Below are 112,385 nucleotides of genomic sequence, written 5' to 3'. Positions count from 1 at the left end.
GAGCGACCCGCCGTGGCCGAGCACCAGGTCGACCATTTTCTCGGTGAACGAGTGGTAGCGCGCCAGCCGGGCCTCGGACTCGAACCGGTCCGTGAGCATGAAATGGACGTTGCCGTCCTTGGCGTGCCCGAAGATCACGCTGTCCCGGTAGTCGTAGGTGCGGAAGAGGTCGCGAAGGCTCTCGCAGGTGTCGGCGAGTTGCCCGACGGGCACCACGATGTCCTCGAGCAGAGCCGTCGTGCCGGGTGGCCGCGCTCCGGCAACCGAGGCGTACAAACCTTTACGAAGCTTCCACAGCTTTGCTCGTTCTCCCGGATCGCCGTCGAGCCGGACGGGCGTGGTGAGCGGCAGGTCGGCCAGTGTTCCGTCCCCCGATGCGACCAGCTCGGCCAGCTCCCCGGCGGTGCCGGCCTGGTACTCGACCAACAGCGCCGCCTGCTCCTCCACCTGAAGCGCCGCGACTTGAGCCGGGACGTCCGAGGCGGCCCCATGGGTCTGCGCGACCCGCAGGGACGTCGCGTCCAGCAGCTCGATCGTCGCCGCACCGGTGCCGATCAGCGCCGGCAACGCGCGGTTGGCGTCAGCCAGCGACCTGAACACCGCGAGACCCGACGCGACGTGCTTGCGCACCGGAATGGTCCGGAAGGTCGCTTCGGCCACGAAGGCCAGCGTGCCCTCGCTCCCGATGGCCAGGTGAGCCAGTATCCGGGCGGCCGTATCGAAGTCGACGTAGGAGTTCACGCCGTAGCCCATCGTGTTCTTCATGGCGAACTGCCGCGCCACCGTCGCCAGCGAGCCGGGGTTGCCGCGCACCCGGTCCCGCAGTCGTAACAGCCCTTCGTACAACCGCGGCTCGAGTGCGCGCAGCCGCTCATCCGCATCGCGCGCGCCCGTGTCGACGACCCTGCCCGAAGGCAGGACCAAGACGAGCGACTCGACGGTGCGGTAGCAGTTCTCGACGGTCCCGCAGGCCATGCCGCTGGAGTTGTTGGCGACGACGCCGCCGACCGTGCAGGCCGCCTCGCTCGCCGGATCGGGGCCGAGCCGTCGCCCGTACGCCGCCAGCCGGGCGTTGACCTGACGCAGCGTCAGGCCGGGCTGCACACGGACTCGCCGGCCTTCGTCGAGCACCTCCAGTTCGCGGAAGCCGGTCCGGACATCGACGAGCACGCCGTCCGTCACCCCCTGACCCGACAGGCTGGTACCTCCTGCCCGGAAGGTCAGCGGGACCCGGAGGCCGGCCGTCGCGCGCATCAGCCGGCCCACATGTTCGGCGTCCCGTGCCACCACGACTGCCTGAGGTGTCAGCAGGAAATGCGACGCGTCGGCAGCACGAACGTGCCGGTCGAGGGCTCGTAGTCGCACGTCGCCGTCGTCGCCGAGCGCGCTGCGCAGCGCGTTGCCGAGGTCCACCATGGACCAGATTGTCTAGCAAGTATGCCGAATAGACAACCTGTAGTCTGTCGGCATGGCTGCCCGCGTGAAAGCCGTGTCGGTTGTCGACGCCATTGCCGAAGATCTCCGGCGCGCCGTCCTCAGCGGCGAACTCCCGGCAGGTACGCCACTGACCGAGGGCGAAGTCGCGAATCGGTACGAGGTCGCCAGGCCGACCGGCAAGGCCGCCGTCGAGCAACTCGTCCACGACGGGTTGCTGACCCGTGACAACCACCGCTCGGCGCGAGTGGTGACCTTGGGGCCCGCGGATGTCCGCGACATCTACCGCACGCGAGCCCATCTCGAGAGCGAGGCACTGCGCCGGCTCGCGCGGACCCGTGCCGAGGTCCCGGCGGCCCGTGCGGCGAACGCCGAGATCGCCGGCTTGGTGGAGGGTTCGGCGCTGGATGTGGTCGGCCCCGACATGCGGTTCCACGCTGCCCTGGTCGACGCGCTCGGCAGCCCGCGGACCAGCCGCATGTACCGTTCGCTGGTCACCGAGGCCACGATGTGCATGGCACAGGTCCAGGGCCGGCACCTGCTGGAGACGACGCTCATCGTCGCCGAGCATCAGCAACTCCTCGACCTCGTCGCCGCGGGCGATGAAGCCGGGGCGGTCGCCCTTCTCGAGCAGCACCTGGGCCGTGCGCGTGAGCGCCTCGTCGGCGCGATCGGGGGCGTCCCCGGCCCCGAGGCGTGAGACACGAACCCGCGCGACAACGGAGTCGTCAAGCAATTAACCTTGTAGTCATGAGCGGCATCGAGTCCGGCGCATCGGGAAAACGGCGGTCCCCCGAACGCACCGTCCGCCATGGCTTGGTGGAGCAGGAAATCTTCGACCATGCCACCCGCCTGTTCGCCGAACGCGGCTTCTCCGGCACCACCCTCCAGCACATCGCCGACGCCGTCGGCCTCACCCGGCCAGGCATCTACCACTATGTGAAAAGCAAAGACGACCTGCTTTCCCGGCTCCTCGCCGAATACACCGAGGACTCGGCCACACAGATCAACGCCATCGCCGCCCGCACCGACCTCGACTCCCCCAGCCGGCTGCGCGAGATCGTCACATTGCTGGCCCGCCGCCAGGGCGAGCACGCCGCCCGGTTCCGGCTCATCATCCGCTCGGAGAGCGACCTGCCCAACACACTCGCCACCCGCTACGAACAAAGCCGGCACGCCGTTCTGCGCTCCCTCGCCACCGTGATCGACCGCGGGATCACCGAAGGCGCCTTCCGCACCGTCGACGCCCGGGTCGCCGCACTCGGCATCCTGGGCACGGTCAACTGGGTCGCCTGGTGGTTCGACCCCGACCACAACGACAACCTCGACGCCATCAGCCACCAACTCGCCGACACCGCCGTCGCCGGCCTGCTCGACGTCAGCGGCAGGCAACCCGTCGACGGCCCGCATGCGGCCATCGCGGCCATCCGCGCCCAAGTCGACCGCCTCGAGAGGACGTTGCGCTCCTGAGATCGCGCCCATGCGCCGGGCAGGACGAGGCGGCGGAATTGCCTTGTGCCGTGAACCGGCTCAGCCGCCCCGCCTACCGCTTCCCGACGGCGTAGGTCAGGTGCGTCACCCTCGCGGAAGGCTCCGCGCGGACCGGCTCCAGGGCCACGCCGGCCGCGTCCACGCCCTCGAACAGGCGGATTCCGGAGCCGAACAGCACGGGCGACAGCGCAATCGAGAACTCGTCGACCAGGCCCGCGTTCACGTACTCCAGGATCGTCGCGCCGCCGCCCGCGATGCGGACGTCCCGGTCGCCGGCGGCGTCGCGGGCCTGGTCGAGCGCGGACTCGATGCCGTCGTTGACGAAGTGGAACGTGGTCCCACCGGGCCGCTCCCAGGGGTCACGCTTCTCGTGCGTCACCACGTAAACCGGCGTGTGGAACGGCGCCTCCTCCGGCCACGCGTGCTCACCGGCGTCGAACATGCGCTTGCCCATGACGCTCGCACCGGTGCGCTGATACGTCTCCCGCAGGATGTCGTTGTCGCGCCCCTCCTCGCCACCCCCGCCGAGCCCGAGGTTCTCCCGGAAGAACCGTTGCGGGAAGACCCACTGCTGCAGTTCCATCCATTGCTGCCCCATCAAGTCCTTTGTGGACTCAGGCGCGATGAACCCGTCCAGCGACATCGACACGCTGAAGAACACCTTGCCGGCCATCAGCTTTCCTTCTGCATGATCTCGGTGACGTAGGCAGCCAGGTTGCTCAGGGTCTGCCGGCCACCCTCGATCGCGTGGTACTTCTCGACCGCCTCGTCACGCAATTCCTTGGTGGGGAACACGGTGTGCATCTCGATGCGGGTGACCGCATCCTCGCGCTCGAACGTCACGACCGACTCGAAGGCGTTCGGGTCGTCGCGGGACTCACCGTGCAGCAGCGCGATCCGCTCCGGCGGGGCGATCTCGGTCCAGGTGATCCACTCGGGATAGTCCGTCCCGTCCGGTCCGTGCATCACGAAGTCCCACTCGCCGCCGACGCGGAACTCGAAAGACTGCGTGGTGGTGGTGAATCCCTCCGGTCCCCACCACCTCGACAGGTGCCGGACCTCGGTGAATGCCTCGAACACCAGCTCCCGTGGGGCGTCGATGACCCGGGATATCACGATCTCGCGGTCCGCCGACGCTTCTTGTCTGGTCGCGCTCATCGGCTACTCCTCCTGCTTTGCCTGCTTCAGGTCCTGCACGTATGCGTCCAGCCGGTCGAAGCTCTCGTGCCAGAACCGCTCGAACCCGCCGGCCCACTCGTGGACCGGCCGCAGCCCGCGGGCGTCCAGACCGTACAGGCGCTGCTTGCCTGCCTTGCGGTCCCGCACCAGCCCCACCTCCCGGAGCACCCGCAGGTGTTTGGACGCGCGCGGCTGCGTCATCCCCAGCTCCAGGGCCAACTCGGTCACCGGCCGCTCACCCGCCCGCAGCAGCACCAGGATCTCCCGCCGCTGCGGCTCGGCGATCGCGTTGAACACATCCGACGTCGTCGCTGCTCGTGCCACGGCGCCCATCATATGCCCATATCGGCATGCGTCAAGCAAGAAAAACGCCCGGCCGGGAAACCCCGGCCGGGCGCCTCGCCGACCTACACGCGGCCTCTCATCGGAGAGTGCTGTCGAAGATCTGCTGGTTCCCGCGCTGCCAGTGCGGAACCTGGCGGACACTGTTGATCCGCCAATCCCGGCCACGGATCAGGTGGTATTCGTAGTAGCCCACCTGCTGGTGGAACTCCCCCTCGGCCAGGCCTTTGATGTAGTGCGTGGCGTTCAAGGTCGACCAGACCACCGCGCGGTCACCGTCGATGGACACCTGATGATTCGCGCTGATGTGCTGAGTGGCCGTGTACGTTTCGAAGACGCCCTGCAACAAACGCAGGAGATCGGGGCGCTGGTACCGGACCCACCGGCCGGTTCGTATCACGTTGAGGTCGATCTCCTCGGCGAAGCACGATTCGAGGTCCTGCCACTGATGCCGGTCGATACTCACGGCATACCGGCACACGACGTCGATGATCGACGATCGATCCTGCAACGCCTTCAGTTGTTCCTGTAGCGATTCCTCCGGCACGCGTCCCATCTCCCCTTCGGCTATTCCGACTTGGCTTCCACAAGGCGGTAACCGTCACCGTCTTCGACGAGATATCCGGCACCGGCCCCGGTGAAGTGGGTGCCGAGAACCAGCAGATCAGTTCCGGCGAATGACTCGTGGAAGGCCCGCCGGTTCCGCGCCGACGCGTCCGGACGAGCGATCTGAATCGGGTGGTGGATGAAGTCACCGGTGATGAACGCGGAGTCGCCGTCCGAATGCAGCCGCACGCTGTGGTACGCGGCCTCCGGGGTCGCCTGGGCGATGAGCCCATCCAGTAGCCCTGCCGCGACCGGAAACTCCTGCACCTCGGTCACCTTGAAGTTGCCAACCCGCCACGTTCGCATGGCCGCCCTCTCCATCACAGCAACGAAAATCATCGCCTCGCTATCGCATATGGACGCCGCCGTCGACGACGAGGACCTGGCCGGTCAGTGCTTCCGCTCCGTCGGAGGCCAGGAAGGCGACGGTATGCGCGGTGTCGGACGGCACCAGGGGGCGCTTGAGGGCCTGGGTGCGGACAACCGCTTCGATCGCGCCATCCTCGACGACAGCGCGGGCCAGCGGGGTGTCCGTGAGGCCGGGCGCCACCGCCGTGACGGAGATACCGTCGCCGCCGAAGGTGACCGCGAGCGTCCGCATCAGTCCCAGCAAGGCCGCCTTGCTCGTGACATAGGGCAGAAAGTTCGCATCCGGCGGCGACCACTGCCCGTCCGACGAGATGAGGATGATCCGCCCGAATCCACGCTCCGCCATCCCCGGGGTGAAGGACTGCGCCAACCACAACGACGCCTCGACGTTGACCGCCATCAGGTCGCGCCAGCGCGCCAGATCGAGGTCGCCGAGCGGCATCGCGTCGAAAGCCCCGGCGCAGTGGACCAGCACATCGCAACGGCCGTGTCGCGCCAGCACCGCGGCTGCCGCCTCCCTCGCCGAATGCTCCGAAGTCAGGTCGCACGGGATGTCCCCGGCGCGGTCGAGGACGACGGTCCGGTGTCCCGATTCCTGAAGCGCGGTCACGATGGCGGACCCGATGGCGCCCGCACCCCCGGTCACGACCGCAACCCGCTGCTCTCCTGCCATCTCCGTCATCGCCCCCTCGAGACCTTCGCGGCGATGTCGCGCTGGAGCAGCTTCTTGTCGAGCTTGCCGACAGGTGTCTTCGGCAGCTCCGGGACCCACTCGAGCCGCTCGGGCCACTTGAACTTCGCGAGCGACAGCGAGCTGAGGTGCTCCTGTATTTCGGACATGGTCAGTGGCTCCCCCGTGGTGACCAGATAGGCGCAGGCCCGCTCCCCCAGCCGTTCGTCGGGCATCGCCACGACGGCCGCCGCGACAATGCGAGGGTGTCGCATCAGCAGGAGCTCGACTTCCTCGGCGCTCACCTTCTCGCCACCGCGGTTGATGAGGTCCTTGATCCGGCCCTCGACGCTGATGCTGCGCTCGCCGCCGACGGTCCGGACGGCGACAAGGTCACCGGTCCGGTAAAAGCCGTCGGAGGTGAACGCCGAGGCATTGATATCGGGGGCGTCGAAGTAGCCGCGGATGGTGTACGGCCCGCGGCAGGCCAGCTCGCCGACGGTGCCGTCCGGCACCTCGGTTTCGGTGCCCGGCTCGAGCACCCGGAACTCGTCGTACGGCGAGACCGGGACGCCCACGGTCGTGAGCCTCGCTTCGCGGGTCGAGGCGGCCGTCGACATGGCGAAGAAACCCTCGCCCATGCCGAACTTCTGACCGACCCAGACCCCGCGGTTCTCGAACGCCTCGAAGACACGCTCGGGCACCTTCGCGCCCGAGAGCACCACGCGCTTCATCGAGGCCATCGCCTCGTCGAAGAGGGGATGGTCCACGATGCCGAAATGACCGTGGCCGATGAGCACGTCGGTCGTCCGCTCACGGGCGACGAGCGGGAGTGCCTGGTCCAGGACCGGGGTGCCGAGCACCAGGGTGCCGCCGACACTGTGCGCCGCGTGCAGGCCGCAGGTGATGCCCGCGTTGTGGATGATCGGGATCAGGTGGGCGACGCGGGTGTTCTCGTCCCAGCCGCCAGCCTCGGCGTAGGACCGTGCGTTGTACCAGTATTCGGCGTGCAGCCGCGGGATGATCTTGGGGACGCCTGTCGTCCCGCCGGACAGCTGGAAGCAGGCGACGTCGTCGGGGTCGATCGCCGCCTGGATCGCCTCGACGCGCTTGCGGGCGAGCCCCGGGTCGGTATCGGCGAGGCGTTCGATCGACGTACCCGGGGTGCCGGCCGGGGCACCGGTGGTGAGGACCAGGCGCATGGTCGGGTGGCCGGCCTGCTGTTCGACGGCGAAGGCCACCAGGTCGAAGCCCGATTGGCTCCACTCGACGAGGTGGGCGACGGCGCCGACCTTACGGCTGATGGCGCCGATCTCGTGCGCGCGGTGGGCGGCGAGGGTGCAGACCGGGATGAGCCCGGCCTTCACCATCCCGTACCAGGCCACGATCGACTGGAGCCGGTTGGTCAGCTGAACCACGACCCGGTCGCCGGGTGCCGGCCCCGCATCCGCGAGGCCCAGCGCGAGCCGGTCCGTGACCTCGTCCAGGTCGGCGTAGGTCAGTGCTCCGTCGGCGGCGACGACGGCGGGGTGCGAGGCGCGCTGTCCGGCGATGTGGTGCAGTTCGGCGCCGATCGTCCGGGTGCCCCACAGGCCGGCGGAACGGTACCGGCGCACGGTATCGGCGGGGTAGGGAACGAGCCGTGCAGTGGCGCCCATCAGCGGGTCTCCTGTGCGTGTGCCCACTCCCCGGCCCGCTTGACGATGAGCTCGGCCTTGCGGACGAGGAGGTCGTCCATGGTGTGGCCCGGCGTCCCCACGATGTCGACGAGCGCGTCGATGGTGAGGTTGGCGTCGAGATCTTCCTGCGGGGTCACCGGGCGCATCGCGCGGGTGATCTCGACCATGTATCCGTTCGGGTCGTGGGTGTAGATCGACTCGATGGTCTCGTGCTGGACCTGCATCTCGACCGGCCACTCGCTGGCGTCGAGCCGGCGGCGGTACTCGAGCATGTGCTCTTCGGCGTCCACGTGGAGTGCGAGGTGGCGGGACCGGACGAACCAGTCCGGGGTGTCCTCGGGAAAGCGGGCGTATACGTCCCCGAGCCCGGTGCTGGTGTCGGGCCGGGACAGGCCGAAGTAGTAGAAGAACGCGAGCCGGTCTCCGCCACCGATATCGAAGAAGAAATGGATGAAGTCCGGGTGCTCGCCGGGCCCCCAGCCGGCCGCGCAGATCGAGTGCACGACGGGGAAGCCGAGGACGTCACGGTAGAACCGCACGGTGCCGGCGGGGTCGAACGTGGGGAACGCCGCGTGGTCGACCCCGGTCACGAGGTGCTGGCCGTCGAGCTGGTCCATGGGTGGGTGACTCCTTCGGGTTGTCGGCTCAGGCCGGCTGGATGTTCAGGGGGAGGCCGTGGGCGCGCAGGATGCTGTAGGCGCCGGCCGTCGCCGCGCAGAGGACCGGGATTCCGAGCTCCCGCTCCGCGTCCATCACCTGGTCACCGGGGATGCAGCCGACCTCGTGGTTGTCCTCGACCTCCATGGCCCACGAGACCGACGCGAATGCGCTGGGTGAGGCTTCCTTTCATCACATGATCCAGCGTTCAACACAGACGCTAAAAAGTCAACTCCAACGTCGGTAGGTGGCGCGCACGTCTCACCGGGCAGGCAGGCATCCGGACAGGATCCCGCGCGCGATGCCCCAGTCCACCCCGTCCAGGAGCGCGGGCACGTCGGCGCCACAGTCGGCGATCTTGGCCTCCATGTCCTCTTTGGACGGTGGGCGGCCGGGCGAGCCCGGCGGCAGTTCCTGCCGGACCGTGAAACGGTCGCCGCCGTCTCGGGTCACCGTGATCTCGACGTCCCCGGCGAGCAGCCAGTCACCGCCGGGGGTTTCGTCGATGGTGACCAGCCGGGCCAGGCGCTGCGCTTCGGGCCGGTTCACGGCCTGATCGGTGAAGCTGCCGAACCCCGGATGCGGATCGAGCAACGCGGCGGAGACCGCGTATTCCAGGCTGAACTTGCCCTGCAAGCCGGTCCGCGGCCGATGATGGATCAACGGCTGCACCGTGCCGGCGGGGGTTCGTACCTCGATGGCGGTCACTTCGCCCGGCTCGACGGCGGCAGGAAGTCCCTCCCGCAACGCACTGATCGGCCGCTGCAAGGCGTAGCAGCAGGGGAACATCTTGATCGCCAGTCCCCCGGGCACCGCGGGACCCGACGTCTCGACCCGGTCCGGGCTGCCGCCCATCAGGCCGAGCCAGGCGTCCAATGCGGTCGGGTCGGCCGTGGCACCGGCCGCGGCAAGCCGGGCGGCCCGCACACCCGCATCGGCCGCGAAACCGACCTGGAGCGATTTCGCGGATGATCCGAACGCGCGCTGCACTCCCCCGGCCGCCGGAACCGACAACGCGATCGCGTTCGCGATCTTCTCCGCGGGCAGCCCGATGCCGACCGCCGCGGCGACGGCGGCCGCCGGTGCCCCAGCCGTGCAGGTCGCATGCCACCCGCTCGCGTAGTGCGACCAGCCCAGCGCCATCCCCAGCCGTGCCATCACCCCGGCGCCCGCCAGATACGCCCGCGCGCCGCCACCGACCGCGAGCGCCGCCGGCACACAGACGACGCTGATGTGCGTGGTGGATTCCATGTGCAGGTCGTCGAAATCGAGGACATGCCCGACCGCCGCCCAGCGCGCCGCGTCGGGAAGGCCGGAGGCGATGCGGACCAGATCGTCATCGCGCGCCGCGAGCGTGACCGCCAGTGTGTCCACCAAGGCCCGCTGCGCCAGCGCCAGGTCGCCGGCCTCCGGTTCAAGGTCAGCCGCCCAGCGAGCGAGCTCTTCCGCGATCGATTCCCTCGGCCTGTCCACCCCGGCATCATCGAACAGAATGACGCTGGGACGGAAATACTCTTTCCTGATGCGGACATGCGTCCGTGCGATGGGCGGTCACCGGCGACCGAGGGTGGTCAGCACCGCCTCCCGGACGTGTGCCGCTCGGGGCAGGTAGGCGTCCTCCAGGGCTGGGCTCACCGCGATGGGCTGGAACGGCGCCGCGACGCGTTCTATCGGGGCGTCGAGGGCGTCGAAAGCCGCTCGGCCCACGGCGGCGGCGATCTCCGCGCCGAATCCGCCCGTGCCGACGGCTTCGTGGGCGATGACCAGGCGGCTCGTTCGCCGGACCGACGTGACGATGGTGTCGAGGTCCAACGGAACCAGTGTCCTCGGGTCGATCACTTCGACCTCGACGCCTTCCGCGGCCAGCTCGTCGGCCGCCTTGAGGGCTTCGGGGACCAGGCCCGACAGCGCGACCACCGTGACGTCGCGCCCCTCCCGCAGTACGGCGGCCTGCCCGATCGGGACCGGCGCGATGTGTTCGGGCACCTCCTCGGCGCGGAAGTACAGGTTCTTGTTCTCCACGACCACAACCGGGTCCGGGTCGGCGATCGCGCTAGCGAGCAGGCCCGCCGCGTCGACGGCACGGCTCGGCATGACGACCTTCAGGCCCGGCACATGGCACAACCAGCTTTCCAGGCTCTGCGAATGCTGCGCGCCGGCCCGTTGTCCCGCACCGCCCTGCGTGCGCAGGACCATCGGCACCGACAGCTGCCCGCCGGACATGAACCGGGCCTTCGCCGCCATGTTCGTGAGCTGATCGAGCGCGAGCGTGAGGAAGTCGATGTACATGATCTCCAGGACCGGCCGCAACCCGGACTGCGCCGCGCCGATCGCGATACCGCAGATCGCGGCCTCACTGATCGGGGTATCGCGGACCCGGTCCGCACCGAACTCCTCGACCAGCCCCGTGGTGATCGTGAACGGGCCGCCGGCGGACACGTCCTCGCCGATGACGAACACGCGCGGATCCTCGCGCATGGCGGAGGCGAGCGCGGCCCCCACGGCTTTGGCGTACGTCGTGCGCGTCATGCCGCGTACACCAGGGACCCGGCCAGCTCGGGCGTGGGCTGCGGGCTCTGCCGGGCCCAGCTCACGGCATCCTCGACCGCGGCCAGCGCGTCCTGCTCGGCGGTCTTGATCTCGTCGTCGCCGAACCAGCCTTCGCCGAGTCCGGTGCGCTGCAGCCGGTGAATCGGGTCCCGCTCCTGCCACTCTTCGCTGGAGACGGCCTCGCGATACCGATCCGGGTCGCCTTCGTAGTGCCCGCGCAGCCGGTGGGTCAGCGCTTCCAGCAGTGCCGGCCCCGTTCCGGCCCTGACCTTCTCGAGCAGACCGCCGAACACGTCCCACACGGCGGAAGCGTCGTTTCCGTCCACTGTGGACGCCGGAATGTCCCACGGTGCCACCAGATCGCTGACCCGCTCCACCGGCGTGTGCGCCGATCGTGGGGTGAACTCGGCGAACCCGTTGTTCTCACACACCAGGACGACTGGCAGCCGCCACAGCGCGGCCAGGTTCACCGACTCGGCGAAGATGCCGGCCTGTACCGCACCGTCTCCGAAGAACACCACGGCGACGTCGTCCCCGCCGCGCAGCCGGGCGGCCAGCGCGCTGCCGAGCGCGAGCGGCACGCTGCCGCCGACGACGCCGGTCGCGCCGAACATGCCGTGCGCGGTGTCGACCAGGTGCATGGAGCCACCCAGCCCCCGGCACAATCCATCGGTCCGCCCCATCAGCTCGGCCATCGTCTCCCGCAGCGGGGCGCCCTTCGCGATCGTGTGCCCGTGCGCCCGGTGACCGCTGTACACGACGTCGGTGTCGCGCAGCTGTCCGCAGACAGCCGCCGCCACGCCCTCGCCGCCGATACTGAGGTGGACCAAGCCAGGCACCTCATCGGCCCGTTTGAGGCGCGCCACCCGTTCCTCGAACGCCCGGATCCGCCACATCGTGCGCAATACCTGTCGCGCCTGCCCGGCCTTCACGCGACGCCTGCCTTGGCACCGGTCACCTGCCGCACCGCGGCGGCGATCTTGGCCTCGTCGGGCAGGACGTACTCCTCCATCGGCTGGGCGTAGGCGACGGTCGCGTCGAGTGCGGTGACCTGGACGATCGGCGCCCGCAACAACGAGAATCCGTGCTCGGCGACCTCACCCGCGATCACCGTGGACACCGAGGCATGCCGCGTCGCCTGGTCGACGAGGACCAGCCTGCCGGTGCGCGCCACGGACGCCAGCACGGTGTCGACGTCGAGCGGGGCGATCGTGCGCGGGTCGATGACCTCGACGTCGATCCCTTCCGCGGCAAGGGTTTCCGCGGCGGCGAGGGCGCGGTGCACAGTCCAGCCGGTGGCCACCAGCGTCACGTCGGAACCCGGCCGTTTGATGTCGGCCACGCCGAACGGAACGAGATGTTCACCCTCGGGCACCGGGCCGGTTTCCAGCAGCAGCAGGTAATGGTGCAGGAACAACACGGGATTGTCGTCGCGGATCGCGGTCGCCAGCAGCCCTTTCGCGTCGGCCGGGGTCGAGGGCAGTGCGACTTTCAGGCCGGGCACACCCATGAACATCCCGTAGAGCGCGCCCGTGTGCTGACCCGCCCAGCCGGCCGTGAAGCCGTAGCCCGCCTTGAGCACGAGCGGCGCGGTGAGCCGGCCACCGGTCATCTGGTGGATGCGGTTGGCCTCGTTGACCACCTGGTCCATGGCCACCAACAGGAACTCGGCCATCGTGCAGTCGACGACCGGCCGTTTCCCGGCGAGCGCGGCGCCGGCGGCCATCCCGATCTCGGCGGTTTCCGAGATCGGGGTGACCCGGACCCGGTCGGTTCCGAAGTCCCGCGGGAAGGTTTCGTAGTGGTCCTCGCCTACGGTCTGCCCGAACAGCAGGACATCCTCGTCCCGAGCCATTTCCAGGTGAAGCGCCTCGTTCATCGCGGCTATATAAGGTAATTCGCGGGTCATATCTGCTCCTCAGGCGTAGACGTGGGACAGTGCCGCCGCGGGCTCGGGCGAAGGGCTGTTCAAGGCGAAGTCGACCGCCGCCTGCATCTCGGCCTGTGCCTCGTCGAGGATCGCGCCGGACTGCCCGGCGTCGAGGTAGCCGGATTCGGTGAGCTGCGCGCGGAAACGGGGAATCGGATCGCCGCGTTTGGCGGCCTCGTACTCCTCGATCGCGCCGTACTTGGCGATCGCCTCATGCTCGGGGTAGTGCAGCGGCACTCCGGGCGGGGCGATGGAGTTTCCGTGTGCCGACAAGCGATAGACGGCGGATTCGAGGAGGGTCGGGCCACCACCCGCGCGGGCCCGCGTGACGGCCTCCTCGACAGCCTCGTACACCGCGCGTGGATCTCCACCGTCGATGGTCAGCCCGGGAATGCTGTAGGCCTTGGCTTTGGTGGCCAGCGGTTCGCCCGCCGCCGCGTTCGCGTCCTCCTCCTCGGTGCGCACGGAGACGCTGTAACTGTTGTTCTCCATGATGAACACGACCGGAAGCTTCCACAGCGCCGCGATGTTGAGCGTCTCGTGGAACGCGCCCTGCTTGGAAGCGCCGTCACCGAAGAAGGTGAGGACGACCTCGCCGCGTCCTCGCAGCTGCGCCGCGTAGGCCGCGCCGGCCCCCTGCGGAATATTCTGCCCCACGATCGCGGACGTGCCCAGGAAGCCGCGGTCGATGTCGGCGAGATGCATCGAACCCCCGTAGCCACCACAGATTCCGGTGGCACGGCCGTAGATCTCCGCCATCAGCGCCGAGGTGTCACTGCCCAGCGCGATCGGGTAGCCGTGGCACCGGTAGGTGGCGATGGCCTGATCACCGGGTCGCATCGCCGCGATGGAGCCGACGATGGACGCCTCGGCGCCGTCGGCCAGGTGAGTGTGCCCGCGAATCACCCCGGGATGGTCGGTGAAGGTGCGCTTGACCCGCTCCTCGAACTCGCGGATACGAACCATCTGACGGTAGAGCTCGATCTGGCGGTCACGGTCGAGTGGCACGGGAGTCTCCTTGGGACGGTTCGGGCACCATCAGCGCGATGGGCTGTTCCAGCAGCGCGACCACCCGGGTCAGGAACCGGGCGGCCTCGGCGCCGTCGACGACCCGGTGGTCGCAGGTCAGGGTCAGGGTCATCACCGTGGTGCCGGACACCACGCGGATCGCGCCGACGGCGAGGATCGCGGCCTGCGGGGGCACGATCACCGCCTGGAACGCGACCACGCCGAACATGCCGAGGTTGGAGACGGTGAACGTGGCGCCGGCAAGATCGTCCGGGGTGGCGGCGCCGGCCCGGGCCCGTGCGATCAGTCCCTTCGTGACACCGGCCAAAGTGGCCGGGGCCAGCGTGTCGGTATCCGCGACCACCGGCACGACCAGCCCCTCCGGTGTCTCCGTGGCGATCCCGACGTTCACCCGGCGATGCTGCCGGACCGCGCCGTCGTCCGCGGAGGCGTTCAGGCGCGGGAAGTCCCGCAAGGCACGGGCGACGGCGGCGACCACCAGATCGGTGACGGTGGGCGCGGGGTCGGCGACCGCGGCCAGTGCGGAGCGCAGTGCCGTCAACTCGCTGGTCTCCGCTTCGGCGGTCAACGCGAAGGCCGGGATGGCGGCGGCCTGGGCGAGCCTGCGCACCGTCGCCTGCTGGATCCTGGTCAGTGGCACGCGTTCCGCGGCGTCGCCGGCCGGCAGCGCCGGTTTTTCCCGATGGGCGGCGGCTTCCACGTCGGCGCGCACGATGCGGCCGCCGGGACCGCTCCCGGCCAGCGAGGTCAGGTCGACGCCGAGTTCGCGGGCCCGCCTGCGCGCCAGCGGTGACGCGATCGGCTGGCCCGAAGGGGAAAACCCGGTGCGTGGCGGCGCGGCGGGGGCGGGCGTGGCCGCGATCGGCGTCGCCGGCGGCGAGCCTGTCGGCGGCGCACCTGCACCCACCCGCGCGATCACCGCGCCCACCGGGGCCGACTCCCCTTCCGCCAGCAGGATCTCCAGCACACCGGCGGATTCCGCTTCGAGCCCCACGACGGCTTTGTCGGTGTCGATCTCGGCGAGTTCGTCACCCACGGCGATTTCGGCGCCGGCACTGTGCAGCCAGCGCACGATGGTGCCCTCGGTCATCGCCTCGGACAACCGGGGCATCCGTACCTCGGCGGCGATCTCGTTCATGCGCCGACCCTATGAGCGCAAGACCGGCTCAAACCATCGGTTCCGCGCACGGTTTCCTTGTACCGAGCGCACGAACTTCCCGTGGCGTCATTCCATACTCCCGTTTGAACGCCTGTGAGAAGTGCGTGGCGTCGGCGAAGCCCCACCGGTACGCGATCTCGGTGACCGAACCACCGCCCGGATCGGCAAGGTCCTCTTTGGACCGTGCCAGCCGCGCCGTGCGCACCAGGGACGCGACGGTCGAATCGCTGCCCTGGAACGCGTTGTGCAACGTGCGCCGCGAGACCGAAAGCGCCCGCGCGATGGTCTCGGGCCCGAGCCGCGGGTCGGCGAGGTGCGCGCGGACGTAGCGGCGAGCCCGGGCGCGCAGCGCGTCCCGCCGGGCCGCCCGCGCGTCCGGCAGACTAGGTTCCACAATGGACCGGATCAGCTCCAGCGCGATGTCACAAGCAGTCTCGCGCATTCGATCGTCCATTTCGGACAATTCCGCGACCATCGCGCCGACGTACCGGGTGAGCATTCCCGCGCTGGGCAACCCGCCCAGCGCGGGCAGCGATTCAACCTCGGCCAGTCGCGGGCAGGCGTTGACGACGCGCTCGCGCGGGAACACCAGGGTGCGCTTCACGAACGGCGTCATCACGTCGAGGCGGACCGGCCGCATCCCGTCCCACAACTGCAGTGCCCCGGCGGAGAGCACGACCGGCTCGGAGCCTGGGCTGCGGACATGTTCGGTTCCCCTGCACAGGATCTGTATCCCGAACCGATCGGCGCCCGGCTCGCCCGTCATACCGCTGCCCCGGCGTCCGGTGAACGGCGTGCTGCGACATTCGACCAGGTCCATGAAGCCGACCCTGGTCCGCACCACGGTCCCGGTGAACATCCGGTCGGCGGGCACGCTGAGGTCGAAGGCCAGATGGGTGGCCGCGAGGACTCGCTGCCACTCGTCGGCGGCCCCGCGACCGGGTTCCTGCCGCACGACCCACCGCTGCTGCACACCGGAGTTCATCGTTGTCTCCCTTCAATTTCTGGTGATCCGCGCCGGATTTCCTTGGTGTCCGCGCGAACCGGTCGTCGCGGGCGGACGCGGCTCGTAACCTTGCCGGAATGCGGATCGATGGCGTGGACCTGTGGATCGTCACCATTCCCCATCCGGAACCGGTCACCTGGGCCGGCGTCGTCGAATCCTCGGCGCAGTCCGTACTGCTGAGGGTCCGGACCGACGCGGGACCGAGCGGACTCGCGCAGGCCCGGCTGCACCCCGCGTGGTCGGGCACCACCCCGCGGCTGACCGCACAAGCGCTGCACGAGCTGTACACACCCTTGGTGCTGGGGGCGAATCCGCTTGCCGCGCAACGGATCCAGGCGGCCATCGACCGCGTGCGCGGCTGGTCGCCCGCCAAGAGCCTGCTGGAGTGCGCCCTCACCGATCTGCGCGCCCGCCTGGCCGGCCTTCCGTTGCGGACGTACCTCGGAGGCTGGTCCGACGAGGCACGGGTCGCCGCCGTGGTCACCCGCGGGCCGGCCGGACAGCGCGTGGACGAACTGGGGAAAGCCGTGGCACGGTACGGATTCACCGCCGTCAAGGTCAAAATCGGCACGGACGTGCACCAGGACATCGCTCTGGTGCACGAAATCCGGGCCACCTTCGGCCCGGAACCGGAAATCCGCGTGGACGCCAACTCGGGCTACTCGCTCGCGGACGCTCTGTTCGCCGCCGACGCCTTCGCCGAAGCCGGCGTCGCGCATTTCGAGGACCCGTGCCCGTTGGAACCGCCGGCGGCTCGTCGCGAGGTGTTCCGCCGGTCGCGGGTTCCGGTACTCGCCGACCGGGTGGTGGACTCGGAGGCGTCCGCACGGCGGGTCATCGCCGATGGGGCGAGCGCGGTGTCGGTGAAGGTCCAGCGCGTCGGGTTCGGGACCGCGAACCGGATCCGTCAGGTGTGCGAGGACGAGAACGTGCCGGCGGTGACCGGGCTCAGCGGTGAGGCCGTGATCGGGGCACTGGCCGGCCTGCAGCTGCACGCCGCCTACCGGCATTTCACCACGCTTCCCGCGGAGGAGAGCTATTTCGCCGCCCTGCCGCACGACGTCGTGAGCTGTGTACCGGAGATTCGCGACGGCAAGATCGTCCTGCCCGACGCTCCCGGCCTCGGCGTGGAGCTCGACCCCGAAGCACTGGCCGCGTTCGGTGTCCGCTACCCCGGCTAGTGTCCTCATAGGACTGCCACCGCGTTGGCCGGTGATCCGACGCCACCGGGCAGGTTCAGCGGGACCGACACGAACAGGAACGCGAAGCGGCCGAGTTCCCGGCACGCCTGCGCCAGCCGATCGAAGGTGAACAGCTCCCCGATCGGCAGGCCCAGCAACGGCAGCAGCCGCCGATGCAGCGATCCGTCCTCGGGCCGGCCGGGAGCGACCTCCAGCGCGGGATTGTCCGCGGTGACGGCCGAGATCTGCCAGCCCCACAACAGTTCCGCCATCGCGCTCGACCCGGCGAGGCCGGGCCAGCGCCGTTGCTCACCCGCCACGGCGTCACCGCGCCGGTACCGCTCCAGCCACCCCGTCCGCACGCACAGGATGTCACCGGGCAGGACCTCGACACCCGCATCGGCGGCCGCGCGGGCGAGCCGGCCGGGACCGATCACACCGTCCTCTTCGGACAGATCGAGGAGCACACCGCGACCGATGATGCCGGCCTGTGCCCAGTGCCCGATGCCGAGCCGGTCGTCGGCGAAATCGCCCTGGTGACCGGTGAAGAACCCGAACTCGCGCGCGCGGACGTGACGGAACCCGTCCCATTGGGTGGAGCCCTGCGGGAAAAACCCGTCCAAGCGGTCGTCCATACTGTTGCGGCTGGGCGAAAAAACGGTGTGCGTGAACCGCTTGCGGCCGAACAACGGCGGATCGGGCTCGTCGAGCGGCAGCGAAATGTTCACCACGACGTTTTCGGTGACCGTGGCCAGGCCCCGCCGCCGGGCTTCGGGCGTGAGATGGCGCAGGCACCCCAGGTCGTCGTCCGGAGGGAACACCTGCCAGGCGTGCCGGTAGTCGCCGGTCTCGCCGATCAGCGGAAGCTCCCGGTACTTCGGCACATCCATCAGGTCGTCCCGGCCAGCGCGGTGATCATCCGGAGGCAGTCGCCGGTGGAAACCTGCCCTGGCAGGCGTAGCACCGGACGGTCCACTCCGGCGCGCCGGAAGGCGGCCGCCTGGCGCAGGACCTCGGTGGGGGCGCCGCGGAGGGTGGAGTCGTCGAGCATCTCGTCGGTCACGGCGCGGCGGGCGAGGTCCCGGTCACCCGCGGCCCACAGCCCGCAGATCCGCTCGACCTGCTCGCCGAAGCCGTAGCTTTCGAACAAACGGCGATAGGCCGTGCCATTGGCCGCGATGTACCAGGCCAGCGTCGCTCGCAGCGGGCCGGGTTCGGCACCGACGACCGTGTACAGGTACCCGGCGACGGCGGGACGAGGCCGCCCGGCCGCCTCCGCGGCGGTCTCCACCGCCCGCAGCGCACCGCCGCGGCCCGAACGCGAAGGCCAGATGGGCAGCCAGCCGTCCGCGTACGCCCCGGTCACTTCGAGAGTCCGGGGCGTGAGCCCGGCGACGTACAGCCGCAGGCGGTCGCGGTCGGCGTCGATACCCAGGGGAAGCCCGCCGAGCGGGAACACCGTGCCGTCAGGTGGCAGCTTTCCGGTGCTGAACGCGGTATCCAGCACACGAACGGTCTCGGCCAGCCGGGCGACCGGACGCTGGTACGGCACCCCGTGGTAGCCCTCGACCAGCGCCCGCCCGCTGGTACCCAGCCCGAGGTTCAGCGTGCGCGTTCCCATCAGCTCGAGGAGGCTGGCCGCGGCCTGCGCGAGCGCGGTCGGGGTGCGGCTGTAGACGTTGACGATCCCGGTGCCCAGCGCGATCCGGCTGGTGGTCAGAGCCAGCTCGGTCAGGATCGAGAAGGCGTCACGTCCCATGCTTTCGGTCACCCAGATCGCGCCTGCCCCGGCCTCGTCCGCGGCGCGCGCGATGCGGACGATCTCGTCGCGCCGGCGTTCCCTGCTGCCGACGGCGATGTCGAGGCCGGCGATGGTGGTCGTGGTGTCGGTCATGGCTTTCACAGCATCAGCGCGTCGACGATGTGCACGTCGCCCGCGCGGCCGACGATGACCGGATTCAGTTCGACGGTGCCGAACGGCGCCAGTACTCCGCCGACGACCGCGTCCGCGAGTGCCTCACACAGGCGCCGCAGGGCGTCCTGGCCGCCGGCGGGGAGCGCGCCGAGAACGGGCCCCAGCCCGGACCGGTCCACTAAGGACACCCACGATCCGGGGTGCAGCGGCAGCGGCACGCTCGCACTGGTGCGCAAGGCCTCGACGAGCGTACCGCCGAGCGCGAGCGTGAGGAACGGGACGCCGCTGTGCCACCGCGTGGAGACCATCACCTCAAAGCCGGCCACCTGCTCCTCGACGAGGAATCCCTCGACACGATCGGCGAGCCCGTGCTCGGCTGCGTTGCGCTCGATGGCTTTCGCCGCGCGCCGCACCCCGGTCCGGTCCTGGAGACCGATCTCGACCAAGCCGAACCGCGCCTTGTGCGCGACCTCGCGCACCACACCCTTGACGACGTACGGCCCGTCACCGGGAAGCCGGGCGGTCAGCAGGTCCGCACGCCGCTCGGCCAGCACCCCTCGTGCGACGGGGAGCCCACAGGCCGCGAGCAGATCCTTCGCCGCCGGCTCGCTGAGCCATCCCATTCCGTCCCTTTTGGACGCCGAACGCTCCTCTGCCGCCTGGCCCGTCCGGGCGTACCGGGTCCGCCGCTGGAGGATGCCGAGCGCGGCGAGCGCGCGGCGCAGACTCCGGACGAGGCCGAGACGCGGTGTGTCCGCCACGACCCGGGCCACCCAGTCGGTGACGGCCTGCTCCCCGATCGGCACCAGCACCACGTCCCGTCCGGTCGCCTCGGCGGCGTCGGCCAGCGCGGAGATCATCTCACGGTGCATGCCACGGAAATCCTCTTCGCCGGGGAAGGTGACGGCGAGAACGCAGAGGGCTCCGTCGATCCGCTCGTCCCTCAGCAACGCCTCGTACAGGCGCCGGCGCGCCGGCCCGTCGAGGCTGCCGGACGCCGTGAGATCCATCGGATTGCCGACGTACCCGGACGCGGAAACGAGATCATCGAGCAGCAGCCGGGAGGCATCGCCGAGTGCGGGCAGGGCGAGGCCGGCATCGGCGGCGAGGTCCGCGGTGAGGGTGGCGGCCCCGCCGGACGACGTGATCACCACCGGGCCACGGGCCATCCCGTGCGCGTGGAAATCGCAGACGGTCACCAGGGTTTCCACGTCCGGCACGACGGCGACCCCCGTATCGACGCAGACGGCGTCGAGGAGATCATGGTCTCCGGCGACCGACGCGGTGTGAGAAAGCGCGATATCACGGGCGAGCCCGCTGCGCCCGGCTGCGAGCAGGACGATCAGCGTCCCGTTGGCCGCGGCACGGCCGGCGATCGTGCGGAACCGGGACAGGTCCCCGATACCCTCCGCGTAGCACGCCACCGCTGTGGTGCCCGGGTCTTCGACTGTCCATTCGAGCCAGTCGAGCAAGTTCGTCACGGTGCCGTTGCCGACCGAGATGACCGCGTTGACCCCGAGGCCCGCCATGGCGAACCCGTCGAGGATGCCGGACACCAGTGCGCCACTGTGGCTGACGATCGACACCTGTCCACTGTGGACGTCGGCGGGGATCGGTTCGCAGATCGGCACGAACCCCTCGGCGAAGGAGGCGACACCGATACCGTTGGGGCCGACCAGTTCGACGCCGAGCCGGTCACACAACCCGGCGAGCTCGGCCGTACGAGCCGCCCCGATCTCGTCGGCACGCTCGACATAACCATCCGCGATCAGCACGATCTTCCGGCAGCCGCGCCCCGCCAGCTGCTCGATCGCCTCCGCGGCGCGCGCCGCGGAAACACCCACCACGGCCAGATCCGGATCGACCGGCAGGCTCGCCACGTCCGGGTAGACCTTCTGTCCCAGCAAGGTGCCACCGGCGCGGTGCACCGGCAGGATCTCCCCGTCGAACCCGTAGCCGGTGAGGTTCCGGATCGCCATCGTCGCGTAGAAGCTGCGCTGCGACGCACCGATGACCGCGATGGCACGGATGTCGCGGAAATAGTCGGGCGTGGGCTTCATCAAACCGCCTTCACGAAAGGGAAACAGGGCTAGTTCTGGGTTTGCCAGGCGGCGATCGTCGCTTTGAGACCGATCTGCTGCCGCTGCGCACGCACCTCGGTCGCGGCGCGGGTGGTGTGCGCGAGCGCGTCCCAGGCGGCACCGGCGCGGACGGCGTCTTCGAAACCCAGCCGCCCGTGCACCTGGTTGAGCGCGTCCTTCTTGAGGGTCAGCAGATCGCGGGACACCCGCGCGATCTCCGCCGCCATCGAACCCGTTCTCGCGTCCAGCTGATCCGCGGACACGGCGTGGTTGGCGAAACCGTAGGCAGCCGCCTCGGCGCCGGTGATCGTCGAGCCGATCCGGTAGCTCATCTCCTTGGCCCGGTGCATGCCGACATGCCATACCCAGGTCGGACTGAGCAGACCGCCGCCGAGCGGCAGGGCGGGCCAGCCGATCGTGGCGGTGTCGGCGCACAGCACGATGTCGCAGCAGTTGGCGAGAATCGTCGCCAGGCCCAGACAATGGCCGTGGATCTTCGCGATCACCGGCACGGGAAGCCGCCACACGTCGAGGAAAAGGTCGATCGAGGCGAGGATGCGGCGGCGCTCGTCCTCGGGCCGGGTCTCGGCCGCCGCGCCGTACTCCGACCCCGCAGAAACGTCCGCCCCGGTGCAGAAAGCGCGGCCCTCCCCCGATAGCACGACAACACGCACGTCCTCGTCCGCACGCACGGCACGCAGTGCACCGGCGAGCGCGGACCGCAGCTCGCCGTTCAGTGCGTTGAGCTTTTCCGGCCGGTTCAACCGGATTTCCCGCACATGCGGCGCCGGATCGCTCAGCACAACGACACTCATGTTTCCTCCAGCAGGGCGGCGATCGAACCACGGGCGAGCACGGCCGAGCCCGTGCGGACAAGGCAATCGGCGGACGTGGGCGGCGACATCGTCCTGGTCATGATCCGGGCGGCCGGATGCTGCAGGCCGAGCTCCGCCGTGCACCCGATGGCACCGTGCAACTGGAATGCCTCGTCGAGCACGTCCCAGCAGTACTCGCCGGCGAGCCCCTTCGCGACGAAGGCGAACTCGCCCAGCCGCGACGCGTCAGTGTCGGCGACCCAGCCCGCGTAGCGAACGAGCGACCTGACGGATTCGAGCTGGGTGTACGCGTCCGCCATCCGGTGGCGCACCACTTGGTTGGCCGACAGTGGCTTGCCGAACTGCTCGCGGTGGGACACATGCCGCACCGTGGCGCGGAAAAGCGTATCCGCGCAGCCGAGCATCTCCGCCGCCTCCAGCACCGCGAATTCGGCCGCGATGGTCAGCGCGTCCTCAGTCCGGAGCACACCGAGACCGGTGACGGCGCCGGGTGCCGGCGTGTGCAGCGGTCGTGTCGCATCGGTGTCGTCGAGTAATGTCCACTGTGCACCGGACGCCTCGACGGCGAGCACGTCGAAGTCCTTGTCCCACCTGGGTTCCAGCCGCAGCACGACGTCGGTGAACGGTCCGAACGGCACACCGGCGTCGCCGTCCGGCTCCAGCGGCGCGGTGACGTCGGCGACGACGAGGCGTCCCGGCTCGGCGATGTCACGACGGCCGAGCCGATCCAGAACCCGGTGCGCGAGCCACATTTCCACCAGTGGATAGGCCGGTGTAGCCGGTACCGTGGCCGCAACCTCGGCGACCGCGGTCAGCAAACCGAATTCACCGAGCGCCACCTCCGCCCAGGAACCTTCTGTCAGCACGGCGTGCAGCTCGGTCAGCCGCGTTCGCCGGACGGTTTCGTCCGGCTCCACGCGAAGCGGGTGGCTCGCCATCACGTCGGCGAGGACGGCACGCACCGCCTGCGCGATCTCCCAGGTGTCCCGCGACAATCCCAGCTTCGTGGCCGCGTCGCTCATGTCGTGCCGGCCCGGGTACCGGCGGGCAATCCGAGGAGCCGGTGGGCGATGATCTCGCGCTGGATCTCCGAAGAACCGGACGCGATGGTCGCGGGTCGGGCGTGGAAATAACGACCGAAATGGCGGTGTCCTCGCGAAAGTGCCCCGCCGCCAAGCAGGTGCAGCCCGTCCACGGTGCCGCGCCGCCACTCCTCCGACTGCTGGAGCTTGACCACCGCCGAAAGGTCGCCGGGCGGGTCGCCATCGGCCTGGCTTCCCAGCAGCCGCAAGGAGTTCAGCTCGGCCGCCAGGTAGGCCGCTTCCAGGCGGCCGAGTCCCTGCCGCACCCGGTCGTCGATGTTCACCCGCGACGCGGAGAGATCGGCTGTCAGCTCCCGGACGGAATGCCTGATCTCGGCGGAGCGGACGAAAGCCATTTCGGCCCCGCGTTCGTACCGTAGCAGCGTTTTGGCGATCCGCCATCCGTCGCCGAGGGCGCCGACGACGTTGCCGATCGGGATCCGGACGTCGTCGAAGAACACCTCCGACAGTTCGGCTCGCCCGTCGATCTGCTGGATCTTGCTGATGGAAACGCCTGGTGCGTCGGCGGGAACGAGCACGAACGAGATCCCGGCCTGCTTGCGCTGGAGTCTCGCGGTGCGCACGAGCGCGAAAATCGCGTCGCAGTACCAGGCGTGACTGGTCCAGATCTTGTGCCCGCTGAGCACGAGCTGGTCACCGTCGACGGTGCCCGTCGTCCGCAGCGACGCCAGGTCGGAACCGGCCTCGGGCTCCGAGAAACCCTGTGCCCAGACCATTTCCCCGCGCAGGATCGGCGGAAGGTACCGCTCCCGCTGGGCGGCGTCGCCGTGGTGAATGAGAACCGGTGCCAGCAGCCGCTTCGCGAGCTTGCCGAGTCCTTCCGGCGCGCCCGCCTCCGCCATGACTTTGGCGAACACGACCCGTTCTTCGGCCGTCGCGTCGAGGCCGCCGAACTCCGACGGCCAGAAGATCGCTCCCCAGCCCGCACGGTACAGCGCCCGGTCCCAGTCACGCTGGAACTCGATCCATTCCGGCGTCGACGGCTGGTAGCGCTGCTGCCACGCCGGGTCCAGCTCTTCGGCAAGCCAGCGCCGTACCCGGTCGCCGAATTGCCGGGCACTCGAACTCAGTCGGAACGACAACGTTTCAGTCCCACCAAGCGTCGGGAACGAACCATCGGCGGGCGAATCGCCAGCCCTCCGGCGTGCGGCGCAGCGTGTCGGAGTACCGGCCCGCGGTGACCCAGACCGAGCTGCCCGCTTCCTTGCCCGGCGAGCGCTTGGACAGGATCAGCGTGCAGGTCTGCTGCGCGGTGTCGCCATCGACGGTGATGTGATGGTCGGTGGTGATGTGGACGAACCCGCGCGACAGCTGATCCCGGGTCATTTCCCGGAGTGCGCTCTCACCGACGACCTCCGGTTGCTCCGGCATGGCGAATTCGCCGTCGGCGGTGAACGTCGCGACCCAGTCCTCTCCGCGGCCGTCGTCCCAGGCGTGGTTGTAGGCCACGGTGTGCTCGACGATGGCCTCCTTGTCGCGCAGGAGCTGGACCTCGGCGCGCAGCGCCGCCAGTTCCGCGGAACCATCCGCCGTTGGCTGATGGGAAGTCTCCCTGACACTCATAATCGATCTCCTCTCAGAACTTGCGCAGACCGGCTTCGATCAGCAACGGCCGGATCGTCTCGTCATACCGGGCGATGCCTTCGTCATAGTCCGGAAAGGACACCGCCATGCCGTCCATCCCCCCGTCGGCCATCGTCTTGATTCCCTCGAACACCTGCTCCGCCGTGCCCACCAACGGAAGTCCCCAGTTGCCCGCGGCGGTTCGCTGGAACATGTGCTCCTGTGCCACCACATCGACGCTGTGCATCTTGCCCATCGACATCTCGATGAACGTCCGGGTGGAAAGCCGGTCCAGCTTGTCCTCGATGAGGTACTTGAACTGCTTCTTCGCGTCGGCCTCGGTGTCTCCGCAGACGATGTAGCCGTGCCCGCAGAACTTCAGGCCGGGATTTCCCGCCTCGGCGGCCGTGCTCCTGGCCTTCGTCACCAGCTCGGGAATCTCCTCGAAGCCGGGATAAATCCCGAAATTGACATCCGCGTATTTCGTCGCGAAAGCGATTCCCGCGGGGCTGGAGCCCGCGCTCATGATGACCGGGCGTGGCCGCTGCAAGGGTTTGGGTTGCGACACGACCTGTTCGCCGCTCAGGAAACGGCCATGGAAGTCGAACGGTTCGTCCGAGTCGAGAATCCGCAGCAGGAAGTCCATCCATTCCGCGGCGTACTCGTAGCGCTTGTCGTGCTCGGCTTCTTTGAGCCCGAACATGGAGAACTCGGTCTGATTCCACCCGGCGACAACGTTCAGTGCCAGCCTGCCCGCCGCGATATGGTCCACCGTTGCCGCCATCTTGGCGACCATCACCGGATGGAACAGCGGAATGTGCACGGTCGAAAAGAACTGGATCCGTTCGGTGATGGCGGCGAGTCCGGCCGCGAAGGTGATCGCGTCCCACATCCGGTCGTACTGCGGATGCGACTGTGCCCAGTTCTTCCAATGCGCGATGGACAGAATCGCGTCGAGACCCGCATTTTCCGCCGCTTTCGCAATGCGGGCGGTTTCGTCCCAGGTGATCCGCAGCGTTCCCTCGCCGTGGGTGAGGGTGGTGCCGCGCGCGGTGTTCAGCGACAGCAGCACGAGTTTGAACTTGTTGACGTCGTTGAGAATCGGGGTGTCCTGGGGCGACACCACCGGGTCGGCGACATCCCACTCGGCGGGCACGTGGGATTCGGGCACTGAGGTCATCGGTCCACACTCCTGAAGTCGAGGGAAATGAGGTGCGCCGAAGCGAGAGAACGGAATCGGCTCCCGCGGCCGGTTTCGGGGTGGACATCCGATGGCCCGGCCGCACAACCTGACGATAGGACAGTCGCGGTGCGACAAGGAAGCGTTGTTCAGAATGGCTGAACGGTTCAGGCCTGCACCGGGATCCGCGCCGTGGCGAAATGCACGACCTGAGCGGCCACCGACTCCAGCTGAGCGTCGATCCGTTCCTGGGCCGAGGTTTCGGCGGCGTTCACCGCTACGCCGAGCGGGGTCGGCCAGCCGCGCAACGCGTGCACGGCCATCCTCAAGTTGTGCACTGTGGACACCGCGGCTTGCCATCCGTGGGCCACGGCGATACACCCGACCGGAACACCGTCGAGATAGGTTCGCTCGGCATCGCGCAGATCCTCGAGGTAGTCCAGTGCGTTCTTCACCAGACCGGACATCGTCCCGTGATATCCGGGCGAGGCAAGGAGAATCCCGTCCGCGCGGCGGATCTCGCCGACGAATACGCGAGCCTGGCCGGCGCGGGTGGGCGCTTCCGGTTGGTACAGCGGAAGCATGAGATCCGGCCCGGCGATCACCTTGACCCTCGCACCGAGACGCTCGGCTGTGCGGGCCGCGGTGCGCAACGCCCGTTCGGAGCTCGACCCGGGGCGCGTCGACCCACCGAAGGCGAGGATGCGCACCGGCTCCCGGACCGGGTGCTGATCAACGGTCATCTGCCTGTCTCTCCTTACCTGAAAGCGACGCGGCCAAGCGCAGCACGGCGTGGCGGATCCGCTCTTGTTCCCGCCCGAACTCGGCGGGCGGCAGCGAAACGCTGAGGGCCGCGTGCGTGGCGCCGGCGGCGTCGCGCAGTGGGGCCGCCACACAGCAGACGTCCATCCTGGTTTCCTGCAGATTGCTGCCATAGCCGCGAATCCGGGTGAGCGCCAGTTCCTCACGCAGCCCGCGCAGTTCGGTCTGGGTGTATTCGGTACATCGCTTCAGCCCGTGCTGCTCGACTACCCGGCGCTGACGCCGGGCGTCGGTGAAGGCCAGCAGCACCTTGCCCATCGCGGTGGAATGGGCCGGAATGGGCCTGCCCACCCGCGATCCGCTCCGGCCGGAAGCCCGGCTCGCGGTCACCTCGTCCAGGCAGACCACCTCGTGCCCGCGCAGTGCCGCAATGTGGACGGTGGCACCCAGGTCCTCGGCGAGCAGCCGGATACGGTCCCGCCGCCCGGTGAGGAATTCGGTACTCAACATCAGCGAACGGTTGAGTTCGAGGATGCGCCAGCCCAGGCGGTACCGGCCACGGGGCGTGCGGCGCACGAGCCCGGTCTCGGTCAGCGTGTCCAGCAACGAGTGGGCACTGGACTTGGGAATCCGCAGTTCCGTGGCCACATCGCTGACCCCCCACTCCGGGACGAGCGGTGTGAACAACCCCAGGACCCGGCTCGCTTTCACTATGCTTCCGAGCATCGTTGCTCCTCAGACGTCCTGGGTTCCTATAGTCAATAGGTAGCAATTATTGGGTGACTGCGCGGCACTGTCAACCCGCCCGGCGGTAGGCTCGAACCCGGCTGCGACCCGAATGACGCCGCCGGCCTGGAAAGGAGCCCCCGATTCCCGCCTCAGCGAAGCCCGCTCGCCGGCGCACCAAGTCCGTCGGGGGAAAGCCGGACCACAAGGGTGTCTCGATCGAACGGATCGTCGACGCGGCCGTGGAGATTCTCGCCGACCGGGGCCTGGAGGGTTTGACCACGGCGGAGGTGGCGCGCCGGCTCGATGTCTCCCAGCCGACGCTCTACAGCCACATCAGGAATCTCGACCACATCCGCTCACTGACGGCCATCCGTGGGATGCAGGAACTCAGCGAGCGGGTGCGGTCGGCGGTCGAGGGCCTCGAAGGTGACGACGCGCTGCGCGCGATGGCCTTCGCCTACCGCGGTTTCGTGCGCGACTATCCCGCGCTGTACATGCTGCAGCAGCGCGCGCCGTCCACCGAGGAGTTCTGGGAAGAGGCGCCACGCGCCGCCCGGCCCGTCCGCCAGGTACTCCGGTCCTACGGCGTACCCGAGGACCAGGTCCCGCACGTGCACCTGGTTTTCCGCGCCTCCATCCACGGATTCGTGGACCAGGAGATCAACAACGCCATCCCCGACGTGCCGGACACGGACGTGAGCTTCGAGCTGTTCCTGCGTTTTCTCACCGACGGCATCAAGCACCTCGCCGCGGAAGCGAAGCGCCCGCGCCGCCGCTGAGCCTTTCCCCCACCCCAGGGCCGGGCATGACTGATCCGCTGAACGCCGCTCAGTGGCTGGACAACCGCTCGGTCGAACCGGCAGCCAGTGCCGCAGCGACGTGGTCGACACCGGCCCGCACGGTCTGCCCATAGCCGTCGTCAGCCAAGGCACCCAGCCGTCGCCTCGCCTCCTCCAGATGCCGCGCCGCGGCGGCGAACGAGCCGAGCCGACGGTAGTTGTCGGCGAGGTTGAGGTGCAGTGACGGGTAAAACCCGGCCACGCTCAACGACGCGTGATGCGCCTTCGCGCGGTCGTCGGTCAACGCGTCGGCCGCGTCCAAGGCGCGGACGTCCCAAGTCAACGCTTCCGCGGCGTCGTCGCACAGGTCGGCCAGGTAATGGCCGATCGTGCAGCGACACAACGGATCTCCCGTCGCGCCCACCTGCTCCCACAGCGCGATCAGCCGCGTGCGGGCCCCGGCTGCATCCCCACCTCGCCCCAACACCATCGCCTCGCCGATCGCCGCCATCATCCGGTCCGGCTGTGCGTCGTTGTCCATGGAAGCCTTCATGAGCGACGACCATAGCCGCGGCCACCGACAACTTCACCGAAGCCGCTGAACTGACGCTTGACGCCCGCGCGGGCAGTGCCTAGTCTTCCTATTGCCTATAGGTACAGCGCGGCGGACACCCCGCGCCGCGCGCCGGCCCGCGATGTCGGCACGCCTACCCGTGCCCTGACGATCTCGCATTTCGCCGAAAAATACGGACAACGATGTTCTGGAAGGACGGCTCCCATGGCCGCCGACGACGTTCTCGACCGGGTCGACCCCGGAAAGCTCAACCGGAAAATCTCCCTGCGCCTGCTGCCGTTCCTCGGCCTGCTGATGTTCGTGGCCTATTTGGACCGGATCAGTCTGTCCTATGCCGGACCTTACGGCATGAACAAGGAACTCGGCCTGACCGCGACGACGTTCGGCCTGGCCGCGGGAATCTTCTTTGTCGGCTACATTCTGCTCGAAGTGCCGAGTAATGTCGCGATGTACCGGTTCGGCGCACGGATCTGGCTCGCCCGCATCATCGTCACCTGGGGCGTGATCCAGATCCTCACCGCCTTCACGCCCAACGCCACGATCCTGTACATCCTCCGCTTCCTATTAGGACTCACCGAGGCGGGATTCACGCCCGGCGTGCTGCTGTACCTGACTTTCTGGTTCTCCCGCGAATACCGTGGCCGCGCGATCAGCCGGTTCCTGTTCTCCGTCATGGTCGCCACCGTCGCCGGGGCGCCCCTTTCGTTCTGGCTCATCTCGATCGGCAACGCCGGGCACCCGTTCGGGCTGACCGGCTGGCGTTTCCTGATCCTGATGACCGGCGTCCCCGCCGTGATCCTCGGCGTGATCGCGTGGTTCTACCTCGACGACGGCCCGCAGCAGGCCTCGTGGCTCTCCCCGGCGGAGAAGGCCGACATCCAGGCAAGACTCGACGCCAAGCCGGCGCACACGCCGTCCTCCCACAGCGTCCGCACGGTGCTGCGCCGTGGGCGGGTGTGGCTACTCGGTCTCTGCTATTTCAGCTTCACCTACGGGGCGTTCGCACTGACCTTCTTCCTGCCCGCGATCGTGGCCGGCTTCCAGAAACAATTCAACGTCCACTATTCGCTGTCCCAGGCCGCCTGGATCACCGCCATCCCGTTCGCCTTCGGCGGTGCCGCCCAGCTGTGGTTCGGCCGCCACGCCGACCGGAAGGGACGCCCAGGGCTGCACGTGGCCGTGGCGGCGGTGATCGGCGTCGCGGGCGGCATCGCCGCGACGTTCGCGACGAACCCGATCACGCTCATCGTGTGCCTGTGCCTGATGGCCATCGGCATCACCGGCGCGACTCCCCTGATCCTGGTGGTGGCGGCCGAACTGTACGGTGGCGTCGCCGCCGCCGCGGCGGTCGCGCTGGTCAACACGATCGGCGTCACGGCCGGGTTCTTCGGCCCCTATGTGACCGGATGGCTGCGCGACCTCACCGGCAGCCAGAACGCCGGCATCATTCTCATCTCGGTCCTGCTCGCGATCTCCTCCGTGATCGCGATCCTCATCGACCGCCGATGGCGGGCGGCCGGCCCCGCCGTCGTGGGCCCTGCCACCGCCAAGGGCCGGGTACCGGTCGAGGAAGACCGGCTCTGACAAGCACAACCGACTGAAATCCCGAAGGGCCTCGCCATGCACTCGGTAACCCGTTCGATCACCTTGCCCGCCCCCGCGGCCGAGGTCTGGCAACTGGTCGGCGACTTCTCCGCCATCGCGAGATGGATGCCGGGAATCGACCGGCTGACCGTGCGCGGCCCGGCGAACGAACCGGGCACCGAGCGGGTCGCGCACAGCGGCGGGACCGATTTCCTCGAGCGTCTCGTTTCCGTCGACGACACGAGCAGGACAATGGTCTACACCATACCTGCTCCGCCGTTCCCGGTCTCCGGGCACCGGGCCACTCTCACCGCCACCGCGAATGATCTGACCGGATGCACGGTGACGTGGGCCGCGACGTTCGACGCGGACCCCGCCGTGGTGGCGGATGTCGACAAGGCCATGGGTGACGGCGCGTTCCAAAGTGGACTCGACTCGCTGGCGAAACTGTTCGCCGGGGGAGGTGATGTCGCGTGAGGCCATCGGCCCTGCCCGCCTGGGAACGCTACCCCACGCTGCCGGTGGACGAAGACAATCTCGCTCTCTACGAGGGCTGGCTCGACCACGAATTCCGGCTCCCCCAGTGCGTGGCCTGCGGAAAATGGCATGCCCCCGCCCACCCGCTGTGCCCGTTCTGCTGGTCCTTCGACCTCGCGCCGCGGAAGCTCAGCGGGCGCGGCACGGTGCACCTGTCGATCCTGCTGCACCAGGGGCCCGCGATGGAGGGAGTGACCTACCCCTACCCCGTCGTCACGGTCGAACTCGAGGAACAGAAAGGACTCCGCTTCACCAGCACCGCGGTCGGCGGCACGGGCCTCGTCCCGATCGGCACCCCGGTCGAACTCGTCTGGCTCGACCGGGGTGGCGCGCCGTTCCCCGCATTCCGGCCGCGACAAGGGGCACGAGCATGACGCACAACCGTATTCAGGATCAGATCGCGATCGCGGGCGTCGGTTCCACCGGCTACAGCCGCAAAGGTGGCCGTACGGCACGGTCCCTCGCGGCCGAAGCCGCCGTCAAAGCGATCCGGGACGCCGGGCTTTCGCGTGCCGATATCGACGGAGTCGTTTCCTCCGCGGGCATGGGCAGCTGGACCATCGTTCCACCGGGCGCCACGGAAATGGTCGCCATGCTCAGACTGCCGGAGGTGACCTATTTCGCCGACGGCAACGCGGTCATCGTGAGCCCACTGCTGGACGCGATGCACGCCCTCTACTCGGGCGCCTGCACCGCGGTTCTGGTGTACCACTACAACTTCCGCACGCCGTTCAATTCCGCCAAAGCCGCCGCCGATCCGTTCCGGCGGAATATCCGCGGGTACGACAGTCTCCCGCCGGAAAACGCCCGCAACGCGGCCGCCTACGCGGCCTGGGCGAGCCGGTACCTGCACGAGAATCCGGTCCAGCGCGAGCATTTGGGCCGGATCGCGGTGAACAGCCGCACGAACGCCGTCGGCAACCCGCTGGCCGCGATGCGCACTCCGCTGACCCTGCCGGACTATCTCTCGGCCAGGATGGTGCGCGAACCGCTGGGAATGCTGGACATGGACCTGCCGGTCGACGGTGCGGAGGCCTTCGTGCTGACGACCACCGAACGGGCGCGGGACCTTCGTCAGGTGCCCGTTCTGGTGCACAACGCGAGTCAGGGCCTGGTCGAGACGGCCGGCGACGAGGAGCAGCTGGGTTCGCTGGCCCGGCACGGCCAGGACGTCGTGGCACGGCAGCTGTGGGCCCGCAGTGAGCGCAGGCTCGCCGACGCCGACATCGCCTACATCTATGACGGGTTCAGCTTCATCTCGTTGTCGTGGCTGGAAAAACTCGGGTGGTGCGGGCCGGGCGAGGCCGGAAAATTCCTCGAAGACCATTGGCGGGACGAGCAGAACAGGCTCCTCATCGACGGCCGCGTGCCGGTGAATCCGCAGGGCGGGATGCTGTCCGAAGGCGGCACCCAGGGCGCGGGTTTCCTCCGCGACGCCGTCCACCAGCTGCGGGGCACCGCCGGGGAGCGGCAGATCGACGGGGCACGGACCGCGCTGCTCGCCATCGGCGGTTTTTTCTACAACTCGCAAGGCGCCGTACTCGTGCGCGACGACGCCCGGTGAGTCCGGAAAGGAAAGGGATCGACCTCATGAGTCCCCGCAGCGACGTCGCCGCCGAATCGTTCCTCGGCGGTATCCGAGTCCTCGAACTCGCCGACGAGCTCGGCGAATATTGTGGCAAACTGCTGGCGGGCCTTGGCGCCGACGTGGTCAAGGTCGAGCCGCCTTCGGGCGAGGTGACGCGCGGCTACGGCCCCTTCTACCACGACATCGCCGACCCGGACCGCAGTCTTCATTTCTGGCACTACAACTTCGGCAAACGCAGCGTCGTACTCGACCTCGACACCGAGAAAGGACGACAGGACTTCGCCGCGCTCGCGCGGGCCGCCGATATCGTGATCGACAGCCGGCCACCCGGGTATCTGGCCGAGCGGGGACTCGGCTACGAACGGCTGCGCGACACCAATCCAGGATTGGTCTATACCAGAATCAGCCCGTTCGGCGACGACGGGCCGTGGGCGGCGCATCTGGGCAGCGACCTCGTGCACCTCGCGCTCGGCGGGGTGATGATGAACTGCGGCTACGACCCCGACCCCGCCGGTGATTACGACACCCCGCCCATCGCGCCCCAGATGTGGCAGTCCTACCAGATCGCGGGCGAAATGGCGGTCATGTCGATCCTCGGCGCGCTGACCAGCCGGTTGCGCACCGGCCGTGGTCAGCAACTGGACGCCAGCGTGCACCAGGCGGTCAGCGCCAACACCGAGACCGATATGCCGGACTGGGTTTTCCTTCGGCAGCAGCACTTCCGGCTCACCAGCCGGCATTCGATGCCCGCTTCGACCGTGCCGTCGCTGTCCATCACCAAGGATGGCCGGTACGTGATGCCCTACCGCACTTATCTCAAGAGCTTCGGCTCGAACTGGGAGAGCGAACTGCGGCTGCTGCGCAAGTACGGGATGCAGGCCGACCTCGAAGACCCGCGGTATGCCGACGACGACTACCGGACCCAGCCGCAGACCGTCGCGCACATCGCCCAAGTGACCGACAACCTGGTCGGCCGCCTGCTGTTCGACCGCGACATCTGGCGCGACGCCCAGGCGGAAGGGCTGCCGTGGGCGCCCATCCGGCGTCCCGAGGAGAACATCGACGACGACCATTGGCAGGCCAGGGACAGCTTCGTGGAGGTCCACCATCCCGAACTCGGCGAGACGTTCACCTATGTCGGCGCCAAGTGGTTCTGCCCCGAAGTCCCGTGGCGTCACGGCCCCCGGCCGCCCTTGCTCGGCGAGCACACCGAGACCGTGCTGTCCGAGTGGGCACCCCGCCCGCCGCAGGCTCCGCGTTGCATGGCCGGGCCGAGCCAAGTGAGCAAGCGGGGCAAGCCCTTCGCGCTGTCTGGCGTCCGTGTCGTCGACCTCAGCTGGATGCTCGCGAGTGCCGGCGCGGGCCGCTTCCTGGCCGCGATGGGCGCCGAGGTCATCAAGGTCGAACACGAGTCCCGGTGGGACAGCATGCGGTTCGGCTTCGGGATGTGCCCGCCGGGCGGTCGCGCGGAACGCGACAGCGCGACGGCGGCCCTCCCGGCTCCCGAGGTGACCGGTCCGGACCAATGCGGGAACTTCATGGAGGTCAACGCGGGCAAGCTCGGTATTTCCCTCAACCTCAAGCATCCGCGCGGACGGCAGATCCTGGAAGACCTCATCCGCGACGCGGACATGGTCGTCGAAGGATTCTCTCCCGGCACGATGGAACGGATGGGGCTAGGCTACGAGCGGCTCAAGGAACTGAACCCGGGCATCATCTACGTTCAGCAGTCGGGTCTCGGACAGCACGGCACCTACGGGCAGGCTCGCGCCTACGGCCCGACCGCGCAGGGATTCTCCGGGCTCACCGAGATGTCCGGGCTGCCGGCACCGTTCCCGCCCGCAGGCATCGGATACTCCTATTTGGACTGGTTCGGCGCCTACAACATGGCCAACGCGATGCTCGCCGCGCTCTACCGGAAGGCCGTCACCGGGGCGGGCTGCCACATCGACGCCTCACAAGGGGAAACCGGCATCTACCTGACCGGGTCGGCCGTGCTCGACTGGTCGGTGAACGGCCGGGCCTGGTCCCGCTACGGGAACCGCTCGCCCGCCAAGCCGGCCGCCCCGCACGGCGCCTACCGCACCCAGGGCGACGACCGCTGGATCGCGCTGTCGGTGTTCACCGAAGAGCAGTGGGCAGCGCTCATCACGGAACTGGGCGACCCCGAATGGGCGCGCGAGTCCCGGTTCGCCACGCGTGAAGCCAGGCTCGCGCACCAGGACGAGCTCGATCGCCTGCTCGACGACGCGACGCGCCACCGGGACGGTTTCGAGTTGATGGCCGCGTTGCAGGCGCGATCGGTCCCGGCCGGCGTGTGCCAGACCGCGCAGGACCGGTACGAATCGGATCCCCAGTTGCGGTACCGGGAATGGATGGTCGAGCTGAACCAGTCCCACATCGGGGTGTGGCCGGTCAAGGAACATCCGGTGCGGATGAGCGAGACACCGTCCTATATCGGCGGACCGTTCGACCGTTCCGGTCCGAGTTACGGCGAGGACACCGGCTATGTCCTGCGGACGATTCTGGGACTGACCGAAACGCAGGTGGCCGATTTGACGGAAAGCGGGGCGCTGTGACCGGATTCATCGACATCAATCCGCCTTATCTGAACCCTCGGTACAAGTCCACTGTGCTCAGAGCACCACGGAAACGGCTCATCCAGCTGCCGCCCGAATGGTTCCACCGCTCCCCCGGGCCGGTATTCGGCCGGGTCGCCGTGCGGCCCGGCGACAACGACCTGACCACCCAGCACCCCGGCCGGCCCATCGGCCAGTTCATCACCCTGTCGGGGCGGGTCCTGGACAGCGACGGTCGCGGCGTGCCCCATACACTCGTCGAAATCTGGCAGGCCAACGGGGCGGGACGGTACGTCGACACGGCGGATCCCGGGCTCATGCCGCTCGATCCGAACTTCACCGGCGCCGGCCGGACGCTCACCGATTCGTCGGGACACTACCGTTTCCGGACGATCAAACCGGCGGCTTATCCGGGCCGTTTCCGCGGGATGTTCCGGCCCGCGCACATCCATGTCTCGGTGTTCGGCCCCGACCTTGGCAGCCGCATCATCACCCAGTGCTATTTCGAAGGTGACCCGTTGCTCCCCTTCGATGCGATCGCGCAGTCGGTCGGCGACCCGCGTGGGCTCGACCGGCTCACCGCCCGGTTGAACTGGGACGACACCGAACTCGGCGACGTCGACGCCGCGCTCGCCTACGACTGGGACATCGTGCTGCGTGGCCGCGAGATGACCCCGCGGGAGCCGTTGACATGAGCGACGTCATCAGCCCCTCGCAAACCATCGGGCCGCTGTACGGGTTCGCGTTGATGTTCGACGGAAGTGAGCGGACCGTCTCCGCTGACGCCGGCGACGCCATCCGCATCAGCGGCTCGGTCTTCGACGGCGAAGGGAAGGCCATCCCGTATCCCGACACCCTTGTCGAGCTCTGGCAAGGTGACCAGTGGGCCCGTGCCCGCGCGGACGAGGACGGGATATTCCGGTTCGTCGTGCGCAAACCCGTCGCGGCTCCGTTGCCGGACGGGCGGGCGCAGGCACCACATTTCACCGTCGCCGTCTTCGCCAGCGGGCTGATCAAACAGGTCGTGACCCGGCTGTACTTCCCTGACGAGCGCGAGAATTCCGCCGATCCCGTACTCGGTCTCGTTCCCGAAGCCGAGCGGCACCGGCTCGTCGCCCGGCGGACCGTCGATGGACTGACCTTCGACATTCACTTGCAGGGAGCCGAAGAAAGCGTTTTCTTCGACTACTGATCCGCCTGCATGATGTCGAACACGATCTCGACGAGCGGGCTGCCTTCGATCCAGTCTTCGACATTCTGGGGCTGCGGCACGGCGCCGGGATTGTGGGGCTGATTGAGATCGTCCACAATGTACTGGAGGATTCGCCGTCGCTCGCCCGGATCGGACACTTCCACCGCGGTGGCTGCGAGGTCTTCGTGAATGCCGTGCTTGAGGTGGAAGGTGAAGCGCGGCGTCACGAGGAGGTTCCGGTGCCAGTCGCGGCGGGCGGGGGTACTGCTGAGGTACCATCGCCCGCCGACGTGGTGGAACCAGATCTCGATCCGCCGGGGCAGTCCCGTCCTAGCGCCGATGGTGGTGATGTCGACGGTGCGCTCCCATGCGTTCGAGCCGGTGCCGAGATCGAGCGCACGCCGGATGGCGCCGAGGCCGGGTTTCGCGGCCATGACCGTGCGGCTCCTTTCGTTTCAGCTGTTGACCATCACGGTCTTGGTCTCGGTGTAGGCGTCGAGAACATCGGTGCCGTGTTCTCGCCCCAGCCCGGACATCTTGAAGCCGCCGAACGGAACCGTCCCGGTACTCATGTCCGCATAGCCGTTGACCCACACCGTGCCGGCTCGCAGACCCGCGGCGGCGCGCTGGGTGCGGGCGAAGTCGCGGGTCCACACCGATGCGGACAAGCCATAGTCGGTGTCGTTGCCCTTGGCGATCGCGTCCTCGATATCGGTGAAGGTCATCAGGGCCGATACGGGGCCGAAGATCTCCTCACGGACGACACGCATCGCGGGGGTGACGTTCTCCAGCAATACGGGGCGCATGAACAGCCCCTCGGCCTCCCAGTCACCACGCGCCTGGACGGTCGCGCCCTCCTCACGTGCCAGGTCGAGATAGCCGCTGACCCGGTCGAAATGCGCACGAGAGGCCAGCGGCCCGATCTGGGTACCGTCGGCGAATGGGTCCCCGGCGACGTAGGCGTCCATCGCCGCGAGCAGAAGTTCGCGGAACTCGTCCTTGACGGTCTCCTGCACGAAGATGCGGCTGCCCGCTACGCAGCCCTGGCCCGTACCCTGGCAGAACGCCGCCGCCGCGGTCCGTGCGGCGGCTTCGAGATCGGCGTCGTCGAACACGATCGTCGGCGACTTCCCGCCCAGTTCGAGGGTGACCCGCTTGAGGTCGGCCGCCGAGGTGCGCAGGATGTGCTGTCCGGTGGCCACCGAGCCGGTGAAAGAGATCTTGTCCACGCCACGGTGCTCGATCAACGCTTGCCCGGTGAGCGCGCCGTCGCCGGTGACGACGTTGAACACGCCGGCGGGCAGTTCGGTCCCGGCGGCGATGAGCTGGGCGAGCCGGATCGCCGAAAGCGAAGACCACAACGCGGGTTTGTGCACGAAGGTGTTGCCGGTCGACAACGCGGCACCGAGCTTCCAGCACAACTGCTGGAGCGGACCGTTCCAGGCGGTGATCCCGGCCACGACCCCGAGCGGCTCACGCACGGTGTAGTGGAACTTCCCCGGTTCGGCGGGGGCGATCTGGCCGTAGATCTTGGTCGGCCACCCGGCGTAGTGCCGCAGCACGTCGACGCACTGGCCCGCCAGCCACCGGTTGACCCACAGTGCGCCGCCCATCTCCAGGGAATCCAGCACGGCCAGCTCTTCGGCGTGGGCCTGAATGACGTCGGCGATCTGCAGCAGAAGCTCGGTACGCCGCTGCGGCGTGATCGCCGACCACGACGGGTCTTCGAAGGCGGTCCGCGCCGCCCTGACCGCTGCGTCGACGTCCTCGGCGCCGGCGATGGCGACGGTGGTCAGGGGCAGCTCGGTCGTCGGGTCGATCGTGGGCTCCCACCGGCCGGAGATCGGCGGAACGAACTCGCCGCCGATGAACAACGGCAGCGGGCCCTCGTCCAGCAGGGCATGGCGGGGCCGATCGGAGAGAGGAGCAAGGAAAGGCATCAAGCGTCCTAACTAGTTAGTTCGGTTATCGCTCCACTATAACCCAACCAACCGGTGCTCTTAAACTCATGGCGTGACTCGATCCCAGCCCGACGGCACCCGCCTGCGCCGGACCCGCAGCGACGGCCAGGCCACCCGTCGCCGGATCCTCGACGCCGCCACCGAAGAGTTCGCCCGGTACGGCATCGCCGGAGCGCGCGTGGACAACATCGCCGCCAACGCGGGCGCCAACAAGGCCAGGATCTACGCCTACTACGGCAGCAAGGAAGCGCTCTTCGACGCCGTCCTCGCCGACAACGTCGCCGCGATCGTCGACGCCGCTCCCCTCGACGCCGGCGATCTTCCCGGCTACGCCGTCGCTCTCTACAACGCCTACCTCGCCAACCCCCTGTGGCTACGGCTCGCCACCTGGACCCGCCTCGAACGCCGCCCCACCGGCACGCTCTTCCCTGACTGCCCCGCCCTGGACGCACCGAAGCTCGCCGCGATCGCCGAGCAGCAACAAACAGGACGAATCAGCGACGACTACACCCCGGGCGAGATCCACGACCTGGTCATTGCGCTCTCCCTCGCCTGGGCACCCACCAGCGTCACCACCGCGGCCGGCCCGGACGACACCAAGAAAGAGCACGATCAGCGCCGCACGGCACTCCGCAAAGCGGTCACGCATGCTTTCCTGCCCGCACCCACCGCGTCCCCGTGAATCGCCCCGCGGCGAGGAGCATTCCGGCGAACACGATGATCCACAGGGCCAGCCCCACCCATTTCGCGTAGTCACCGAGGGCGGCGAGCCAGGCGGTATCGGTGACCTTGCCGAGCTGTGTGGTGGCCACGCCGTACATGCCCACCGGGAACACCACGGCCCACAGTCCGCTGTCGTAGCTCAACGACACGAGATGCCTGACATAACGCCACACGCCGAGGGCGAGCAGCATCGGGATCAGCCAGGTGCAGAACGACCACAGCGTCAGCAAGGCACCGGTGAGGACGTCGCGGGACACCAGGTGCGTGGCGGCGGGCAGGGTGAGCAACCGGGCACCGGCCAGGATCGTGATCGCCGCCGCGCCCATGAACACCCAGTCGGGCGCCACGAGATCCCTCGGCGAGACCGGGCGAACCAGCATTCGCGCCAGGCCGATCCCCGCCAGCAACAGGTACAGCACCAGCCCGATCGCCCAGCACACCAGGCCCACCACCGTCACGACCATGGCCTGTCCGAACGGGGCGAGCGAGGCCGCGGCCACCGCGACGGACTGCGTGCCCACCACCCACAGGAACCAGGTGCCGTTGACCTGTTCCAGGCTCGGGTGGCGGTGTGTGTCGCCGATCAGTCCCAGCGGCACCCCGTAGCCGAGCACCAGCCAGGCCAGCACACCCACGAGAAACAGCACGACCGCCGGCCAGCGAAAGTCACCAGCCGCAAGGCGGGCGGCCAGCACGTTCGACGCCGCCACGAAGGTGAGAACGCCGAAACCGCGCGGGCCGAGCGCATCGGCCAGCATCCGCCGGGGCCACCGCAGCAGGCGCCAGCCGGACACCACGACCAGCCCCAGGTAGCCGGCCAGCGCGATGAGCAGCAGCACATCCGACACGGGAGCCGGGGTCAGCGCGACCGACACGATCCCGGTCGCCATGACGAACGCGAACACGCCCGGGTCGAGATCACGCACGACTGACCGCCACTGCGCCCACGGTGGGCTGAGGGACGGTGCTGCCCGCCTGGTCATGCGGTCGACGCGGTGACCCGGCGCCGGCTCGGTCACGGACAACCGTCCGCCAGCCACTGCGCCAGCACGGCGGCTTGGCTGTGCTCGACATCGCGAGTCGCCGTCAGCAGCGTCAGGTTGCGGGTGCGGGCGAGCGAGTGCAGGCGCTGCGCCGGCTCCCGCCGTGACGGATCGCGCAACTCGGCGAGGTACCGGCGGCGGAACTCGGCGAACCGTTCCGGATCATGCCCATACCAGCGGCGCAGTTCGGTCGACGGCGCCACCTCGCGCAACCACTCGTCGAGGTGGGCGTCCTCCTTGCGCATTCCGCGCGGCCACACCCGGTCCACCAGCACCCGCACGCCGTCCGAGTGGCCGGGTTCGTCATAGATCCTGCGGTAGGCGATGTGTGCAGCCATGGCACGCTCCTTTCCTTTCATGGTCGTCCCGGCACCGAGAGCACGCAAGGCGGGGGCCAGCAATCCGGTCATGAAGAGTCCGTTTGTTCGAATGCGAACGAGGCTGCTGCGCGCCCTCGATGACGCCGAGAGTGCGGTGGCGGCGACGCGGGACAGCGCGTCAGGCACGGTGACGCTCATCGGGTTCCGGACCGTGCTGGCCGCGCCCGCCGGGACCGAGTCGGAGTTCCTCATGGCGCACCCACTGGTGTTACGCACCCCGCCCTGTCGCGCACCGGCTGGACAGTTTTCCCGATATGGCGCGCCTTGTCGCGGCCGGCGCCGGGGTGACGATCATTCCGGAGTCCTTTTCCTGTTCCGTCTATTCAGGACCGTTTCCGCTGATCCTGAAAAGTGAGACGCGTTGGCGGAAACCGCGGGGCACCATATAGTCCGCAGCTGGACCACAACGTCCGTGCGCGGGATTTCCCGCCCCTGACAACGGAAGAGCCGGCATTGATCGACGAGCACGGCGTGCATGGAACCGGGCTGAAGCTGTGAGCGCACCGATCGGGGCCGGGCTCGGCGACGGGCGTGCATTCCGGCTCGGTTTCCTGCTGCACCTTGACGAAGACCTGCCGCCGGCGCGGGCTGCGCGGGCGGCCCGGTCTCGCGGACCCACGCCAACTGAACGGGGTTGTGGCCTCATGAGCCTGGAATTCCTGTGGTACATCCCGAACCAGAGCCAGCCGGGGCACCGTGGGGAACCGGTGACCTCGGACCACAACAGCCTGGACACCCTCACCAGTCACGCGCGAGCCCTGGAAGAGCACGGCTGGGGCGGCGCGCTCATCGGCGCCGGCTGGGGCAGGCCCGACACCTAGACCGTCGCCACCGCGCTGGCGGCCAGGACGACCACGTTCCAGCCGCTGGTCGCCATCCGCCCTGGTTACTGGCGTCCGGCGACCTTCGCGTCCGCCGCCGCGACCCTCGACCATCTCACCGGCGGCCGGGTGCTGGTGAACATCGTGTCGGGTAAGGACAATCTCGCCGCCTACGGTGACAGCGAAGGCGATCAGGCGCACCGTTACGCCCGGACCAAGGAGTTCCTGCGGATCGTGCGGAAGCTGTGGACCGAGGAGGATGTCACCTACCACGGCGAGCATTTCTCCGTCACCGGCTCCACGCTCACCCCGCGCCCGGTGGTACGCGGCGACCGGCGGCACCCGCGGCTGTACTTCGGCGGCGCGTCACCGGCAGCCGAAGAGGTCGCCGCCACCGAAGCCGACGTACAGCTGTTCTGGGGTGAGCCTCTCGCGGGCATCGCCGAGCGCATCGACCGGCTGAAGGACGTCAGCGAGAAACTCGACCGCGAGCACCCGCCGCTACAATTCGGGCTGCGCGTCACCACGCTCGTGCGTGACACCACCGACCAGGCCTGGGCCGACGCCGGAGCGAAGGTCGCCCGGATGGCGACGGACACGACTTTCCGCGACCCCAACCGGCTCGTCGCCACGGGGCAGCAACGCCTGCTCGACCTGGCCGCCCGCGGCGAGGTCCTCGACGACAACCTGTACACCACACCAGGCCGTTTCGGCGGCGGCGGTGCGGGCACCACATGGCTGGTCGGATCGGCCGAGGACGTGGCGAACTCCCTGCGCCGCTACCAGGAACTCGGGATCACCCACTTCATCCTGTCGGACACCCCCTACCTGCGGGAGATCGAACGCCAAGGCACCCACCTCCTGCCACTGCTGCGCTGAATCCCAGGCCGCCCACGAAACCACCACCACGAAGCCTCCGCAACGATCGGCGATTCAAAAAGATCGCCTCGCCGGCGGGCCGGCTCCGGGATGACGGAAAAGCCCGAAAGGTCACCTTGTCGAGGTGGTCGAACTAGGCGGTTCCGCGACGCTTCACGGTATCGAATCGGGGCCGATTTTCCTCCAGCGTGTTTACCCAGTGAGACGGCGCGCAACACTTTCGGGTGACGTCTGGCTCGGACCGGGCGCCGTACAGGGCAGCGTCGACAACGGGTGGTGCACAGGCGGGAACGGATGCTCAGCGTCAGGCAGGTCTCGGTTCGCTACGGGAGATCCGTGCAGGCTCTCTCCGAGGTCAGTCTCGATGTGTCCGATGGATCCGTGGTGGCCGTGCTGGGCGGAAACGGGGCCGGCAAGACAACCTTGCTGCGCGCCATCTCCGGCACCCTGCCCTTGCACAACGGGGCGATCTCCCATGGCCAGGTGCTGCACAACGGGGTCCGGATCGACCGGATGGATCCGGCGCAGATCGTCCGGCGCCGCGTACTGCAAGTCCCCGAAGGCCGGCAGATCTTCACCGGGATGACCGTCGAGGACAACCTCCGGGCAGGCGGACTGGCCTCGCCCGCCCGGACGCGCACTGCGGCGCGGGATCGGGTGTACGAGCTGTTCCCGGTGCTGGCGGAGCGCGCCAGACAAGTCGGTGGTTTGCTGTCCGGCGGCGAGCAGCAGCAGCTGGCTATCGGCCGGGCCCTCATGGCCTCCCCCGACACGCTGCTGCTGGACGAACCGTCGCTCGGTCTCGCGCCGCAGCTCGTTTCCCGGCTCGGCTCGATTGTGCAGCAGATCAATGCGGCGGGTACGTCGGTCGTCCTCGTCGAGCAGAACGCGACGATGGCGCTGGGCGTTGCGCACTGGGCGGTCGTGCTCGAGGTCGGGCACCTCACCCTCGAAGGCAGTGCGGAAGAACTGGTCGAATCGGACGACATTCAGCAGTTGTACCTGGGCGGACATGCGGAGAGCGAGGCCGCGGCCGTCGCGGCGGCCACGGAGGCCCAGGATCACCGCCGGCGCCGGCCGACGCTGCGGGCGTGGTCGGGATGACCCAGACCACCGCGCAGCAGACCCGCTCCGGCCGACGTGTCAGACCGCTGCGGGTCGACGACCTGACCGTGCGGTTCGGCGGACTCGTCGCGCTCGACCACGTCAGTTTCACGGTCGAACCCGGCTCGATTCACGCGCTCATCGGACCCAACGGCGCCGGCAAGTCGACCTGCTTCAACGCGATTTCCGGGGTGTACCGGATCGCCGAGGGCCGCATCACCCTCGGCGAGATCGACCTGACAAAGACGCGCGCGCACCGCCTCGCCGGGCTGGGAATCGGCCGCGCGTTCCAGAGCCTTTCCCTGTCGCCGACCTCGACCGTGTTCGACAACGTGATGCTGGGCAGGCACAGCCTGACGGCGGGCGGCTTTCTTTCCTACGGCCTCCGTGCGCCGTGGACGTCCAGATCCGCCCGGCGCCACGGCGAGCGGGTGACCGAGATCTGCGAATTCCTGGGGATCACCCGGTACCTGCGGACACCCGCCGGTGCGCTGCCGTATGGCGACCAGAAGCGCGTCGACATAGCCCGTGCCCTGGCCGTCGAACCGACACTGCTCATGCTGGACGAACCCGCGGCGGGGATGAGTGCCGGTGAGACCGCCGACATGGCGAGGCTGATCCAGGACGTCCGCGACGAACTCGGGGTTTCGGTCCTGCTGGTCGAGCATGACATGGGACTGGTGATGGGCATCGCCGACCGGGTCACGGTCCTCGACTTCGGCAGGCTCATCGCCGACGACGTCCCGGCCGCCGTGCAGTCCTCGCCCGCTGTCATCCACGCCTACCTGGGGAATGAGGACTCCGCCGGTGACGCGGGCGGCGAACCGGGGAGGGAGGCCGGTTAGGTGGGTGCTTTTCTCCAGGTACTGATCAACGGCACGGGAAAAGGCGCGGTCTTCGCCCTTCTCGCGCTGGGCTTCGTCATCATTTACAAGGCGACCCAGGTGGTGAACTTCGCGCACGGCTCGCTCGCCCTGTTCGGCGGCTACGTGGTGGCCGTCCTGAAGCCCTCCGTGGGCTGGTGGGTGGCCGCGCTGTCCGGGATCGCCGCGGCCGCACTGCTCGCCGTCGTGGTCGAGCGTCTGTTGCTGGCGCGGGCCCGCTTCGCCAGCGACGCCGGCCTCGCGATCCTGACCATCGGGGTCGACGTCGTGCTGCTGACCGAGATCGCCCGGCGCCTCGGCACCGAGGCTGCCCCGTTCCTCGGTGATCCCTATGACGTCCGGCCGATCGTGCTGGGCGGCGTGACGATCGGGCGGACTCAGGCCGTGGCTTTCGGCGTGGCCGTGGCGTTGATCGTCGTGTTCTTCGTGGCGTTCCGGTTCTCGTCGTGGGGCATCGCGATGCGGGCGCAGTCGGAGAACCGGGAGGCCGCCGCGCTGATGGGCATCCGCATCGCGTGGGTCCGGGCCGGTGCCTGGGCCGTCGGTGGTGCGCTCGCCGGGATCTCGGTGCTTTTCCTCGCCACCCAGGATTTCTCGGGAGGCGGGCTGTCCCCGGCGACGCACGGCGTCGCACTGGCCGCTTTCCCGGCCGCGATCATCGGCGGCCTGACCTCGCCGGGCGGCGCGGTGGTGGGCGGCTTCGTGGTCGGTCTCACCGAGGCGTTCACCGCCCAGTACGTGAGCCTGGATTTCAGCAAGGTCGCGGTCTACCTGGTGATGCTGGTCGTCCTGGTGTTCTGGCCGTCCGGGCTGTTCGGGAAGGTGGTGCAGTCCCGTGTCTAGCCGGCCGGCGCGGGCCCGGGCGGACCGGGTGTGGCGGATCGGCAAGGTCGTCAAGATCACTGCCGTCGCCGCGCTGATCGCGGTGCTCCTGCTGCTGCCGCTGTATCTTCCCGGCGACTGGCTGAAGGTCGGCACCTGGATCATGACGGGCGCCGTCGGCGCCATCGGCCTGACCATCCTCACCGGACAGGCCGGTCAGCTGTCGCTGGCCCAGGCGTTCTTCCTCCTCGTCGGAGCGGTGTCGTATTCGGTGCTCACCGGTCCGACCACCGATCCGACCTATATCGGCCTGGGGTGGCCGCCCCTGGCGGGCATGATCGGCGCGGTTCTCATCTCCGGGCTGGCGGGGGCGGCGTTCGCACCGGTGAGCGGCCGGTTGCGCGGCATCTATCTCGGCGTCGCCTCGCTCGCCCTGGTCTTCCTGGGGTTCTGGCTCGGCAGGGCGTTGCCCTCGATCGCCGGAAGTACATCCAGCGGCCGCCCGCCCACGCCGTTCTCGGTTTTCGGGCTCAGTGTGGATGTGCCGCGGCAGTTGTCCGAGATCACCATCGCAGGCGTGCCGCTGGGCCGCGATGAGCGGTCCTGGTACCTCTTCCTGTTCCTGACCGTGGTCGCTTATCTGCTCGCCCAGGGGGCGGTGCGCGGCCGGCCCGGACGCGCGTGGCGGGCCGTCCGGGACCACGAAACGGCGGCGACGGTGCTCGGCGTGTCCGTCGTGCGAACCAAGGCCAGCGTGTTCGCGATCTCCTCCGCCTATGCCGGCCTGGCCGGCGTGATGACGGCCTGGTGGACGGGGATCACCAAGCCGGACGAGTCCGAGGTCGTCGGCACCTACAGCGTCACGGTCTCGATCGCGTTTCTCGCGATGATCGTCGTGGGCGGCATGGGGTCACTGCCGGGCGCGGTGCTCGGCGCGGTGGTCGTCTTCGGTCTGCCCGTCGCGCTTCCCCTTGTCACACAAGGCGGATCCGGCACCATCGGCAGTGGCACGGCCTTCACGCCGATCGTCATCACCAACCTCACGTTCGGCGCCCTGATCATCCTGATCATCTTGTTCGAGCCGCGCGGTCTGGCCGGTCTCGGCCGCCGGCTCGGCCTGAGACTCCCGGGCCGGGCGCCCGGGGAACAGCCGACCGGGCGGGCGGGCCGGCGCCGGGTCACCGACCGGGCGGCCACCCGCCAGGCTTGATCGGTCAGCGGAAGGAGACATCATGCGAACGACGCATCGTGCGGTGGTCACCGCCGCGGTCGCCGTGGCCCTCGTGCTCGCCGGGTGCAGCACCAAGGGCAACCAGAACACGGGACAGGGCGGTGGATCCGCCGTCAAGACGGACTTCGGCGTGACGAACACCGACATCACGCTCGGTGCGCTCACCGACGCCTCCGGGCCGTTCAAGAACCTCGGGCTCGGCATCACGCACGGCAGCGAGTTGTGGGCCACCGACGTGAACAACGCCGGCGGTATCTGCGGCCGGCAGATCAAGCTGATCGAAAAGGACCACGGCTACGCCACGGACAAGGCGATTCCGCTCTACGGCCAGATGCACGACGACGTGCTCGGCATGGTGCAGCTGCTCGGCTCGCCGATCTTGGCCGCGCTGAAGAAACAGATCACCGACGAGAAACTGGTGTCCGTGCCGGCATCCTGGGCGTCGACCAACCTGGACAGCCCCTCGGTGCTGATGGTCGGCGGGACCTACGACATCGAGCAACTCAACGGGTTCTCGTTCATGCAGCAGAAGGGTTTCGTGCATGACGGGGACAAGATCGGGCACATCTACATCGACTCCGAGTACGGCAAGAACGGGTTGCTGGGTAGCCAGGCCTACGCCAAGGCACACAACCTCGCGCTCGTCCCGGAAAAGATCACCGCGACGGACACCGATATGACGGCCGCGATCACCGGCCTGAAGAGCGAGGGTGTCAAGGCGATCGCCTTGACCACCACGCCCGCGCAGACGGCCTCGGCGCTGACCCAGGCGAAGGCCCAGGGCTTCGACGTGCCGTTCATCGGCAACAACCCGACCTTCGACCCGGTTCTGCTGTCCACGCCGGCGAAGGACGCCTTCGACAAGTTCTACTTCGTCAACGGCGTGGTGCCCTTCTCGGCGGATCTTCCCGCGGCCAAGGACGTCGCGGCCAAGTACAGCGCAAAGTTCACCGACACGCCGAACATCGGCGTCGACTTCGGCTACGCCTCCGGTCTGGTGTGGCAGAGCGTGCTGACCACTGCCTGCAACGACAAGGATCTGACCCGCCAGGGCATCCTCAACGCGGTGGCGAAGACGAAGGTCGACACCAGGGAACTCGCCGGTCAGCTGGACTTCTCCCAGCCCGGCCAGCCATCCAGCCGGATGAGCTACATCGCGCAGGCGGACGCCGCGGTGCCGGGCGGCATCACCTACGTCAAGCCATTGTTCGAAAGCCCGGAGGCAGCCGCTTACAAGACACCGTTCCAGAAGTGAGCCCTGCACCGGCGCGCGCCGCGGCGCGCCGGTGCGCGGACGGCTCAGCCCTCGTCGCCGTGGTGCTGAGGTGCGGTGTACTGCACGGCGCTCCACGCGGCGCGGGCTCCCGAGTCGCCGATGCGGATCACCTGCACCGCCGAGACCGCCGCGAACCCGACGGTCAGCACCATCAGCACCGGCACCACCGCACGCATCGGACGCCGGGCCGCGCCGGGTCCCTCGCGCGGCAGGCGCCGGCTGAACCACACCAGCGCGGCGAGTACCACCAGCAGTGCGGCGACGAAGATCAGCAGCTGGTCGCCCAGTTGCGCGTGCTGGCGGATCAGCGGCGTGGGTGCCAGCCGGTCGCGCAGATCCTCCCCGCTGCTCGTCGCGATCGGAATGCACACGGCCGCCACCGCGGTGAGACCTACGGCGATCCAGCCGAACCGCCGTCGTGCCGCCGGCCACAGTGCGACCGCGACCGCGGCCAGTACCGACAACGGCACCAGCACCACCACCGCGTGCACGATCAGTACGTGCAGCGGCAGCCCGGAGATGAAACCAGGCATCGAGCCCCCTTCGTGCGATGAACGCGGCACATCCTGCCGGTCATTCCTGGGAGGTTTCTTGGAGCCCGCCAAGGTTTCACTCAGAAAACACGCCGACACTGGACGTCGTGAACGCGAGATGGTGGCTGTTCGCCCTGCTGGGTCTCAACGCGGCGTGGGTCACCGACCTGTTCGTCCTCGGCCACGAGCTCAGCGCGCCCGGCGGGGTACTGACCGTCCTGGGCAGACTGGCCGGGCTCTACGGCGCGCTTGTGCTGGTGCTGCAGCTGGTGCTGATCTCCCGGTTACCGTGGCTGGAAAGCCGGCTCGGGCTCGACCGGCTGACCCAGTGGCACCGGTGGACGGGTTTCTGGGTGTTGTGGCTCCTCGTCGCGCACGTCGTGTTCATCACTCTCGGGTACGCGGCGCAGGACGGTTCACCGGTGCTCGCCGAAGTGGGCACGCTCGTGTTCCACACCGACGATGTGCTGCTGGCGACGATCGCCTTCGTCCTGCTGGTGGTGGTCGGTGTGACCTCGGCCAGGGCGGCGCGACGCCGGCTGCGTTACGAGTCGTGGCATCTGCTGCACCTGCTCGCCTACCTTGCGGTCGTACTCGGGTTCCTGCACCAGGTGAGCATCGGACAGGACTTCACCGGCTCGCCCGCCGGCCGCCTGTACTGGTGGTCGCTCTACGGTCTGGCGCTCGGCCTGGTCGCGATTTCCCGCATCGGGCTGCCGCTCGTGCGCAACCTCCGGCACCGGCTGCGGGTCGAGTCGGTCGTGGCGGAAAGCGATGACGTGGTGTCCGTGGTGATCACCGGTCGCGCACTGGACGCGCTTCCGGCGCGGGCCGGGCAGTTCTTCCTCTGGCGGTTCCTCACCGCCGGCCACTGGCAGGAGGCCCATCCCTATTCGCTGTCCGCCATGCCGGACGGGCGCCGGCTGCGGATCACCGTCAAAGCGCTCGGTGACGGCAGCGCCTGGCTGCGGCACGTCCGGCCGGGTACGCGAGTGCTCGCGGAAGGCCCGTACGGCGCGTTCACCGCGCAGCGCCGGACACAGCGCAAAGTCCTGCTCATCGCCGGCGGCGTCGGGGTGACACCGGTACGCGCGCTGCTGGAAGAGTTCGCCGCGCGGCGCGACGACATCGCCCTGATCTACCGGACGAGCACTACCGGCAGCGCCGTCCTCGCCGACGAGCTGCGGCACTGGGCCGCCCGCTGCGGTGCACGGATGTTCCTCGTGCTCGGGCCGTCCACCGCGATCGGCCGCTTCGGTCCGGTGCTGGGGCCCCGCCACCTCGCCGCGATGGTGCCCGATATCCGGCACCGCGACGTCTACGTATGCGGTCCACCTGGGATGACCGACGCCGTCCGGGGCGTCCTCACCGAACTGGGCGTGCCGGCCGGGCAGTGCCACACGGAACGCTTCGCGTTCGCGGCGTGAAAGGAACCCTTGATGCGCAAGGCTTTCGTCATCGCGTTGCTGGGCATCGCGGCCCTGCTGCCACTGCTGCGCTACCAGCCGGCAGTGTCGGTCGCGCACCCTGCGGCGGCGCCCGCACCGCCGGCGTCCTCGGCCACCTCGTCGGCACCACCGAGGCCGCCCGGCGATCAGTCCGTTGTGGACGGCCCGACGGTGGACAGCGACTTTGGTCCATACCAGGTGCGGGTCACCTTCGCCGGCGACCGGATCACCGACGTCGCGCTGATCACCGAACCCGGCGACCGGCACAGCCGGCGCATCGCCGGCGCCGCCGAGCCGACCCTGCGGCAGGAAGCCCTGCAGGCGCAGAGCGCGCACATCGACACCGTCTCCGGCGCCACCGCGACCAGTGAGGCCTACGCGCAGTCGCTGCAGGGCGCACTGGACGCGAAGGGGCATTGATGCGGCTGGTGCGCCAGATCATGGGCCTGCCCATCTCACTCGAGGTGCCCGGCGGTGAAGCGAACGCGGCCGAGCGGGCGTTCGCCTGGCTGCGCGAGGTGGACCGCAGGTTCAGCCCGTTCCGCGACGACAGCGAAGTCACGCGGTTCGATCTCCACGGGCCGCAAAGCCCCGAGATGCGCGAGATCGCCGGCTTGTGCCGGACCTACGAACGGCTCAGCGGCGGGGCCTTCCGCGCGCGGTTGCCCGGCCGGGCTTTCGACCCGTCCGGCATCGTCAAGGGCTGGGCGGCGCAGCGCGCGGGCGAGCTGCTGCGTGCCGCCGGGGTGTCGCGGTTCTGCCTCAACGCCGGCGGGGACGTGATCGCCGCCGGCCGCACCTGGTCGGTCGGGATCCGCCACCCCGACCAGCCACACGCGGTGTGCGCGGTGTTCGCGGTGCGGGACCTGGCGGTCGCCACCTCCGGCAGTTACGAACGTGGCCAGCACATCGTCGACGGCCGTACCGGGCTGCCCGCGCGCGAACTGGTCAGCCTCACGGTGGTCGCCGCCGACCTCACGACCGCCGACGCGGTCTCCACCGCGGCGTTCGCCCTCGGGCACGAGGGGATCGCCTGGGCGGACGCCCAGCCCGGTTGCCTCGTGTACGCGGTCGACGCCGCACGGCGGGTGCACCGCTCGGCCGCGCTGGACGACCTGCTCGTCCCGCCCGGCACAATAGCCTCGTGAACGGCCTGATGAACGGCCTGGCGCCGGCCCCGCGGGTGCTGGTCGTGGAGGACGACCCGCAGCTGCTGGCCATGCTCACCCGGCTGCTCGCCGAAGAGGGCTACGACGTCGACGAGGCGGCCGACGGTCAACGCGGCCTGCACCTGGGACTCACCCGGAGCTACGACGTGCTGCTGCTGGACCGGGGCCTGCCCGCGGTCGACGGGCTGGACCTGCTGGCGCGGCTGCGCGGGCGTGGTGTGGTGACGCCGATATTGATCCTGTCCGCGCTCGCCACCCCGGCCGACCGCGTGGCCGGGCTCGACGCCGGAGCCGAGGACTATCTCGCGAAACCGTTCGACATCGACGAGCTGCTCGCGCGCCTGCGCGCGCTGCGCCGGCGACACCTCGACACCGCGCGCACCCTGCCCGTGCCCGGTGGACGACTCGACCTCGACACCCGGCTGGTCACCCGGGACGGCATCGCGCCGGTCCGGCTGTCCGAACGGGAATGCGCCGTGCTCGCACTGCTGGCAACCCACCCCGGGCACGTGTTCTCCCGGTCCAGGCTGCTTTCCCTGGTGTTCGACGACGCCGAGAACGAAGCCGTGGTCGACACCTACATCCATTACCTCCGGCGCAAACTCGGGCGCAAGATCGTCGACACCGTCCGGGGACGCGGCTACCAGCTCGGCCTGGTCACGTGAACCGCGCCGGCCCGGCGACCGAGGCCAGGATGATCCGCCGCACCGCGCTGGCCGCCGGCCTGCAGGCGGCACTCGCGGTCGCGGTCACCGTCGGCGTGCTGTGCGGTGTCGCGGTACTGGTCCTGCTGCGTAGCCAGGAAGCCGACCAGAACGCGATGCTGACGACCACGGTGCAGCGCACCGACGACGTCACCGATCCGCCGGCCGGGGTCTGGCTGGCCATCGCCCGCAGCGGGCGCCTCGACACCAGCCCCGGCCTGCCGCCGGCGGCGCTGGACCGCAGCGCGCTCGCCGCCACTGCGGCCGACGGCGCCACCCGCACCTCCGATATTTCGGTGCCACACGGCCAATACCGGACGCTGACCGAGCGGCGCGGTGACGAGGTCGTCCAGGCCGTGCTCGACCTGCACCCGGCGCACGTCGAGCGCGGCCGCCTGCTGAAAGCACAGCTGGTCACCGGTGCGATCGGCCTGGTGCTGGCCGCCGCCGCGGGAACCTGGTCCGGCCGCCGCGCCATCGTGCCACTGGCACGCGCGCTGTCCCTGCAACGCCGGTTCGTCGCCGACGCCGGCCACGAGCTGCGCACCCCGCTCACGCTGATCAGCACCCGCGCCCAGCTCCTGCAACGGCACGCCGCGAACAGCCCGCTCAAGTCCGAAGTGGACGATCTCGTCACCGATGCCCACCAGCTCACCGAAATCCTCGAAGACCTCCTCCTGGCCGCCGATCCCAGCCAGGAATCCCCGCGCCGGCGAATCGAGCTCACGACCATCGTGCGCGACGCGGTGTCCGCCGCACGGCCCGCCGCCACCGAACACGGCGTGCGGCTCGACCTCGCCGACAGTCCGCCCGTCACCGTCGAAGGCACGGAGGTGGCGCTGCGGCGCGCGGTGGCTGCCTTGCTGGACAACGGAATCCGCCACGCCGCCGGCACGCTCAGCGTCACCGTGCTCCCGTCGGGCAAACACGTCACGATCACCGTCACCGACGACGGGCCCGGCATCGACCCCGCAGTCATGCCGACCATGTTCGCCCGCTTCGCCTCGGGTCCACCCGCCTCCGAGTCCCCCGGCGGCCGGCGTCGCTACGGCCTCGGGCTCGCACTGGTCAGCGAGATCGCCGCCCGCCACGGCGGCACGGTGTCCGCCCACAACGCCACCACCGGCGGCGCGATCCTGCGGCTCACCCTTCCTCGCGTGAGTTGATCCGGGTTTTCAGAGAGTCGCGGCATGGTTGGGCACGTAGCTGCCCGGGTTCTTCTCCGGCCGCCGGTAGCCGTCGGGCGCGGGCCGGTCCGGGAGCCGGATCGCAGGTGGGGACACCTCGTGATACGGCACGCTGCCCAGCAGGTGCGCGATCATGTTGATCCGGGCGCTCCGCTTGTCATCACTGTCCACAATGGACCACGGCGCTTCCGGGATGTCGGTGTAGAGGATCATCTCGTCCTTTGCGCGGGAGTAGTCGTCCCAGCGCTCGATGGACTGCAAGTCCACAGTGGACAGTTTCCACCGCCGGACCGGATCGTCCAGCCGGGCCCGCATCCGCCGCTCCTGCTCACCCGCGCTCACCGAGAACCAGTACTTCCGCAGCAGGACGCCGTCCTCGACCAGCAACCGCTCGAAGATCGGGCACTGGTGCAGGAAGCGGCGGTGCTCATCGTTCGAGCAGAAACCCATGACCCACTCCACGCCCGCGCGGTTGTACCAGCTGCGGTCCATCAGCACGATCTCACCGGCGGCCGGCAACTGCTCGACATACCGCTGGAAATACCACTGCCCACGCTCGCGGTCGTCGGGCTTGGGCAGCGCCACGATACGGGCGACCCGCGGGTTGAGGTTCTCCGTGATCCGCTTGATGGTGCTGCCCTTGCCCGCGGCGTCCCGTCCTTCGAAGATCACCACCAGCCGCTGCCGCTCGGCGCGCACCCACTCCTGCAGCTTCACCAGCTCCGCCTGCAACCGCGCGAGCTCGCGTTCGTAGGGTTTGCGCCGCAACCGTGCTGCCGCGTCCGTCATGAGACGAGCATCCTCGGCGGCCGGCGATCCGGGCAGGGCCCGGCGTCCTCAACCGGAGGGGACCAAGGACCCTGTCGCCGGGGCCGCCCACGGTCACCGGCTCCGCACGTCGCGCAACCCCGCATGGGCAACCAGGACACCGGCAAATGCGAACACGACCTGCAGCCAGCTGTAGGTCTGGACGAACCCGATCTCCACGGCGACCCAAGCGATCAACAGGCAGCCGGCCACGATCGCCGCGCCGCTGGTCCGCCTGTCGGGCCGGGAACCGAAATAACACACCAGCCCCATCGGCACACCGACGACCAGCACCAGCGCAAGCCCGCCGAAAACCGCACTACCGAACGGAAACCGCGCGACAACCTCCTCCTCCAGCCCGAGCGTGCCGGTCATCAGCCCCACCGCACCGGCCACGGCGAATATCGCGATCAGGCCCGTGAACGCGGCCAGCCACGGCCGGCGCCGGGTCGTCGTATGCCACTCGAGTCTGCTCATGCCCCCACCATGGTGCGGCTGCCATCGTTCGGTACAGGGCAGGACGTCCCCGCCACAAGGACAAAAGTCATGACCGGCAGAGATCACGGCGCTCCGGGCGCGCCACTGGGCCGCGGGGGTGTGGGTTCGCCGATCCAGGCGTCAGCCGGAGGAATCGGGAGCAGCAGGCGACTGGGCCGGACCCGGTCATGGTGGTAGGTGTCGGTTCCCCGGCGAGTGCCGTAGTGGTGGGTCCAGGGTGCGTCGAGCGCGGCGGAGTCGGCGTTGGAGATGTCGAGCCGGATCCGGTGTCCCTTCTGGAACACCCAAGCGGTCGGCAGGATCTCGATGGCGAATTCCGCGATCTGTCCCGGGACGAGTGGTTCGGCCTTGTCGTGCGGGTGCCAAGGGCGCTGCGGCGTGGAACGGGCGGGGTCGGTGTCGCGGTGTGCCGAACGGAGCCAGCCGCGGGTGACGATGGGCGCCCAGGGTGCCTGCGCCGCGGCGGGGATGTCGCCGGCCGGCGGTGCCTGATCGACGACGCGGACGATGAACTGGGTGTCGGCCTGGTCGGAGCCGGCATACAAATACAGGACGAGGCCGCCACAGATTTCCAGGTCGGTTTCCAGCGGTTCAGTGGTCCAGCTGCACAGATTCGACAGGTTCTCCGGCGGCCGCCCCTGGCTGATGGTGGCATTGCCGAGGCCCGGCCAGCCCGCCCAGTGATCCGCGGGATAGGGGTACCGGGTGGCGTCTTCGTCCACTGTGGACGGCTCCCAGCTCAGCCTGCCGTCGTTCAGCGAAGACGTGGCGCCGGATGGCCCGGATGTCAGATACAACGGGCGCATGGTCGTGCCCGGCAAGGGCCAATCACGGGCCGCACGGTGAGAACCCTCGGGCCGAACAGAGACGCGCACAGGAGGCTCGTCGAGTATTCCGGTGTCGACTCCCTTGAGCCACTGGTCGAACCAGCCCAGGAGGTGCTCGTGAAAGCCCTGATCGTTGAAGATGTTGATGGATGAGTGGGCGTCCCCGATCGGCCCGCCGTTGACGAGCAACTTCTTGGGGCCGCGGATTTGTTCGTAGCCGTAAAGGTTCCCGCGCAGGTGCAGGCCGGCCTGGTTCCAGTTCCCGATCGAATAGACCGGGATGTCGATGTCCGCGAGGCGATCGACGGGGGTTCGTTCCTGCCAGAACCCGTCGTAGGACGGATGGCGCAGCACTTGGCCGACGAAGTCGAACGCGGCTTGGTTCTCCGGTGCGGGAACGGTGAGGCGTTCCACGGGATCGAGCAGGGTGAGTGCCCGGGTGTTGGTATGCCACCAGTTCAAGAACCCGACCGAAAGCACGCCGCCGTGGTAAAGGGCATCGCGGTAGAGGTCCACGGCACCGTCATAGACGACGATCGTGGTCAGATGCGGCGGCTTGTCGGCGGCGGCGAGCCACATCGGTATGGCGTAGTACGACTCCCCTATCATCCCGACCCGGCCAGAAGACCAAGGCCGGCCGGCGATCCACTCGATGCTGTCGTAGACGTCGTGCTGCTCCGCCTTCGCAAGGACCTCCCACTCACCGAACGTCGAATGTCCGGTGCCCCGGGTATCGGCGTGGACGTAGGCATACCCGTGCTCGACGTAGAAAGCGATGTCGCCGGTTTCGCGGTGGCGGAAGGCCGGGATCGCGGGCAGATCCACCCAGTCCTTGCCGTAGGGAGACACGGCATACAGCGCCGGGAACGGGCCTGACCCGGCCGGCCGGTACACGTCGGCTGCGACAAAGCCGCCGTCTCTGGTGGGTATCCGTACATCCCGCTCGACAACGACGAAGCCCTCGCGAGCCTCTTCTTCCAGTAGCTTGGCCATGTCTACTCCTGTCCAGGTCCTGGTTTGCTCATCAACGGGTCTCCAGCTGGGTGAGCATGCGGTGGGCAAGGTCGAGCCGGGCCTGCGCCTGGCCCGGGGTGAGGCGTCCGGCGGCCTGGAGGGTGGCCAGGCCGTGCAGTGCCGACCAGGCGACCTCCGCCCGGGTGCCGTCGGCATCCCCGAACGCGTCGCGGATGCCCGAGAACGCACGTCGGAGCGGTTCGGGAGTGTCGTCGGCGGCGAAGGCCAGCCCCGAGGGCATCGAGAACATCGCCTCGTAGACCCGGGGGTGTGCGGCGGCGAAGTCGAGGTAGGCACGCATCCGCGGCATGGGCGAGGCGTCCACCGCCTCCAGCGCCGCGGCGACGTCACCGAAGCCGTTGAGCGCCACCGCGTCGATGAGCGCCTGGCGGCCGGCGAAGGCCGAATAGAGCACCGGCTGGGTGACGCCGAGTTCCCCGGCGAGGCGGCGCATCGTGACGGCGGCCCAACCATCGGACTCGGCGAGGTCCCGGGCGGCGCGGACGATCTGATCGCGTCTCAGGTCCAGATTCGGGGCCGGTCTCGGTGACATGACGATAGTCTAGCATGGTTAGATAACGTTGCTAGACAAACCTGGAAGGGACTTCACCATGCATGTCACCGCGCTGGTGGTCGCGCTCATCGGATGTGCCGGCATCATCGGCCTCGGCACCCGGTTCCTCCTGACACCTCGGCGGGCGACGCTCGACTTCGGTGTCGCCGCCGACAATCTCCGCGCCCTGACCGCGATCAAGGGCGTCCGCGACATCACCTCCGGAGTGGTACCGCTCGTCGTCTGGGCCGCCGCCGGCCCCGCGACACTCGGCTGGGCACTGGTCGCCGCGGCCCTCACGCCGGTAGGGGACGCCATCATCGTGCGCACCAACGGCGGGAAACTCTCGACCGCGCTGGGCATCCACGGGCTCACGGCCGGACTGCTCGTCGCGGCCGGCCTCGTGCTGGCACTGGGGTGAGCGACGCGGATGCCCCTTGATGCATGGAGGGAACGAAACACATATTTACAATCCGACGTGGCCGCCCCACGCCAAGTTTCACAACGACCAGGCAGGTCGCGTGCGTCGCTGGAGAGCGCGACAATGATCGCAAGCCTGTACGGGCCGAGCGCTATCGGATCACCCGAAAATGACGGCTGCGTGACAACGACACCGGTCAAGCTTCCATCAGGTCCTCGGCGGATTCGCGCCCGGCGACACCTGTTCGCCGCAGAAAGTCGGCGATCACTTCGAGTTCGGCCTCCGAGTAATGCTCACACAGCTCGTCCATGCGTGTGTTCATGCCCGAAAACACCTGAAACAGTTCAGCGTTGCGCTCTCGCACCCCGCGCAGCGTCACCGCCCGCCGGTCCGGCGACCCGGGATCGCGCTCACGCACTATCCAGCCACGCTTCTGCATCCGGTCCAGGATCCCGGTCAGCGTGGCCGGGTGGACCCCGGCGCGGCGGGCCAGCTCCGTGGGGGAAAGCGGTCCGTGCCGGTTGATGAGGTCGAGGCAGGTCCAGTCGACATCGCGGAGCTCGATCCGGCCACCGAATCTCCGATTGAGCAGCGACAGCTGAATGTTCAGGTCGCGCAGGGCATCTTTCACGGCGGTCGTCAGCTGCCGGCGCCGCCGCCTCGCCGCCCGGTCCGTCCCGTCACTCATCGCGCTTCCTGTCGCTCGGCTCCCGGAGGCCGGCCTGACCTCCGCGCCACATAGTACGCTTTCGATATTCTACGGTTTTCATATAGTATGGTTTCCATGGATGACAACACCTACCGAACCAGGGTCAACGCCATCAACAAGGTGATCGTCGGACTGCACCGGGTCGGCATCGCATTCGGCCCGATGCAGCCGCTGACGGTGAAAGGCCGGCGCACGGGGAGGATGCTCACCTTCCCGATCGCGGTGAACAAGCTGCACACCGGCCGGTACATTTTCCAGGCCTTCCCGAAGGCTTCCTGGGTGGCCAACGCCCGGGCGGCGGACACGGTCACCCTGACCCGGGGCCGGAGGGCCGCGACCGCCCGCCTGACCGAGGTTCCCGTGGACCAGCGCGGGCCGTTGTTGCGGGAACTGGTGGCCGACAGCCCGGCGAGTGTCGGCAAACGATTCGTGACGACCGGCCTGGCCGAGGACGCCACCCCGGACGGCGTCGCCGCGGCGGCCCATCGGATCGCCGTGTTCCGCGTCGACCCCGCCTGACGGCACACACTCGCGGAGTCCGGCAGTCGCCGCCGGCCGCACTACGTTCCGGCCGGCGGGTTGACGTCGCGGTGCAGCGAGGCCATCCACAATTCGCCGTTGTGACGGGTCAGACTTTGCTGACGCGTCAGCAACTGCGCTAATCTTGCTGATGTGTCAGCAAGAATGTCAGCGCAACAGCACCGGGTGTGGCAGACCTTCGTCCTGCTCAGCGAGGCGGTTCGCCGCGAGGTGGGCCGCGACCTGGCCGAGACCTCCGGCCTGTCGGACGCCGACTTCACCGTTCTCGCCGAGCTTGCCCATGCCCCCGGCGGCACGATGCGGTCCACGCACTGTGCACGCGCGCTCGACTGGGATACCGGCCGGCTCTCCCACCAGCTGCGCCGCATGCAAGAGCGTGGCCTGATCACCCGTGCCCGCGGCGACGCGAGCGACGCCCGGGCCGCGGTGGTCACCATCACCGACGCCGGCCGCATCGCGTACCGCGACGCGCTGGCGCCACACCTGCGCTCAGCCAGGTACTGGTTCCTCGACGGGATCGAGTCCGGCCGGCTGGACGAATTCGACGCGACACTCACCGCCGTGCTGGACCACGTCCAGCAGCGAGCCGCCGAGCGCGGCTGATGACCATCTCGAAGGTGGTTTGCGTAGCGGTGCGGACGGCCTCACCCCGGCTGAGCACCGCCACTCTGGACCAGCTCGATGCGGACCTGAGCGGCGCGGTCGCCGGCCTCGTCCGCGAACACGGCCGCTTCTCCGGGTCGTGCTCAGCGTCGCGGCTTGGGGCGATCATGCTCGAGACCGTCCACCCCGGCGAGCCGATCCCGGCAACGTCTTGCACCACAAGTTCCCCCTCCAGGTTCCGGCCGCCAGCGCGGCCGGCTAGTGAAAAGGAGACAGAATGTCCATTCTCATCAAGGAACAGACGGCGATCGTCATGATCGACCACGCGGTGGGCTTCCTCAACCTGTTCCGGTCCCACCAGGTCGCCGAGCACGTCAACGCGGCGGTGGCACTCGCCAAGACCGGCAAGATCTACGACGTTCCGCTGATCGTGACCAATGGCGCCGACACCGACGGGCCCGGTCCGCTGGTCGCGCCGCTCAAGGAGACCTTGGGCGACACCGAGGTCATCGTCCGCGGTGGCAACTTCAATGCCTTCGACACGCCTGATTTCGCCCGCGCCGTCGAGGAAAGCGGGCGGCGCACACTCCTTGTCTCCGGCCTGATGACCGAGGGTTGTGTCGCGCAGACCGCGCTCGCCGCCCTCGACCGGGGCTTCGAGGTCTACATCGTGGTCGACGCGGTCGCGGGCGAGACCGCGGAGACGCACGAGGCCGCGATTCAGCGGCTGGTGGCGGCCGGCGCCAAGCCGATCACCTGGCTCGCCGCGGCGTCCGAATTCCAAGGCAGCTATGCCAACCTCGAAACGGTGCAGCAGTTCGTGGGTCTGATGATGGAGCACTCCCCGGCCCTCGGGGCGATGCTTCAGCACAGCGCCGCCCGCGAGGCGCTCGCCGCTACGGCCTGAACGGAACCCTGCCCGCGGCGGTGGGTGATCGCCGCGGCCAGCGGGCGTCAGCTTCGGGCGCCGTCCGGTTCGTGGCTGAGCCGATCCAGCAAGTGCAGGCGAGCGGTGCTGACGCCGCCGTTGGTCAATCCGCCGTCGACGACGATTTCGGTGCCGGTCACATAAGCCGATCGGTCCGAAGCGAGGAAGAGCACGGCCTGCGCGACCTCGTCCGGCGTCCCGGCACGGTGCAGGGGGACGAGCGCGCGCCACGCTTCGGCATGCCCCTGTGGCGCGTTGGCGTGCGCTGCCGTCGGAATCGTTCCCGGATGTACCGAGTTCGCCCGGATTCCCCAGCCGGCGAACTCGATCGCCGCGGTTTTGGCGAGCCCGCGCAGCCCCCACTTGGTGGCGGAGTAGCCGGCGTCGAGGTGGCCCATCATGCCGGAGGTCGAGGAGATCAGGATCATCGACCCGCCCCCTCGCTCCCGCATCACCGGCGCGAGTTGCTGGAGGCCGAGCAGGGGGCCCACCAGGTTGACATCGACGGTACGGCGCAGGTCCGCTTCCACGGTGCCCATGATCGATTGGCGGTTGACCAGCCCCGCGTTGCTCACGAGCACATCAAGGCCCCCGTGTTCGCGCCGCAGGTGTTCCCCCAGCGACACCCAGGCCGTGCGGCTGGCCACATCGGTGGCGACGAACTCCGCCGAGCCGCCGTCGCCGATGATCTCGCCGACCGTGGCTTCGCCGTCTTCGAGGGCCAGGTCGGCGACCACCACATGCGCCCCCGCCGCGGCGAACGTCCGGGCGATCGCCTTTCCGATGCCCATCGCTCCCCCGGTCACCACCGAGATCCGGCCGGCCAGCTCCTTGTCGCTCATGGTCACGTCCCTTCAGCTCGTTTCTGATAAAGTATCCTAGCTGAGCAAGCAAGAGTGCCCGTCTCCACGGTGTCGATCAAGGTGACCGCCATGTTTGCGGAGTCACACGCCGACGAGCCGCGTTTCGCTCGCGAACCACGTCGCCAGCGGCGAGATCTACCCGACCACCGCTTCCGCCAACGCTGTCCACCATGCGACCGGGTGCGAGTACGCCGGGCCCCAGCACACTCGACGAGTTGTCAGCCTGGGGTCAACGACCGCTCCGGGAGGGTTGACGCTCGGCCAAATGTGATACAAAATCACCCAGCCAGAATCCCCGCCGATGACTCAAGGGAGTGTCATGAGCGGTATCGAGGGCGAGACCAAGCGTGAAGCGATTCCTCCGGCTACGGCACCATCCGGCCCGCGGGCGCCGGAGCCCGAGCCGGAGCAACTGAAACGCGAGACACGCAAGGCGTTGCTCGGTGGTTCGGTGGGCAATTTCATCGAGCAGTTCGATTTCGGCATCTACGGCTACATGGCGCCGTACCTGGCGGCCTCTTTCTTTCCCAGTCATGATCCAGTCGCGTCGCTGCTGAGCGTCTACCTCGTCTACGGCCTGTCTTTCTTCATCCGGCCCCTCGGCGGAATACTCTTCGGACGTTTCGGTGACCGGCTGGGACGTCGGAGCACCCTGGCGTGGTCCCTCATCCTGATGGGGCTCGGCACCGCGGCGGTCGGTCTTCTGCCCACGCACGGCTCGGTCGGCTTGCTCGCGCCGATGTTGCTGGTGCTGTTGCGTGTCATACAAGGACTGAGCCAGGGCGGTGAGTTTCCCGGTGCGGTGTCGTTCATCGTCGAGTACGCACCCGCCGGGCGCCGAGGCCGCTACACCTCCGCGCTGTCCAGCAGCACCTTCGTCGGTCTGCTGGCAGGCAGTGGCGTCGCGGCGCTGGTGAGCGGCCTGCTCGGCGATCAGACGATGACAGGCGGGGGGTGGCGGATCCCGTTCCTCATCGCGCTCCCACTCACCGTGGTGGGCCTGCTGCTCCGGATGCGGATCCGGGAAACCCCGGAGTTCGAGGCGCTGACGTCGCGGCGCCGAGGTGGTGACGAGCGGGCGAAGGCACCCTTCTCCGAGACTGTGCGGACCCAGTGGAAGCCGATTCTCGTGTACGCCGGATGCGCGCTCGCACCGGCCACGATCGCACCGACCTTCATCGCTTTCATCCCCAGCTACCTCAAGCGCAATCTCGGCCTGTCCGGGTCTCAAGCGTTGCTGACCGGCACCATCAGCCTCGCCGTGGTGGCACTGATGGTGTTCCCCGTCGGCCGGCTGACCGACCGATTCGGCCGGAAGCCCTTGTTCGCCTGGGGTTGCGGCCTCGCCATCGTGCTCATGCCATTTTCGGTGCTACTCATGCACAACCACGGCTTCGCCATTCTCCTGCTGGGACAGCTGCTGTTCATGGTGCCGATCTGGCTGACCAACGTGTCCCTGAACGTCACGCTCGCCGAGATGTTCCCGACCCGGCTCCGCTACAGTGCCAGCGCCCTGGCCTACAACCTGCCGTTCGCGATCTTCGCGGGGTCGGCGCCGCTGGTATCCGGTTCACTGCTTTCGAGCACGGGCACCATCTGGTCCGTCGTCGGCTACCTGTCCGGATTGGCAGTGATATCAACGGTTTGCGTGGTCTGGGGCCTGCGTGAGACCTACCGCAGCGAGCTGAGGAAGGGTGCTGGTCACAGCGTCTCGCCGGGGGAAATCCATCGGTAGCGCCCATCGGTGACCTTCGTGAGCCAGCCCTCGGTGCTGCTCAAGGCTCGCTCGTTGACCATGGCATCGTGGATTGCCAGCGATACCTCCGGCTGGACGCGGGTGACGAAATCGATCGCCTCGGCCAGCTTGAGCCACGAGGCGTGCACGGGCAGAAGAAGCGTTTGCACCGGTCTCTCGGGCAATTGCAGCGAGTCGCCGGGGTGATAAAGCGCATCGGCAACGAGGTAACCGGTGTGGGCGCAGGACGGCTGGCCCGCGTGAACGGTGGCGTGCTCGCTACCGATCGCGGTGACCGGGCAACCGGCGGCGACAAAGACGTCGCCGCCGGACACGCCGATGACCTCGACACCGGGAATGTCGGCGCCCGCCGGTGCGTATACCGGCACATCGAGTGCGGTCAGGTGGCGCGTATCGATGTGGTCGAAATGCTCGTGGGTAATGAGGACGGCGTCGGCCCCGGCGACGGCCTCTGGTTCAGTCCATTCTCCCGGGTCGATCACCAGGACGCCGCCCGCATGCTCCACCCGGACACAGGCATGAGTGAACTTGGTGATGTGCATGATCTTATTGTGGCAGCACCTTGGTGTCGCGGTGCCACGTTCATCGCACACCCTGCCTCAGCCCCAGGCGGTCGGCCAGCCACGGCAACGAGTCCGCGAATGCCTGCCGCCAGAGGAAAAAGTCGTGGTTCGCGCCCGGGACGACGACCAGCCTGGTCGCCACACCCGCGGCCGCGGCCTGCGACTCGAGTTGACGGGCGGCGGCCAGCGGATCCGCGTCCTGGTCACCGACCTCGAACCAGCCACCGAGCCCCGGATACCGCTGGTGGGTCAGCAGCCACGACGGTTCGTGCTCCCGGAACGCGGTGAGCGAGTTCCCGAACAGCGCCGCAACGGTGTCGCCGAGGGCGTTGGAATCACCTGTGCGTGGCCCGGCGAGCCCGCTGTAGTCGGCGAAGGTGGCGAACCGGGCGGGGTGGCGCAACACCAGCGTGACCGCGCATGAGCCACCTTCGGACAGACCGGCGACCGCCCAGTGCGCACCGGGCGGCTGGGTGAAGAAGCGGCTCGTGACAAAGTCCGGCACGTCCTCGCTCAGATAAGTCTCTGCCTTGCCTTGCGGCCCGTCCACGCATTCGGTGTCCCCGTCGAAGCCGCTGTTGATGTCGGGCATCACCACGATCGGCGCCGTGCCACCATGTGCGCTCGCCCACGCGTCGAGGGTGATGGCCGCGCCGCCGCCGTTCGTCCAGTCCTCGGGGGCGCCGGGCGTGCCGTGCAGGAGCAGCACCACCGGCAGCTTCGGACGCGGCCGTGCGAACCACGCCGGCGGCAGATACACCTGAGCGGGCCGGGTGTCGAACCGCGACGTGCGGCCGGGAATCGTCAAGCTGATCACCACACCCGACGAGGGCACTCGCGACGGGTCGAGCGCCGACAACGACGCGGCGTCACGGCCGGGCAGCCCGATCGCCTGCCCGATGGTGAGGTAGTAGCCGTACGAGGCGTTCACCTCCACCAGCACGTTCAGCACGGCCAGCAGCACCGCCACCACGCCGAACCCGATCCGGGCGATACGCCGCCGGATCCGCCACACCAACACCACGCACACGGCCAACGCGACCAGGAGCACCACACGCACCGGCCACCAGTCGGTCAGCGAGACTTCGGCCACGGCGGAGGCATCCACGGCACCAACCTAGCGAGTCCCCGGCGCAAGATCTTCCCTTGGCCGGGCAAACGTTCTCAGTGTCCACTCAGGTCAGCCGATGCGGATTCCCGGCGGCGGCCCCTGACGGACACAACGCCAACGAGGGCCACGATCGCCACCGCGAGTACGAGGCTCACGAGTTCTACACCCACGCCGGCGCCACCCTCGGCCACGGGCTTGCCAAGCCAGTCGGCGATCGAGGCGCCCAGCGGGCGGGTCACCACATAGGCGAACCAAAATGAGAACACGCCATTCCAGCGCAACCACCGGTACCCCATCGCCGGAATGAGGATCACGATCGCGAACACCACGATCGAACCGAAATAGCCCAGACCGAAGGTGGTGGCCGCAAGGTCGCCGGCCGAGGTGCCCAGCGCGAAGGTCGCCACGACCGCGGCCCAGTAGAACGCCTCTCGCCGGGCGGAATCGACGGCGTGAATCGAGAGCGTCCCCTCGCGCCGCCACCACAGGAGATACACCGCGGCAAGCAGGGCGCCGCACAGCACGGTCGATACCAGATAAGGCACCCCTAATCCGACATGCAGAACGTCAGCGGCAATGGTTCCGAAAACGCCGACCATCACGACCGCGAACCAGTACGTCCACGTTACATACCGGCGCCGGGTGAATTGCACGGCCAGCGCAATTACGAAAGCGAGACAATCGAGCACGACTGCGGGAACCGGCGTCAGCACCCGCACGAGATAGTCCGACGCAGATTCGCCCAATGCGGTCGAAAGACCTTTGAGAATCCAGAAATACGCGGTGATCTCCGGAACCCGGATCGGCCGTCGCGCGATCGCTCCGGCAAGGTTGTTGACCATGCGGAACAGTCTGACACAACGAATGGACGGCTTTCCGGCGCCCCGAATTGGTGTGAATAGTCCCAAACCAACGGACGGTAAAAACCGGAAACAGTGAACCGGGAAAGGCCCCGCCGGAAGCCACTCCGGCGGGGCCCGTACGCCGGTTCAGTATGTGCCGGGCAGGGCCGGGGTGTGCTCGACACGGACCGCTTGGAGGGCAACCGGATCCAGGCCCAGCAGGGTCAGGATCGTCGGGGCGATCTGCGTGGTCTCCACCCCGCCGGTCACGGTTTCGTGCCTGATCCGCGGACCGCTGACCACGAGCGGCACATCACGATCGTCCGGGGCGGCGCCGCCGTGTTCGGCGATCTTCTTGTGGCCACCGGTATAGACCACGCCGACATCGGCGACGCCGAACAGGTCGGGCACGCGCACATCGCCCGCCGCCGCGCCGAAGTACTGCGCCGCGGCTGCCCCGGCATAGACGGTCTGGAGTCCGGAGTGGACGAACGGTTTCGGCTTGCCGTCGATGCCGTTGCCGGTTCCCGGCTGGGCGAGCAGGTAGCTCTTGGCGAACTCGGTCGCCGCCGGCGAACGGTCGGTCAGCCACAACAACATCACGTCGTCGTCGACCGCGTGCGCCACCAGGTCGCCCGCGCCCGGATGTGCGGCCCGCCAGGCGGAGTTGAGCCCGGCCAGCAGCGGACCGTCGTCGATCCGGGTGAGTGCGGCGGGCTGGATCGGGGACTGGCCGTGCTTGGCGGACAGGATGATCGTGGTGTCCGCGGCCTGGCCCTGCGTGCGCAGCTCCGCGGTGATCGCCGCGACCTGCTGGTCGACCCAGGCCAGCGCGTCCGCCAGCAGCGGGCCGGGGGTGCCGTCGACGAGGTACCCGCCCTGCTTGCCGTCCGAGGAGGGCAGTTTCTGCGCCGTGGACACCGTCTGGAAGTTCATCCCGAACACCGCCGGGACGCCGGTTCTGGTGGTGCGACTGTGGTCGTAACCGTCGATCTCGTTGAGCACGGCCCGGACCTTGTAGCCGTCGTAGGTGCGGGTGTCGGCGTTGTCGGTGGTCCAGTCACCGCCCGCCGGGGCCTTACTGTTGATCTCCGGGGTGAACAGGTCGTCGATTCCGGCGCCCGACGGGCCGTTCAGGATGTCGTAGGCCGCGTGCTTGTCCGACCACGCGGTGCGCCGGCCTGCCTGCTTCGCGACCTCGAACACCGTGTTGACCTTCAGGTACTGGCCGGGATAAACGGGCTTGCACGTCTCCGGATCGACCGGCAGCGCCGCCGGGTTGAGCAAGGTACGCGGGGTTCCGGTCATGGCCAGCACACCGGCGGGGAGACCGGGCAGGCCTTGCCCCGCATCGATACTGTCCTTGTTCCGGTCGAGATCCTCGGTGTAGTCCACCTCGGCGCCCAGGGCCTGACCGGTGCACGACGTGGTGCCCGCGGGCAGCAGGCCGGCGTTGTAGGCGTCGTCGTAGTACACGCCGGTGGTGGCCGGGTTGCCGCCGGTCACCTGCGCCACCATGCCCGGGAACGAGTCCGACGGCACCGGGGTCTGCGCGTGCGTGTACTCGGTTCCCTGACGCACCAAGGAAGCCAGCGCCGAACCCGGATGTTTCGCCGTATACCATGCGAGATCGGATTGGTGCAGACCATCCACACTCAGCAGCAGCACATGCTCGCTACGCGGCTGCGCCTGCGCCGTCGCCACCGCACCGGCACACCCGAGTACTGTGCCGTTCGTTACCAATCCGACCACAGTCACGGCTATCCGGATTGCGTGACAACGGTTACGTGCTGCTCGGGGTCTGCCTACTTTTGGTCGGATTAGTAACCCGGCCGCACCCACCGCCGCGGCCCGCCTCCATCGTCTCGGCACCAATCCAACCTCCTCACACGCGCGGCCGGAAGCCGCTGGGGACAACGGGTGCACACGCTGCGCCGGGTGCATGACCGGTGCGGCCCCGGAACCCGAACGCGGGGTTAATTGACCATTAACAATCCCTATTCCAGAAAAAGGATTTCCGATTTCCGCCGAATTTGCCGTCCGCTGACTACGGACAATTCGGTCATTATCCGCGGGAAATTTCGCCCGGATGCTCCTTGCGCGGCAACCGATTCACGGTTGTCCCAGAGAATGGATTTCGCGTTTGGTTTGTTTACTTCGCGCACACCTGGTGTCCCCGGGAAATTGGGATCAATGCCGCGGATGCCTCTCAGGATTGACCGGCCCTGGCAGTGCGGTCAGGGCCGGTCATCCACTTTCAGGAGGATTCGTGTTACGGAAGCGCATTGCGGCCGCGGTCGCGGCGGCAGCGGCACTGATCGGTTCGGTGACGGCCGTGGTCGTCACCTCGTCCACCGCGCAGGCGGCGTCGAGTGTGCCGGTGTTCGACCACATCGTGCAGGTGATGTTCGAGAACCACGCCTACTCACAGATCAACGGCAGCTCCAGCGCCCCCTACTTCAACAGCCTCGCCGCGCAGGGCGCGAAGTTCACCCAGTCCTACGCGGTCACGCACCCCAGCGAACCGAACTATCTGGCCATCTTCTCCGGATCGACCCAGGGCATCACCGACGACAGCTGCCCGCACACCTTCACCGGCAACAACATCGCCAACCAGCTGCTCACCTCGGGCAAGACGTTCAAGAGCTACTCGGAGAGCATGCCGTCGGACGGCTACACCGGGTGCAGCAGCGGCCAATACGCGCGCAAGCACAACGCCGCACCGTTCTTCAGCAACGTCCCGGCCGCCAGCAACCTGATGTACACCGATTTCCCGAACTCGGCCAACTACGCGAGCCTGCCGACGGTCTCCTACCTCGACCCGAACCTGTGCAACGACATGCACGACTGCTCGATCAGCACGGGTGACAGCTGGCTGAAGAACAACCTGGACGCCTATGCGCAGTGGGCGAAAACGCACAACAGCCTGCTCATCGTCACCTTCGACGAGGACAACGGCGGTTCGTCGAACCACATCTTCACCGCGTTCGTCGGCGCGCACACCCAGGTCGGCACCTTCACCAACCAGATCAACCACTACAACGTGCTGAGCACCATCGAAAGCGCCTACGGCCTCTCGCATCTGAACTCGGCGTCAGCGATCACCAACGTCTGGAACTGACCCGGTAGCCGGAAATGATCACCCCGCTCGGGGGCACACGTGTCCCCGAGCGGGTTCCTGCCGGCCCCATGGAGGTGGCGCTCGTGTATCTGTCCACAATAGACCATCCACATACCGGCGACGACGGCACGAAGCCATCCCGCAAACGCGCGCTGTTCTCGGTGAGCGGCAACGTGTTCGCGCTCGGTGCGGTCAGCCTGATCACCGACGTCTCGTCGGAGATGGTGACCGCGGTGTTGCCGGTGTACCTGGTACTCGGACTGCACCTGAGCCCCGCTGTCTACGGCATGGTCGACGGCACCTACACCGGCGCGACGGCGTTGCTGCGCCTGGCCGGTGGCTACCTCGCCGACGTGACGCGTCACCGCAAGCTGATCGCCGGGCTTGGCTACGGATTGTCCGCGCTGGCAAAGCTCGGGCTGCCGGCCGCGGGTAACGCCGTCGGCGCGATCGGCGCGGTGATCGCCGTCGACCGCACCGGCAAGGGCCTGCGCACCGCGCCACGCGACGCGCTGATCACCCTCTCCACCCCGCCACACCTGTACGGCCGCGCGTTCGGCATTCACCGGATGATGGACACCGCCGGTGCCTTCGCCGGACCACTCGTCGCGCTCGGCGTCCTGGCCGCCACCGCACAGGCCTACGACACGGTGTTCGTCGCCAGCTTCTGCATCGCCGCCTTCGGTGTCCTGGTGCTGGTGCTGTTCGTCCGCGACCGTCGCGGCGACCAACCACCGAAAGGCACGGTGTCCTTCTCGGCGCTCGGTGACCTGATCCGGCTGGCGCCGGTGCGGCGGCTGGTGCTGGCCGCGGGCCTGGCCGGGATGGTGACCATCGGCGACGGTTTCGTCTACCTCCTGCTGCAGCAACACGAACACCTCGGCGTGGGCTGGTTTCCGCTGCTCGCGGTCGGCACGAACCTGTCGTATCTGCTGCTGGCCACCCCGCTGGGCATGCTGGCGGACAAGATCGGCCGGCTCAAGGTGGTGCTCGGCGGCTACACCGCGCTCGTGCTCGTCTACCTGCTGCTGTTCGGGCCCCTCGGCGGCTGGCCGCTCCTGGTGGTGGCGCTCGGGCTCTACGGCCTGTTCTATGCGGCCACCGATGGCGTGCTGATGGCACTGGCCGGTCCGGTGCTGCCCAAAGCCCTGCGCACCACCGGAATCGCACTGATCCAAAGTGGACAGGCGTTGTGCTATCTGCTTTCCTCTGTCCTTTTCGGACTCGCCTGGACCGCATGGGGACCGGCAAGCGCGAGCCGGATCGCCGCCGTCCTGGTCGCGGTCGCCGTGCTCGCCGTGGGACTGCTGCTACGCGGTATCCCGGCCACCGAGGAGCAGCACGCATGACGCGGCGAGTCCTGTTCGCGCTCCTCGGAGCCGTGCTGCTGACCGCGATCGCGGTCGGCTACGGCGCGTTCACCATGGCCCGCGAACACCCCACGGTGACCGCGGCCGGCCGGCTGAGTCTCGCGCCCGCACCGCGGATCTTGTTCCGCAGCACCGCACCGGACAGCGACGGACGGCTGGCGACGGTCGCCGACGACGATCCGGCCGGGCCTCGTTCGGTGTCGGCGCTGAGCTGCCTGCGGGTCTACGCCGCGGCCGGCACCGGCGCCTGCCTGCGCCAGGACGGCGCGCTCGCCACCTTCCAGATCGCCATCCTGGACGCCGATCTCAACGTGGGCAAGGAGATTCCGCTCGTCGGCGTGCCCAACCGCACCCGGGTGTCCGGGGACGGACGACTGGTCGCCTGGACCGTGTTCGTGGCCGGCGACTCCTACAACAACGGGCGGTTCTCCACCCGCGCGGGGTTGATCGACCTCAGAACCGAGGACACAGTGGACTCGCTGGAGTTCCTTTCGGTCACGCTCGACGGTCACCCCTACGTCGCCGCCGACCTCAATTTCTGGGGAATCACGTTCGCCGCCGATGACAACCACTTCTACGCCACGATGTCCACCGCCGGGCACCGGTATCTCGTCGAAGGCGACATCGCCGCGAAAACCGTCCGCACCATCGCGGAGAACGTCGAATGCCCCTCGCTGTCCGCGGACGGCAAACGCATCGCCTTCAAATCGGCGATCGACCAGGATCCGGCGAAAGGCTGGCGGCTGACCGTGCTCGACTTCGCCACCGGCGCGAGAACCCCGCTCGCGGAAACGCGCAGCGTGGACGACCAGCCGGCCTGGCTCGACCCGGACACCATCGGTTACGCACTCCCCCGCGGCACCGGCGACTCCGATATCTGGGCCGTCCCCGCGGACGGCGCCGGCGCCCCCAGGCTGCTCATCCCGCACGCCGAGTCCCCAGCTGCCCTCCGCTGACGAAATACGCGACTGCTGTGCCATTCGTTACCAATCCGACGGCAGCCACGGCGGAAACGGATATCTACCAGCAGATGGGCTGCGGACCGTTTCCGCCTACTTTCGGTCGGATCGGTAACCTGGCGAGCCAGGAGGCGATGCGATGCTTCGTGTCTCTGTGCTGGGAGAGCAGGCGATCGTCGACGACGCGACCGGCGGTGTCGTCACGCGATCGCCACGGACGATCGCGCTCATCGCGTTTCTCGTCCTCCACGCCGGATACCCGCAGCCACGGCAGCGCATCTCCCAGCTGTTCTGGCCCGACTCGAGGGATGGTCAGGCACTCACGAACCTGCGCCGCGAGCTGCATCACCTTCGCGGCATCCTTCGAGACGAGCCGTCGCTGGTCGTGACGTCCCAGGATTTGTGCTGGCACGACACCGGCACCAGCCGCGTGGACCTGCGCGTCTTCGACAGGGAACGGCAAGCCGCTGCACAGGCAACGGACGATGACGCGATCCAGCGGCACGCGGCGAACGCGATCGCCGAGTACCGCGGCGAATTCCTGCCGGGAAGGTACGACGACTGGGTGCTCGAGGCCAGGACTCAGCTCGCAGGACAGTGCGCCGACCTGTGCGACCTGCTCTGCGCGGTGCGCACCCGGGCGGGCGACCTGCCAGGGGCGGTGGCCGCCGCCCGCTTCCGCACCCACCTCCGGCCGCTGGAGGAGGCCGGCTACCGGACGCTGATGGAGCTGCAAGCCCGCCTCGGTGACCGGGCGGGAGCGGTGAGCACCTACCACCACTGTGCCTCGATCCTGGAGCAGGAGCTCGGGGTTTCTCCGGACCGGGAGACACGGGAGGTGATCGAGCGGCTGCTCGCCCGCCCGGCCGAGGTCGCAGCGCCGAGGGTCCCCGCCGGGCGTTCCGGGCCGGCCGCGACGAACCTGATCGGCCGGTCCCGGGAGCTCGACCGGCTGCATCGGCTGTGGCGGACCGCGGCGGCGGGCAAGCCGGCACTCGCCGTGGTCCACGGTGGTGCGGGGGTCGGGAAAACCCGGCTGCTGGCCGAAATCGCCGGAGCGGCGCGGTCGCGCGGTGCGGTAGTGGCGCGCGCCCAGTGCTTCGGCAGCTCCGGGCGGCTGCCACTGGCCCCGGTCGCGGACTGGCTGCGGCTGCCGAAGGTCCAGTCGGGCACGGCCGCGCTCGACCCGGTCTGGCGTCGCGAAGTCGAGAGACTGGTGCCGTCGGGCACAAGCCACGGGGACCCTGATGCCCCTGCCCCCACGATGGCTGACGGCTGGCAGCGTCACCGCTTCTTCGAAGGGCTGGCACGGGCCCTTATCGGGGTCGGCCGACCGATGCTGCTGATCGTGGAGAACCTGCAATGGTGCGACCAGGAAACGTTGGCGTTCCTCAGCTTTTACCTTGGTCTGGACCACAGGGCCCCGGTACTGGTGGCCGCCACGCTCCGCGCAGAGAACGCCGAGGCGGAGCCGGAACTCGGCGAGTGGCTCAGCGCGATGCGCGCCACCGGGCTGCTCACCGAGCTTTCCCTGAGCCCGCTGGACATCGACGGCACGGCACAGCTGGCCGAGGCAATCTCGGGCCGCCGACTGTCCAATGAGGACACTAAGCTGCTGCATGCGACGACCGGTGGTTTTCCGCTGTACGTCGTCGAGGCGATGCGTACCTCCGTCGAGCTCGGCAGCGCCGGCCCGCCGGCCGGGCAGCTGAGGGGCGCGCTGCGCAACCGGCTCGCGCAGGCGCCTCCGGCGGCACGGCAGGTCGTCGAGCTCGCGGCCGCCGTGGGCCGGGACTTCACGCTCGACCTGCTCACCGAAGCGAGCGACCTCGACGCCGACACCGTTGTTCAGGCCGTCGACGAGCTGTGGCGGCTACGCATCATCCGCGAGTTCCGCGACGGCTACGACTTTTCTCACGACCTGCTGCGCGAGACGGCGTACGCACAGATAAGTCCGCCGAAGCGCTGGCTGCTGCACCGCCGTCTCGCACAGGGACTCGAGTTGCTCCACGAAGACACCGACGCGGTTTCGGCCCAGCTCGCGGCGCAGTACGCCAATGGCGGTCAGCCGGCGCGCGCCGTCGCCTACTACCGGCGAGCGGCCGAGCTGGCGACGAACACGTTCGCGCACGCCGAAGCCATCCGGCTGAACAAGGCGGCCCTGGCGATCGTGCGGGCACAGCCGGACCGGCGAGAGACGTTCGAGCAGGAGCTGGCGATCCTCGAAGCACTCGCCGCGCCGTTGAACGCGCGCTACGGCTACGCCTCGACCGAACTCCAGCACACGCTCGAGCGCACGGTCGAGCTGGCGGAAACGCTGGGGCGCAACGACTCACTGGTCACCGGCTTGATCGGGTTGTGGACGTCACGATTCGTCCAAGGGCACATCGCGGACTCACACCGTGGCGCCGGCCAGGCGCTGGCTTTGGTCACCCCCGGTTCCGAGCCGAGCGGCTCGGCCCACTTCGCCTACGCGGGATCGTCGCTCAGCCTCGGCAGACCGGCGGAGGCATTGCGCCACTTCGAACTCGCCGCCGAACGGAACCAGAGCCGTCATCTCCTGACCGTCGGTACCCGCCCCGATGTGCACGGCACCGCTTGGGCCGCCCACGCCCACTGGCTGCTCGGCGACGACGCCTCCGCCTCGTCGAGCGCCACGGCGGCCATCACGCTGGCCCGCACGATCGAACATCCCTACAGCCTGGCCGTTGCGCTCGCCTACGGCGCCATCACCTGCCAGCTGCGGCACGACCTTCCGGCGCTCCGGGAAACCGTCGCCGAATTGCGTGAACTGTGCGAGCGTTATGGCTTCGCCTATTACCCGGAATGGGGCCTCATCCTCGACGGCTGGGCCAGCGGGGACGGCTCGGGCATCGCGCTGGCACGCAACGGTATCGGGAACCTCGAAGCGCAGGGCTCGCTCGCCCGGATGCCGTACTGGCTGTCACTGCTGGCCGACCTGCAGCTGGTGGACGGCAGGCCCGGCGAGGCACGCGCGACCCTGGACAAGGCGCTGACCGGCGCGCGTGCCCGGGACGACCTGTGGTGGCTGCCCGAGGTGAGCCGGATGCGCGCCGGGCACGACGACCACGACACCGCGGCGCGACGGCTGCACGAGGCCGCCGGGCTCGCCCGGAGCCAGGGCAGCACAGCCCTGGTCGAGCGTTGTACCCGCGACCTTGCCCGGCTTGGCGTTCGGCCCCCCGGCTGAGTCGCGCCCGAGCGCCCGAACGCTGCGCGAACGCACCCTTCCTAGCGTCGGTGGTGCCCAAGACGCTCCACCGCCAAAGGGGAAGATCACATGACCACCACACCCATCACCTCCAGCGACACCATTGCGCCGTACGAAGACCTGACCGCGGTCCTGCGCGGAGTCCTGATCAGACCGTCGGACCCCGGCTACGACGAGGCACGCGCCGTGTACAACGCGATGATCGACAAGCGGCCGGCGGCGATCGTCCGGTGCCGCGACGCCGCCGACATCATCGCGTGCGTCCGGTTCGGCCGCGCGCACGGACTCGAGATCGCCGTGCGAGGCGGCGCCCACAACGCCGCCGGCCTCGGGGTCTGGGACGACGCGCTCGTGATCGACCTGTCCCTCATGCGCAGCACCACCGTCGATCCGGAGCAGCACACCGTCCGCGTCGACGCGGGCTGCACCTGGGGTGACGTCGACCATGCGACGGTCGCGTTCGGCATGGCGACGCCATCGGGCTTCCTCGCGTCCACCGGAGTGGCCGGCCTGACGCTCGGCGGCGGGATCGGCTACCTGTCCCGTCGGTTCGGTCTCACGGTGGACAACCTGCTCGCCGCCGACGTCGTGCTCGCCGACGGAAGTTTCGTCACCGCAAGCGAGAACTCCCACAGCGACCTTTACTGGGCGCTCCGCGGCGGAGGCGGGAACTTCGGCATCGTCACCTCGTTCACGTTCCGCTGTCACGACATCGGCGAGCACGGTGTGGTCATGGCCGGGCCGGTTCTCTACGACATCGCCGACGCGGCCGAGGTGATGCGGTGGTACCGGCAGCTGCTGCCCACGTTGCCGGAGGAGCTCAGCGGCTGGCTGGGTCTGCTGACGATCCCGCCGGCCCCGCCGTTCCCCGAACAGCTGTGGGGACGCAAGGCGTGCGGCATCGTCTGGTGCTACACGGGTCCGCACGACCGCGCGGACGAGGTGCTCGAACCTGTCCGGACGTTCGGCTCACCACTGCTGACCGGTATCCAGGCCATGCCGTTCACCGCGCTCCAGAGCGCATTCGACGCGCTGTACCCGGCCGGGCTGCAGTGGTACTGGCGGGCGGACTTCTTCAACGAGATCACCGACGACGCGATCGAGGTACACCGTGAATACGGGCGGCAGCTGCCCACCGGGCACTCGACCATGCACCTCTACCCCATCGACGGCGCCGCGGCCCGCGTGCCCGAGGACGCGACCGCATTCGCCTATCGCGACGGCGGCTGGGCCGGCGTGATCGTCGGCGTCGACCCGGACCCCGCCAACGCCGAGAAGATCTCGCAGTGGGCGCGCGACTACTGGGAAGCGCTGCACCCGACCTCGGCGGGCGGCGCCTACGTCAACTTCATGATGGACGAGGGCCAGGACCGGGTGATGGCGTCCTACCGCGGGAACTATCGCCGGCTGGCCCAGGTCAAGGAACGCTACGACCCCGGAAACCTGTTCCACATCAACCAGAACATCCGGCCGGGGCGTGAAGTTGTGTAACGGCTGAGGGTGTCACGGCGACGGCCTAATCGGGAGCCGTATTGGCGGTGATCGATGATGAACACGAGCCGAGCCCGATACCGCCGGCGTTTGCTGATCGCGCTGACCGCGGGCGCCGTCGCCGGTGGCACTCTCCTCGCGCCCGGGGTCGCGCAAGCCGCGACGCCGTCCTTCGTTCAGGGCCAGGCGTTCACCACCGGCACCCGGGTGGCGTCGCTTCAGGCCAAGACGGGACCTGTCGGCGCGAGTGATCTCCTGGTGGGCTGGTTCGCCCAGTACAACACGTCCGGGCAGGTCCAGGTGTCCGACAACGTGAACGGGACCTGGACGCGGGCACCCGCCAGTACGGCGTTCCAGAACGACACCGGTGACATCGCGTTGTATTACGTCGCGAACAGCAAAGCCGCGGCGGCTGGGCTGACGGTCACCGTGACCGCTGGTGCGCCGGCCTACTTCCAGGGCTCGGTCGCCGAGTACAGCGGTGTGGCCGTCGGCGGGCCGCTGGCCCAGGTCGTCTCCAACCGCGGTGTGGGCACCGCCGTGGACACGGGCCCGACAGCCGCGGTCAACGCCGGGGAGCTGGTCTACTCGGCGATCGTCACCGGAGGCAACCCCCAGTCGGTCACTCCCGGCAGCAGCCAGGGAGCCCAGTACACCGCGCGCGCCGGCACCTCGAACGACTCGGCCTACGAGCAGGACATCCCCGCGTCGAACGCCGGGAGCCAGCATGGCGCGGCGACCCTCGGCGCCTCGACCGACTGGTATGCCGTGGCCGCGGTGTTCCTGCCCGCTTCCACCGGCGACACACAGCCGCCCACCACGCCCGCCGGGTTGCGGGCCACCAGTGTCGCGTCGACGAGCGTGAGCCTCGCGTGGTCACCCTCGACCGACAACACCGGGGTCACCGGCTACACGGTGTACCGCAACGGCAGCGCCATCGGCACCACCAACGGCGCCACCACGACCTACACGGACGCCACCGTGTCCGCGGGGACCAGCTACACCTACACCGTGGACGCCTTCGACGCCGCGGGTAACCATTCGCCCCCGTCGAGCGGGCTGGCGGTGACCACACCGGCCTCGTCGCCCAGGTTTGTCCAGGGCGCCGCCGATTCGCCGGGGACCAGGACGACATCGACCACCCTGACGCTGTCGGCGCCGGTCGCCGCGGGTGACCTGCTGGCCGGGTGGTTCGCCGAGTACGACTCGCCGGGCCAGGTCCAGGTTTCCGACAACGTCAACGGCGCATGGGTCCGGTCGGTGTCGGAGACGTTCACCAACGGCGGCGGCGATCTGGCGCTGTACTACCTGCCGAACACGAAGGCCGCGCCGCAAGGGCTCACCATCACCCTGTCCGCCGCCGCGGCGACCTACCTGCCCGGCGCCGCGGGCGAGTACGCCGGAGTGGCCGCCAGTGCGCCGCTGAACCAGGCCGTGGCTGCCAGCGGGTCCGGCACCGCCGCCGATTCCGGGGCGACCCCGGCGGTCAGCGCCGGCAAGCTCGTGCTCGGCGGGCTGATCACCGGCGGCCAGCCGCTGACCGTCACCCCGGGCAGCAGTCAGGGCGTCCCGTTCGCCTTGCAGGTCCACAACGGCAGCGAATCCGCCGACCTGGCCGGGATCCTGGCCGGCGCCGCGGGCACGCAGCACGCACCCTTCACCCTCGCCACCGGATCGGACTGGTACGCACTATGCGCCGTCTTCCAGCCAGGCTGATCGGCGGCCTCGCACTGGCCCTCGCGACGGCGGTGATGGCGGCGTGCACCTCGGCTGCCGTGCCGCAGCCGGCGCCCGGGCCTGGCGGAACCGCCGTGCCGACCCCGGATCACGTCGTGGTGGTGGTGCTGGAAAATCACAATGCCGACGCGATCATCGGCGCCCCGGATGCCCCTTACCTGACCTCGCTCGCCGACCAGGGCGCCGTGTTCACCAACGCGCATGCGATCACGCATCCGAGCCAGCCCAACTACCTCGCACTGTTCTCCGGCGACACACAGGGAATCACCGACGACTCCTGCCCGCACTCGTCCGCCGCGGCCAACCTCGGCTCGGAACTCACCGCCGCGCAACTGAGCTTCGCCGGCTACTCCGAGGACCTGCCCGGCACCGGCTACACCGGGTGCTTTCCCGGCCAGTACGACCGCAATCACGCCCCCTGGGTGGACTTCACGAACCTGCCCGGATCGGTGAACCTGCCGTACACGCAGTTCCCGCCCGACCCGGAGCGGCTGCCCACCCTCTCGTTCGTGATCCCCAACCTGTGCCACGACATGCACAACTGCGATGTGGCAACCGGCGACTCGTGGCTGCACACGAACATCGCCGGCTACCTCGCCTGGGCCCGCGCACACAACAGCATGCTCGTGATCACCTTCGACGAATCGGACGACTCGCCGTCCAACCGGATCGCCACCATGGTGCTCGGCCCCATGGTCGTGGCCGGCCAGTACGGCGAATACGTCGATCACTACCGGATGCTGCGCACCCTCGAGCAGATGTACCGGCTGCCCGCATTGGGGCACAGTGCGCAGACGGCCCCGGTCACGGATGTCTGGACTCACTGAACCGGCGCTTGACCTGGGCCGATACCGCACAGGAGGGTGGTGTGTGACCGCAGACGAGCCGCTGTCCTTCCGCCTGCTGGGACCGGTGACCGCACTGGACGGCACCGGTGCCCCGCTGGTGCTCGGGGGTCCGCGCAGGCGTGCGGTGCTGGCCGCTCTGCTGCTGGAGCGGGGGCGGAGCCTCCCGGTGGAGCGGTTGGTGGAGCTGCTGTGGCCGGCTCCGGCACCGTCGTCCGCGGCCACGATGGTGCACGGTGCGGTCGCGGCATTGCGGCGGGCCCTCGAGTCGCGCGGAGGTCCACGGGTACTGGTCACCCGCGACGGCGGATACGCGGTCGAGGTTCTCGCCGAGCAACTGGACATCGCGCGCTTCGAGACGGCTTTGGCGGAAGGACGTCGCGATCTCGCCCCGGCGCCGGGGAAGGCCGCCCGGCTGCTCGCGCAGGCGCTGGCCGAATGGCGTGGCCCGGCGCTCGCCGGAGTGGAGGAAACCTTCGCGCGGGCCGCGGCCCAGCGTCTGGACGAGCTGCGTGTCGAGGCACGGGCCCTGCGTGTCGACGCCGAGCTGCGATTGGGGCACCACGGGGCGATCGTGGCCGAGCTGGAGACACTGGCTGCGGAGCATCCGCTGCGGGAGGACGTGTGCGCGCTGCTGATGCTCGCGCTGTATCGCTGTGGGCGGCAGGCGGAGGCACTCGCGGCGTACCGGCGGCTGCGCACGGTGCTGGCCGGCGAGCTGGGGGTGGAACCCGAAAAGCGGCTGAGCGATCTCCATCTGGCGGTCCTGCGTCACGATCCGGCGTTGCACCCTGGGCCGGCCGGCACGGCCGTGTTGCCCGCGCCGCTCGGCTCCTTCGTGGGCCGCGGCGGCGACGTCGACCGGATCGGGGCTCTGCTGCGGGCTCATCGGCTCGTCACGCTCACGGGTCCGGGCGGTGTCGGGAAGACACGGCTCGCGGTGGAGATCGCTCGCCGGGAGGCGGACGCCGAGGCGGTGATCGTCGATCTCGCACCGCTCGCCGACCCGGCACTGCTGCAGGGGCTGGTCGCCGAAGCCCTGGGTGTGCGCGCAGAACCCGGGCAGCCGCTGGCACGGACCGTCGCGGCAGCCCTTGCGGTGCGGCCGGCCCTGCTCGTGCTGGACAACTGCGAGCATCTCGTGGCCGAGAGCGCGACACTCGTGCAGCTCCTGCTGGCCGCGGCAGCGCCGCTGCGTGTGCTGGCGACCAGCCGCGAGCCCCTCGGCGTGCCCGGGGAGCGGGTCTATTCCGTGCATCCGCTCAGCATCCCGTCGGAGGGCGAGAGCGCGGAGCAGGCCGCGGCGAGCGCGGCGGTGCGCCTGTTCGGGGATCGCGCGGCCGCCACCGGCTCCGGGTTCACGGTCACCGCCGCCAACGTGGCGCTCATCGGCGAGCTGTGCCGCCGGCTCGACGGCTTGCCGCTCGCGATCGAACTGGCCGCCGCCCGCGCGGCGACGCTCCCGCTGGCCAAGCTCGTCGACCGCCTCAACGACCCGTTCGCGCTCCTGGAGTCCGTGACCCGGGCCGCCGACCCGCGGCACCGGAGCCTGGCGGCCACCCTGGCGTGGGGACACGGGTTGCTCGGAGACACCGAGCGTTCGCTGTTCGCCCGGTTGGCCGTCTTCCCGGGACGTTTCGACCTCGCCGCGGCCAACGCGGTCAGTGGTGGCCCGGCCGAAGTCGAGCTGCCGCTCGCGCGTCTCGTCGCGTCGTCGCTGGTGCAGCCCGAGGAGCAATCCGATGGGGGCATGCGGTACCGGCTCCTGGAGACCGTGCGGGCCTACGCCGCCGCCCAGCTCGATCCGCGCGGACACTGCGAAGTCGCCGAGCAGCATGCCGCGCACTACCTGGCGGTGGCCGAAGAGGCGCAGCCGCGGCTGTTCGCGCCGCGCTCGGGCCCCTGGCTGGCGCGACTGCACACCGAACGCGACAACCTGCGGGCCGCACTGGCGTGGTCTTTCGCCCACGACCCGCAACGCGGTGTGCGGCTGGTCAACTGCCTGTGGCACTACTGGGACCTGCGGGGCGCACGGGACGAGGGTTTATACTGGGTCCACAAGGCCCTCACGGCGGCCGGCTCCGGCCCGGAACGCCTTCCGTTGTTGTCCGCAGGCTCGCTGCTGCATTTGGGCCGTGCCGATCTCGCCGACAGCGAACAGTGGGCAGGCGAGCAACTCGCGCTCGGCCGGGCACACGAGGCACCGTCCTGGACGGGTGATGCGCTGGCTCTCCTCGCCACCGTCGACTGGGCCCGCGGCCGCTACGACCGCGCCCAGCGCCGATACGAGGACGGCGTGAGCCTGTCTCTGGCGGGAGGCGATGTCTGGGGCGCGTCCCTCGCCGAGGCCCAGCTCGCCCGGCTGCACCGCGATCGCCGCGAACCCGACGCAGCACGCGCGATGGCCCTGCGGGCGCTGGCCCACGCGGAGGAGCCCGGCGAGAGCACCGCGCGTGGCCTGGCGCGGGATGTGCTGGCCTCGATCGAGCATCGGTGGGGCGACGCGGAGGAGGCCGCCCGGCTCACCGGCGAGGCGCTCGCGCTGTACCGCGAGGTGAACTACGCGGAGGGCGAAGCCTCGGCCCTGCGGTCGGCCGCGACGATCGCGCTCGGCGCGGCGCGGACCGCCGACGCGAGGGCTGCTTTCCAGGCCGCGCTCGAAGTCTGCCGGCGCATCGGACATCGCGCGGGAACGGCCGAGGCGCTCGAAGGGCTCGCCGAGGTCGCCGCGGTCACCGGCAGCTCGGACCAGGCGGCGGCACTCAACGCCGAGGCGGCCCGCCTGCGGGACGAGACGGGTATTCCGCGGTTAGCCGGCGATTAGCCCGGGGCGCGAGGCTGGGCTTCTCAACTCGACCAGGAGGCTGCCGTGACCACGTTCGCCGACCTCGCCGTTCCCGCCATCCGTCCCGGCGATCCCGGTTACGACGGGGCGCGGGCGGTGTTCAACGCCATGATCGACCGTCGCCCGCTGGCGATTCTGCGCTGCCGCGATGCGCACGACGTCGCCACCGCCATCAGCTACGCCCGCATGCACGACCTGCCGCTGGCCGTCCGCGGTGGCGGACATGGCGTGGCCGGCAATGCCGTCTGTGACGGCGGGATCGTGCTCGACCTGTCCGGCCTGAAGACGGTGACGGTCGACCCCGGGCGGCGGATCGCGCAGGCCGGCGCCGGGCTGCTGCTCGGTGACCTCGACGCCGCGACCCAGCGCCACGGCCTGGCCACGCCGCTGGGCGTCATGTCGGGAACGGGCATCGCCGGGCTCACCCTCGGTGGCGGCCTCGGCTGGCTCACCGGTGCACACGGCCTGGCGTGCGACAACCTGGTCGGCGCCGAGGTGGTGACCGCGGACGGCGACATCCTGGACGTCGGGCCCGAGACACACGCCGACCTGTTGTGGGGGCTGCGCGGCGGTGGCGGCAACTTCGGTGTGGTGACTTCGTTCCACTACCGCCTGCACCCGGTCACGCAGGTCCTCGCGGGCGCGCTCACCTATTCCTGGCCGGCCGCGCGCGAGGTGCTGCACGAGCACCACCGCTTCATGGCCGGCGCGCCCGACGAACTGACCAGCTCGGTCTCGCTGGGCGTCGACGCCAATGGCGACCCGGGTGTCACCGTCGTCGTCTGCTGGTCCGGCGATCTCGAGGAGGGGGAACGCGTACTCCGGCCACTGCGCGCGTTCGGCGCACCCCTCGAGGACTCCATCGCGCCGGTTGCCTACCTCGACTGGCAGCGCCTCCCCGACGCCGGCTTTCCCCGTGGGCGTCTGCACTACTGGAAGTCCGGCTACCTGCGCCACCTCACCGACACCGCTGTCGACGCCCTGCTCGCCGTCACGCCGACCATCCCGACCCCCGAGACCGGAATCGGACTGCAAGGAGTGCGGGGTGCCGCCGCCCGGGTGCCCGTGGACGCCACGGCGTTCCCCCACCGAGCCCAGCAGTACGACCTGCTCATCCTGGCCCAGTGGGCCGACCCGGCGCGCACCGACGAACTCGTGAGCTGGGCCCGGCGCGCGTTCGGTGCCGTGGCACCGCATCTCGAAGACGCCGTCTACGTGAACAACCTCGGCAACGAAGGACCCGACCGCGTCAAGTCGGCCTATGGCCCCAACCGCGACCGGCTGGCCGCGCTCAAACGCACCTACGACCCGGCGAATGTGTTCCGGCTCAACCACAACGTCGCACCCCTATCATAAAGCTGTTTGACATAGCTACTATGTGAGGGAAATGCGGGTCGTCCCCGCACCCCGGTGAAACCGAAGGTGGTCGAGAGTGGAACCGACAGGAGCGAACGTCCGGTCCGGTGGGGACCTGCTCGTGCAGTGTCTCCTGGAGCACGACATGTCGTTGTGGTCGTGTGTGCCCGGCGAGAGCTTCCTCCCGGTGCTCGATGCGCTGCACGAGCGAGGCGACCGGGTACGTCTCATCACCGCGCGGCATGAGGCAGCTGCGGCGAACATGGCTGAGGCGGCAGGGAAACTGACCGGGCGTGCCGCCGTCTGCCTCGTCACTCGCGGGCCGGGGGCGACCCACGCGAGCATCGCGCTGCACACCGCCTATCAGGACGGCACCCCGCTGATCCTCGTGGTCGGCCAGGTCGAACGGCGGCACCTCGGGCGGCAGGCGTTCCAGGAAATGAACTACGAGCACGTCTTCGGCAGCTCGGCCAAAGCCGTGGTCACCGTGATGGACGCGGACCGGATCCCGGAGCACGTCGCACGCGCCGTCGCCACGGCCCACGGTGGCCGCCCCGGGCCGGTCGTACTCGTGCTGCCGGAGGACGTGCTTTCCGACCGGACCGATGCCCCCGTGATGTACGCGCCCGAGCCGGCTTGCCCGGATGTCACGGCGGCTGATCGCGACCGGCTGCTGGTCGAACTCAACGCCGCCGAACGTCCGGTCCTCATCGTCGGTGGGCCGGGATGGCGCCAATCCGTCGGCGAGCAGGTCATCGCTTTCGCCGAGCGCAACGACGTTCCGGTCGCCGCCGCGTTCCGGTGGCAGGACGCCGTACCCAATGCCAGCCGCGCCTTCGTCGGCTACCTCGGGCTCGGCTGCAGCCCGAAGCTGCGAGCGCGCCTCGCCGAGGCGGACCTCATCGTCGGCCTCGGCCCGCGGCTGGACGATCCCACCACCGACGGTTATGCACTGACCGACACCGCCCGCCGGCTCGTGCTGGTATCGGAAGCCGCGGACGAGCTGTACGGTGGCGCCATCCCGCACCTGGCCTTGCACGGCAGCCTGGCGTCGGTCGCCGATGCGCTGAAGGCGAGCCACCTCCGCGAAAACGCGTCCCGTCGCGGCTGGTTGCCGGAACTGCGCGCCGAACAGGAACGGTTCACCAGTCCCCCCGTGCCGGCGCCCCAACCGGACCTGGCGTCGATCGTCTCGCACGTCCGGAACACGGTTCCCGACGACGCGGTGATCACCAACGGCGCCGGGAACTACACCGTGTGGCTCCAGCGTTTCTTCGAGTTCCGGCGCTTCCACACCCAGCTCGCGCCCCGCAACGGGGCCATGGGCTACGGCCTGCCTGCCGGGCTCGCGGCCGCCGCGCTGCATCCGGACCGTGTGGTGGTGACCTTCGCCGGTGACGGGTGCCTGCTCATGAGCGGCAGCGAACTGGCGACCGCGGTCAAGTACGGGCTTCGTGTCGTCGTCGTGGTGGTCAACAATTCGATGTTCGGGACCATCCGGATGCACCAGGAACGGGCCTACCCGGGCCGGGTGATCGCCACGCAGTTGCACAACCCCGACTTCGTCGCCTATGCCAGGTCGTTCGGCGCCGCCGCACACCTGGTGCGCACCACCGGCGAGTTCGCGCCGGCATTCGCCGAGGCATTGAGCCACCACGGACCCAGCCTGATCGAAGTCCGCACCGACGCGGAGCAGATCACCCCGGATCTGCGGATCGCGGACCTCGGTTAGCAGCGATTCGCGCGCCTCGGCAGATCACAGGCACGATCCCGGGTCTGCCGAGTCGCCGATGATCGCGACGAGCGTCCTGCGCAGCGTCTGGACCTGATCTTGGCTGAACATGTCCAGAGCCGCGGCTTCGACGGCGGCACAAGCCTCGGCCACGGTCGCTCTCACTGCGTCGCCGGCGTCGGTGATCACCGGGATACGCAGGCGGCGGTCGCCGGGGGCGTTGTGGCGCACCACGAGTCCCCGGCGCTCGAGCCGGTCGAGCTGGCTCATCAACGTCGTCTTGTCCAGCCCCAGCGCTTTACCCAGGTCGGACTGAGTGAGTCCAGGGGACTTGTCGAGGGCGCTGAGCACGATGTACTCGCGCAACGAAAGCCCGTGCTCCTCAGCCACGGCACCGGTCGCCGCACGCAGGTGCTGTGCAGCCCGGTGCAGCAACCAGGTGATCTCGGAATCGACGGACGGGCTCGGGCCGGCGCCCTCCAGCGGCGGTTGAGGTGCACTTCGCATCACAGAACCGTATTTCACGGCAGAGACATCGCGTCAGGCGATCCGGCAACCGTACCGGAATGATCCCCTCAGCCGAGGACGGATTCGTAGTAGCGGCGGATCCGTTCCTCGGACGACGCGTGGGTGAAGACGTAGAAGTCGCCACGGTGAACCGCGTCGATGACCTTCTTCGCCACTTCCGCGGCGGTCAGCCAGTCCGACGAGGAGCTGCGGGCGGTCGCACGAAGCGCCGCGTTGAGGTTCGTCGGCACGCCGCCGGGACAGACGAGTGTCACGCCGATGCCGGCTTCATCGGCGGCCAGTTGCAGCCGTAGCGTCTCGGTGAACGAGATCAGCGCGCGTTTGGCGGCCACATAAGCGCCAAGGCGATCCTCCGCGACCAGCCCCGCGAGCGAGGCGATGGTGACGATATGCGCGGGTCGCGCCGCCGCCCGCATAAGCGGAACCAGGGCGCGCGTGAAGTTCACCGATCCGTACAGGTTCGCGCCGAACACGTCGGTCCAGTCCTGCGGCGTCAGCTCCCACACCGCGGGGCGGTGGGGGCCGAGCCGGCCCGCGCTGCTGACCAGCATGCCGGGCGTGCCCAGGTCCTCGACGATCCGGGCCGTGACCGCGTCGACCGCCGCCGCATCAGCGACATCGACGGTGAACGCACGGTGCCGCTCGGGGCCGGTGGTCAGCGATACGGTCTCAGCCAGGCCCGCGCCGTCGAGGTCGATCAGGGCCAGTCGCATGCCCAGGGCGCTGAGGCCGATGGCGATCTCCCGGCCGATCCCGCTCGCGCCGCCCGTCACCACGCCGACCACACCATCGAACCGATTCATGATGCACTCTCCTTTGTGGACATCGGAAAACTCGTTACGACCGCGGGAGCAAAGAGTCGTCGATGACCTCGCTGGGGTCGAAGGGGCCGAACCGCTGCACGCCCTGCTTTTCCAGGACGGCCATGACCGCCCGCGCGTCGCCGGCGGTGAGCGGGGCCAGCGCGAACGTGCCCGCCGCGCGGACACCGGCCAGCTGGGCGGCTGCGGTCGGCTCGTCGATCTTCGCGGCCTTCGCCAGCGCCGCCACCACTCGCTGGTCACCCCGGAGGGCCAGCTGGGACGCGGCGGCGAGGCAGCGGAGCAGACCGGTCACCGCCTCGCGCTGACCGGTGGCCACCCGCGCGGACACCGCGATGACGGTCGAGAGGATCGGGGCGATCCTCGGGTCGGCGGAGACCTCGGCGATCTTGTGCACACCGGCCGCGGTCACGGTCGCCGGCAGCGGCTCCGGATAGACGAGCCCCTTGATCGCCCCGGACGCGGCGAGGCCGAACAGGCTGCTCGCGCTGCCGCCGTAGGTGATCTTGACGTCGGTGCCGGGCTGGAGACCGTTTTCGCTGAGCGTCTCGCGCATCACCAGGTCCGCCACGGCGCCCGATGCGGACGCTCCGACCGTCTGTCCTTTGAGGTCACCGATCGACCGGATCTCCTTGGCACCCCACAAAAAATAGGGGGCGTTGCCCACGGTCGCCGCGATCTTGATGCCGGCCGGGTTCTTCGACGCAGTGGCCAGGACCGCGCCGGTACCGTCACGCACCGCCTGGATCTGCCCGGCGGCCAGCGCCGGGCCGGCCGCCGCGGCGTTGAGCACGGTAATCGACGGCGCGACCCCGTAGGGCGCGCACATCTGCGGTTCGCTCCCCATGAGCAGTTCCGGCGCGAAGCTCGCCGACGGGCTCAGGATCGCGTAGGAGATCTTCGTCAGACCGGAGGCCGAATCGCCCGGCTGTCCCGTCGAGCACCCGGCGAGAATCACGGCCAGCGCCGCCACCAGCCCGTACCGACGCCTCATGCAGTACGCCAGCGGTCAAAGTACTTTTCCACCCGGCCCAGCAGACCGGTGACGAGCATGCCGAGGACCGAGATCAGCACCACCGCCACGAACAGCCGGTCCGTGTTGAAGGTCGCGGCCGAGGACACGACGACGAACCCGAGCCCTTGCGTGGAGGAGATGAACTCGGCGAGCACCACACCCAGCAACGCGTGCCCGATGCCGAGGCGTAGACCGGAACTGATCGCCGGCACCGTGCCCGGCAGCACCACCGTGCGCAGCACCCGCAGATCCGAGTTGCCGTAACTGCGCGACATGGCGATCAGCGACGGCTCGATCGTGACCACACCGGCCCGCGCGTTGACGATGATCGGCACGATCGCGCTCAGCACGACCACCCAGACCTTCGACTCCAGCCCCAGGCCGAACCAGATCACGAACAGGGGCGCCGTCGCGATCCGCGGGCTGGTGTTGAGGAACAGCACGATCGGGTTCAGCAGCGCGTCCAGCCTGCGGTGGTACCAGCCCATCAGGATTCCGATCGGCACCCCGAGCGCGACCGAGATCAGGAAACCGTAGGCGAACTCCTGCCCGCTGGCGGCGAGGTCACGCCACCCGTTGCCGGCCGGGCCGAAATACTCGACCAGCGAATCCCAGATCCGGGACGGCGAGCTCACAAAGGCGGCATTGGCCACGCCGGTCCGGGCCAGCACCTCCCACAGCGCCAGCAACACGACGACGGTCACGGCGCCGAGCAGAACCCGTTCGCGGTCTTGAAGCTGCCGAGCCAGCCAGGAACGCCGGCGCGCCGGCGCGGCCACCACGGGCCGCTCCTGCATACCCACAGTCATTGCGGTCCCTTTCCTCAGAGTGTTTGGAAATGGTGTGCGTGGCGGTGCCGGTGGCGGCCCCTGAGTCCGCGCGAGTTGCGCGTTCCCGGTGCGCGAGTTGCGCGTTCCCGGTGCGCGAGTTGCACGTTCCCGCCGCACGCAACGCTCAACTCGCGCGCACGCAACGCTCAACTCACCCGCACGCAACGCTCAACTCGCGCGCTCCCAACGCTCAACTCGCGCGGCTAGTTCGCCGGGGCCAGCGACGTATCGATGGCGTCCGCCGGATCGAAGCCGTCGAACTTCTGGACGTTCGCGCTCTCCAGTGCGTGCATGACGTCTTTCGCGTCGTCCGTCGTGAACGGGCCGAGCTGGAAAGCGGTGGGCGCCGCGATGGCGTCGATCTCCTTCTTGGCCGTGTCCACACTCTTGCCCTCGGCCTTGGCCAGTGCCTGAACCACCTTGGGATCCTTGGCGAGCGTCAGCTTGATCGCCGCCTGCAGGCACTGCAGCAGGCCCTTCACCGCGGGCTGATGTTGCGAGGCGAACGGCTCGGCCGCCGCGATCACCGTGGCCAGGGTCGGTGTCACCGTCCGGTACTCGGCGACGTTGGCAAGCTCGTGCACCCCTGCCCTGGACGCCACCTCGGGCAGCGGCGGCGGGAACAGGAAGCCCTGGATCGCGTTCGACGCGGCGAGGCCCAGCACGGCCGTCGCATCACCGCCGTAGGTGATCTTCACATCCTTGCCGGCCTCCATGCCCTGCTCCGCCAGCAACTGCCGCATCGCCAGATCACCGGTGGACCCGGCCGCCGTGACGCCCACCGTCTTGCCGCGCAGATCGGCCACCGACTTGATGTCCTTGGTGCCCCACACGTTGTAGGGCGGGCTGCTGACCGACGCCACGATCTTCATCGCGGAGCGGTTCTGGTACGCGCTGGTCAGCATCGCGCCGGAACTGTGCCGCATCACCTGGATCTTGCCCGCGGCCAGTGCGGGCCCGGAGGTCTGCGGGCTGACGATCTGCATCGTCGGTGCCACACCGTAGGGGGCGCACATGCCCGGGTCGTTCTGGATCGTCAGCTCCGGGGCGAAACCGGCGGTCGCGGCGATGAAGCCGACCGACACGGGCGTGAGCCCGGAGGCGGGTGCGGCGGCGCCGCCGGAGGAACAGGCGGCCAGTGCGACCGCGGCGGTGGTCGCACAAGCGGCGACGAGGGACCTGCGAAGAAACGTCGACGTCGTTGTCGGGTGCATGACTGAAGCTCCTGGTTCGATGGGGGGACAGGGGTCATTCCGCCTGCGCGGCGGAAAGCAACTCCCAGATGTGCTCGACATAGTCGGTGAAGCGAGGCTCGAGCCGGGTGTCGCGGGACCTCGGCCACGGCAGGTCGATCTCGATCGCGTTCCGGATGCTCGATGCGGGGCCGCGGCTGCTGACCACGACCCGGTTGCCCAGCAGGACGGCCTCATCGATCTGGTGCGTGATGAACAGCCCGGCCTTGGGCGTATCGGACCAGATCCGCAGCAGCTCGAGCTGCAGAATCTCGCGTTGCTGGGCGTCCAGCGCGGCGAACGGCTCGTCGAGCAGCAGGATGCTCGGATCGGCCGCGAGCGCCCTGGCCAGGTTCACCCGCTGCTGCATCCCACCGGACAACTGATACGGATACGACCGGGCGAACGCGGTGAGCCCGACGAGGTCGAGCAGTTCGCGGGCACGTTCCCGCGCGGCCCGCTTACCCACGCCGTAGGACCGCAGGCCGTAGGCCACGTTGTCCTCGACCGTGATCCACGGCAGCAACGATGCCTTCTGGAACACGACCGCGCGGTCCGATCCCGGGCCGGTGACCGGCTTGCCGTCCACCAGCACCGCCCCTGAGCGGTGCGGCACCAGCCCCGCGACCGCGCTCAGTACCGTCGATTTGCCGCACCCGCTCGGGCCGACCACGCAGACCATCTCGGAAGGCCCGATGTCGAAGGTCGCATCGGCGACCGCCACGAAGTCCTTGCTGCGACCACGCATCGGATAAGCGATGGTCACGTTACGGACACTGACCTTGGCGGGCACCGAGCCCGTGCCGGCCTTCGGCTCGGGTTCGCCGATATCGGCCAGCTCAGGTCCGACCTTGGTGGTGCCATGGGATACGGGGCGCATCGCCAAACCTCCCGGATGCTGTGGCGCTTCGTCGATCCACGTGCAGGAAAGGCGCGGGCGGCTGCCCTGCGAGAAGTGCCTGGCGTTTCCGTCGTCCACCGCGCTTGCAGCAGACTGTAGAGGTTAATTTCCTTGCGCGCAAGTAAATTCATGGCTAGCCTGACCGGAAGAGAATTTCCCCGGGAACAAATGAGGTCCGGCCGTGGCGCGCAGAACCGAAGACGATCTCCAGCCCGTCACACGGGAACGCATCCTGACGGTGGCGGCGGCACTGATGGCCCAGCGAGGATACCGGGGCACGAACCTCAATGACGTCGCCGGCGCACTGGATGTCACGCGGCAGGCGCTCTATCACCATTTCCGCAACAAGCAGGCGATCCTGTCGTCGATCTTCCACCTGCTGTTCGACCGGCTGCTCGAATCCGCGGAGCAGGTCGACGCCTTCCCCGCCGCGACAAGGTTCCGTGAGCTCTTCTCCGTCTACATCGACGTCATCCTGGAGGACACGGCGATCGCAGCCGTCGCGGTCAACGAGTACCGGGAGCTGCTCGATCCGGACCGCCACGCGATGCAGAAGGCTCGCCAGCGTTATTTCGAACTGCTGGAGAACTCCTATTCGGCGGGGGTGGCCGCCGGCACCTTGCTGGACATCCCGCCCCGGGTCGCGGTCCGCGTGGCCATCGGCACCGTCAACTGGGCGACCCGCTGGTATCGCCCCGATGGGCCCGCGTCGCCCGAACGCACACGCAGCTACATCGAGCAGATCGTGTTCACCGGAATCGAGCGCGCGGACCCGCATTGAGCTCCTATCGGGACGGGATCGCGGCCGGTTTCCGGCGGATGCCCTGCCGTTCGAGCTCCGGCATCACCTGCTCGACGAAGGCGTCCAGACCACTGGGATAGTCGATCCAGGTCAGGGCAAGACCATCGATCCCCGCCTCGCGCAGGGCGCCGATCTGCTCGGCGATCCGGGACGCCGAACCGACCAGCGGCAGCCCCGGCGTCGCCGCCACCGACCGCGACAGTTGCCGCCGCGCCTCGGGTGGCATCCGGGCGCCGCCCATCGTCCACTCGATACAGTTGCGCACCGCCTGCTCGTCCGCTTCGGACACATATCGGGAGACCAGCTCCTCGGCTTCCCGGTCGGTCTCCCCCAGCACGACACTCGCCGACATCCACACCTGCAGCTCGCGGCCATACGACTCGGCGAGCGCCCGGATTTCGGCCGCCTTCGACCGCGCGCCGTCGACGTCCCGCGCCGAGACGAACGCGATATCGGCGTAGCGCGCCGCGAATTGGTGTCCTCGTGGGGAAAACGCCGCGTTCATCACCGGCGGCCGTGGCGCCTGGAGCGGTTTCGGCTGCTGGTAACCACCATCGACCCGGACGAACTTGCCGACGTAGTCGAACTCGTCGTCATCGCTCCACAAGCGACAGACGACGTCCATCCACTCCTCGAGGTAGTCATAGCGCTCGTCGTGTTCGAGCTTGCCGGCGCCGAACATCTTGAGTTCCTTCTCGAACCAGCCGGCGACCACGTTGAGCCCGGCGCGACCATCGGCGATGTGGTCCACAGTGGTCAGTTGCTTGGCGGCGACCACGGGCGAGACCGTGAGGGAATGTGACGTCGAGAAGACGACGATGCGGCTCGTACTGGCCGCGATCCCCGCCGCCCAGGTGTAGGTCTCGAAACTGCGTCCCCACGGGTTCGTCTCGCCCTCGAAGCCACGCCACCGCGAGAACGGGATGGCTGCCTCGAACCCGGCTTCCTCGGCCTTCCGGGCCAGTCGCACGTTGTCGTGCCAGTCGATTTCGTAGCGGGACGGCGATTTGCTCAAGCCACCGCCGGCGGAGACGTTGAATCCGAAGATGCCGAGCTTGAGATCCGGGCCGGTGAACAGCGGGCCTCGCCGGTCACACGTCTCGATGGGCTGATGTGCGGACACGGGCATCCTCCTGATCGTCGTTGATCCGCTGGCGGGTCTGCGTTGTGGTGACGCGGGCGTCGACCGCGACGATCCGGCCGTCCAGCCCCAGCAGCACCGGGTTGATGTCGAAGCTGTCCACCTCCGGATGCTCGGCGAACCACCAGCTCGCCACCGCGATGACGTCGACCATCTGCGCGAACCGTTCGGTGCTCGCACCGAGCATCCGGCCGAACGTCGTGCGGCCCAGCGCCCTGGCCACCTCCCCCGGCTCGGCGGGGCACCGGACATGCGTCACGTCCCGATAGGGCTCCGCATAACCGCCGCCGAGCCCGGCGACCACGATCGGGCCGAACTCGGGGTCGCGCTGACCACCCAGCAGCGCCATCGCCACGCTTGGGGTGAACGTCTCCACCACGATGCGAGCACCGGGCGAGCGAGTGAGCATGTCCCTGGCGGCCTCGAATACGGCGGTGCGATCACGCAGATACAGGCGGACCGCCCCGGCCGCCGCCTTGTGCACGATGTCGACGGCGGACAGCTTGAGAGTGACCGGATAGCCGAGCTCGTCGGCCGCCGCGGCGGCGGCTTGGGGATCTTCGACCAGCCGGGCCTCGTTGAAGGGGACTCCGGCGTCGTGCAGCAACGCGCGTGAGGACCAGTAATCGTGCACCACCGGTGGATCCCCCGCACCCGGCGTGACGCCGACATGCCGCCTGACCGGCATGCCCGCCCACCGGTCCGCTTCGGCGAAGAAGTCCGCATATCGGCCCATCGCGCGGACAGCCCGCTGAGATCCGTCGAACAGCGGAACCCCGGCGTCGAGCACGAGCCGTTCGGCCTCCGCGGTGGTTTCGCCCGCCGACCACAACGACACGGCCACCGGCAGATCGGGCCGTTTGGCCACCTCCTCCAACGCCGAGCCGACCGTCCATTTCGCGAAGTGGCCCGACCATGCGGGCACCGCCATCAGGTGCAGATCGAACGTCGGATCGGCCAGCAGCGCCGCTGTCGCCGGGGCGATGAGTTCCGGCTTGTCGATCACTTCTCCGGTCAGGTCGAACGGATTTCCCGGCCTGGCGAGCTGGAACAGCCCCGCCAGTGTGTCCACAGTGGCCGGTGCGGGCGGCGGGCAGGTCAGCCCCGCGGCGTCGGCCGCATCGACGGCAATCGCGCCGTCACCACCGGAATACGTCGAGATGCCGAGCGCCCGGGGAGGCACGGCCGGGCGGCGCCACCGGTCGAACAGCTGCCCGGTCTCCCAGAGCTCGTCGAGTTCGTCGACGACGATGACCCCGTTCTCCCGCATCAGCGAGACCTGCACGTCCGCCGCACCGGACAGCGCGCCCGAGTGGGTCTGCACGGCCTGCCGGCCGAGCTCCGAACGACCGGGTTTGCACAGGATGACCGGCTTTCCGGCGGCCGCGGCCCGGCGGGCGGTGCGCAGGAACTTCTCCGGGTCCTTGAGCCCTTCGACGATCGTCAGGGTCGCCCGGGTGCGCTCGTCGTGGGTGTAGTGGTCGACGAAATCCCACAGGTCGAGGTCCCACTGGCTCCCGGTGGCGACGGCGTAGGTGAGCCCCAGCCCCCGGGCGAGGATACGGAGCATGAGGGTGTTGCACAGCGCGCCGCTCTGCGTCACCACCGCCAGCCCGCCGCGGGTCAGCTCGTCAGGATGGTTGAGCCCGGCCCGCGGCACGTAGCCGTCCGCGATGTTCATCAACCCCGCCGTATTCGGCCCGACCAGCCGGAGACCCGAGTCCCGGCACAGCGCCCGGATCTCGGCTTCGAGACGCGCCCCCTCCTCCCCCAGTTCGCTGAAACCGCCGGCTACGGCGGTGGCCGTCTTGATACCGGCGGCGGCACAGTCGGCGAGTGCCCGCGGCACCCGGCGTGCACCGACCACGAGCACCGCCGTATCCGGGACCTCCGGCAGGCTCGCCACATCGGGGTAGCAGGGGATGCCGTCGATATCGGTGTGCCGCGGGTTCACGGCGTAGAGCGGGCCGTCGAAACCGTGGCGCCGCAGGTTCTTCAGCGGCGCCGACGTGAACCCCCGGCCATGCGGGGACGCGCCGATGACGACGACCGAACGGGGCGCCAGAATGGACTGGATCGCCGCAAGGGTGTCCACGGATCTCCTCCTCGTTGAGGTCGTTGAGGTCGTTGAGGTCAATGTGCCCAGTGCACGGCGGCCGGATCGAGCTTCAGGTCGATCAGCACGGGACGGTCGCGCTCGCCCACCACCTTCTCGGCCTGGGCGAGGTCTTCGAGACTCCGGACGGTGCAGCCGAGCCCGCCGAGCGACTCGGCGACCGGCGCGAAGTCGGGCCAGTCGAACAGGCTGTGCTCGATCTCGAAACCGCGGCCGGCGAGCTTGCGGTATTCGGCGCCGTAGCAGCCGTCGTTGCAGACCACGACGATCAGGTCCACGCCGTGCCGCACCGCGGTACTGAACTCCGCCAGCCCGCCCAGCATGAAGCTGCCGTCGCCGACCAGCGCGACGGCCGGGACGCCGCGGTCCGCACATCCCATCCCGATCGCCACCGCGAGCCCGTTGCCGATGGCCCCGAAACCGGTGAAGGAACAGGTCCAGGCGCGTGGCCGGGAGACATCGAACCGCCGGATCACCTCGTCGGTGAAACGCCCACCGTCCACGGTGAGCGTGCGGGCGCCGGGAAGTCGCCGGTTGAGCTCACCGAGCGCGGCGGCCAGGTCGACGAAACCAGGCCGGCCGTCCCCTGTTCCGGGTTCGGTGCCGGCGTCGATCGAGTCGCGGAAACCGGTCGCGGTGTGTTCGGCCTCGCGCAGCCACGTGACCACTGTTTCGGCGAAGGCGCCGGCATCGGCGACGATGGCCGCATCGGCGGTGAACGCGGTGAGTGCCTTCGGGTCCAGGTCACAGTGCACCACCCGCTTGCCCTCCAGATAGGGCCAGCCGTCGCCGCCCCCGGTGTAGGGGTTGAGGCTGGTGCCGACGGCGATGACGCAGTCGCTGGCGAGGATGGCCTCCACTGCCCGGGGCGTTGCCAAGGTCCCGAAGACGCCCAGGTCGTGCTCGTACGCGCCGAACAGTCCGCGCGCCGGAAGGGTCGTCGCCACCGGCGCGCCGAGCACTTCGGCCAGCTCACGCACGGCCGCCTCCGCTTCGGCGAGCAGCACACCCGTGCCGGCCAGCACGATGGGGCGCCGGGCGGTGGCGATCATGCCCACGGCCGCGTCGAGCGCGGCCGGGTCCGGCGCCGGAGCTTGCCGTGGCAGCGCCGGCCGCGATTCAAGCAAGTCGGCGACTTCGGCGAACATGAAGTCCGCCGGTACGTTGAAGACGATCGGCCGTTGCTCGACCGCCGCTCGCGCCAGCGCGCGCTCCAGATCGGCAGGCGCTGACCGCGCCGACGCCGCGGTCACGTAACCGGCCCCGGTGGGCGCCACCAACGACGCCTGGTCGATCTTCTGCGCGTTGGTGCGGTCTTCCGCGGCCGTGTCCCCCGCGATCAAGACCATCGCGCGCCGTTCCCGCGTGGCCGACACCAGCGTGGCCACGCAGTTCGCCAGCCCAGGGCCATGCGTGACCGTGGCGACCCCGACCCCGCCCGAACCGGTGGCGTAGCCGGCGGCCATCAAGGCGGCGCCCGCTTCGTTGGCGGCCGCCACGTACTCGCCGCCGAAGTCCCGGATGAAGCTGTCGACGAAGAACATGTTCCCGTCGCCCATCACGCCGAACATCGTGGTCACCCCGTGCCGGGCCAGCGCGGCCGCCAAACTCGTGTGGCCCTTCACAGCCCGCTCCCCGCCTGCTTGCGGTCCTCGAAGGCCCGGATCCGCTCGTGCCGGGCCAGGATCTCCTCCGCGTTGACCACGAACGGGCCGTCGATCATGTCGCCGTCGACGACCACGATGGTGCCGGCCTCTTCCTTCGCCGCCTCGGCCTTGACCAGCTCGACGATCTTGGCCGCCCAGGCCACGTCTTCCTCGGCGGGACTGAACGCCTCGTTGACGATCGGCACCTGCCGGGGATGGAAGACCACCGAGCCGGCGAATCCCATCTGTGCGGCGATTTCGGCCGTCCGTCGCGTGCCCTCGGCGTCGGCGAAGGTCGAGTGCCCGACGTCGATCGGGTCCACCCCGGCCGCCCTGGCCGCCGCCACCACCCGGCCGCGCGCGTAGAGGTACTCGTGGCTCGGTGCGGGGAACCGCCGGAACGACCCGATGCTGAGCCGCTTCACCCCGATGTCGGCACCGAAGTCGCCGACGCCGAAGATCACGCCCGTCACCCGTGGATGGGCCGCGCAGATCGCCTCGACGCGGTTCAGGCCCTTGGCCGTCTCGATCATCGACCAGATCCGCACGGTCCCGTCGGCGACGCCTGCCGCGCGTTCCGCCTCGGACAGCAACTCGGCGGCCCGGTGGATCTCGCTCTCGCTCTCCACCTTGGGCAGCAGCAACCCATCCGGTCGCCCCGCCACGAGCACGGCGATGTCCCGCTCACCTTCCACCGTCGTGACCCGGTTGATGCGCACGATTCGCTCCCGGACACCCCAGTCGAGATCGGCGAGCTGCCGCACGGCGGAAGCCCGGGCCGCGCTCTTCAAGCTCGGGTGCACGCCGTCTTCGAGCTCGAGAATGCACACGTCCGCCGGCGAGCCGGCCAGCTTGGCGAGCAGGTTCTCCTTGTGCGCCGGCGCGATCAAGAAGGAACGGCGGACCGGGGTGGATGCCATGGCAGCAAACCTCTGTTTCGTTCGACAGCGGACGAATGGATCGCAGGAATCTGACCCCCGCCTGCCGCGGGCCTGCCCTGCCACGATATCTCACAAGATAGTTATGCACTAGAGCTATTTTGCCTATGTAAGGTAGCTTCTCGACAGAGCAAGATCAGCACACCGTGGACAAAGGACCGAAGCGATGCCCGTCAGCACGATCGATTCAACCCCCGCCCTCGTCGTGGTCGACCTGCAGCAGGGTCTATTGGGAGCCCCGACGGTCCCGTATCCGATGGAGGAGGTCGTCCGGCAGACCGCGCGCCTGGCCAAGGCGTTCCGCGCGCACGACCTGCCGGTGGCCCTCGTGACCGTCGAGGGCGGTGCGCCCGGACGCACCGAAGCCGGCCACCCCTCCGGCGACCGGCCCGCCGGCTGGTCCGATGTCGCCGAGGGCCTTGATCCCCAGCCCGGCGACATCCGCATCACCAAGCACCGCTGGAACGCCTTTCACGACACCGGACTGCACGCCGAGCTGACCGGACGGGGCGTGACGCAGGTGATCATCGCCGGCGTCGCCACGAGCGTGGGTGTCGAGGGAACCGCGCGCGGCGCCCACGATCACGGATACCACGTCGTGCTGGCCACCGATTCGATGACCGACATCGACGCGGCCGCGCATGCCAACAGCATCGAGCGCATCTTCGGCAAGCTCGGCGAGACCGGTTCGGTGGACGAGATCATCGAACTGATCGGACGGAACCGCTAGCGGGTGACTCCTAGCGCCGATTGGATGCGGCCCGGCGGCCCCGCTGCGGGGTGGCCGGGCCCGCGTCGTACTCGGCGATGCGTTCGATCAGGTCGCCGGCCTGAAACAGCAGGCGGCGCTCCCGGTCGGTCAGCGCGTACTCGACCGCCTCGCTCAGCCAGGCATGACGGCCGGCCGAGGTCCTGGCCACCACATCCCGGCCTCGTTTCGTGACATGCACGAACACCTTGCGCCCGTCACCGGGATCGGGATGGCGGGTGATCATGCCCGCGTCCTCCAGCATGCGCAGCGCGGCGGCCATGTTCGGGCTCGTCATTTGCAGCTCGGCGGCCAGCTGGCCGGGACGCTGCGGCGAGTCGGCCCGCGTGGCGGCCGTGAGGACCACCAGTGCGGCCGTCGAGAGCCCCTCGACCGCCGACCGCTCGCGGCGCAACCGCCGGTTCAGCACCTTGATCTGCCCGAGCAACCGCTCGACTTCTTCGCCCGCCACCCACTCAGCCTAGCAAGAAACATAGGTATCTCCGGTAGGTACTCGCGGCGAGCCGGCCGCGACCCCTTGACCTTCCCCAAGTACCTATCTAAGGTAACTACTCGATGAGATAAATTCGACGGGAGGTCGCAATGGACGTCGTCGTCGCACGCGACGTGGCAACCCAGGCGCAGGACAAGGGCACCGACAGTTCGTTGCGCCCTGGCGGGGTCCTGCGTCAGATGTTGTTTCACGACAATGCCCCTGACGGGCTCAGCTTCAAATTCTTCCGGAGTCAGTACCTGCCCGGAGACAAGGCCTTCACCAGCCCGCGCCACCACCACGCGTTCCAGCAACTGCGCTGGACGGAGTCCGGCGAGATCAACTACGGTCCAGGGCAGTACATCCGCGCCCGGGAGATGGCCTACTTCCCGCGTGGCGCCTACTACGGGCCGCAGGTGAAGGACACCGGCGTCGGCCTGCTGCTGCAACTCGGCTTCCACGGAGAGCACCAGTACGGCGGCGTGTGGGCGAATGTCCGCGAGGAGGCGATCAAGCGACTCAAGGAAAAGGGAACGTTCGCCGAGGGTGTGTTCGTCGACACCGATCCCGATACCGGTGAGCGCCGCGAGCGTGACAGCGGTCAGGCACTTTACGAAGAACAATATGCGGCTCTGACGGGCAACAAGTTCGTCGTCCCGGAAGAGGGCTACGACTCGCCGATTCTCCTGCACCCGCAGGCGTTCGACTATTACGAGGCCGCCCCGGGCGTGGAGGTCAAGCATCTCGGGAGCTTCTTCGATCACCCCGGTCCCCACGCCGATATCCGGCTTTCGGTGGTGCGCCTGTCCCCCGGCGGCACCTACCACTTCGGACCCGAGCGTGGACAGATCGCCTGGACCACCGATCCGGGGCTCCGTGTCGAGGACAGTACCTATCCGGAACTGACCTACCTCTACAGCCCTCGCGACGAGAAGGCCGAAATCTCGGCCGAGGGGACCGTGGAAATCTTCGTCGTCGAATTCCCGCGCCTGGACTGATCTCGCATTCCGTCATACCAAGGAGAAGTCACATGAGGATCGTGCACATCGACGAGTTGCCCGTCCAGAGCCGCCAACCGCGTGGACGCGAGGGCAAGTCGGTCAAGACGAGCATCATCATGCACGGCGACCCCGAGCGACTGGACAACTTCAATTTCCGGATTCTCTACGACGAGGCCGGTGACATCTATTCGCCCCGCCACCACCACAATTTCTGCCAGTTCTACTACATGCTCGAAGGCGACTACGACTTCGGCCAGACCGGCCACGCCAAGGAGGGCTGGCTCGTCTACGTTCCCGAAGGCGCGTTCTACGGGCCCCAGTCCGGGACACCCCACACCCGGATCGCGGTCCAGTTCGGCGGCCCGGCCGGTTCCGGCTTCCTGGACGCCAAGCAACACAGCGCGGCCTTCGAAGAACTCAAGAAACTCGGTGTGTTCGAAAAGGGGATTTTCAAGCGCAACCCGGACGTGCCCGGCCCGCGCACTCAGGACAGCTACGAAGCGATCTGGGAGCATGTGCGGCAACGGCCGATCGGCTATCCCGAACCGCAGTACCCGAACCCCATCTTCATGAACCCGGCGGGGTTCTCGTGGGAGCCGGTCGAGGGCAGCGCGGGAGTCGAGGAGAAGCTTCTCGGCGTCCTGTCCAGTGCTCACCTCAAGGCCGCCACCTACCGGCTCCAGCCCGGCGCCACCTTCACCGCGAGCGGGCGTGGCATCTACATCGTGCTGGCGGGCAACGGTTCCGTCGACGGCAGCGGGTATCGAACGTTGTCCACTGTGTACCTGGAAACCGGCGAGCAGGCTTCGTTCACCGCGGACGAGACCACCGAACTGGTCCACTTCGGACTGCCCACTTTGGACCAGATTTCGAAGGAGCCTCCCGCGCCCAGGGCCGAGGAGGAGCCGGCCTACGCCACGACCTGACAGCCGGCCCGCGGGGCTGCGGCCCCGCGGGCCCCAGCGCAAAGGAGCGCGATGACCGAACCGACCTACGTCCGCCCCATCGACTTCGACGCGTTGCAGGCGGTGGCCCAACGCGGCGAGCTGGCCATGCAAACCCTCCTGGGGCACGACAGCGGAGCCCGCAACTGCCTGATCAATGTCTTCATCCTGCCACCGCGAACCGGTTCGCCGGTCGGCTGGCACACCCACGAGGGCGAGCAGATCTTCTACATCCTGTCCGGCACGCTGATCTTCGAAATAGACGGCCGGCGATTCCGCGTCCCGGCGGGCAGCATCCAGATCACCCCGCCCGGCGTGCCACACCGGAACTGGAACGAGGGCCCCGACGACGTCCGGCTGATCTCGTTCAACACTCCCCTGCCCGACCCCGGCAAGCCCATCGCCCACCCGGTCGACGCCCCGGCCTGAGTGTCTGAAAAGGAAGCTCAAATGTCCACAGTGGACCAGCTGGACCAGGACACGCCGGCCGCGGAGGTCGACCGGCGCCTGGATGCGGCGGGCGCCGCCGCGCCGGAGTGGGGGCGGTGGGCGCCGCGATCGCGAGCGGAGGCACTCGACGCGGTCGCCGACGCACTCGACGCCGGCGCCACGGACCTCGTCGCTGCCGCGATGACAGAAACGGGTCTCCCCGAGGCCCGGCTCACCGGCGAAGTGAAGCGGACCACGGTCCAGCTGCGCATGTTCGCCGGCGTGCTGCGCGACGGCTCCTACCTCCGGATCGTGATCGACCGCAGCGACCCCGGCTTCGCCCTCGGCACAAAGCCGGATCTGCGGCGCTGGCTCGTTCCGCTCGGCCCGGTGCTCGTTTTCGCGGCGAGCAACTTCCCGTTCGCGTTCTCGGTCGCCGGCGGGGACACCGCCGCCGCGCTCGCCGCGGGCTGCCCGGTGCTGCTCAAGGCTCACCCCGGCCACCCCGGGACCTCACGGTTGACCGCGGACATCGTCCGCTCGGCGCTGCGCCACACCGGGGCGCCGGAGGGGACCTTCGACCTGATCACCGGCCAGGAGGCCGGGGTGCGGGCACTGCGAGACCCCCGCGTCACCGCGGCCGCGTTCACCGGATCCGTCGCCGGCGGCCGGGCATTGTTCGACATCGCCTCGTCTCGCAAGTCGCCGATCCCGTTCTACGGCGAACTCGGCAGCGTCAACCCGGCGGTGGTCACCGCCGAAGCGGCACACGAACGCGGACAGCAGATCGCCGAGGGTTTCGTCGCGTCGTTCACCCTGGGGGCGGGCCAGTTCTGCACCAAGCCCGGCGTGCTCCTGCTGCCACGTGGTACAGACCTTTCCGAGCACGTGGCCGAACTCGCCGACGGCGTACCGCCCGCCCGGATGCTCACCGCCGGAATCGCGCAGCGCTACCGCGAACGGCTCGGCGAACTGGTGAACGTCCCAGGAGTCAAGGTCCTGCTGAACGGGCGGGAACATGCGGATCAGTCCGGCGTGCCCGCCGTCAGCCCGACCCTCTTCCACGCCGGGTCGGTGCACAACCTGCACGAGCACCGAGAAGTGTTGCTGGAAGAGAACTTCGGCCCCTCGGCGGTGATCGCGGAGTACACTGTGGACGATGATCTGGCCGGGATCCTCGAAGCAGTCGGAGGAAGCCTGACGGTCACGGTGCAGACGTCGAGCCGGCCGGAGGAGTCCGAACGGGCACGCCTCAGCGAGCTGCTCCAGCTCGCGGCGCGGTGCAGCGGCCGCGTCGTGTTCAACGAATGGCCGACCGGGGTGGCGGTCACCGCGGCCCAGCACCACGGCGGCCCCTACCCCGCCACCACCGCCGTGCTGCACACATCCGTTGGTACGGCGGCAATCGAGCGTTTCCTGCGCCCGGTCACCTACCAGAACGCGCCCGACGCGCTGCTGCCCCGCGCACTCCAGGACGCCAACCCGCTGGGATTACCCCGCACCGTCAACGAACCCGGAGACTCCTTCCGAGCTGATCCCTAAACGTCCCCGTTCGCGCGAGCGCGATGGGCTTCTTCGCGCTGAGCCTCGGTGCCGACCGGATCTTCGACGACGATCACCTCGTCACCGGTGAGGTCGGTGTGGTGGCCGGTGGTGTAGAAGCGCACTTCGTGCCCGTCGGGGTCGTGGGTTTCCGGCAGGATCCAGCCGATCGTGGCGAAGTGGACGCCGGCGTGCCTCTCGCCGAAGGTGGTGAGGCGCTCGGCAAGCTGGTCGATCCCGTCCTTGTCGGGGACACCGATCGAGAAGTAGTCGAAGCCGCTGGCCCGCGCCGCGCGCTCGGGGTCGAGGACGAAGCCCAGCATCGGGCCGCCGTGGGGGTGTGCCATCACCAGCCCGGTGGCCCGGCCGTGCTTCGTGAACCGGATGACGGGGCGATACCCCAAGCGCGAGGAGTACCAGGCCTGAGTCCGGTCGAGGTCGGCCACGGGGAGCTTGAGGTGGTGGACGCCGTCGAGGACGGGTGCGTCGATCATGGTCATGCTGACTCCCACCTGATGCAGTCCGACTGCAATTATGCAGTTAGACTGCATCGCATGAGCGAAGGTGTCAAGCGACCACACGAGGCGCGGGTGGCGGCGACCGAAGAACGGATCCTCGCCGCCGCGCGGGAGCTGTTCGTCCGCCACGGCTACCACGCGACCACCCTGACCGAGGTCGCCGACACCGCCGGCGTGGGACATCGCACCGTTTACCTGCGGTTCGGCACCAAGGCCGCGTTGCTGAAGCGTGTCACCGACGTCGCCGTCGCCGGTGACGCAGACCCGGTGGACGTCGCCCATCGAGACTGGTTCCGGACGGCGCTCACCGCCCCGACCCTCGAGAAGCGCATCGCCGCGCTAGCCCGCGGCACCGCCGACGTGATGGAGCGCGCAGGGGACCTGTTCGAGGTGGTCCAGCAAGCACAGGCCACCGAACCCCTGCTGGCGGGGGCGTTCCGAGCCGGACGCCAGGCCACCCGCGAGCAGCTACACACCTTCGTCCGCCAGGCCGTCGCCGACGGCCTGGCCCGCCGGCCCACCGACCGGACGTGGCTCCAGGAAACCGTGGCTCTCGCCGGCCAGGCCGACACCTACCTGCTTCTGCGCCGCACCACCGGCTGGACCACGCGCGACTACCGGCGCTGGCTCACCACCACGCTGCGCCATCTCCTCGCCGCCGCGTGATCACTTGGTGCCGATGATGCAGCGGGCCAGACCGGGAAGCCTGACCTTGCCGTCTTCTTCGTAGGTGCCGGCCTCGGCGATGACGGCTTCCGCGATCCGCTCCCGCGCCGGTTCGCCGACCTGCGCAAGTGCCGAAACCACGGGCGCGACGTGCTCGCTGATCATTTGCCAGTACTGCGCGGGCGACCGGGTCACGAGTTCGACGCCGACATTCCACTCGGCGACGTCGTGCAGCCCCGCGGTTTCGTACAGGGCACCGACATATCCAGGGGCAGCGCACCGGAAAATATTCGGCCTATCCGGGTCGGGCGGCGCCGTTTCCTTCGCGATGGCCTGCGTGGCGATCGTCGTCCACGGATTTTCCCCGGGCTTGCCCCAGACAGAGGAGCAGAGCCGTCCGCCCGGCTTGAGCACCCGCGCGAACTCGGTGGTCGCTTTGGCGAGGTCGGGAAAGAACATGTATCCAAACCGGACGGAAATACTGTCGAATGTCGCGTCACCGAATGGCAGGTCGTCGGCGCTGCACACGGTGGTCTCGAAATTGGTGATCCCTCGCGCGATCGCCCGTCGGGTCGCGATATCGAGCATTTCGGCCGCAAGATCGGTCAGCACGACGTGCCCGCTGGGCGCGAGCTTGGCGACGGTCAGCCCAGGTTCCCCCGTGCCCGCGGCGATGTCGAGATGCCGTTGATCGTCAGCGATGTCGAGCCGCTCGATCATCGCAGCGCCGACCGGGGCCAGCTGATCCATGATGACCGCGTCCCATTTTTCCCAGCCCGCGGCAAGCCCGGCCCACGTCGCTCGCTGAGCGTCCCGGATCTCATCCCCACTCGCCATCGGCCCTCCCCTCAGCATTGGTGGGATCGCACGCTACCCGTTCTTATGCGCCATTGCCACGAGCTGGATCCTGGCTTGTGTCCGGACTGCCTTCACTTTCGTCAGGAACAGTGATCGGTGGATACGTCGCTCGATTGGCGCCTCCGGTTGACGGTCGAGATATGGCCTCGACCGAGATGCCGCCCGACTTTTCTCCGAACTCACTCGGGCACGAGGACGGATTTGTCGAGCACAGTCCCGTCGACGTATGTGCTGTCGAAGTCATTTTGGCGATGGAACCGCGGTGAAGACGGGTGCCGACGGCTGACGTAATCAGCCCGCTTGAATTGCAGAAATAGCACGTACTCCACCGTGCGCAGCTGCGCGTCCCAACCCCGGTGTTCTTCTTGTCGCAACGATGGCAATACGGGAGCGCCCTCATCTCCTCGGCGCCACGTCCTCATCGGTGATGACGGCAACGGTCGCAGCCGAAGCGGCCAGGGAATGGCCTCTTCTTCGGGCACAATCAGGAACATGCCAAAAACCTCAGCGCGACTGCTGGCGCTGCTCTCGCTGTTGCAGGCACGCCGCGACTGGCCGGGGCAGCTGCTGGCGGAGCGACTGGAGGTCAGCCCTCGCACGGTGCGCCGCGACGTCGATCGCCTTCGCGAGCTCGGCTATCCCATCGTGACCACGAAAGGCCCGGACGGCGGGTACCGGCTGGGCGCCGGCACGCAACTTCCTCCGTTGCTGTTCGACGACGAGCAGGCCATCGCCCTGACCGTGGCACTCCGGATCGCCACCACCACCGGCGCCGGCATCGAGGAGGCCGCGGCCCGGGCGCTGACCACCATCCGGCAGGTCATGCCCCCACGACTGCGCCACCGCATCGACACCCTCCAGCTCACCGCCGTCGAACGGTCCCCGGGGCCGCCGCTCGACAGTGGTGTGCTGCTGGCGATCAGTGGCGCCGTCCACGCCTGCGAGGTGCTGCGCTTCGACTACGCCACCGCGGCCGCACCACGCAGGGTGGAGCCGCACCATCTCGTCACATGGGGCGGTCGCTGGTACCTCGTCGCCTGGGACCTTGACCGCGACGACTGGCGCACCTTCCGCGCCGACCGGATCACCCCGCGCATCCCCACCGGACCCCGCTTCACCCCGCGCGAACTGCCCGGAGGGAGCGTGGCCACCTTCGTCATCGACCGGTTCTCGGGCTCCGACGGCTCCGGCGGCTGGCCCTGCCGCGGTGAAGTGATCCTCGACTTGCCCGCCGCCGAGGTGTCGCCGTTCGTCCGCGACGGGATCGTCGAGGAACTCGGCCCGGACCGCTGCCGGGTCGGCTTGGGCTCCTGGTCGTGGCCCGCCTTGGCCGCCAGCATCGGCAGATTCGACGCCGATATCGAAGTCGTCGGGCCGGCCGAACTGAAAGAGGCCTTCGCACATCTGGCCCGCCGCTACGCCAACGCCGCGACCGACCGCCGGCCCGGAATCGGAGACCTCACGTCAGGATGATCGGTCGCGCGTCGTCTGACGAGTTCGATCGCCGAAGGTGTTCCTGACGTAGCTCGTAAACGGTCTTCTCCCCGAGTCGATGACCGGGATATGGCCGTCGCGCCAGATCATGTAGTTGGGCAGCGGTGCCGCAGAATTCGACCGTAGCACGTTCCGCATCGATCGCTACAGAACGGGTAGACTGCCGGCCGTGGAGACCAAACAACGCCGCCGGACCGGCCGGCCCCGAGAATTCGACGTCGACGAAGCTCTCGAGCGCGCCCTGCTGGTCTTCTGGGAACAGGGCTACGAGGGGGCCAGCCTGGCCACCCTGACCGACGCGATGGGCATCTCCACCACCAGCATGTACGCGACCTTCGGCAACAAGGAAGAACTGTTCCGCAAGGCCCTCGAGCGCTACACCGAAGGCCCGAGCGCCTATCTGGCCCGGGCACTGGAAGAGCCGACCGCGCTCGGCGTCGCCACCGCCATCGTGGCGGGCACCGTTCGGACCACCACACGCCCGGAACAGCCCCACGGCTGCCTGGGCGTGCACGGCGCACTGGCCACCAGCGACTCCGGGCGCGGAGTCCGCGACCTCCTCATCGCCTGGCGCAACAACGGTTACTCCGCTATCCGGGAGCGGTTCGAACGAGCCGTTGACGAGGGCGACCTGCCCCCGGAGGCCAACCCGGCACTGCTTGCGCGCTACGTCACTTCGCTGACCTCCGGCATCGCCGTGGCAGCCGCCGGCGGCGTCAGCCGCGACGAACTCCAGGAAATGGCCGACGCCGCGCTGCGCAGCTGGCCGCTCTGCTGAGGTTCTCCGCCGCCGCGTCACCCTTTTGTAGCGATCGATGCAGAACGTGCTACGGTCGAGTTCTGCATCGATCGATGCAGAACTCGACGGCTGCCCTACAGAAGGGGTATCTGATGTCCGACAATGAGCTGCGCGGGTTTTACCTGCGCTACCTCGAGCAGCTCAACGCCCACAAGTTCGATCAGATGGACGAGTTCATCGACGAGCGGACCACGTTGAACGGTGAACCGGCCACCCGGGACGACCTCATCGCGGTGCAGAAGGCCGACGTGGACGCGGTTCCGGACCTCCACTGGGAGCTCAAGGAACTCCTCTTCGACGGTGACCGGCTGGCCGCGCGACTGATCAACACGGGTACTCCGGTGAAGGAGTGGCTCGGTGTGCCTCCCAGCGGCGCCTCCTTCGAGATCGTCGAGTTCGCCATCTATCAGGTCCGCAACGGGCGGTTCGTGCACATGACCGCCCTGCACGACGCCGGCGAACTACTCCGGCAGCTGACCCGCTGACACCATTCGAGAGGGAGACACATGACCATCACATTGATCACCGGGGCCAACAAGGGCATCGGTTTCGAGACGGCCAAACAGCTTCTGCAACTGGGGCACGTCGTCTACATCGGTGCGCGTGACGCCGAACGAGGCGAAAAGGCCGCGGCCGAGCTCGGCGCACGGTTCGTGCAGCTCGATGTGACCGACGACGCGTCGGTGAGCAGCGCGCTGGCAACGATCGATTCGGCCGAGGGCCGGCTCGACGTGCTGGTGAACAACGCGGGCATCCTCGGGGACGTCGTCGCCGACGGTCCGACGGCCTTGCGAGTGTTCGACACCAATGCGGTCGGCATCGTGCGCGTCACGGAGGCGGCGCTTCCCTTGCTGCGCAAGTCCTCGAACCCGGCCGTCGTCACGGTTTCCAGCAGCGCCGGGTCATTCTGGGCGGTGACCAACCCCGAGCGGCCGGAGTTCAACCTCCCGCTCGCGCTCTATTCGGCGTCCAAATCGGCGGCGACCATGCTGACGGTCCAGTACGCGAAGTCCCAGCCGGGCATCAAATTCAACGCCGTCGAGCCCGGCACCACCGCCACCGATATGACCGCGGCCTTCGGAATCGGACGGTCCCCGGCAGAGAGCGCCGAAGTCATCGTGCGCCTGGCAACCCTCGACGCGGACGGCCCGACCGGAACCTTCCAAGACGAAAACGGGGAACTTCCCTGGTAATCGCTGAGGAGCGGTGGGGGCAGCGCGGTTCGTGCTGCCCCCACCGTTTTACGTGCCCGTGACCAGTTGCTGGCCGCCGTCGATGTCGTAGGTGGCGCCGGTCAGTGCGGTGTTGGTCATGAGGTGCACGGCCAGTGCGGCGACGTCAGCCGGGCCGACCACGCGGCGGATGGGCAGCGTGGCGCGCAGCTGGTCCCGGCGTGCGTCCAACTCGCCACCGAGCAGCTCCGCCGACAAGGGCGTGTCGACGAAACCCGGTGCGATGAGGTTGACCCGGATGGGCGCCACTTCGAGCGCGAGGTTGGCGACCAGCGCAGGCATCGCCGCGGTGCCCGCCGCGATGACGGAAAGGCCCAGACCAGGCCGGCGGGCGCCGGTACCGCTGAGGAACACCAGGGTGCCGCCGGGACGCACCGTGCCGACGGCCAGCCGGGCCACGTGGATGGGCAACCACAGATGCTCGTCCAGCGAGCGCCGCGCCGCCTCCACATCCATGTCGGCCAGCCGGCCGTAGTATGGCCGGCCCGCCGTCACCAGCACGTGGTCGATCGGTGCGGGCAGCTCGTCGAAGAACCGCCCGAGCGCGAGCGGATCCGTTGCGTCAAAGGCAGCACCGCGCTGCGCGCCGAGTTCGGCGGCCGTCCGGTCGAGGCGATCGGGATCGCGCCCGGTGATGATCACGCCGGCCCCTTCGGTCTGAGCCAGGCGGGCGGTTTCGAGTCCGATACCCGCACTGCCGCCGATCACGACAACGGTCTGGCCGGACAGTGCGGGTTCACGCAAACCGGTCGGGGCGCTCATGTTCTGGCTCCCTCGAGCTCACCGCGAAGTGCCTTCAATGCTCCGACGAAGATCTCGGAAAACGTCGGGAATGGCTGGATGACATCACGCAGCACCTCCAGCGGCACCTGAGCGCGGATTGCCAGCGTGGCCTGCTGCAGCCACTCCCCCGCCTCAGGGCCCAGCGCGCAGGCGCCGGTCAGCCGTTCGCCGTCGCTGACCAGGGTCAGGAAGCCGGTCGACTCGGCGTAGGCGTGCGTATAGGTGGCCGTCTTCGCCACCTCGGCCAACCGCACCGTCGCACTGAACCGGCCTTCCGTGGCGCCCACCGACGCCGCTTGCGGATCGGTATAGACCACGTTCGGGATGGCTTCGTAGCCGGCCTCGCGCGTCTCGCCGAGGATGTTCGCCGCCGCGACCTCGCCCTGGTATTTGCCGACGTGGGTGAGCGGGCGCACCCCGGTCACATCACCGATGGCCCACAGCCGGTCCCCTGCCCGCAGCTGCCCGTCCACCCGGACGCCGTGCTCGTCGAACGTCGCATCGGTCGTCTCGAGCCCCACTCCGGCGACCCGCGGGCGCCGGCCGGTGGCGACCAGGATCCGGTCGCCGCGTAGTTCGCGGCCGTCGTCGAGAACCAGCACATAGCCGGCTCCGTCCCGCCGCGCCGCGGTGGTGTGCACGCCGAGCTGGAGCTCGACGCCGTCCCGCCGCAGCACCTCACCGAGCGCCTCGCCCAGCGCGGCCGGCTCGCGTGCCAGCACGCGCGGGGCCGACTCCACCAGGACCACGGCACCGCCGAGGCGCCGCACGGCCTGCGCCATTTCGACGCCGACCGGGCCGCCGCCGAGGACGAGCAGCCGGCGCGGGACGGCCGTCATGGCGGTCGCTTCACGGTTGGTCCAGATGCCGTCGAGTTCCGGCAGGCCCGGCACCGGCGGGACCACCGGGTCCGCGCCGTTCGCCAGCACGATGTGCTCGGCGGTGCGGCGCACCCCGTCGACCTCGACCACTCCGGGCCCGGCCAGCCGTCCGGTGCCGCGGATCAGGTCGATGCCCTTGCTCGCCAACCACTTCTGCTGGCCGGCGTCCGTGTGGTTCGAGACCATGAAGTCCCGCCAGGCCAGCGCACCGGCGACGTCGACGTCGGCGCTCGCCCCGGCCTCGCGGGCCTGGTGCACCGCCTCACCGGGTCGCAGCAGCGACTTCGACGGGATGCAAGCCCAGTACGAGCACTCGCCGCCGACCAGTTCCCGCTCGATCACCGCCACCCGCAGACCACCGTCCGCGAGTTCACCCGCGCAGTGCTCACCCGGCGATCCCGCGCCGAGGACGATCACGTCGTAATCGTTGCGGCTCATGGGTTCTGCGCATTCCGCTCGTCCACCATGTACTGCGCGTACCAGTCCGGCCAATCGGGATCGGCCTGCCCGGTCTCCTCCTCGTACTTCCCATGCGCGGCCTCCGCGCGCCGCAGCGCCGCGGCCAGGCCGGCGGCGGAGTCGTACGCGGCTCCGGTCACCCGGCCGGGCAGGCGCTCGGTCACCTCTTGGACGAACCACGTATTGCCGTCGGGATCAGCAAAGGAGAGCCACGAACCGTAGCTCTGCCGGTCCGCGCCCGGACCGGGCACCCGCTCACTCGTGCCCGCGTGATGGAAGATCCCGCCCGCGTCGTGGAAGACCTCGCTGACGTCGGCGCCACCGCCCGCCAGCTCGGTCCTTGCCGCCTCGATATCGTCCACCACCAGCTGCAGGCCCTCGACCGAGCCGGGCGTGGCGGAGGTGAGTCCGGTGCCGAAGATGACCGAGCACGGCGAGCCGGGTGGCGTCAGCTGCACGACCCGGAAGTCCGGGCCAGTGGCGAAGTCGGCGTCCTCGCGCCACCCGAGTGCCTGGTAGAAGTCCTTGGCCCGGTCGACGGCGGCTACCGGGATGACGACAACCTCGAGCTTCATGTCCACGACCGTGGCTCCTCTGCTGTCGTGCCGAGGCCGCGACCGGGCCGCCGGCGCTGGTACGGCCCTCCAGCGTCGCGCCGGGCGGCCCCGAAGTCCATAGCTCAGGAGCGTGAGACCGGCGCTTCGACGTCGTCGTATACACGGACCGCGGCCAGCAACCCGTTCTGGCGATGCTCGAAGACGCAGATCCCCGCCTGCGGCGGCAGATCGTGCCTGCCCCAGCTGACGCAGTTGTATTCCACGGCGGTGCGCACGTCGTCGTCGGTGCGGGCGCACGGCTGGAGTCCGATGCCGCCCTCGCTGAAGGCCCGGGTGAAGAACGACCGCAGCTCGCTGGTGCCGCGGTGGGTGTAGTGCGGGCCGATGGGTTCGCGGAAGTATCCGTCCGGCTCGAATGTCGCGACGATGGCCGCGGTGTCGCCGGCGGCGAGCGCGGCGTGGTAGCGGCCGACGACGTCATCCCGGCCGTCGTCGACGGGCTCGAGTATCGGCGGCCGGACGTGGCGTCGTCCGTCGACGGGCCACTGGCTGCAGTATGTCCGGAACACCACGGACCGGTCATCGGCGGATTCGGCGACGACCGCGACCGGCCACGCGACTTCGCGCCCGTCGTCGCCGGCCAAGTGGGCCAGCAACTCGACTACGGCCCGTCCACCGCTGCGCGTCGCCGCCACCGTCTCGATCCGCGCGTGCCGCTCGGACAGCCAGGCCCGGTTCCGCAGGACGAATCGCCGCAGCTGCCTATGTCCGCGGACCTCGCCGGCACGGGGATCGTGCACGACGACCTCGCCGGGCCAGACCGTTTCGAGCGCGTCGAGATCACCGTGCTCCAGCGCGGCGAAGTACTGCGCCACCGGATCCGCCAAGCCCGCGGAACGGGTCTGGCGGCGCGCCAGCTCGACGGCAGTGACGAAATCCGGAAACCACGGCATCCCGATATCCTCAGAGGTCGAGGACGACGTCCGTCTCAGGGCGCGCGCAACACAGCAATACGTGACCGGCCGCCGGATCGTCGAGCGGGTCCGGTGAGTAACTCACCGTCCCCGACAACAGCGGCGTCGAGCAGGTCTGGCAGACCCCCGTGCGGCACGACCACCGCGTCGGCACGTCGCAGGCCTCGGCCATCTCGAGCAAACTGGCCAAGTCCACGTCGAACGCGGTGGTGAGGGCGGCGCGGGCGAAGGTGATCATGGGCCCGGTACCGGCGGTGGCGGGGGTATGCGGGGCCGGCCGGCCGTCGGCCACGACACCAGGGTTGATCGCCGACAACGACGCGAACATCTCGGTGTGAATGCGGCCCGGGGCGATGCCCAGGGCCCCGAGCACCGCCGTCATCGCGTCCATGAAACCGGACGGCCCGCACAGGTAGACGCTGGCATCAGTCGGCAGGCCGAGCGCGGCGAGCGCGTCCCGATCCAGCCGGCCGTGGGTGACACCGGCTTCGGACGTCTCCGCGGTATCGGCCGTGTAGAAGATGTGGCTGTGCGCGTCCGGTAAGGAACGGATGAGCCGGGCGGCCTCGGCGGCCAGGGCATGCGTGGCCGGCCGGTTCGTCGTGTGCAGCCACCACACCGCACGCGTGCTGCGCTGTGCGGCCAGCGAACGCAGCATCGCGAGCACCGGCGTCACCCCGATACCGGCCGACAGCAGGACAACGGGCTCGTCACCGTCGCCGAGCACGAATTCGCCGCGCGGGGCCGCGACATCGAGCTCGTCACCGACGGCCAGCGCCGTGCCGATATACCCGCTGGCCCGGCCATGGCGCTCGCGCTTGACGCTGATCCGGTAACCGTCCAGGGCCGATGCCGACAGCGAATAGCTGCGCACCGGAGCCGGCTCACCGGCGGCGGGTAACCGCACGGTCAGGTACTGCCCCGGCCGGGGTACCGGCAGCGCGCCGCCATCGGCCGGCCGCAGGGAGACCGACGTGACGAGTTCGGTTTCGTGCACCAGCTCCGCAACACGCATGCGCCGGAACCCGTCCCAGGCCGGCCGCGGCGCCGGTTCCCGGCGTGGGTGGCCGGCCTGGTCGACCAGCTCACGGAACGAGTCGCGCCAGCCGGGACTGAGCGCCGGCACGTTCAGCGCGCGACGCATCGTCTCGGTGTCGCCACCGGGCAGATACAGCAACGCATCGGCCGATGCCACCGTGATCTGTTCCGGTCCGGTGCCGAGCTTGACGATGTCGTCGCCCGCCCGCACGAGCCCCTCCTGCCGGACCCGGAAGTAGAAACCGGGGCGGTGGTGGGCGACCAGCAGCGAGGCCATCCGCGGCTCGCCGAGACGCAGCCCGACGCGGTAACATGTGGTCCGGGGCTGGGTCACCTCGAACTCGGCGTCACCGATGCGGTAGCGGTCACCGATGCACACCTGATCGTCCGGCAGCCCGTCCACGGTGAAGTTCTCGCCGAAAATGCCGTACGTCAGGTCCGTCCGGTCGAGCTGCCGAGCCCAGTATTCATACGACTCGGCCTGATACACCATCACAGCCCGTTGCTCCCCGCCGTGCCCGGCGAGGTCGCCCTGTCCGTCGCCGTCGAGGTTCAGCCGGCGAGCCATCACCGGGCGCGTCGTCGGGCTCTTCCAGATGCCGGTGTGCACGACGCGGCCCTTCCACGCCACATCGCGGGGCCGGCCGACGTTCAGCGACAGAAGCTTGGCCATGGCGCGCCTCCCCGTCATCGTGGTGGTCCTCCCCACCTCAGACGGTGAGGCGCGGCTCGTCAAGCGCTCATGTCCCCCGTCGCGGGCGTGCCATCGGCGAGCCCGTAACGCAAGTACACGGCGCCCTTCGGACCGGCGGCCGGCGGTTCGAGGAGGGTGAGGTTCGTGGGCACCGCACCACCGTCGAACACCTGCTTCCCGACGCCGAGCACGATCGGGTACAGCCAGAGGTCGAGGCGGTCGAAGAGTTTTTCGCGCAGGAGGGTCTGCACGAGATTCAGGCTCCCGACGACCTTCACGTGTTCGTGGCGGTCCCGGATTTCCCGCACCGCGCCGGCCAGATCGGGGCCGAGCTGCGTGGACCCGGCCCAGGAGAGGTCGGGCTTGCCGCGGGAGGCCACATATTTCGGGACGCCGTTGAAGAGCGTGGCGATCTCGCCGTCCTTCTGGTGCGGCCAGTAGGCGGCGAAGATGTCATAGGTCCGGCGGCCGAGCAGGAGGGCGTCCGTGCCCTCGTACGCGGCACCGACCTGCGCCCCGGCGACCTCGTCCAGCAGGGGCGCCTGCCAGCCGCCGAACGGGAACCCCGCCGGGTCCTCCTCGGGACCGCCGGGCGCCTGCCCGACGAGGTCGAGGGTGGCGAACAGCTCGATGTCGATGAGGCCCATGCCGTACTCCCGGATGAGTTGGTTGTATCGGTCAGGAGGTAGACCGGCGGGCGCGGGCAGACTCATCGTTGCGGCGCCCGTGCAGGCGCGGCGCTGGGTTTCCGTCGTTGCGTGCGTGCCCCTTGCATGAGCGCGGCAGCCATCAAGACGCAGAGGGAAAGCGTCGTGACGTCGAGCAGATACGCGGCCAGCCACACGTGCTTGGCGATCTCGAAGAACCCGTCCCCCAGCACAGCCATGATCACGATCCCGAGCGCGCCCACCGCGGCCACGGCCGGCACCAGGCCGTAGCGCGCCATCGAGGAACGGCGGCGCACCACCGCCACCACCCCGGCGGCCAGGCCCGCCACCACCACCAGCGACGGCCACCACGGCACGCTCATCTCATCGAGCCACCGCTGAAACGAGTTGTCCGTCCCGAGATCACCCGTCGGCGGCCCTGCCACCGGCGCCGCCGCACTCCCCGGCGTCCACGGCGCACGCGGC

At 69.0% G+C, this 112,385-nt stretch carries 113 protein-coding genes and 2 pseudogenes (1 of these 115 running past the window's edge); 51 read left to right on the top strand and 64 right to left on the bottom strand.

The features are described from left to right. Window positions 1-1,416: the 5' portion of an FAD-binding and (Fe-S)-binding domain-containing protein gene (locus tag GKO32_RS04295; RefSeq protein ID WP_154755446.1), read on the bottom strand. It extends 1,371 nt beyond the left edge of the window; the window shows 1,416 of its 2,787 coding nt (coding positions 1-1,416); the start codon lies at window positions 1,414-1,416; the stop codon falls past the left edge of the window. 52 nt (window positions 1,417-1,468) lie between these two features. Between GKO32_RS04295 and GKO32_RS04290 the strand changes: the two genes are divergently transcribed. After that, window positions 1,469-2,134, top strand: coding sequence for a GntR family transcriptional regulator (locus GKO32_RS04290; RefSeq protein WP_154755445.1), 666 nt, complete (start codon window positions 1,469-1,471; stop codon window positions 2,132-2,134). Between the two features lie 50 nt (window positions 2,135-2,184). After that, window positions 2,185-2,904 carry a TetR/AcrR family transcriptional regulator gene (locus GKO32_RS04285; RefSeq protein ID WP_154755444.1) on the top strand — a complete coding sequence of 240 codons (720 nt, stop codon included), beginning with the start codon at window positions 2,185-2,187 and terminating at the stop codon, window positions 2,902-2,904. A gap of 73 nt (window positions 2,905-2,977) precedes the next feature. On the opposite strand, the gene GKO32_RS04280 is transcribed toward GKO32_RS04285, so the two are convergent. The 16 genes from GKO32_RS04280 to GKO32_RS04205 form a co-directional block, all read right to left on the bottom strand. Further along, a complete protein-coding gene (locus GKO32_RS04280; RefSeq protein ID WP_154755443.1) occupies window positions 2,978-3,598 on the bottom strand; it encodes a dihydrofolate reductase family protein in 621 nt (206 codons plus the stop codon). Beyond that, window positions 3,598-4,083 carry an SRPBCC family protein gene (locus tag GKO32_RS04275; protein WP_154755442.1) on the bottom strand — a complete coding sequence of 162 codons (486 nt, stop codon included), beginning with the start codon at window positions 4,081-4,083 and terminating at the stop codon, window positions 3,598-3,600. Before GKO32_RS04275 ends, GKO32_RS04280 begins: the two co-directional genes overlap by 1 nt. A gap of 3 nt (window positions 4,084-4,086) precedes the next feature. Next, the gene (locus GKO32_RS04270) at window positions 4,087-4,428 is read right to left on the bottom strand and encodes an ArsR/SmtB family transcription factor (RefSeq protein WP_312867481.1); all 342 of its coding nucleotides are present in this window, start codon (window positions 4,426-4,428) and stop codon (window positions 4,087-4,089) included. A 97-nt stretch (window positions 4,429-4,525) separates the two neighbouring features. Then, window positions 4,526-4,993 (bottom strand): nuclear transport factor 2 family protein, encoded by a 468-nt coding sequence (locus GKO32_RS04265; RefSeq protein ID WP_166459366.1) that lies wholly within the window; start codon window positions 4,991-4,993, stop codon window positions 4,526-4,528. A 20-nt stretch (window positions 4,994-5,013) separates the two neighbouring features. Next, window positions 5,014-5,358, bottom strand: a complete 345-nt coding sequence (locus tag GKO32_RS04260; protein ID WP_154755440.1) for an MBL fold metallo-hydrolase — start codon at window positions 5,356-5,358, stop codon at window positions 5,014-5,016. 40 nt (window positions 5,359-5,398) lie between these two features. Continuing rightward, the gene (locus GKO32_RS04255; protein ID WP_208024268.1) at window positions 5,399-6,103 is read right to left on the bottom strand and encodes an SDR family NAD(P)-dependent oxidoreductase; all 705 of its coding nucleotides are present in this window, start codon (window positions 6,101-6,103) and stop codon (window positions 5,399-5,401) included. Beyond that, window positions 6,100-7,749 (bottom strand): (2,3-dihydroxybenzoyl)adenylate synthase, encoded by a 1,650-nt coding sequence (locus GKO32_RS04250; RefSeq protein WP_154755439.1) that lies wholly within the window; start codon window positions 7,747-7,749, stop codon window positions 6,100-6,102. The genes GKO32_RS04255 and GKO32_RS04250 overlap by 4 nt, the downstream gene beginning before the upstream one ends. Further along, the gene (locus tag GKO32_RS04245; protein WP_154755438.1) at window positions 7,749-8,387 is read right to left on the bottom strand and encodes a VOC family protein; all 639 of its coding nucleotides are present in this window, start codon (window positions 8,385-8,387) and stop codon (window positions 7,749-7,751) included. Before GKO32_RS04245 ends, GKO32_RS04250 begins: the two co-directional genes overlap by 1 nt. A gap of 28 nt (window positions 8,388-8,415) precedes the next feature. Next, window positions 8,416-8,574 (bottom strand): hypothetical protein, encoded by a 159-nt coding sequence (locus GKO32_RS04240; RefSeq protein ID WP_246243143.1) that lies wholly within the window; start codon window positions 8,572-8,574, stop codon window positions 8,416-8,418. 114 nt (window positions 8,575-8,688) lie between these two features. Further along, the gene (locus GKO32_RS04235) at window positions 8,689-9,900 is read right to left on the bottom strand and encodes an MmgE/PrpD family protein (RefSeq protein WP_208024267.1); all 1,212 of its coding nucleotides are present in this window, start codon (window positions 9,898-9,900) and stop codon (window positions 8,689-8,691) included. Between the two features lie 78 nt (window positions 9,901-9,978). Further along, the gene (locus GKO32_RS04230; RefSeq protein ID WP_154755436.1) at window positions 9,979-10,956 is read right to left on the bottom strand and encodes an alpha-ketoacid dehydrogenase subunit beta; all 978 of its coding nucleotides are present in this window, start codon (window positions 10,954-10,956) and stop codon (window positions 9,979-9,981) included. Then, a complete protein-coding gene (locus tag GKO32_RS04225) occupies window positions 10,953-11,909 on the bottom strand; it encodes a thiamine pyrophosphate-dependent dehydrogenase E1 component subunit alpha (RefSeq protein WP_208024266.1) in 957 nt (318 codons plus the stop codon). The genes GKO32_RS04230 and GKO32_RS04225 overlap by 4 nt, the downstream gene beginning before the upstream one ends. Beyond that, window positions 11,906-12,886, bottom strand: coding sequence for an alpha-ketoacid dehydrogenase subunit beta (locus GKO32_RS04220; protein WP_154755435.1), 981 nt, complete (start codon window positions 12,884-12,886; stop codon window positions 11,906-11,908). Before GKO32_RS04220 ends, GKO32_RS04225 begins: the two co-directional genes overlap by 4 nt. A 9-nt stretch (window positions 12,887-12,895) precedes the next feature. After that, a complete protein-coding gene (locus tag GKO32_RS04215; protein ID WP_154755434.1) occupies window positions 12,896-13,915 on the bottom strand; it encodes a thiamine pyrophosphate-dependent dehydrogenase E1 component subunit alpha in 1,020 nt (339 codons plus the stop codon). Next, entirely contained in the window at window positions 13,899-15,074 is a 1,176-nt protein-coding gene (locus GKO32_RS04210; protein WP_154755433.1) for a dihydrolipoamide acetyltransferase family protein, read from the bottom strand. The genes GKO32_RS04215 and GKO32_RS04210 overlap by 17 nt, the downstream gene beginning before the upstream one ends. A 28-nt stretch (window positions 15,075-15,102) precedes the next feature. After that, window positions 15,103-16,080 carry a helix-turn-helix domain-containing protein gene (locus GKO32_RS04205; RefSeq protein ID WP_154755432.1) on the bottom strand — a complete coding sequence of 326 codons (978 nt, stop codon included), beginning with the start codon at window positions 16,078-16,080 and terminating at the stop codon, window positions 15,103-15,105. Between the two features lie 98 nt (window positions 16,081-16,178). Between GKO32_RS04205 and GKO32_RS04200 the strand changes: the two genes are divergently transcribed. Further along, window positions 16,179-17,282, top strand: a complete 1,104-nt coding sequence (locus tag GKO32_RS04200; protein ID WP_154755431.1) for a mandelate racemase/muconate lactonizing enzyme family protein — start codon at window positions 16,179-16,181, stop codon at window positions 17,280-17,282. Between the two features lie 5 nt (window positions 17,283-17,287). Here GKO32_RS04200 and GKO32_RS04195 read toward each other — a convergent pair whose 3' ends face one another. The 10 genes from GKO32_RS04195 to GKO32_RS04150 form a co-directional block, all read right to left on the bottom strand. Next, the gene (locus tag GKO32_RS04195) at window positions 17,288-18,172 is read right to left on the bottom strand and encodes a cyclase family protein (RefSeq protein ID WP_154755430.1); all 885 of its coding nucleotides are present in this window, start codon (window positions 18,170-18,172) and stop codon (window positions 17,288-17,290) included. Beyond that, window positions 18,172-19,176, bottom strand: coding sequence for an LLM class flavin-dependent oxidoreductase (locus GKO32_RS04190; RefSeq protein WP_154755429.1), 1,005 nt, complete (start codon window positions 19,174-19,176; stop codon window positions 18,172-18,174). Before GKO32_RS04190 ends, GKO32_RS04195 begins: the two co-directional genes overlap by 1 nt. A gap of 5 nt (window positions 19,177-19,181) precedes the next feature. Next, window positions 19,182-21,257 (bottom strand): acetate--CoA ligase family protein, encoded by a 2,076-nt coding sequence (locus GKO32_RS04185; RefSeq protein ID WP_154755428.1) that lies wholly within the window; start codon window positions 21,255-21,257, stop codon window positions 19,182-19,184. Between the two features lie 29 nt (window positions 21,258-21,286). Further along, complete coding sequence (locus tag GKO32_RS04180; protein ID WP_154755427.1) at window positions 21,287-22,093, bottom strand: enoyl-CoA hydratase/isomerase family protein; 807 nt, start codon at window positions 22,091-22,093, stop codon at window positions 21,287-21,289. Further along, window positions 22,090-23,136: an acyl-CoA dehydrogenase family protein gene (locus tag GKO32_RS04175; protein ID WP_154755426.1), complete on the bottom strand. Its 1,047-nt coding sequence runs from the start codon at window positions 23,134-23,136 to the stop codon at window positions 22,090-22,092. Before GKO32_RS04175 ends, GKO32_RS04180 begins: the two co-directional genes overlap by 4 nt. Next, window positions 23,133-24,299 (bottom strand): acyl-CoA dehydrogenase family protein, encoded by a 1,167-nt coding sequence (locus GKO32_RS04170; protein WP_154755425.1) that lies wholly within the window; start codon window positions 24,297-24,299, stop codon window positions 23,133-23,135. Before GKO32_RS04170 ends, GKO32_RS04175 begins: the two co-directional genes overlap by 4 nt. A 4-nt stretch (window positions 24,300-24,303) precedes the next feature. Beyond that, window positions 24,304-24,780, bottom strand: a complete 477-nt coding sequence (locus tag GKO32_RS04165; RefSeq protein WP_154755424.1) for a nuclear transport factor 2 family protein — start codon at window positions 24,778-24,780, stop codon at window positions 24,304-24,306. Window positions 24,781-24,793: 13 nt separating this feature from the next. Continuing rightward, window positions 24,794-25,960 (bottom strand): LLM class flavin-dependent oxidoreductase, encoded by a 1,167-nt coding sequence (locus GKO32_RS04160; protein ID WP_154755423.1) that lies wholly within the window; start codon window positions 25,958-25,960, stop codon window positions 24,794-24,796. Window positions 25,961-26,127: 167 nt separating this feature from the next. After that, entirely contained in the window at window positions 26,128-26,703 is a 576-nt protein-coding gene (locus GKO32_RS04155; RefSeq protein ID WP_154755422.1) for an NADPH-dependent FMN reductase, read from the bottom strand. Beyond that, complete coding sequence (locus GKO32_RS04150) at window positions 26,693-27,448, bottom strand: IclR family transcriptional regulator (protein ID WP_154755421.1); 756 nt, start codon at window positions 27,446-27,448, stop codon at window positions 26,693-26,695. The genes GKO32_RS04155 and GKO32_RS04150 overlap by 11 nt, the downstream gene beginning before the upstream one ends. A 143-nt stretch (window positions 27,449-27,591) precedes the next feature. On the opposite strand from GKO32_RS04150, the gene GKO32_RS40045 reads away from it, so the two are divergent. Next, window positions 27,592-28,230, top strand: coding sequence for a TetR/AcrR family transcriptional regulator (locus GKO32_RS40045; RefSeq protein ID WP_312867487.1), 639 nt, complete (start codon window positions 27,592-27,594; stop codon window positions 28,228-28,230). A gap of 49 nt (window positions 28,231-28,279) precedes the next feature. On the opposite strand, the gene GKO32_RS04140 is transcribed toward GKO32_RS40045, so the two are convergent. Next, entirely contained in the window at window positions 28,280-28,783 is a 504-nt protein-coding gene (locus tag GKO32_RS04140) for a hypothetical protein (RefSeq protein WP_246243142.1), read from the bottom strand. A gap of 225 nt (window positions 28,784-29,008) precedes the next feature. Between GKO32_RS04140 and GKO32_RS04135 the strand changes: the two genes are divergently transcribed. From GKO32_RS04135 to GKO32_RS04105, 7 genes are read left to right on the top strand one after another with little or no spacing between them, the layout of a single operon-like run. Then, window positions 29,009-30,388, top strand: a complete 1,380-nt coding sequence (locus tag GKO32_RS04135) for an MFS transporter (RefSeq protein WP_154755419.1) — start codon at window positions 29,009-29,011, stop codon at window positions 30,386-30,388. Window positions 30,389-30,424: 36 nt separating this feature from the next. After that, the gene (locus GKO32_RS04130; protein ID WP_154755418.1) at window positions 30,425-30,865 is read left to right on the top strand and encodes an SRPBCC family protein; all 441 of its coding nucleotides are present in this window, start codon (window positions 30,425-30,427) and stop codon (window positions 30,863-30,865) included. Then, window positions 30,862-31,299 (top strand): Zn-ribbon domain-containing OB-fold protein, encoded by a 438-nt coding sequence (locus GKO32_RS39630; RefSeq protein ID WP_208024265.1) that lies wholly within the window; start codon window positions 30,862-30,864, stop codon window positions 31,297-31,299. Before GKO32_RS04130 ends, GKO32_RS39630 begins: the two co-directional genes overlap by 4 nt. Continuing rightward, window positions 31,296-32,489: a thiolase C-terminal domain-containing protein gene (locus GKO32_RS04120; protein WP_154755417.1), complete on the top strand. Its 1,194-nt coding sequence runs from the start codon at window positions 31,296-31,298 to the stop codon at window positions 32,487-32,489. The genes GKO32_RS39630 and GKO32_RS04120 overlap by 4 nt, the downstream gene beginning before the upstream one ends. A 26-nt stretch (window positions 32,490-32,515) precedes the next feature. After that, entirely contained in the window at window positions 32,516-35,092 is a 2,577-nt protein-coding gene (locus GKO32_RS04115; RefSeq protein WP_154755416.1) for a CaiB/BaiF CoA transferase family protein, read from the top strand. Further along, a complete protein-coding gene (locus tag GKO32_RS04110) occupies window positions 35,089-35,787 on the top strand; it encodes a dioxygenase family protein (protein WP_312867480.1) in 699 nt (232 codons plus the stop codon). The genes GKO32_RS04115 and GKO32_RS04110 overlap by 4 nt, the downstream gene beginning before the upstream one ends. Further along, complete coding sequence (locus GKO32_RS04105; RefSeq protein WP_154755415.1) at window positions 35,784-36,284, top strand: peptidase associated/transthyretin-like domain-containing protein; 501 nt, start codon at window positions 35,784-35,786, stop codon at window positions 36,282-36,284. The genes GKO32_RS04110 and GKO32_RS04105 overlap by 4 nt, the downstream gene beginning before the upstream one ends. Here GKO32_RS04105 and GKO32_RS04100 read toward each other — a convergent pair. Beyond that, window positions 36,278-36,718 carry a nitroreductase/quinone reductase family protein gene (locus GKO32_RS04100; RefSeq protein WP_154755414.1) on the bottom strand — a complete coding sequence of 147 codons (441 nt, stop codon included), beginning with the start codon at window positions 36,716-36,718 and terminating at the stop codon, window positions 36,278-36,280. The genes GKO32_RS04105 and GKO32_RS04100 overlap by 7 nt on opposite strands. A 21-nt stretch (window positions 36,719-36,739) precedes the next feature. Further along, window positions 36,740-38,224 carry an aldehyde dehydrogenase family protein gene (locus GKO32_RS04095; protein ID WP_154755413.1) on the bottom strand — a complete coding sequence of 495 codons (1,485 nt, stop codon included), beginning with the start codon at window positions 38,222-38,224 and terminating at the stop codon, window positions 36,740-36,742. Between the two features lie 73 nt (window positions 38,225-38,297). Here GKO32_RS04095 and GKO32_RS04090 point away from each other — a divergent pair, with 73 nt between their 5' ends. Further along, window positions 38,298-38,927, top strand: coding sequence for a TetR/AcrR family transcriptional regulator (locus tag GKO32_RS04090; RefSeq protein ID WP_312867479.1), 630 nt, complete (start codon window positions 38,298-38,300; stop codon window positions 38,925-38,927). On the opposite strand, the gene GKO32_RS04085 is transcribed toward GKO32_RS04090, so the two are convergent. Next, a complete protein-coding gene (locus GKO32_RS04085; protein WP_208024264.1) occupies window positions 38,887-39,987 on the bottom strand; it encodes a tellurite resistance/C4-dicarboxylate transporter family protein in 1,101 nt (366 codons plus the stop codon). The two genes, GKO32_RS04090 and GKO32_RS04085, sit on opposite strands and share 41 nt — an antisense overlap. Continuing rightward, window positions 39,984-40,349 (bottom strand): DUF488 domain-containing protein, encoded by a 366-nt coding sequence (locus tag GKO32_RS04080; RefSeq protein WP_154755412.1) that lies wholly within the window; start codon window positions 40,347-40,349, stop codon window positions 39,984-39,986. Before GKO32_RS04080 ends, GKO32_RS04085 begins: the two co-directional genes overlap by 4 nt. Before the next feature lie 536 nt (window positions 40,350-40,885). Between GKO32_RS04080 and GKO32_RS38700 the strand changes: the two genes are divergently transcribed. From GKO32_RS38700 to GKO32_RS04050, 7 genes and pseudogenes are all read left to right on the top strand, one after another. Continuing rightward, window positions 40,886-41,212 (top strand): LLM class oxidoreductase, encoded by a 327-nt coding sequence (locus tag GKO32_RS38700; RefSeq protein WP_246243141.1) that lies wholly within the window; start codon window positions 40,886-40,888, stop codon window positions 41,210-41,212. A gap of 12 nt (window positions 41,213-41,224) precedes the next feature. After that, window positions 41,225-42,091 (top strand): annotated as a pseudogene (locus GKO32_RS04075) (LLM class flavin-dependent oxidoreductase); the annotation flags it as partial. A gap of 294 nt (window positions 42,092-42,385) precedes the next feature. Next, window positions 42,386-43,195 (top strand): ABC transporter ATP-binding protein, encoded by an 810-nt coding sequence (locus GKO32_RS04070; RefSeq protein ID WP_154755411.1) that lies wholly within the window; start codon window positions 42,386-42,388, stop codon window positions 43,193-43,195. Then, window positions 43,192-44,040, top strand: a complete 849-nt coding sequence (locus GKO32_RS04065; RefSeq protein WP_154755535.1) for an ABC transporter ATP-binding protein — start codon at window positions 43,192-43,194, stop codon at window positions 44,038-44,040. The genes GKO32_RS04070 and GKO32_RS04065 overlap by 4 nt, the downstream gene beginning before the upstream one ends. Next, window positions 44,041-44,922 (top strand): branched-chain amino acid ABC transporter permease, encoded by an 882-nt coding sequence (locus tag GKO32_RS04060; protein WP_312867478.1) that lies wholly within the window; start codon window positions 44,041-44,043, stop codon window positions 44,920-44,922. Further along, window positions 44,915-46,111 carry a branched-chain amino acid ABC transporter permease gene (locus tag GKO32_RS04055; RefSeq protein WP_312867477.1) on the top strand — a complete coding sequence of 399 codons (1,197 nt, stop codon included), beginning with the start codon at window positions 44,915-44,917 and terminating at the stop codon, window positions 46,109-46,111. The genes GKO32_RS04060 and GKO32_RS04055 overlap by 8 nt, the downstream gene beginning before the upstream one ends. Window positions 46,112-46,133: 22 nt before the next feature. Beyond that, window positions 46,134-47,387, top strand: a complete 1,254-nt coding sequence (locus tag GKO32_RS04050; protein WP_154755410.1) for an ABC transporter substrate-binding protein — start codon at window positions 46,134-46,136, stop codon at window positions 47,385-47,387. A 44-nt stretch (window positions 47,388-47,431) separates the two neighbouring features. Here GKO32_RS04050 and GKO32_RS04045 read toward each other — a convergent pair whose 3' ends face one another. Further along, the gene (locus GKO32_RS04045) at window positions 47,432-47,941 is read right to left on the bottom strand and encodes a DUF2231 domain-containing protein (protein ID WP_154755409.1); all 510 of its coding nucleotides are present in this window, start codon (window positions 47,939-47,941) and stop codon (window positions 47,432-47,434) included. Between the two features lie 107 nt (window positions 47,942-48,048). Here GKO32_RS04045 and GKO32_RS04040 point away from each other — a divergent pair, with 107 nt between their 5' ends. The 5 genes from GKO32_RS04040 to GKO32_RS04020 are packed head-to-tail and all read left to right on the top strand — an operon-like array spanning window position 48,049 to window position 52,428. Then, window positions 48,049-49,368, top strand: coding sequence for a ferredoxin reductase family protein (locus tag GKO32_RS04040; RefSeq protein WP_312867476.1), 1,320 nt, complete (start codon window positions 48,049-48,051; stop codon window positions 49,366-49,368). Between the two features lie 12 nt (window positions 49,369-49,380). Beyond that, a complete protein-coding gene (locus GKO32_RS04035; RefSeq protein WP_154755407.1) occupies window positions 49,381-49,809 on the top strand; it encodes an FMN-binding protein in 429 nt (142 codons plus the stop codon). Further along, window positions 49,809-50,537 carry an FAD:protein FMN transferase gene (locus tag GKO32_RS04030; RefSeq protein ID WP_154755406.1) on the top strand — a complete coding sequence of 243 codons (729 nt, stop codon included), beginning with the start codon at window positions 49,809-49,811 and terminating at the stop codon, window positions 50,535-50,537. Before GKO32_RS04035 ends, GKO32_RS04030 begins: the two co-directional genes overlap by 1 nt. Next, on the top strand, window positions 50,534-51,223 hold the full coding sequence (locus GKO32_RS04025) for a response regulator transcription factor (protein WP_312867475.1): 690 nt from the start codon (window positions 50,534-50,536) through the stop codon (window positions 51,221-51,223). The genes GKO32_RS04030 and GKO32_RS04025 overlap by 4 nt, the downstream gene beginning before the upstream one ends. Next, window positions 51,220-52,428 carry a sensor histidine kinase gene (locus tag GKO32_RS04020; protein WP_154755405.1) on the top strand — a complete coding sequence of 403 codons (1,209 nt, stop codon included), beginning with the start codon at window positions 51,220-51,222 and terminating at the stop codon, window positions 52,426-52,428. Before GKO32_RS04025 ends, GKO32_RS04020 begins: the two co-directional genes overlap by 4 nt. 9 nt (window positions 52,429-52,437) lie before the next feature. On the opposite strand, the gene ppk2 is transcribed toward GKO32_RS04020, so the two are convergent. The 4 genes from ppk2 to GKO32_RS04000 all read right to left on the bottom strand — a co-directional run bounded on the left by ppk2 (window position 52,438) and on the right by GKO32_RS04000 (window position 56,148). After that, complete coding sequence (ppk2, locus tag GKO32_RS04015) at window positions 52,438-53,238, bottom strand: polyphosphate kinase 2 (protein WP_154755404.1); 801 nt, start codon at window positions 53,236-53,238, stop codon at window positions 52,438-52,440. Between the two features lie 93 nt (window positions 53,239-53,331). Next, window positions 53,332-53,733 carry a hypothetical protein gene (locus tag GKO32_RS04010; RefSeq protein WP_154755403.1) on the bottom strand — a complete coding sequence of 134 codons (402 nt, stop codon included), beginning with the start codon at window positions 53,731-53,733 and terminating at the stop codon, window positions 53,332-53,334. Between the two features lie 83 nt (window positions 53,734-53,816). Next, a complete protein-coding gene (locus GKO32_RS04005) occupies window positions 53,817-55,574 on the bottom strand; it encodes a CocE/NonD family hydrolase (RefSeq protein WP_154755402.1) in 1,758 nt (585 codons plus the stop codon). 31 nt (window positions 55,575-55,605) lie between these two features. Further along, window positions 55,606-56,148 carry a TetR/AcrR family transcriptional regulator gene (locus GKO32_RS04000; RefSeq protein WP_154755401.1) on the bottom strand — a complete coding sequence of 181 codons (543 nt, stop codon included), beginning with the start codon at window positions 56,146-56,148 and terminating at the stop codon, window positions 55,606-55,608. A 58-nt stretch (window positions 56,149-56,206) separates the two neighbouring features. Here GKO32_RS04000 and GKO32_RS03995 point away from each other — a divergent pair, with 58 nt between their 5' ends. Continuing rightward, window positions 56,207-56,569: a DUF4267 domain-containing protein gene (locus GKO32_RS03995; protein ID WP_154755400.1), complete on the top strand. Its 363-nt coding sequence runs from the start codon at window positions 56,207-56,209 to the stop codon at window positions 56,567-56,569. Between the two features lie 19 nt (window positions 56,570-56,588). Further along, window positions 56,589-56,696 (top strand): DUF6640 family protein, encoded by a 108-nt coding sequence (locus GKO32_RS40415; protein ID WP_376765922.1) that lies wholly within the window; start codon window positions 56,589-56,591, stop codon window positions 56,694-56,696. Between the two features lie 69 nt (window positions 56,697-56,765). Here GKO32_RS40415 and GKO32_RS03990 read toward each other — a convergent pair whose 3' ends face one another. Beyond that, on the bottom strand, window positions 56,766-57,257 hold the full coding sequence (locus GKO32_RS03990) for a MarR family winged helix-turn-helix transcriptional regulator (RefSeq protein ID WP_154755399.1): 492 nt from the start codon (window positions 57,255-57,257) through the stop codon (window positions 56,766-56,768). A gap of 96 nt (window positions 57,258-57,353) precedes the next feature. On the opposite strand from GKO32_RS03990, the gene GKO32_RS03985 reads away from it, so the two are divergent. From GKO32_RS03985 to GKO32_RS03975, 3 genes are all read left to right on the top strand, one after another. After that, on the top strand, window positions 57,354-57,797 hold the full coding sequence (locus GKO32_RS03985; RefSeq protein WP_154755398.1) for a nitroreductase family deazaflavin-dependent oxidoreductase: 444 nt from the start codon (window positions 57,354-57,356) through the stop codon (window positions 57,795-57,797). Between the two features lie 165 nt (window positions 57,798-57,962). Further along, a complete protein-coding gene (locus tag GKO32_RS03980) occupies window positions 57,963-58,421 on the top strand; it encodes a MarR family winged helix-turn-helix transcriptional regulator (protein ID WP_154755397.1) in 459 nt (152 codons plus the stop codon). 277 nt (window positions 58,422-58,698) lie between these two features. After that, window positions 58,699-59,328: an isochorismatase family protein gene (locus GKO32_RS03975; RefSeq protein ID WP_154755396.1), complete on the top strand. Its 630-nt coding sequence runs from the start codon at window positions 58,699-58,701 to the stop codon at window positions 59,326-59,328. A 47-nt stretch (window positions 59,329-59,375) separates the two neighbouring features. Here the strand turns inward: GKO32_RS03975 and GKO32_RS03970 are convergent, their stop codons facing one another. After that, the gene (locus GKO32_RS03970; RefSeq protein ID WP_154755395.1) at window positions 59,376-60,191 is read right to left on the bottom strand and encodes an SDR family NAD(P)-dependent oxidoreductase; all 816 of its coding nucleotides are present in this window, start codon (window positions 60,189-60,191) and stop codon (window positions 59,376-59,378) included. A 340-nt stretch (window positions 60,192-60,531) separates the two neighbouring features. Between GKO32_RS03970 and GKO32_RS03965 the strand changes: the two genes are divergently transcribed. Then, the gene (locus tag GKO32_RS03965; RefSeq protein WP_154755394.1) at window positions 60,532-61,947 is read left to right on the top strand and encodes an MFS transporter; all 1,416 of its coding nucleotides are present in this window, start codon (window positions 60,532-60,534) and stop codon (window positions 61,945-61,947) included. Here GKO32_RS03965 and GKO32_RS03960 read toward each other — a convergent pair. The 4 genes from GKO32_RS03960 to GKO32_RS03945 all read right to left on the bottom strand — a co-directional run bounded on the left by GKO32_RS03960 (window position 61,914) and on the right by GKO32_RS03945 (window position 66,188). Further along, window positions 61,914-62,510, bottom strand: coding sequence for an MBL fold metallo-hydrolase (locus GKO32_RS03960; protein ID WP_154755393.1), 597 nt, complete (start codon window positions 62,508-62,510; stop codon window positions 61,914-61,916). The two genes, GKO32_RS03965 and GKO32_RS03960, sit on opposite strands and share 34 nt — an antisense overlap. Window positions 62,511-62,550: 40 nt before the next feature. Continuing rightward, window positions 62,551-63,639, bottom strand: coding sequence for an alpha/beta hydrolase (locus GKO32_RS03955; RefSeq protein WP_312867474.1), 1,089 nt, complete (start codon window positions 63,637-63,639; stop codon window positions 62,551-62,553). A gap of 56 nt (window positions 63,640-63,695) precedes the next feature. Continuing rightward, window positions 63,696-64,484, bottom strand: coding sequence for a COG4705 family protein (locus tag GKO32_RS03950; RefSeq protein ID WP_154755392.1), 789 nt, complete (start codon window positions 64,482-64,484; stop codon window positions 63,696-63,698). A 147-nt stretch (window positions 64,485-64,631) separates the two neighbouring features. Beyond that, window positions 64,632-66,188: an alkaline phosphatase family protein gene (locus GKO32_RS03945; protein ID WP_312867473.1), complete on the bottom strand. Its 1,557-nt coding sequence runs from the start codon at window positions 66,186-66,188 to the stop codon at window positions 64,632-64,634. A gap of 565 nt (window positions 66,189-66,753) precedes the next feature. Here GKO32_RS03945 and GKO32_RS03940 point away from each other — a divergent pair. The 10 genes from GKO32_RS03940 (at window position 66,754) to GKO32_RS03895 (ending at window position 83,172) form a co-directional block, all read left to right on the top strand. Continuing rightward, window positions 66,754-67,605 carry an alkaline phosphatase family protein gene (locus tag GKO32_RS03940; RefSeq protein ID WP_312867472.1) on the top strand — a complete coding sequence of 284 codons (852 nt, stop codon included), beginning with the start codon at window positions 66,754-66,756 and terminating at the stop codon, window positions 67,603-67,605. Between the two features lie 83 nt (window positions 67,606-67,688). Further along, window positions 67,689-68,954, top strand: a complete 1,266-nt coding sequence (locus GKO32_RS03935; protein ID WP_376765924.1) for an MFS transporter — start codon at window positions 67,689-67,691, stop codon at window positions 68,952-68,954. Then, window positions 68,951-69,931 (top strand): TolB family protein, encoded by a 981-nt coding sequence (locus GKO32_RS03930; RefSeq protein WP_154755389.1) that lies wholly within the window; start codon window positions 68,951-68,953, stop codon window positions 69,929-69,931. The genes GKO32_RS03935 and GKO32_RS03930 overlap by 4 nt, the downstream gene beginning before the upstream one ends. A 142-nt stretch (window positions 69,932-70,073) precedes the next feature. After that, on the top strand, window positions 70,074-73,145 hold the full coding sequence (locus tag GKO32_RS03925) for an ATP-binding protein (protein ID WP_154755388.1): 3,072 nt from the start codon (window positions 70,074-70,076) through the stop codon (window positions 73,143-73,145). Between the two features lie 90 nt (window positions 73,146-73,235). Next, window positions 73,236-74,657, top strand: a complete 1,422-nt coding sequence (locus GKO32_RS03920; protein WP_154755387.1) for an FAD-binding oxidoreductase — start codon at window positions 73,236-73,238, stop codon at window positions 74,655-74,657. Between the two features lie 57 nt (window positions 74,658-74,714). Beyond that, window positions 74,715-76,373: a fibronectin type III domain-containing protein gene (locus GKO32_RS03915; protein ID WP_166459365.1), complete on the top strand. Its 1,659-nt coding sequence runs from the start codon at window positions 74,715-74,717 to the stop codon at window positions 76,371-76,373. After that, complete coding sequence (locus GKO32_RS03910) at window positions 76,349-77,221, top strand: alkaline phosphatase family protein (protein ID WP_154755385.1); 873 nt, start codon at window positions 76,349-76,351, stop codon at window positions 77,219-77,221. Before GKO32_RS03915 ends, GKO32_RS03910 begins: the two co-directional genes overlap by 25 nt. Before the next feature lie 43 nt (window positions 77,222-77,264). After that, window positions 77,265-80,063, top strand: coding sequence for an AfsR/SARP family transcriptional regulator (locus tag GKO32_RS03905; protein WP_166459364.1), 2,799 nt, complete (start codon window positions 77,265-77,267; stop codon window positions 80,061-80,063). A 45-nt stretch (window positions 80,064-80,108) separates the two neighbouring features. Further along, the gene (locus tag GKO32_RS03900; protein WP_208024263.1) at window positions 80,109-81,440 is read left to right on the top strand and encodes an FAD-binding oxidoreductase; all 1,332 of its coding nucleotides are present in this window, start codon (window positions 80,109-80,111) and stop codon (window positions 81,438-81,440) included. A gap of 76 nt (window positions 81,441-81,516) precedes the next feature. Further along, window positions 81,517-83,172 carry a thiamine pyrophosphate-dependent enzyme gene (locus GKO32_RS03895; protein ID WP_208024262.1) on the top strand — a complete coding sequence of 552 codons (1,656 nt, stop codon included), beginning with the start codon at window positions 81,517-81,519 and terminating at the stop codon, window positions 83,170-83,172. A gap of 24 nt (window positions 83,173-83,196) precedes the next feature. Here GKO32_RS03895 and GKO32_RS03890 read toward each other — a convergent pair whose 3' ends face one another. From GKO32_RS03890 to GKO32_RS03865, 6 genes are all read right to left on the bottom strand, one after another. After that, the gene (locus tag GKO32_RS03890) at window positions 83,197-83,679 is read right to left on the bottom strand and encodes a MarR family winged helix-turn-helix transcriptional regulator (protein ID WP_154755383.1); all 483 of its coding nucleotides are present in this window, start codon (window positions 83,677-83,679) and stop codon (window positions 83,197-83,199) included. 68 nt (window positions 83,680-83,747) lie between these two features. Further along, entirely contained in the window at window positions 83,748-84,503 is a 756-nt protein-coding gene (locus GKO32_RS03885; protein WP_154755382.1) for an SDR family NAD(P)-dependent oxidoreductase, read from the bottom strand. Window positions 84,504-84,537: 34 nt separating this feature from the next. Beyond that, on the bottom strand, window positions 84,538-85,515 hold the full coding sequence (locus GKO32_RS03880) for an ABC transporter substrate-binding protein (protein WP_154755381.1): 978 nt from the start codon (window positions 85,513-85,515) through the stop codon (window positions 84,538-84,540). Then, window positions 85,512-86,345, bottom strand: coding sequence for an ABC transporter permease (locus tag GKO32_RS03875; RefSeq protein WP_154755380.1), 834 nt, complete (start codon window positions 86,343-86,345; stop codon window positions 85,512-85,514). Before GKO32_RS03875 ends, GKO32_RS03880 begins: the two co-directional genes overlap by 4 nt. 224 nt (window positions 86,346-86,569) lie before the next feature. After that, window positions 86,570-87,580 carry an ABC transporter substrate-binding protein gene (locus tag GKO32_RS03870; protein ID WP_154755379.1) on the bottom strand — a complete coding sequence of 337 codons (1,011 nt, stop codon included), beginning with the start codon at window positions 87,578-87,580 and terminating at the stop codon, window positions 86,570-86,572. A 34-nt stretch (window positions 87,581-87,614) separates the two neighbouring features. Continuing rightward, window positions 87,615-88,478, bottom strand: a complete 864-nt coding sequence (locus GKO32_RS03865; RefSeq protein WP_154755378.1) for an ABC transporter ATP-binding protein — start codon at window positions 88,476-88,478, stop codon at window positions 87,615-87,617. A 202-nt stretch (window positions 88,479-88,680) separates the two neighbouring features. Here GKO32_RS03865 and GKO32_RS03860 point away from each other — a divergent pair, with 202 nt between their 5' ends. Continuing rightward, entirely contained in the window at window positions 88,681-89,280 is a 600-nt protein-coding gene (locus tag GKO32_RS03860) for a TetR-type transcription factor C-terminal domain-containing protein (RefSeq protein ID WP_154755377.1), read from the top strand. A 4-nt stretch (window positions 89,281-89,284) separates the two neighbouring features. Here the strand turns inward: GKO32_RS03860 and GKO32_RS03855 are convergent, their stop codons facing one another. From GKO32_RS03855 to GKO32_RS03840, 4 genes are read right to left on the bottom strand one after another with little or no spacing between them, the layout of a single operon-like run. Then, window positions 89,285-90,430 carry an LLM class flavin-dependent oxidoreductase gene (locus GKO32_RS03855; RefSeq protein ID WP_154755376.1) on the bottom strand — a complete coding sequence of 382 codons (1,146 nt, stop codon included), beginning with the start codon at window positions 90,428-90,430 and terminating at the stop codon, window positions 89,285-89,287. Next, complete coding sequence (locus GKO32_RS03850; RefSeq protein ID WP_166459363.1) at window positions 90,393-92,537, bottom strand: acetate--CoA ligase family protein; 2,145 nt, start codon at window positions 92,535-92,537, stop codon at window positions 90,393-90,395. The genes GKO32_RS03855 and GKO32_RS03850 overlap by 38 nt, the downstream gene beginning before the upstream one ends. A gap of 38 nt (window positions 92,538-92,575) precedes the next feature. Further along, window positions 92,576-94,183: a thiamine pyrophosphate-binding protein gene (locus GKO32_RS03845; RefSeq protein ID WP_154755374.1), complete on the bottom strand. Its 1,608-nt coding sequence runs from the start codon at window positions 94,181-94,183 to the stop codon at window positions 92,576-92,578. Further along, a complete protein-coding gene (locus GKO32_RS03840) occupies window positions 94,180-95,124 on the bottom strand; it encodes an HpcH/HpaI aldolase/citrate lyase family protein (protein WP_154755373.1) in 945 nt (314 codons plus the stop codon). Before GKO32_RS03840 ends, GKO32_RS03845 begins: the two co-directional genes overlap by 4 nt. Before the next feature lie 184 nt (window positions 95,125-95,308). Between GKO32_RS03840 and GKO32_RS03835 the strand changes: the two genes are divergently transcribed. After that, window positions 95,309-95,872, top strand: a complete 564-nt coding sequence (locus GKO32_RS03835) for an isochorismatase family protein (protein WP_154755372.1) — start codon at window positions 95,309-95,311, stop codon at window positions 95,870-95,872. Window positions 95,873-95,882: 10 nt separating this feature from the next. On the opposite strand, the gene GKO32_RS03830 is transcribed toward GKO32_RS03835, so the two are convergent. Continuing rightward, window positions 95,883-96,362, bottom strand: coding sequence for a MarR family winged helix-turn-helix transcriptional regulator (locus GKO32_RS03830; protein WP_154755371.1), 480 nt, complete (start codon window positions 96,360-96,362; stop codon window positions 95,883-95,885). A 131-nt stretch (window positions 96,363-96,493) separates the two neighbouring features. Here GKO32_RS03830 and GKO32_RS03825 point away from each other — a divergent pair, with 131 nt between their 5' ends. From GKO32_RS03825 to GKO32_RS03810, 4 genes are read left to right on the top strand one after another with little or no spacing between them, the layout of a single operon-like run. Continuing rightward, window positions 96,494-97,381, top strand: a complete 888-nt coding sequence (locus tag GKO32_RS03825; RefSeq protein WP_154755370.1) for a hypothetical protein — start codon at window positions 96,494-96,496, stop codon at window positions 97,379-97,381. Window positions 97,382-97,413: 32 nt separating this feature from the next. Beyond that, window positions 97,414-98,310: a hypothetical protein gene (locus GKO32_RS03820; RefSeq protein WP_154755369.1), complete on the top strand. Its 897-nt coding sequence runs from the start codon at window positions 97,414-97,416 to the stop codon at window positions 98,308-98,310. Window positions 98,311-98,361: 51 nt separating this feature from the next. Next, entirely contained in the window at window positions 98,362-98,757 is a 396-nt protein-coding gene (locus GKO32_RS03815) for a cupin domain-containing protein (protein ID WP_154755368.1), read from the top strand. Between the two features lie 21 nt (window positions 98,758-98,778). Then, a complete protein-coding gene (locus GKO32_RS03810; protein WP_154755367.1) occupies window positions 98,779-100,299 on the top strand; it encodes an aldehyde dehydrogenase (NADP(+)) in 1,521 nt (506 codons plus the stop codon). Here GKO32_RS03810 and GKO32_RS03805 read toward each other — a convergent pair. Continuing rightward, window positions 100,296-100,799 carry a VOC family protein gene (locus GKO32_RS03805; RefSeq protein ID WP_246243138.1) on the bottom strand — a complete coding sequence of 168 codons (504 nt, stop codon included), beginning with the start codon at window positions 100,797-100,799 and terminating at the stop codon, window positions 100,296-100,298. The genes GKO32_RS03810 and GKO32_RS03805 overlap by 4 nt on opposite strands. A 54-nt stretch (window positions 100,800-100,853) precedes the next feature. Here GKO32_RS03805 and GKO32_RS03800 point away from each other — a divergent pair, with 54 nt between their 5' ends. Then, complete coding sequence (locus tag GKO32_RS03800) at window positions 100,854-101,483, top strand: TetR/AcrR family transcriptional regulator (RefSeq protein ID WP_166459362.1); 630 nt, start codon at window positions 100,854-100,856, stop codon at window positions 101,481-101,483. On the opposite strand, the gene GKO32_RS03795 is transcribed toward GKO32_RS03800, so the two are convergent. Continuing rightward, complete coding sequence (locus GKO32_RS03795; RefSeq protein WP_166459361.1) at window positions 101,484-102,320, bottom strand: class I SAM-dependent methyltransferase; 837 nt, start codon at window positions 102,318-102,320, stop codon at window positions 101,484-101,486. It lies immediately after the preceding gene. 200 nt (window positions 102,321-102,520) lie between these two features. Next, window positions 102,521-102,835 (bottom strand): hypothetical protein, encoded by a 315-nt coding sequence (locus GKO32_RS03790; protein WP_154755364.1) that lies wholly within the window; start codon window positions 102,833-102,835, stop codon window positions 102,521-102,523. Between GKO32_RS03790 and GKO32_RS03785 the strand changes: the two genes are divergently transcribed. From GKO32_RS03785 to GKO32_RS03770, 4 genes are all read left to right on the top strand, one after another. Continuing rightward, entirely contained in the window at window positions 102,834-103,814 is a 981-nt protein-coding gene (locus GKO32_RS03785; RefSeq protein WP_154755363.1) for a helix-turn-helix transcriptional regulator, read from the top strand. The genes GKO32_RS03790 and GKO32_RS03785 overlap by 2 nt on opposite strands. Before the next feature lie 190 nt (window positions 103,815-104,004). Beyond that, window positions 104,005-104,613, top strand: coding sequence for a TetR/AcrR family transcriptional regulator (locus GKO32_RS03780; RefSeq protein WP_312867470.1), 609 nt, complete (start codon window positions 104,005-104,007; stop codon window positions 104,611-104,613). Window positions 104,614-104,726: 113 nt separating this feature from the next. Continuing rightward, window positions 104,727-105,119 (top strand): ester cyclase, encoded by a 393-nt coding sequence (locus tag GKO32_RS03775; protein ID WP_154755362.1) that lies wholly within the window; start codon window positions 104,727-104,729, stop codon window positions 105,117-105,119. A gap of 21 nt (window positions 105,120-105,140) precedes the next feature. Continuing rightward, window positions 105,141-105,827: an SDR family NAD(P)-dependent oxidoreductase gene (locus GKO32_RS03770; RefSeq protein ID WP_154755361.1), complete on the top strand. Its 687-nt coding sequence runs from the start codon at window positions 105,141-105,143 to the stop codon at window positions 105,825-105,827. 48 nt (window positions 105,828-105,875) lie between these two features. Here GKO32_RS03770 and GKO32_RS03765 read toward each other — a convergent pair whose 3' ends face one another. From GKO32_RS03765 to GKO32_RS37870, 7 genes and pseudogenes are all read right to left on the bottom strand, one after another. Next, a complete protein-coding gene (locus GKO32_RS03765; protein WP_154755360.1) occupies window positions 105,876-106,628 on the bottom strand; it encodes an SDR family oxidoreductase in 753 nt (250 codons plus the stop codon). Further along, on the bottom strand, window positions 106,625-107,968 hold the full coding sequence (locus GKO32_RS03760) for a dihydrolipoyl dehydrogenase family protein (protein WP_154755359.1): 1,344 nt from the start codon (window positions 107,966-107,968) through the stop codon (window positions 106,625-106,627). The genes GKO32_RS03765 and GKO32_RS03760 overlap by 4 nt, the downstream gene beginning before the upstream one ends. Next, the gene (locus GKO32_RS03755; protein ID WP_154755358.1) at window positions 107,965-108,564 is read right to left on the bottom strand and encodes a VOC family protein; all 600 of its coding nucleotides are present in this window, start codon (window positions 108,562-108,564) and stop codon (window positions 107,965-107,967) included. Before GKO32_RS03755 ends, GKO32_RS03760 begins: the two co-directional genes overlap by 4 nt. A gap of 104 nt (window positions 108,565-108,668) precedes the next feature. Further along, complete coding sequence (locus GKO32_RS03750; protein ID WP_154755357.1) at window positions 108,669-109,499, bottom strand: nuclear transport factor 2 family protein; 831 nt, start codon at window positions 109,497-109,499, stop codon at window positions 108,669-108,671. Window positions 109,500-109,509: 10 nt separating this feature from the next. Next, on the bottom strand, window positions 109,510-111,231 hold the full coding sequence (locus GKO32_RS03745) for an MOSC domain-containing protein (RefSeq protein WP_154755356.1): 1,722 nt from the start codon (window positions 111,229-111,231) through the stop codon (window positions 109,510-109,512). Between the two features lie 59 nt (window positions 111,232-111,290). After that, on the bottom strand, window positions 111,291-111,899 hold the full coding sequence (locus GKO32_RS03740) for a dihydrofolate reductase family protein (protein WP_154755355.1): 609 nt from the start codon (window positions 111,897-111,899) through the stop codon (window positions 111,291-111,293). Between the two features lie 62 nt (window positions 111,900-111,961). Continuing rightward, window positions 111,962-112,385: pseudogene (locus GKO32_RS37870) on the bottom strand (hypothetical protein); the annotation flags it as partial.

Source organism: Amycolatopsis pithecellobii (assembly GCF_009707865.1).
Lineage (GTDB): Bacteria > Actinomycetota > Actinomycetes > Mycobacteriales > Pseudonocardiaceae > Amycolatopsis_E > Amycolatopsis_E pithecellobii.
The sequence above is the reverse complement of the archived record's forward strand: the minus strand, read 5'-3'. Positions and strand labels throughout refer to the sequence as shown.

Excerpts from the sequence above, each read along its gene's own strand:
- GKO32_RS04290 (WP_154755445.1), top strand. The coding sequence starts at position 1,469 with ATGGCTGCCCGCGTGAAAGCCGTGTCGGTTGTCGACGCCATTGCCGAA.
- GKO32_RS04285 (WP_154755444.1), top strand. The coding sequence starts at position 2,185 with ATGAGCGGCATCGAGTCCGGCGCATCGGGAAAACGGCGGTCCCCCGAA.
- GKO32_RS04280 (WP_154755443.1), bottom strand. The coding sequence starts at position 3,598 with ATGGCCGGCAAGGTGTTCTTCAGCGTGTCGATGTCGCTGGACGGGTTC.
- GKO32_RS04275 (WP_154755442.1), bottom strand. The coding sequence starts at position 4,083 with ATGAGCGCGACCAGACAAGAAGCGTCGGCGGACCGCGAGATCGTGATA.
- GKO32_RS04260 (WP_154755440.1), bottom strand. The coding sequence starts at position 5,358 with ATGCGAACGTGGCGGGTTGGCAACTTCAAGGTGACCGAGGTGCAGGAG.
- GKO32_RS04255 (WP_208024268.1), bottom strand. The coding sequence starts at position 6,103 with ATGACGGAGATGGCAGGAGAGCAGCGGGTTGCGGTCGTGACCGGGGGT.
- GKO32_RS04250 (WP_154755439.1), bottom strand. The coding sequence starts at position 7,749 with ATGGGCGCCACTGCACGGCTCGTTCCCTACCCCGCCGATACCGTGCGC.
- GKO32_RS04245 (WP_154755438.1), bottom strand. The coding sequence starts at position 8,387 with ATGGACCAGCTCGACGGCCAGCACCTCGTGACCGGGGTCGACCACGCG.
- GKO32_RS04240 (WP_246243143.1), bottom strand. The coding sequence starts at position 8,574 with ATGGAGGTCGAGGACAACCACGAGGTCGGCTGCATCCCCGGTGACCAG.
- GKO32_RS04230 (WP_154755436.1), bottom strand. The coding sequence starts at position 10,956 with ATGACGCGCACGACGTACGCCAAAGCCGTGGGGGCCGCGCTCGCCTCC.
- GKO32_RS04220 (WP_154755435.1), bottom strand. The coding sequence starts at position 12,886 with ATGACCCGCGAATTACCTTATATAGCCGCGATGAACGAGGCGCTTCAC.
- GKO32_RS04210 (WP_154755433.1), bottom strand. The coding sequence starts at position 15,074 with ATGAACGAGATCGCCGCCGAGGTACGGATGCCCCGGTTGTCCGAGGCG.
- GKO32_RS04205 (WP_154755432.1), bottom strand. The coding sequence starts at position 16,080 with ATGAACTCCGGTGTGCAGCAGCGGTGGGTCGTGCGGCAGGAACCCGGT.
- GKO32_RS04200 (WP_154755431.1), top strand. The coding sequence starts at position 16,179 with ATGCGGATCGATGGCGTGGACCTGTGGATCGTCACCATTCCCCATCCG.
- GKO32_RS04195 (WP_154755430.1), bottom strand. The coding sequence starts at position 18,172 with ATGGATGTGCCGAAGTACCGGGAGCTTCCGCTGATCGGCGAGACCGGC.
- GKO32_RS04190 (WP_154755429.1), bottom strand. The coding sequence starts at position 19,176 with ATGACCGACACCACGACCACCATCGCCGGCCTCGACATCGCCGTCGGC.
- GKO32_RS04185 (WP_154755428.1), bottom strand. The coding sequence starts at position 21,257 with ATGAAGCCCACGCCCGACTATTTCCGCGACATCCGTGCCATCGCGGTC.
- GKO32_RS04180 (WP_154755427.1), bottom strand. The coding sequence starts at position 22,093 with ATGAGTGTCGTTGTGCTGAGCGATCCGGCGCCGCATGTGCGGGAAATC.
- GKO32_RS04175 (WP_154755426.1), bottom strand. The coding sequence starts at position 23,136 with ATGAGCGACGCGGCCACGAAGCTGGGATTGTCGCGGGACACCTGGGAG.
- GKO32_RS04165 (WP_154755424.1), bottom strand. The coding sequence starts at position 24,780 with ATGAGTGTCAGGGAGACTTCCCATCAGCCAACGGCGGATGGTTCCGCG.
- GKO32_RS04160 (WP_154755423.1), bottom strand. The coding sequence starts at position 25,960 with ATGACCTCAGTGCCCGAATCCCACGTGCCCGCCGAGTGGGATGTCGCC.
- GKO32_RS04155 (WP_154755422.1), bottom strand. The coding sequence starts at position 26,703 with ATGACCGTTGATCAGCACCCGGTCCGGGAGCCGGTGCGCATCCTCGCC.
- GKO32_RS04150 (WP_154755421.1), bottom strand. The coding sequence starts at position 27,448 with ATGCTCGGAAGCATAGTGAAAGCGAGCCGGGTCCTGGGGTTGTTCACA.
- GKO32_RS04140 (WP_246243142.1), bottom strand. The coding sequence starts at position 28,783 with ATGAAGGCTTCCATGGACAACGACGCACAGCCGGACCGGATGATGGCG.
- GKO32_RS04135 (WP_154755419.1), top strand. The coding sequence starts at position 29,009 with ATGGCCGCCGACGACGTTCTCGACCGGGTCGACCCCGGAAAGCTCAAC.
- GKO32_RS04130 (WP_154755418.1), top strand. The coding sequence starts at position 30,425 with ATGCACTCGGTAACCCGTTCGATCACCTTGCCCGCCCCCGCGGCCGAG.
- GKO32_RS04120 (WP_154755417.1), top strand. The coding sequence starts at position 31,296 with ATGACGCACAACCGTATTCAGGATCAGATCGCGATCGCGGGCGTCGGT.
- GKO32_RS04115 (WP_154755416.1), top strand. The coding sequence starts at position 32,516 with ATGAGTCCCCGCAGCGACGTCGCCGCCGAATCGTTCCTCGGCGGTATC.
- GKO32_RS04105 (WP_154755415.1), top strand. The coding sequence starts at position 35,784 with ATGAGCGACGTCATCAGCCCCTCGCAAACCATCGGGCCGCTGTACGGG.
- GKO32_RS04100 (WP_154755414.1), bottom strand. The coding sequence starts at position 36,718 with ATGGCCGCGAAACCCGGCCTCGGCGCCATCCGGCGTGCGCTCGATCTC.
- GKO32_RS04095 (WP_154755413.1), bottom strand. The coding sequence starts at position 38,224 with ATGCCTTTCCTTGCTCCTCTCTCCGATCGGCCCCGCCATGCCCTGCTG.
- GKO32_RS04080 (WP_154755412.1), bottom strand. The coding sequence starts at position 40,349 with ATGGCTGCACACATCGCCTACCGCAGGATCTATGACGAACCCGGCCAC.
- GKO32_RS04070 (WP_154755411.1), top strand. The coding sequence starts at position 42,386 with ATGCTCAGCGTCAGGCAGGTCTCGGTTCGCTACGGGAGATCCGTGCAG.
- GKO32_RS04065 (WP_154755535.1), top strand. The coding sequence starts at position 43,192 with ATGACCCAGACCACCGCGCAGCAGACCCGCTCCGGCCGACGTGTCAGA.
- GKO32_RS04050 (WP_154755410.1), top strand. The coding sequence starts at position 46,134 with ATGCGAACGACGCATCGTGCGGTGGTCACCGCCGCGGTCGCCGTGGCC.
- GKO32_RS04045 (WP_154755409.1), bottom strand. The coding sequence starts at position 47,941 with ATGCCTGGTTTCATCTCCGGGCTGCCGCTGCACGTACTGATCGTGCAC.
- GKO32_RS04035 (WP_154755407.1), top strand. The coding sequence starts at position 49,381 with ATGCGCAAGGCTTTCGTCATCGCGTTGCTGGGCATCGCGGCCCTGCTG.
- GKO32_RS04030 (WP_154755406.1), top strand. The coding sequence starts at position 49,809 with ATGCGGCTGGTGCGCCAGATCATGGGCCTGCCCATCTCACTCGAGGTG.
- ppk2 (WP_154755404.1), bottom strand. The coding sequence starts at position 53,238 with ATGACGGACGCGGCAGCACGGTTGCGGCGCAAACCCTACGAACGCGAG.
- GKO32_RS04010 (WP_154755403.1), bottom strand. The coding sequence starts at position 53,733 with ATGAGCAGACTCGAGTGGCATACGACGACCCGGCGCCGGCCGTGGCTG.
- GKO32_RS04005 (WP_154755402.1), bottom strand. The coding sequence starts at position 55,574 with ATGGCCAAGCTACTGGAAGAAGAGGCTCGCGAGGGCTTCGTCGTTGTC.
- GKO32_RS04000 (WP_154755401.1), bottom strand. The coding sequence starts at position 56,148 with ATGTCACCGAGACCGGCCCCGAATCTGGACCTGAGACGCGATCAGATC.
- GKO32_RS03995 (WP_154755400.1), top strand. The coding sequence starts at position 56,207 with ATGCATGTCACCGCGCTGGTGGTCGCGCTCATCGGATGTGCCGGCATC.
- GKO32_RS40415 (WP_376765922.1), top strand. The coding sequence starts at position 56,589 with ATGCATGGAGGGAACGAAACACATATTTACAATCCGACGTGGCCGCCC.
- GKO32_RS03990 (WP_154755399.1), bottom strand. The coding sequence starts at position 57,257 with ATGAGTGACGGGACGGACCGGGCGGCGAGGCGGCGGCGCCGGCAGCTG.
- GKO32_RS03985 (WP_154755398.1), top strand. The coding sequence starts at position 57,354 with ATGGATGACAACACCTACCGAACCAGGGTCAACGCCATCAACAAGGTG.
- GKO32_RS03980 (WP_154755397.1), top strand. The coding sequence starts at position 57,963 with ATGTCAGCGCAACAGCACCGGGTGTGGCAGACCTTCGTCCTGCTCAGC.
- GKO32_RS03975 (WP_154755396.1), top strand. The coding sequence starts at position 58,699 with ATGTCCATTCTCATCAAGGAACAGACGGCGATCGTCATGATCGACCAC.
- GKO32_RS03970 (WP_154755395.1), bottom strand. The coding sequence starts at position 60,191 with ATGAGCGACAAGGAGCTGGCCGGCCGGATCTCGGTGGTGACCGGGGGA.
- GKO32_RS03965 (WP_154755394.1), top strand. The coding sequence starts at position 60,532 with ATGAGCGGTATCGAGGGCGAGACCAAGCGTGAAGCGATTCCTCCGGCT.
- GKO32_RS03960 (WP_154755393.1), bottom strand. The coding sequence starts at position 62,510 with ATGCACATCACCAAGTTCACTCATGCCTGTGTCCGGGTGGAGCATGCG.
- GKO32_RS03950 (WP_154755392.1), bottom strand. The coding sequence starts at position 64,484 with ATGGTCAACAACCTTGCCGGAGCGATCGCGCGACGGCCGATCCGGGTT.
- GKO32_RS03930 (WP_154755389.1), top strand. The coding sequence starts at position 68,951 with ATGACGCGGCGAGTCCTGTTCGCGCTCCTCGGAGCCGTGCTGCTGACC.
- GKO32_RS03925 (WP_154755388.1), top strand. The coding sequence starts at position 70,074 with ATGCTTCGTGTCTCTGTGCTGGGAGAGCAGGCGATCGTCGACGACGCG.
- GKO32_RS03920 (WP_154755387.1), top strand. The coding sequence starts at position 73,236 with ATGACCACCACACCCATCACCTCCAGCGACACCATTGCGCCGTACGAA.
- GKO32_RS03915 (WP_166459365.1), top strand. The coding sequence starts at position 74,715 with ATGAACACGAGCCGAGCCCGATACCGCCGGCGTTTGCTGATCGCGCTG.
- GKO32_RS03910 (WP_154755385.1), top strand. The coding sequence starts at position 76,349 with ATGCGCCGTCTTCCAGCCAGGCTGATCGGCGGCCTCGCACTGGCCCTC.
- GKO32_RS03890 (WP_154755383.1), bottom strand. The coding sequence starts at position 83,679 with ATGCGAAGTGCACCTCAACCGCCGCTGGAGGGCGCCGGCCCGAGCCCG.
- GKO32_RS03885 (WP_154755382.1), bottom strand. The coding sequence starts at position 84,503 with ATGAATCGGTTCGATGGTGTGGTCGGCGTGGTGACGGGCGGCGCGAGC.
- GKO32_RS03880 (WP_154755381.1), bottom strand. The coding sequence starts at position 85,515 with ATGAGGCGTCGGTACGGGCTGGTGGCGGCGCTGGCCGTGATTCTCGCC.
- GKO32_RS03875 (WP_154755380.1), bottom strand. The coding sequence starts at position 86,345 with ATGACTGTGGGTATGCAGGAGCGGCCCGTGGTGGCCGCGCCGGCGCGC.
- GKO32_RS03870 (WP_154755379.1), bottom strand. The coding sequence starts at position 87,580 with ATGCACCCGACAACGACGTCGACGTTTCTTCGCAGGTCCCTCGTCGCC.
- GKO32_RS03865 (WP_154755378.1), bottom strand. The coding sequence starts at position 88,478 with ATGCGCCCCGTATCCCATGGCACCACCAAGGTCGGACCTGAGCTGGCC.
- GKO32_RS03855 (WP_154755376.1), bottom strand. The coding sequence starts at position 90,430 with ATGCCCGTGTCCGCACATCAGCCCATCGAGACGTGTGACCGGCGAGGC.
- GKO32_RS03840 (WP_154755373.1), bottom strand. The coding sequence starts at position 95,124 with ATGGCATCCACCCCGGTCCGCCGTTCCTTCTTGATCGCGCCGGCGCAC.
- GKO32_RS03835 (WP_154755372.1), top strand. The coding sequence starts at position 95,309 with ATGCCCGTCAGCACGATCGATTCAACCCCCGCCCTCGTCGTGGTCGAC.
- GKO32_RS03825 (WP_154755370.1), top strand. The coding sequence starts at position 96,494 with ATGGACGTCGTCGTCGCACGCGACGTGGCAACCCAGGCGCAGGACAAG.
- GKO32_RS03820 (WP_154755369.1), top strand. The coding sequence starts at position 97,414 with ATGAGGATCGTGCACATCGACGAGTTGCCCGTCCAGAGCCGCCAACCG.
- GKO32_RS03815 (WP_154755368.1), top strand. The coding sequence starts at position 98,362 with ATGACCGAACCGACCTACGTCCGCCCCATCGACTTCGACGCGTTGCAG.
- GKO32_RS03810 (WP_154755367.1), top strand. The coding sequence starts at position 98,779 with ATGTCCACAGTGGACCAGCTGGACCAGGACACGCCGGCCGCGGAGGTC.
- GKO32_RS03805 (WP_246243138.1), bottom strand. The coding sequence starts at position 100,799 with ATGACCATGATCGACGCACCCGTCCTCGACGGCGTCCACCACCTCAAG.
- GKO32_RS03800 (WP_166459362.1), top strand. The coding sequence starts at position 100,854 with ATGAGCGAAGGTGTCAAGCGACCACACGAGGCGCGGGTGGCGGCGACC.
- GKO32_RS03795 (WP_166459361.1), bottom strand. The coding sequence starts at position 102,320 with ATGGCGAGTGGGGATGAGATCCGGGACGCTCAGCGAGCGACGTGGGCC.
- GKO32_RS03785 (WP_154755363.1), top strand. The coding sequence starts at position 102,834 with ATGCCAAAAACCTCAGCGCGACTGCTGGCGCTGCTCTCGCTGTTGCAG.
- GKO32_RS03790 (WP_154755364.1), bottom strand. The coding sequence starts at position 102,835 with ATGTTCCTGATTGTGCCCGAAGAAGAGGCCATTCCCTGGCCGCTTCGG.
- GKO32_RS03775 (WP_154755362.1), top strand. The coding sequence starts at position 104,727 with ATGTCCGACAATGAGCTGCGCGGGTTTTACCTGCGCTACCTCGAGCAG.
- GKO32_RS03770 (WP_154755361.1), top strand. The coding sequence starts at position 105,141 with ATGACCATCACATTGATCACCGGGGCCAACAAGGGCATCGGTTTCGAG.
- GKO32_RS03765 (WP_154755360.1), bottom strand. The coding sequence starts at position 106,628 with ATGAGCGCCCCGACCGGTTTGCGTGAACCCGCACTGTCCGGCCAGACC.
- GKO32_RS03760 (WP_154755359.1), bottom strand. The coding sequence starts at position 107,968 with ATGAGCCGCAACGATTACGACGTGATCGTCCTCGGCGCGGGATCGCCG.
- GKO32_RS03755 (WP_154755358.1), bottom strand. The coding sequence starts at position 108,564 with ATGAAGCTCGAGGTTGTCGTCATCCCGGTAGCCGCCGTCGACCGGGCC.
- GKO32_RS03750 (WP_154755357.1), bottom strand. The coding sequence starts at position 109,499 with ATGCCGTGGTTTCCGGATTTCGTCACTGCCGTCGAGCTGGCGCGCCGC.
- GKO32_RS03745 (WP_154755356.1), bottom strand. The coding sequence starts at position 111,231 with ATGGCCAAGCTTCTGTCGCTGAACGTCGGCCGGCCCCGCGATGTGGCG.
- GKO32_RS03740 (WP_154755355.1), bottom strand. The coding sequence starts at position 111,899 with ATGGGCCTCATCGACATCGAGCTGTTCGCCACCCTCGACCTCGTCGGG.